Annotated in this window: 76 protein-coding genes, 1 tRNA gene and 1 pseudogene; 28 read left to right on the forward strand and 50 right to left on the reverse strand. The window is 37.1% G+C overall.

The features are described 5' to 3' along the window. Positions 1-131: 131 nt before the first annotated feature. Positions 132-215 (reverse strand) — tRNA-Ser (locus tag G504_RS0117065). Positions 216-490: 275 nt separating this feature from the next. Between G504_RS0117065 and G504_RS0117070 the strand changes: the two genes are divergently transcribed. The 4 genes from G504_RS0117070 (at position 491) to G504_RS0117085 (ending at position 5,692) form a co-directional block, all read left to right on the forward strand. Next, on the forward strand, positions 491-1,222 hold the full coding sequence (locus tag G504_RS0117070) for a carboxylesterase family protein (RefSeq protein ID WP_157473487.1): 732 nt from the start codon (positions 491-493) through the stop codon (positions 1,220-1,222). 90 nt (positions 1,223-1,312) lie between these two features. Further along, positions 1,313-2,407 carry a bile acid:sodium symporter family protein gene (locus G504_RS0117075; protein ID WP_026348659.1) on the forward strand — a complete coding sequence of 365 codons (1,095 nt, stop codon included), beginning with the start codon at positions 1,313-1,315 and terminating at the stop codon, positions 2,405-2,407. A 50-nt stretch (positions 2,408-2,457) separates the two neighbouring features. Continuing rightward, a complete protein-coding gene (locus tag G504_RS0117080) occupies positions 2,458-4,176 on the forward strand; it encodes a glycoside hydrolase family 9 protein (RefSeq protein WP_019671415.1) in 1,719 nt (572 codons plus the stop codon). A gap of 7 nt (positions 4,177-4,183) precedes the next feature. Then, complete coding sequence (locus G504_RS0117085; protein WP_157473490.1) at positions 4,184-5,692, forward strand: sulfatase family protein; 1,509 nt, start codon at positions 4,184-4,186, stop codon at positions 5,690-5,692. On the opposite strand, the gene G504_RS0117090 is transcribed toward G504_RS0117085, so the two are convergent. From G504_RS0117090 to G504_RS0117110, 5 genes are all read right to left on the reverse strand, one after another. After that, on the reverse strand, positions 5,689-9,264 hold the full coding sequence (locus G504_RS0117090; protein WP_040444409.1) for a VCBS repeat-containing protein: 3,576 nt from the start codon (positions 9,262-9,264) through the stop codon (positions 5,689-5,691). The two genes, G504_RS0117085 and G504_RS0117090, sit on opposite strands and share 4 nt — an antisense overlap. 107 nt (positions 9,265-9,371) lie before the next feature. Further along, positions 9,372-11,132 carry a RagB/SusD family nutrient uptake outer membrane protein gene (locus tag G504_RS0117095; protein ID WP_240473061.1) on the reverse strand — a complete coding sequence of 587 codons (1,761 nt, stop codon included), beginning with the start codon at positions 11,130-11,132 and terminating at the stop codon, positions 9,372-9,374. 56 nt (positions 11,133-11,188) lie between these two features. Next, the gene (locus G504_RS0117100; protein ID WP_019671419.1) at positions 11,189-14,524 is read right to left on the reverse strand and encodes a SusC/RagA family TonB-linked outer membrane protein; all 3,336 of its coding nucleotides are present in this window, start codon (positions 14,522-14,524) and stop codon (positions 11,189-11,191) included. Positions 14,525-14,954: 430 nt separating this feature from the next. Continuing rightward, entirely contained in the window at positions 14,955-16,154 is a 1,200-nt protein-coding gene (locus G504_RS0117105) for a glycoside hydrolase family 130 protein (protein ID WP_169336926.1), read from the reverse strand. Positions 16,155-16,158: 4 nt separating this feature from the next. After that, complete coding sequence (locus G504_RS0117110) at positions 16,159-17,982, reverse strand: sodium:solute symporter family protein (protein WP_019671421.1); 1,824 nt, start codon at positions 17,980-17,982, stop codon at positions 16,159-16,161. A gap of 198 nt (positions 17,983-18,180) precedes the next feature. On the opposite strand from G504_RS0117110, the gene G504_RS0117115 reads away from it, so the two are divergent. The 5 genes from G504_RS0117115 to G504_RS0117135 all read left to right on the forward strand — a co-directional run bounded on the left by G504_RS0117115 (position 18,181) and on the right by G504_RS0117135 (position 24,152). Further along, a complete protein-coding gene (locus tag G504_RS0117115) occupies positions 18,181-19,059 on the forward strand; it encodes a helix-turn-helix domain-containing protein (RefSeq protein WP_019671422.1) in 879 nt (292 codons plus the stop codon). Between the two features lie 175 nt (positions 19,060-19,234). Beyond that, a complete protein-coding gene (locus G504_RS0117120) occupies positions 19,235-20,953 on the forward strand; it encodes a GMC oxidoreductase (protein WP_019671423.1) in 1,719 nt (572 codons plus the stop codon). A gap of 2 nt (positions 20,954-20,955) precedes the next feature. Then, on the forward strand, positions 20,956-21,672 hold the full coding sequence (locus G504_RS0117125) for a gluconate 2-dehydrogenase subunit 3 family protein (RefSeq protein ID WP_019671424.1): 717 nt from the start codon (positions 20,956-20,958) through the stop codon (positions 21,670-21,672). A 15-nt stretch (positions 21,673-21,687) separates the two neighbouring features. Beyond that, positions 21,688-22,527 carry a sugar phosphate isomerase/epimerase family protein gene (locus G504_RS0117130; protein WP_019671425.1) on the forward strand — a complete coding sequence of 280 codons (840 nt, stop codon included), beginning with the start codon at positions 21,688-21,690 and terminating at the stop codon, positions 22,525-22,527. An 89-nt stretch (positions 22,528-22,616) separates the two neighbouring features. Continuing rightward, positions 22,617-24,152 carry a sulfatase family protein gene (locus G504_RS0117135; RefSeq protein ID WP_157473493.1) on the forward strand — a complete coding sequence of 512 codons (1,536 nt, stop codon included), beginning with the start codon at positions 22,617-22,619 and terminating at the stop codon, positions 24,150-24,152. A gap of 3 nt (positions 24,153-24,155) precedes the next feature. On the opposite strand, the gene G504_RS0117140 is transcribed toward G504_RS0117135, so the two are convergent. Next, positions 24,156-25,919 carry an arylsulfatase gene (locus G504_RS0117140; protein ID WP_026348664.1) on the reverse strand — a complete coding sequence of 588 codons (1,764 nt, stop codon included), beginning with the start codon at positions 25,917-25,919 and terminating at the stop codon, positions 24,156-24,158. Next, positions 25,920-27,011 (reverse strand): glycoside hydrolase family 130 protein, encoded by a 1,092-nt coding sequence (locus G504_RS0117145; RefSeq protein ID WP_019671428.1) that lies wholly within the window; start codon positions 27,009-27,011, stop codon positions 25,920-25,922. A gap of 341 nt (positions 27,012-27,352) precedes the next feature. Here G504_RS0117145 and G504_RS0117150 point away from each other — a divergent pair, with 341 nt between their 5' ends. Both G504_RS0117150 and G504_RS0117155 read left to right on the forward strand, forming a co-directional pair. Beyond that, the gene (locus G504_RS0117150; RefSeq protein WP_019671429.1) at positions 27,353-28,051 is read left to right on the forward strand and encodes a M15 family metallopeptidase; all 699 of its coding nucleotides are present in this window, start codon (positions 27,353-27,355) and stop codon (positions 28,049-28,051) included. 21 nt (positions 28,052-28,072) lie between these two features. Next, positions 28,073-29,005, forward strand: a complete 933-nt coding sequence (locus tag G504_RS0117155; RefSeq protein WP_240473062.1) for an alpha/beta hydrolase — start codon at positions 28,073-28,075, stop codon at positions 29,003-29,005. Positions 29,006-29,020: 15 nt separating this feature from the next. Here G504_RS0117155 and G504_RS0117160 read toward each other — a convergent pair whose 3' ends face one another. The 7 genes from G504_RS0117160 to tsaD all read right to left on the reverse strand — a co-directional run bounded on the left by G504_RS0117160 (position 29,021) and on the right by tsaD (position 35,656). Beyond that, a complete protein-coding gene (locus tag G504_RS0117160; protein WP_019671431.1) occupies positions 29,021-30,397 on the reverse strand; it encodes a Gfo/Idh/MocA family oxidoreductase in 1,377 nt (458 codons plus the stop codon). A 65-nt stretch (positions 30,398-30,462) separates the two neighbouring features. Continuing rightward, the gene (locus G504_RS0117165) at positions 30,463-31,641 is read right to left on the reverse strand and encodes a class I SAM-dependent methyltransferase (RefSeq protein WP_019671432.1); all 1,179 of its coding nucleotides are present in this window, start codon (positions 31,639-31,641) and stop codon (positions 30,463-30,465) included. Between the two features lie 7 nt (positions 31,642-31,648). After that, positions 31,649-32,737, reverse strand: a complete 1,089-nt coding sequence (locus G504_RS0117170) for an AI-2E family transporter (protein ID WP_026348666.1) — start codon at positions 32,735-32,737, stop codon at positions 31,649-31,651. 3 nt (positions 32,738-32,740) lie between these two features. Then, positions 32,741-33,382, reverse strand: a complete 642-nt coding sequence (locus G504_RS0117175; RefSeq protein ID WP_019671434.1) for a DUF4159 domain-containing protein — start codon at positions 33,380-33,382, stop codon at positions 32,741-32,743. 151 nt (positions 33,383-33,533) lie between these two features. Continuing rightward, a complete protein-coding gene (locus tag G504_RS0117180) occupies positions 33,534-34,244 on the reverse strand; it encodes a 16S rRNA (uracil(1498)-N(3))-methyltransferase (protein WP_019671435.1) in 711 nt (236 codons plus the stop codon). A gap of 21 nt (positions 34,245-34,265) precedes the next feature. Then, entirely contained in the window at positions 34,266-34,613 is a 348-nt protein-coding gene (locus tag G504_RS0117185) for a TfoX/Sxy family protein (protein ID WP_019671436.1), read from the reverse strand. A gap of 17 nt (positions 34,614-34,630) precedes the next feature. Then, positions 34,631-35,656: a tRNA (adenosine(37)-N6)-threonylcarbamoyltransferase complex transferase subunit TsaD gene (gene tsaD, locus G504_RS0117190; RefSeq protein ID WP_019671437.1), complete on the reverse strand. Its 1,026-nt coding sequence runs from the start codon at positions 35,654-35,656 to the stop codon at positions 34,631-34,633. Positions 35,657-35,712: 56 nt separating this feature from the next. Between tsaD and G504_RS0117195 the strand changes: the two genes are divergently transcribed. Beyond that, a complete protein-coding gene (locus G504_RS0117195; protein ID WP_456236221.1) occupies positions 35,713-40,173 on the forward strand; it encodes a translocation/assembly module TamB domain-containing protein in 4,461 nt (1,486 codons plus the stop codon). A 128-nt stretch (positions 40,174-40,301) separates the two neighbouring features. Here the strand turns inward: G504_RS0117195 and G504_RS0117200 are convergent, their stop codons facing one another. Next, positions 40,302-41,354 carry a class I fructose-bisphosphate aldolase gene (locus G504_RS0117200; RefSeq protein ID WP_026348668.1) on the reverse strand — a complete coding sequence of 351 codons (1,053 nt, stop codon included), beginning with the start codon at positions 41,352-41,354 and terminating at the stop codon, positions 40,302-40,304. Between the two features lie 169 nt (positions 41,355-41,523). Here G504_RS0117200 and G504_RS0117205 point away from each other — a divergent pair, with 169 nt between their 5' ends. From G504_RS0117205 to G504_RS0117220, 4 genes are all read left to right on the forward strand, one after another. After that, positions 41,524-42,726 carry a 6-phosphofructokinase gene (locus G504_RS0117205; RefSeq protein ID WP_019671440.1) on the forward strand — a complete coding sequence of 401 codons (1,203 nt, stop codon included), beginning with the start codon at positions 41,524-41,526 and terminating at the stop codon, positions 42,724-42,726. 289 nt (positions 42,727-43,015) lie between these two features. After that, complete coding sequence (gene pfkA / locus G504_RS0117210) at positions 43,016-44,005, forward strand: 6-phosphofructokinase (protein ID WP_019671441.1); 990 nt, start codon at positions 43,016-43,018, stop codon at positions 44,003-44,005. A gap of 22 nt (positions 44,006-44,027) precedes the next feature. After that, a complete protein-coding gene (gene gap / locus G504_RS0117215; RefSeq protein WP_019671442.1) occupies positions 44,028-45,029 on the forward strand; it encodes a type I glyceraldehyde-3-phosphate dehydrogenase in 1,002 nt (333 codons plus the stop codon). A gap of 80 nt (positions 45,030-45,109) precedes the next feature. Further along, the gene (locus G504_RS0117220) at positions 45,110-45,961 is read left to right on the forward strand and encodes an N-acetylglucosamine kinase-like protein (protein WP_019671443.1); all 852 of its coding nucleotides are present in this window, start codon (positions 45,110-45,112) and stop codon (positions 45,959-45,961) included. Here G504_RS0117220 and G504_RS0117225 read toward each other — a convergent pair. Both G504_RS0117225 and G504_RS0117230 read right to left on the reverse strand, forming a co-directional pair. Then, on the reverse strand, positions 45,954-46,334 hold the full coding sequence (locus tag G504_RS0117225; RefSeq protein WP_019671444.1) for a RidA family protein: 381 nt from the start codon (positions 46,332-46,334) through the stop codon (positions 45,954-45,956). The genes G504_RS0117220 and G504_RS0117225 overlap by 8 nt on opposite strands. A 74-nt stretch (positions 46,335-46,408) precedes the next feature. After that, positions 46,409-49,108 (reverse strand): putative LPS assembly protein LptD, encoded by a 2,700-nt coding sequence (locus G504_RS0117230; protein WP_019671445.1) that lies wholly within the window; start codon positions 49,106-49,108, stop codon positions 46,409-46,411. 254 nt (positions 49,109-49,362) lie between these two features. Between G504_RS0117230 and G504_RS20150 the strand changes: the two genes are divergently transcribed. From G504_RS20150 to G504_RS0117295, 11 genes are all read left to right on the forward strand, one after another. After that, positions 49,363-50,790 carry an N-acetylmuramoyl-L-alanine amidase family protein gene (locus G504_RS20150; protein WP_019671446.1) on the forward strand — a complete coding sequence of 476 codons (1,428 nt, stop codon included), beginning with the start codon at positions 49,363-49,365 and terminating at the stop codon, positions 50,788-50,790. A 55-nt stretch (positions 50,791-50,845) separates the two neighbouring features. Beyond that, on the forward strand, positions 50,846-51,814 hold the full coding sequence (locus tag G504_RS0117240) for an MlaD family protein (protein ID WP_019671447.1): 969 nt from the start codon (positions 50,846-50,848) through the stop codon (positions 51,812-51,814). Beyond that, the gene (locus tag G504_RS0117245) at positions 51,815-53,140 is read left to right on the forward strand and encodes a (Fe-S)-binding protein (RefSeq protein ID WP_019671448.1); all 1,326 of its coding nucleotides are present in this window, start codon (positions 51,815-51,817) and stop codon (positions 53,138-53,140) included. Between the two features lie 20 nt (positions 53,141-53,160). Continuing rightward, positions 53,161-53,952: a (Fe-S)-binding protein gene (locus G504_RS0117250; RefSeq protein ID WP_019671449.1), complete on the forward strand. Its 792-nt coding sequence runs from the start codon at positions 53,161-53,163 to the stop codon at positions 53,950-53,952. 55 nt (positions 53,953-54,007) lie between these two features. Next, positions 54,008-54,490: a hypothetical protein gene (locus G504_RS0117255; RefSeq protein WP_019671450.1), complete on the forward strand. Its 483-nt coding sequence runs from the start codon at positions 54,008-54,010 to the stop codon at positions 54,488-54,490. A gap of 108 nt (positions 54,491-54,598) precedes the next feature. Then, a complete protein-coding gene (locus tag G504_RS0117260; RefSeq protein WP_019671451.1) occupies positions 54,599-57,517 on the forward strand; it encodes a glycoside hydrolase family 3 N-terminal domain-containing protein in 2,919 nt (972 codons plus the stop codon). Positions 57,518-57,615: 98 nt separating this feature from the next. Beyond that, the gene (gene bshA / locus G504_RS0117265; protein WP_019671452.1) at positions 57,616-58,758 is read left to right on the forward strand and encodes an N-acetyl-alpha-D-glucosaminyl L-malate synthase BshA; all 1,143 of its coding nucleotides are present in this window, start codon (positions 57,616-57,618) and stop codon (positions 58,756-58,758) included. An 11-nt stretch (positions 58,759-58,769) separates the two neighbouring features. Further along, positions 58,770-59,231, forward strand: coding sequence for a hypothetical protein (locus G504_RS0117270; RefSeq protein WP_157473496.1), 462 nt, complete (start codon positions 58,770-58,772; stop codon positions 59,229-59,231). A gap of 116 nt (positions 59,232-59,347) precedes the next feature. Next, positions 59,348-60,568, forward strand: coding sequence for an OmpA family protein (locus G504_RS0117275; RefSeq protein WP_019671454.1), 1,221 nt, complete (start codon positions 59,348-59,350; stop codon positions 60,566-60,568). Positions 60,569-60,978: 410 nt separating this feature from the next. Next, a complete protein-coding gene (locus tag G504_RS0117290; RefSeq protein WP_019671457.1) occupies positions 60,979-62,427 on the forward strand; it encodes an MBOAT family O-acyltransferase in 1,449 nt (482 codons plus the stop codon). 7 nt (positions 62,428-62,434) lie between these two features. Then, positions 62,435-63,340, forward strand: coding sequence for a hypothetical protein (locus G504_RS0117295; protein WP_019671458.1), 906 nt, complete (start codon positions 62,435-62,437; stop codon positions 63,338-63,340). 680 nt (positions 63,341-64,020) lie between these two features. On the opposite strand, the gene G504_RS0117300 is transcribed toward G504_RS0117295, so the two are convergent. The 26 genes from G504_RS0117300 to G504_RS0117435 form a co-directional block, all read right to left on the reverse strand. After that, on the reverse strand, positions 64,021-64,686 hold the full coding sequence (locus G504_RS0117300; protein WP_019671459.1) for an LbetaH domain-containing protein: 666 nt from the start codon (positions 64,684-64,686) through the stop codon (positions 64,021-64,023). A 45-nt stretch (positions 64,687-64,731) separates the two neighbouring features. Then, positions 64,732-64,947: a hypothetical protein gene (locus G504_RS19920; RefSeq protein WP_019671460.1), complete on the reverse strand. Its 216-nt coding sequence runs from the start codon at positions 64,945-64,947 to the stop codon at positions 64,732-64,734. Positions 64,948-64,950: 3 nt separating this feature from the next. Continuing rightward, the gene (locus G504_RS0117310) at positions 64,951-66,021 is read right to left on the reverse strand and encodes a 3-oxoacyl-ACP synthase III family protein (RefSeq protein ID WP_019671461.1); all 1,071 of its coding nucleotides are present in this window, start codon (positions 66,019-66,021) and stop codon (positions 64,951-64,953) included. Further along, the gene (locus G504_RS0117315) at positions 66,018-66,251 is read right to left on the reverse strand and encodes an acyl carrier protein (protein ID WP_019671462.1); all 234 of its coding nucleotides are present in this window, start codon (positions 66,249-66,251) and stop codon (positions 66,018-66,020) included. Before G504_RS0117315 ends, G504_RS0117310 begins: the two co-directional genes overlap by 4 nt. A gap of 47 nt (positions 66,252-66,298) precedes the next feature. Then, the gene (locus tag G504_RS0117320; protein WP_019671463.1) at positions 66,299-67,819 is read right to left on the reverse strand and encodes an amino acid adenylation domain-containing protein; all 1,521 of its coding nucleotides are present in this window, start codon (positions 67,817-67,819) and stop codon (positions 66,299-66,301) included. A 104-nt stretch (positions 67,820-67,923) separates the two neighbouring features. Then, a complete protein-coding gene (locus tag G504_RS18945) occupies positions 67,924-68,406 on the reverse strand; it encodes a hypothetical protein (protein WP_019671464.1) in 483 nt (160 codons plus the stop codon). Between the two features lie 55 nt (positions 68,407-68,461). Next, complete coding sequence (locus tag G504_RS0117330; RefSeq protein ID WP_019671465.1) at positions 68,462-68,947, reverse strand: hypothetical protein; 486 nt, start codon at positions 68,945-68,947, stop codon at positions 68,462-68,464. Between the two features lie 868 nt (positions 68,948-69,815). Further along, entirely contained in the window at positions 69,816-71,096 is a 1,281-nt protein-coding gene (locus G504_RS0117345) for a nucleotide sugar dehydrogenase (RefSeq protein ID WP_019671468.1), read from the reverse strand. Positions 71,097-71,122: 26 nt separating this feature from the next. Then, the gene (locus tag G504_RS0117350; RefSeq protein ID WP_019671469.1) at positions 71,123-72,457 is read right to left on the reverse strand and encodes a UDP-glucose dehydrogenase family protein; all 1,335 of its coding nucleotides are present in this window, start codon (positions 72,455-72,457) and stop codon (positions 71,123-71,125) included. 7 nt (positions 72,458-72,464) lie between these two features. Then, a complete protein-coding gene (locus G504_RS0117355) occupies positions 72,465-73,463 on the reverse strand; it encodes an SDR family oxidoreductase (protein ID WP_019671470.1) in 999 nt (332 codons plus the stop codon). Between the two features lie 166 nt (positions 73,464-73,629). Continuing rightward, positions 73,630-74,886, reverse strand: a complete 1,257-nt coding sequence (locus G504_RS0117360; protein ID WP_019671471.1) for a sulfate adenylyltransferase subunit 1 — start codon at positions 74,884-74,886, stop codon at positions 73,630-73,632. A 17-nt stretch (positions 74,887-74,903) separates the two neighbouring features. Beyond that, positions 74,904-75,809, reverse strand: coding sequence for a sulfate adenylyltransferase subunit CysD (gene cysD, locus G504_RS0117365; protein WP_019671472.1), 906 nt, complete (start codon positions 75,807-75,809; stop codon positions 74,904-74,906). Continuing rightward, positions 75,802-76,404: an adenylyl-sulfate kinase gene (cysC, locus tag G504_RS0117370; protein WP_019671473.1), complete on the reverse strand. Its 603-nt coding sequence runs from the start codon at positions 76,402-76,404 to the stop codon at positions 75,802-75,804. The genes cysD and cysC overlap by 8 nt, the downstream gene beginning before the upstream one ends. Continuing rightward, positions 76,389-76,817 carry a DUF2061 domain-containing protein gene (locus G504_RS0117375; RefSeq protein WP_019671474.1) on the reverse strand — a complete coding sequence of 143 codons (429 nt, stop codon included), beginning with the start codon at positions 76,815-76,817 and terminating at the stop codon, positions 76,389-76,391. Before G504_RS0117375 ends, cysC begins: the two co-directional genes overlap by 16 nt. Then, on the reverse strand, positions 76,817-77,623 hold the full coding sequence (gene cysQ, locus G504_RS0117380) for a 3'(2'),5'-bisphosphate nucleotidase CysQ (RefSeq protein ID WP_019671475.1): 807 nt from the start codon (positions 77,621-77,623) through the stop codon (positions 76,817-76,819). The genes G504_RS0117375 and cysQ overlap by 1 nt, the downstream gene beginning before the upstream one ends. A gap of 200 nt (positions 77,624-77,823) precedes the next feature. Further along, the gene (locus G504_RS0117385) at positions 77,824-78,411 is read right to left on the reverse strand and encodes a sugar transferase (protein ID WP_019671476.1); all 588 of its coding nucleotides are present in this window, start codon (positions 78,409-78,411) and stop codon (positions 77,824-77,826) included. Further along, positions 78,404-79,621, reverse strand: a complete 1,218-nt coding sequence (locus tag G504_RS0117390) for a DegT/DnrJ/EryC1/StrS family aminotransferase (protein ID WP_019671477.1) — start codon at positions 79,619-79,621, stop codon at positions 78,404-78,406. Before G504_RS0117390 ends, G504_RS0117385 begins: the two co-directional genes overlap by 8 nt. Further along, positions 79,618-80,232, reverse strand: coding sequence for a GNAT family N-acetyltransferase (locus G504_RS0117395; protein ID WP_026348670.1), 615 nt, complete (start codon positions 80,230-80,232; stop codon positions 79,618-79,620). Before G504_RS0117395 ends, G504_RS0117390 begins: the two co-directional genes overlap by 4 nt. Before the next feature lie 10 nt (positions 80,233-80,242). Next, a complete protein-coding gene (locus tag G504_RS0117400) occupies positions 80,243-81,427 on the reverse strand; it encodes a glycosyltransferase family 4 protein (protein WP_019671479.1) in 1,185 nt (394 codons plus the stop codon). 2 nt (positions 81,428-81,429) lie between these two features. Beyond that, entirely contained in the window at positions 81,430-82,566 is a 1,137-nt protein-coding gene (wecB, locus tag G504_RS0117405; protein WP_019671480.1) for a non-hydrolyzing UDP-N-acetylglucosamine 2-epimerase, read from the reverse strand. Between the two features lie 26 nt (positions 82,567-82,592). After that, on the reverse strand, positions 82,593-83,729 hold the full coding sequence (locus G504_RS0117410; protein WP_019671481.1) for a polysaccharide biosynthesis C-terminal domain-containing protein: 1,137 nt from the start codon (positions 83,727-83,729) through the stop codon (positions 82,593-82,595). A 51-nt stretch (positions 83,730-83,780) separates the two neighbouring features. Continuing rightward, complete coding sequence (locus tag G504_RS0117415; RefSeq protein WP_019671482.1) at positions 83,781-84,209, reverse strand: hypothetical protein; 429 nt, start codon at positions 84,207-84,209, stop codon at positions 83,781-83,783. Further along, a complete protein-coding gene (locus G504_RS0117420) occupies positions 84,210-85,217 on the reverse strand; it encodes a polysaccharide biosynthesis protein (RefSeq protein ID WP_026348673.1) in 1,008 nt (335 codons plus the stop codon). It lies immediately after the preceding gene. Between the two features lie 39 nt (positions 85,218-85,256). Continuing rightward, entirely contained in the window at positions 85,257-86,381 is a 1,125-nt protein-coding gene (locus G504_RS0117425) for a glycosyltransferase (protein ID WP_019671484.1), read from the reverse strand. Between the two features lie 726 nt (positions 86,382-87,107). Then, the gene (locus tag G504_RS0117430; protein WP_169336928.1) at positions 87,108-88,130 is read right to left on the reverse strand and encodes a glycosyltransferase; all 1,023 of its coding nucleotides are present in this window, start codon (positions 88,128-88,130) and stop codon (positions 87,108-87,110) included. A 68-nt stretch (positions 88,131-88,198) separates the two neighbouring features. Further along, on the reverse strand, positions 88,199-89,386 hold the full coding sequence (locus G504_RS0117435) for an O-antigen ligase family protein (protein ID WP_157473500.1): 1,188 nt from the start codon (positions 89,384-89,386) through the stop codon (positions 88,199-88,201). A gap of 1,202 nt (positions 89,387-90,588) precedes the next feature. On the opposite strand from G504_RS0117435, the gene asnB reads away from it, so the two are divergent. Beyond that, the gene (gene asnB / locus G504_RS0117440) at positions 90,589-92,427 is read left to right on the forward strand and encodes an asparagine synthase (glutamine-hydrolyzing) (protein WP_019671487.1); all 1,839 of its coding nucleotides are present in this window, start codon (positions 90,589-90,591) and stop codon (positions 92,425-92,427) included. A gap of 568 nt (positions 92,428-92,995) precedes the next feature. Here the strand turns inward: asnB and G504_RS0117445 are convergent. The 6 genes and pseudogenes from G504_RS0117445 to G504_RS0117490 form a co-directional block, all read right to left on the reverse strand. Continuing rightward, positions 92,996-94,963, reverse strand: a complete 1,968-nt coding sequence (locus G504_RS0117445) for an Ig-like domain-containing protein (RefSeq protein WP_019671488.1) — start codon at positions 94,961-94,963, stop codon at positions 92,996-92,998. A 693-nt stretch (positions 94,964-95,656) separates the two neighbouring features. Next, positions 95,657-96,932, reverse strand: a pseudogene (locus G504_RS18950) (nucleotide sugar dehydrogenase). Between the two features lie 104 nt (positions 96,933-97,036). Further along, complete coding sequence (locus G504_RS20035; RefSeq protein ID WP_083930799.1) at positions 97,037-97,303, reverse strand: UDP binding domain-containing protein; 267 nt, start codon at positions 97,301-97,303, stop codon at positions 97,037-97,039. Positions 97,304-97,443: 140 nt separating this feature from the next. Next, entirely contained in the window at positions 97,444-98,460 is a 1,017-nt protein-coding gene (locus G504_RS0117480; protein ID WP_019671493.1) for a hypothetical protein, read from the reverse strand. Positions 98,461-98,463: 3 nt separating this feature from the next. Continuing rightward, positions 98,464-99,912: an MBOAT family O-acyltransferase gene (locus G504_RS0117485; RefSeq protein WP_019671494.1), complete on the reverse strand. Its 1,449-nt coding sequence runs from the start codon at positions 99,910-99,912 to the stop codon at positions 98,464-98,466. A 425-nt stretch (positions 99,913-100,337) separates the two neighbouring features. Further along, the gene (locus G504_RS0117490; RefSeq protein ID WP_019671495.1) at positions 100,338-101,369 is read right to left on the reverse strand and encodes an NAD-dependent epimerase; all 1,032 of its coding nucleotides are present in this window, start codon (positions 101,367-101,369) and stop codon (positions 100,338-100,340) included. Positions 101,370-101,762 lie beyond the last annotated feature (393 nt).

The raw sequence follows: 101,762 nt of genomic DNA on the forward strand, positions 1-101,762 counted from the left end.
CATAATATCTAGAACGTTTTTCACTAAAGAGAATATACAAACATAATTTTCTCTAGTTGTGTATGAACTTGTGCGGACGTGTCCGCTGTAGCCTGCCGGTTCCGCCCCTGGCGGAAATAGGCTGGCGAAAGCGGAGAGACTGGGACTCGAACCCAGGCGACACTTACGCGTCGACAGATTAGCAATCTGCTCCGTTACCACTCCGGCACCTCTCCTGAATTTTTAAATGAACGTGCATTGTAAAATGCGGATGCAAATGTAATTCTTCATATCCTGTAACGCAACTTTTTTGTTGAATATTTAAGGCACAGGATGCACATTTTGATTTTTTTGGGAAAGTATAAATTTTAAAAGATGAACCTTAAATTTTAATTTGCATGAAAACGAAATAATTTAACTAATTTCAGGAGCGCCTATAATTAAAAACATCCTTTTAATCCAATAGTTATTTTACCCAAATGGAAACTTATCCGGGATAACAATGTTAAAAATGCGAAATATCACTTCTATTGTTCTAAAAACTTTACTTGTTTTTTGCCTGCTTTCTTTTCAGGCCTGTTCGTCACAATCGCAATTGATTGCTGATGAAAAAGAAACGATTTCGATTGAAAACCTGCAATATTACCTGTATTATCCAAAGGGATATGAAGAAGGGAAAAACGAAAAATTTCCACTCCTTTTGTTTTTGCACGGGGGAGGAGAATCCGGGGGCACTCTGGAAGATCTTAAGTCAAATGGTCCTCCTAAGCTATTAGCAGAAGGAAAAGATTTTCCTTTTTTAATACTGGCTCCCCAGAACCCTCACAAAAGAAAGTGGTGGAATACCAGGGCGGTAATGCAATTGCTGGATACAATTATCAAAAATAACCGGGTTGATGAAGATAGAGTTTATCTTACGGGTTTAAGCAGGGGTGGAGGCGCAGCATGGGAACTGGCAGTGCAATACCCGGATAAATTTGCTGCCCTGGCAGTAGTATGCGGTATGGCTCCGGTACCCTACGCAGGCTGGATAAATAAAAATATGCCCATTTGGGTATTTCATGGAACCGAAGATAAATCCATACCTGTTTCCGAATCTCAGAATATGGTTAACAGGTTGCAGGAAATGGGCTATGACGTACAATTTACCAAATATGAAGGAGTGGGGCATAACGCATGGGTGCAGGCATACAATACAGAAGAATTATATGTTTGGTTAATGAAACAAAAACGTAGCGAATAATAAATGCTCATATCATTACTTTTTTAATGTAATTCCAAGGAATAAGGCTTAAATAGATAGTATATTTATTGAGGAGAAACCAACCAATTAATGTATAAAAAAATAATATCAGGTATAACCATCAGCTCCGGAATACTTGCGGTCATCTTATTCGTTTTGGATGATATAACTAAGCTTGGTCCTGTATTGATACTATTTTTTATATCGCTTGCCCTGGCTATACGAAATTTTGATTCATTAAAAGGTTTTTCATTTACAATTCTAATATTTGCTGCCGTAACTGCTTCCATGTTCTATCCGGAATTTTTTTCCAAAGCAGGAAACTTCGATCTTAAAAAGCTAATAGTGCCCTTGCTGATGCTAATAATGTTTGGAATGGGCACTGCTATGAGTATTCAGGACTTCAAAGGCGTTGTAAAAATGCCTAAAGGTGTTTTGGTTGGCATTATATGTCAGTTTACTATTATGCCTTTTGTGGGTTATGGCCTGGCAACTGCATTTGGATTTCCTGCTGAAATTGCGGCCGGAATTATTTTGGTTGGCAGCTCTCCAAGCGGACTGGCATCTAATGTAATGGCCTATATTTCCGGAGCAAACCTTGCGCTTTCGCTCACTCTGACAGCGGTGGCTACCTTGCTGGCCCCGCTATTTACGCCTTTGCTTATGAAGGTTTTAGCAAATCAGCTGGTGCCTATAGATTTTTTGGGAATGCTTTGGAGCATTGTAAAAATTGTTATTATACCTATCATTGCCGGTCTGATATTCAACAGATTTGCACATGGAAGATTTAAATGGCTGGATAAAGCAATGCCGGTAGTCTCTATGGCAGGTATAGCAATTATCATAACAATAATAACTGCAGCCGGCAGGGATTCTCTCCTGACACTTGGTTTACTCCTGATAGTCGCTGTAATTTTGCATAATTTAATTGGGTATTTATTTGGCTACTGGGGAAGCAGGGTATTTGGGCTTGACAGGAAGTCTGCGCGTACAGTAGCCTTCGAAGTAGGCATGCAAAATGCCGGACTGGCCTCGGGAATTGCTTTGGAAATGGGCAGGGTTGCCACAATGGGTCTGGCTCCTGCCGTATTTGGGCCTATGATGAATATTACTGGTTCCAGTTTGGCAACCTGGTGGCGGGGAAAACCAGTTGTGGAATTGGAGGAAACAAAAAAAATGTCCTAATATTATTCAGTTAGAAAAAAGATATTCAACAAGTAATTGATTGGTAAACTATGAGCAGGTTAATTGGTGTATATGGCATATTGGTTCTTTTATTTACGTTTGGTTGTAAAGAGGAGGCTCCTCCGAATGATGGAACCTTTAGTAATCAAATTAGGCTAAACCAGATCGGTTACTATCCCGGTGCAACAAAAAAGGCGGTGGTCATTACCGAGTCAGAAATCAGTAATTTCCGGATTATTGAAAGCAATTCTGGTGAGACAGTTTTTTCCGGGGAGATCTCGGGGCCTTTTATCTGGGAATTGGCCGGTGAACAGGTACGCATTGCAGATTTTAGTGAATTAACAAATGAAGGCTCCTATCAATTGTATATTGAAGAGCTTGGATACTCATTTCCTTTTGAAGTAAAGGATCATGTTTTGCTTCCTGTTTTTCATGGTTCAATAAAGGCTTTGTACTATCAGCGAGCCGGCATGGCTCTTAAGGAGAAATACGCATCAAAGTGGAAAAGAGCCCTGGGGCATCCCGATGATTCCGTAATATTTCACACATCCAGCGGCAAAAAAACCGGGTTTTTAAAATCACCCAAAGGGTGGTATGACGCCGGGGACTATAATAAGTATGTAGTAAATGCGTCATTTCCGCTGGGACAATACTTTTTATTGGAGGAGCAATATCCAAAATGCGTAACAGATGGAGACTTAAATATACCGGAAAGCGGAAATGATATAAGTGATTATTTAGATGAACTCAAATACGAGATGGACTGGGTACTCACAATGCAGGACGAAGACGGAGGGTTGTTTCACAAACTTACAACCAAAAATTTTGAAGGGATGGTTATGCCACATGAGGCTATAAACCAAAGATATATTGTTGGCAAAGGAACTGCTGCCAGCCTGGATTTTGCAGGAGCGGCTGCACAAGCTGCCCGGGTTTTCATGCCCTATGATTCCATCTATGCGAAAAGATGCCTTCAGGCTGCGAAAAAGGCCTATTCCTGGTCCGTAGAAAATCCGGAAGTTGAGTTTGTTAATCCGGAGGATATTAGTACAGGGCAATATGGGGATACTGATTTTGATGATGAATTCTTCTGGGCCCGAACACAATTGTATGTCACTACTACTGACAACACTTATCTCGATAAACTAAATAAAGAAGAAATAGATTTCACTTATAGTGCGGGAGACGGCTGGACAAAATTTATGAGGTTTATGGGCATATTTTCGCTTTTGGAAAACAAATCGCTCATTCCGGATGAACTATACAACTCATTACGTGAAGGGCTATTACATACCGCAGATGACCTCGCTGCAAAATCAAAAACAAATGATTATTTTCAGTGTGTGGATGATTTTCAATGGGGATCAAATAGCGATGTTCTTAATACAGCTATGATTATTGCACAGGCGTACAGACTTGAAAAAAAACCGGAATATTTAGATGCAGTAAGGCAAGCTGCAGATTATGTCCTTGGAACCAATGCCGTTGGATATAGCTTTGTAACCGGCTTTGGAGATAACCCACCTATGTTTATTCATCACAGGCAGAGCGCTGCTGACGGAATAGTGGATCCGGTTCCGGGACTACTTTCCGGAGGACCGAACTATGACAGGCAAGATATGTCTGACGGGGTTATTTATCCTGAAAATGTAGCACCAATGAAAAGCTGGACAGATCATGAGGACAGTTACGCAAGCAATGAAATATGTTTAAACTGGAATTCCCCTTTGACTTATATACTGGGCTTCCTGGAACAAGAATCTAAATAACCAAATTATGAGAATACAAAAAACGATACTTGCTTTATTAGGGCTATGGATCCTTAGTGGAAGTACTGAAATGACTTTTGCGAATACAGAAACAGAGAACGATTCGAGTGCTGTTCAAAAGACAAAACCCCGGAATGTAATTTTTATACTTACGGATGACCATAGGTATGACTATATGGGATTCACAGGGAAAGTTCCTTGGTTGCAAACCCCAAATATGGATAAGCTGGCCTCTGAAGGGGCATACCTGCCCAATACGTTTGTAACTACTTCTCTCTGCTCCCCAAGCAGGGCTTCTATCCTAACCGGGCAGTTCTCGCATAGCCACACAATTGTAGATAACCAGGCGCCGGATCCGGGGAATCTGACCTATTTTCCGGAGTATCTTCAAAAAGCGGGGTATCAAACCGGATTTTTTGGAAAATGGCATATGGGCGACCATGGCGATGAACCCCAGCCGGGATTTACACATTGGGAAAGTTTTCCGGGACAAGGGGTATACTATAATCCCACCTTAAACATTAACGGAGAAAGAATAGCATATAAGGATTCTACCTATATCACTGATCTCTTAACGGAACATGCCGTAGATTGGATGGAAAAAAGAGATAAGAGTAAACCATTCTTTCTGTACCTCTCACATAAAGCCGTTCACGCAGGTTTTCAGCCGGCTAAGAGACATAAAGGCATCTACAAGGGCAAAAGGATAAAATTGCCCGTAACCTATGAACAGACTAAAACGGGGAAATACAGGGATTTAAAATGGCCGCAATGGGTGGCTGACCAGCGTATTAGCTGGCATGGGGTAGACTATATGTACCATTCCAACCGGGACCTATATGAAATGGTCGTAGATTACTGCGAAACGCTCCTCGGGGTTGATGAAAGTGTGGGTACCGTTATGGAGTATTTAAAAAAAGAAGGAATTGATGAATCAACCCTGGTAATTTATATGGGGGATAACGGTTTTAGTTGGGGTGAGCACGGGCTGATAGACAAAAGGCATTTTTATGAAGAGTCTGTAAAGGTTCCTCTGCTTGTTCGCTGTCCGGAGTTATTTGAAGGAGGCAAGACTCCTCAGCAAATGGTACAGAATATTGATATTGGACCTACAGTTCTGGCCGAAGCAGGGGTTAAACAGCCTGAAAACATGCCGGGAGTTTCATTTATCCCGATTTTGACCGGTAATTCAGAGGTGGCTTCACGGAAAGAAATATTTTATGAATATTACTGGGAGTATGATTTTCCAATGACCCCAACCGTTTTTGGAATGCGTTCAGATCAATACAAATACATTAAGTATCACGGAATCTGGGATAGAAATGAATTATACGATCTAAAGAACGATCCTGAAGAGATGTACAATTTGATTGCAGACCCTGACAAACAGGAAATTGCTAAATCCATGTCTGCTGCGATATATGATTGGCTGGAAGCAACAAACGGGATGAACATCCCTTTGAAGCGAACAGTTAAATACCGCTTTGGGGATTTTAAACATAAAAACGAGCACTAAAAGCTTAGTGTACGGCTTTTTTTACCCGTGTTATCATAGAACTCTACCCGACTGACATCTGGGTTGACTTCAACATTTCGGCTGGATTGTGATTGAAATGAGGAACCCCAATAGAATTCCTGTGTTTGACTGCTGTTATCTTTAAAATACAAGACACACTTAACTTCATTCGCTTTTAGCGGTATAAGCTGGGGAGCCGGATTTGTAGTGGTTTCATAAACTTTTATGAAGTCATTGTTTTGTGATGCTACCAATACAGACTTTTCATTAGCTATACTTAACCTTACAAGACTTTTTCCATCGCCAGGAACAAAGAAATGACTCTCCTCAAGAGACATAGCTTCAAAGCTTCCTTTTCCATTATTCTTTATCACCATGCCAACAAAAGCATCTGCAGGGCCCTGTTGCACTTCCATACCAAAGTCATTCCCAACCAACGCAATATCCATAAAATTATCATTATTTATATCAGTGATCAGAATACCGTATACCGGTGCAAGTTGCGCGTCAATAGGCAGCGGATGACTTTCAAACCTTCCATCACCAAGATTTTCAATCCATGAAGTCTCCATATAGTTAAATGTAAGTTTCATGGCATCATCCAGTAATCCATCAGGGAAAACTTCGGGTAATGTGGCTTCACCAAATTCTCCAAAAGAGTTGAATCTTTTTCGAATTCCCACATACTGCTTCACAACATCCTGCCAGGAATGATAGAGGTATTCTTTCTTAGTGCCCACGCTATCTCTTAGATAATAGGACATGAGTGGATCTATCATCCCATTATCATCCAAATCCTTCGCATATAAGCGCACAGGGGTCTCTTTATCTGCTTTAAAATAAATATTCTTGCCAAAATTACCAGCTACGTAGTCTGTATCTCCATCGTTATCCAAATCCGCTGCGGCCAGACTGTTCCACCAGCCAGAATTATCCTGAATCCCAGTGGAATTCGTAATTTCCTGCAGTGTTCCATTTTTGTTTTCAAAAAAACGAATTGGCATCCATTCCCCGGCCAAAATTAAGTCGGGCCAGTAATCTCCGTTGAAATCGGTCCATAAGGCGTCACTTATAAGCCCCGGATATTTTAATTCAGGCGATACCTGATCAGTTACATCAATAAAACTGACCTTACCTTCTGTACTTTCATTCCTTAAAATATAGGAACGGTCTGCTTTTGGGTAAGCCATTGGAAGTACGCGGCTTCCAATGAAAAGATCGAGGTCTCCATCCCTGTCGTAATCAGAAGCTCGGACTGTAGATGAATTGCTTCTCATATCCGGGATACCTCCTGCAGATTCGGAAAAATTTCCATTGCCATCATTTAGTAGCAAAATATCTTTATAAAATATATTTCCCTCCGGATACTGAGCACAACCCCGGGCAATATATAGATCCAGGTCCTGATCCCCGTCGGCATCAAAGAGGAGCGTTCCGGCATCTTCTTCTTCCAGTTCAGTACTTTGTTTGTAATTAACTTCCTTTTGAACAAAGGTTCCGTCCTTTTGCTGTATAAACCAGGTTTCGGCAAATTTTCTACTGGCTCCGATAAGCATGTCATCCAGGCCATCATTATTAATGTCGCCAACAGCAAGAGATGGACCATATTGAGAGAATTTATGTGGCAGTGTACGCTGAAAATTAAAATCGATAAAATCGAGATCCCGACTTTCATATACCAAATTATACTTGTTGGCAGCTTCTTTGAACAAAGGGTTTAACGGGGAATCCCATTCTAAATCAGATTCCAGCAATTCCGGATCATAAACTATCTCGAGCACCTTATCAGACTCCTGTCCCGGCAGCTTTTGAACACCACCACCCGGCCAAATAACTGTAATCGAATCTATGGCAGAGTTAGTACCAAGTCCAAAGTGCAACACACTTTCAGGTTTGGAGAGATAACCGCGCCCCGAAATTAATGACTTCTTCTGACGCATACCATCCGAATAAATTTCAACCATACTGCCAAAGGCAGCCGGATTTTTATCAGAGCCTTTTAATTTGACCCTTAAATAATGGCTTTCAGGATTTATCTGGGTAAGCCTGTTTTCCATTAGCAAAACAGGATCATTGATATTATTGATGACCAAATCCAGATCCCCGTCATTATCCAGATCTCCGTATGCAGCGCCATTGGAGTAGGTGCCAAAATTGAGGCCCCAGGCATCCGTTACATCTTCAAAATTGAGGTCTCCTGTATTTCGGAACATAAAATTTGGAATTTTTATCTCTGGAATAGCAGCTATCAGTTTTTCCTTGCTAACCAATCTGCTGGCCGTGATTCGAAAATCCCCAAAATCCCTGTCGGTTACATCTTTTGGAAATCCGTTTGTAATAAACAGGTCCTGCCAGCCGTCATTGTCGTAATCGGCAAAAAGCGGCGCCCAACTCCAGTCTGTTTCCTGAATCCCGGCAAACATACCGGTATCGCCAAATATTGGAAGTCCGGTTTCCGGATTAGCACCATGATTAAGTTGTAACGTATTTCTGGTATACTGGGATTCGTAATTGTATTTTTTGGTAAAAATTTCTTTCTGATAACTACTGGGGCCCTGGAATAATTTCTTTCGTTTGTTGTAATACGGTTGCATCTCGGAAGTGAAAATATCCATTTCACCGTTATTGTTCACATCAGCAATGTCGCTACCCATGGAAGAAAGGCTAAAATGCTTGAAGATATCTCCGGCTCGATTGGTAAAGGTCCCGTCCTGATTATTTATATAAATAAGGTCATTGCTCAGAAAATCATTTGCCACATAAATGTCCATCCAGCCGTCATCGTTAAAATCATGTATGAGCGTGCTATGGCTATAACCGTGAAAGCGGATTCCGGCTTCTTCTGACACATCTTTAAATACAGGGTGGTCCGAATTTTCATCCTGGTTGTTTTGATACAACTTGTCCCGACTGAGGGATGTTCCATCGTCCTCCAGGGGGCTAAACTGGCTTGGATTTATTCCTTCTATCCTGTTTACCCCAATAAAAAGATCCAGGTCGCCATCATTATCATAATCAAAAAATTGTGCATGAGAGGAGTAGGTAGTATCTGCAATACCATAATCTGCGGCCATTTCCCGGAATAGGGGAGTGCCTGCCTGATTATTACCCTGGTTAACATACAGCAGGTTTCTTCTTCTTTCAGGACTCTTATAGAAGGTGTTACATATGTAAACATCTTGTTTCCCATCAAGATTAATATCAAGAATAGATACGCCGGATGACCATAGCAGAGAATCTGGTTTAATTATTCCTGCTGCAACAGATATATCCTTAAATTTTAATGCCCCTTCGTTAAGGAACAATTTGTTATCTACCTGATTACCGATTAAAAAAATATCATCTAGACCATCACCATCCAGGTCTCCCAGTGCCACCCCGGACCCATTGTAGACAAACTCATTATCAAGAATATTAATGGAGTCATTTTCGGTCAACGCATTAGTAAAATACAATCCGGAATTTTGGGGAGTAACGCTTTGGAAAAGAGCTGTATTTTTTTTACCGTTTTCACAGCTCGATGTTAGTATTGATAATAAGCCAATAGTTGCTATAATACTATTTATTCTCATGGAACCTTTTTTTTGAATCAACATACAAAAATGCAAGAACCTTGGCACATGGACAAATAAAAAGGCCGCTTTTCAGCGGCCTTTCATAAAATAAAAATATAAATTTATTAGTACCCGGGATTCTGAGCTAAAACATCAGGGCCCTGAATATCTATTTGTGCTTGTGGAATAGGCATAAGTTCATTTTTACCCGCTGTAAAGCTTGCCCCACCAAATTTGGTAACCAGGTACTGACCCTCGTATGCCAAATATGCATTTAATTCCTCAGCGGCAACGCCCCAACGAACCAGGTCAAAGAAACGGTGCCCTTCACCAGAAAGCTCAAGCTTTCTTTCAAAACGGACTGCAGTCCTTGCAGCGTCTTGTGTAGCAAAGTCAGCGGCAGTATATTCTGAGATGTTATAGTTAGCGGCATCTGTGCCATCTTCATTTTTAACCCAATGTTCAGAAAGAGCAGCTCTCGCACGAACCTGGTTAACATAATCCAATGCTTTGGTAAGTGACCCTGCTTCAACTTCTGCTTCTGCGGCCATAAGAAGTACATCTGCAAAGCGAATAATAGTATAATTCATAAGCGCGTAACCACGAGTCCATGAACTACCATCTGTAAACGAATTCTCCTGTGATTTGTAATAGATATATTTCTTAGGAGAGTAAGGACCCGCATAAGGGAAACTTCTGATCCAGGCTGAACCTGGATGAGGAATCCAATCTAAATAAGGAATGGATTTTCTTCCTATGGAGTGATCTATTCTTGGATCTAACGGACCAGCATCTGGTACAAACGTAGCTTCATCGTTGCCATCAACTACAACATGGAAGAAACTGTTTTGTACTTCATTAGCAGGATCATTATAGGACCCGTCTAGCAATGGTAAACCATTAGCTTGTGTTCTAAAGGAGTTAGCCATTGAAAAACTCGGCTGGAAAAACCCACAGCAGTTACCGGGACCGTCAGGACCAGTATTATACGGATAGTTCAGGTCATCAAAATAATTAGCATTTGCAGTACTTCCCGTATTATTAGCAGATTCAACATCCATAACAGCTTCTGCATGGTTGTCATTTTCCGCATTGTATATTTGCGAATAATCATCCAATAATGCATATTTCAAACCGTTGGAAGTAACACCATTGGCAATAACATCATCAAACCATGTTATTGCTTCAGAAAACTTCCCTTGAAATAATTTAGCTTTGCCCATATAGGCAGCAGCAGCCCATTTATTAACACGTCCTGCATCAGTTACCTCAGGCAAGTTATCATAGGCATATTGGAAATCGGCTTCAATCTGTGCCCAGGCTGTTCCTGTATTAGCAACGAGGATTACTTCCTCTGCCGGTACTGTTTCGTCAAAAACAGGGATACTACCATAATGCTTCTGTAGATCAAAGTAAAAGTGACCACGTAACATTCTTGCCTCTCCAGTAATTCTAGCTGCGTCGGCTGCTGTTAAAGCGTCCGGGTTGGCAGTAACAGTTGCTAGAACCCTATTAGCCCTCGATACGCCTTCGTAACGACCGCGCCACAGGTTATTTAAATCGCCCTGAGTGGGATCTGTTTCATAACGCTGAACAGGGTTAATCGATGAATAATCCCCGGCATCCGTTCCTTTATTGGCCTCACCACCCAAAATAGAACCGGTAATCCAATGGTTGGGTCCTTCGAACCTGTTTCCAAATACGCCATTCAATGCAGAATACGTACCAATAAGAAGTCCTTCAATACCATCTTTTGTTCCCAACTGGGCATCAGCCAAAGAACCGGCAGGTGGTACCTCTAAAAATTCATCGCTACATGAGATACCCAAAACCAGGGCACACATAACGAACACTCCGAAATGTTTAATTTTTCTAATTGTCATCATAACTTTTTTTTTCAAATATAATTAAAAATTTTTCATAATTTTTCATAATCAAGGTCTTAGAGTCCAATATTAACATTTATTAGATAAGATGGTGTAACCGGATAGTTACCAACATCAATACCAAATCTTACGTCGGCATCTCCACCTACTACAGGATCCAATCCGCTATAACCGGTTATGGTCCAGATATTATTGGCAGAAATCCCTACATCAAATTTGCTAAGTACATTTGAATTTTCAACTAGTTGACTAAAAGAGTAGGTAAAGGCAAGTCTCTGAAGCCTTGCATAGCTACCATCTTCTACATACCAGGAATTGGAAGCTCCACTTGTACTAAGGTTAGATGCACTTTCCCAGATAGGAGCAGCTGCGCTGTTTCCTAACTCCGGAGTCCAGGAGTTAAATGCAGCAACGCCTTTTGCGGAACCTTCAAATGTGCCAAAGAAATCTCTAAACCATTTGGATTGGTTAAATACCTCAAGACCGGTAGACCAGTTCCAGAACATCTCCATTCTTAAATCCTTATACTTCAAATCTATAGTTGCACCACCACTGTAATCAGCAATTGGATCACCAAGATAGGTTCTGTCATCTGGCGTTATTGCACCATCTCCGTTAACATCCCTGTACTTAAACCTTCCTACTCCGGCGCCATCTTGTGCAGGAGAATTTGCCACATCTGCAGCACTATCAAAGTATCCTAGTACGTCATAACCAAAAAAGGAAGATAATGGCTTGCCAATCTGATTCCTTGTTGGGGCTATCCCTCTAAAACTATCTCCGTCCAAAAATTCTATTCCTGGCGCAAATTCTACTACTTCGTTTTTAAGGAACGTATTATTAACGGCAAATTCAAATCTAAAATCCTCGGTGAAGTTGCCATTCCAGACTACTCGTAAATCAACTCCACGATTGAACATTTTTCCAACGTTTCTGGATGGTGCACTTGCGAAATTACCTGTAACACCTGCCAATGGTACAACGAAGAGCAGGTCTTCCGTATCTCTTTTCCACCAGTCAAATTCAATATCTACATGGTTGTCCAGAATAGTAGCATCAAAACCAATGTTTGTAGTTGTACTGGTCTCCCACTTGGCATCCGGATTACCTATACGACTTGTGGCAAAACCTTCATCGGCGCCACTGTTCTGGCCACCTATAGGATAAAAGGTATTATCCAATCGAGAAGCTGCTAGAGAAAACTGGTTAGCAGGATCCACATTGTTGGAGTTACCCATTTGCCCCCATCCTGCCCGGACTTTTAAATCCTGGAATAAGTTTTGGTTATCCATAAAAGATTCGCCAATAATCCTCCATGCTGCTGAGAATGCAGGAAATGTACCATATCTGTTGTTAGCTCCGAAAACCGAAGAACCGTCTCGCCTTACAACTGCAGAAAGATAGTATCTTTCGTCATAGTTATACTGAAGCTGACCGAATAAGGAACTGAAATTAGCACCTTTGAAGATAAAACTTTGAACTACCGGGCTCTGCACCGCAGAGAGGGTTACAAAATCTAAATCTGTAGAAAAGGGATTAATACCAGATCCCTGGATCCTTCTTCCTGCCGGCGCTGCCACTGGCGTATTGGTTCCTTCAATTGCTTCCTGTCCGAGTAAAACTTTTATTTTATGTTTGTCAGCAAATAATTTCTCATAGGTAATAGTATTGGTAAACGTCCATGAGAATCCATAATTAGATCCTTCGCTAAACGAAAAACTTGCCTGAGGTTCAGAATCTCCTAAATATCTGTAATTATAGTCTCTATTCGTGAAATTAAAATAATAACCACCTATGCTGCTCCTGAAAGTAAAACCATCGAAAGGTTTGATCAGTGCATAGAAATTACCAAAGACACTTGCAGAAAACGCAACATCATCTCCTCTGTCCTGTTCCAGTCTTCTAACCGGGTTTCGCGGGTTATTAAAACCGGCTGCCCTTGTACTGGCATAGCTGCCAAAGTCATCAAATACCGGGATAATGGTAGGCATACGATAGGCCGAAAGTACTTCAGATTCATCATTGGCAATTCCCTGTCCTCCGTTATCACCGGTCTGTCCTACAACTGAATTGTACGTCATTTGCAGGTTTTCACCAACACTCAACCAGGGAGCCAGATCAAATTCTGAATTAAAACGGGCGGTAAACCTGTCCTGACTGTTGGCCAAAAGGATACCGTCAAGAGACTGCATACTTAAGCCTATATAGAAGCGACCATTCTCGTTACCCCCATCAAAACCAATGTTCGCTCTTAAAGCCGGTGCAATCCTGGTTATTTCTCTGTACCAGTTCGTTCCTGCCAGATTTGGCTGGATTAAGAAGACGTTTTCAGGATCTGCCTCGTAGTTAGCACGGATCTGCGCTAAATTAATATCACTGGCTGAAACACCATTCAGGCCATCTGCATGCAAATAATCCGGAAAGGTTGGTGTTGCATTAGAGCCGTATTGCGGATGCGTGTACTGAGGTGTAGTACCATTGGCCGCAGCATTGTTTCTGTAGCCTATATGCGTGTATTCCGCCATATCCTGTGGATTCAGCATTTTTGGTGAACCAGCTACGTTAGGGTCTGTAACACCACTTTGGATATTAATTGAAATGTTGGTTTTTCGATCACCACGCGCTCCTTGTTTTGTTGTATAAACGATTACACCGTTTGCTGCTCTTGCCCCATAAATAGAAGCTGCGGCAGCATCCTTAAGTACTGTGGTAGTAGCAATATCGTCCGGGCTTAAGAAACCTATATCCTGAATAGGTACCCCATCTACTATATACAGTGGTTGGTTTCCACCAAAACCACCATAACCACGTACCCTGACCTGACTCGCAGTTCCTGGCTGACCATTAGTAATTACAGTTACACCTGCAACCCTACCTGCCAATTGCTGCTCTACGTTACCGGAAGGAATTGCTGCCAACTCCTCAGCACTAACAATAGATACAGCAGCAGTGGTTTCCCTTTTGGATTCAACGGTATACCCTGTTACTACAACTTCGTCCAAGGTAAGCCCTTCTTCAAGGGTTACATTGATAACATTGGACGTTCCTACAGTTATTTCGGTTGAATTATAACCGGTGTAGGAAAACACAAGGACATCTCCCGGACTGGCCTGGATGGTGTAATTTCCATCAAAATCGGCCGCAGCACCAGTTGAGGTTCCTTTAATTACCACATTGGCACCAGGAAGCGGAACTCCGCTTGCATCTGTAATAGTACCGGTGATGGTGGATTGAAATTCTTCAATCGTTGTTACTGTTTCAAGACTTGTTGTTGGTGCTGCGATAGCAAACGAACAAACAAGACCCATAAGTAATGAAAAAATCTTGATACCGGGCTTGCTAATTTTACCTGCACAAGATTTTAACGAGTGATAATCACTTTTTAGAATCATAATCGTTTAATGTTTAGTTAGCTTTAATTAATTGATTTTCATGTTTTTATTACACATTTAACGCGAAATCGTTTTCGGTAAATGTTAAAATAAACCATAAATTTTGGATAATATTAATAAAATTATGTGAATTATATAATAAACATTGACAATATTTTATCAATTATTAGTCAAATAATGAAATATTAAGGATTTGTTATATTTATAAATTTAACATTTTGTTGCTTTTTCAATCCAAATAACAGACTCTTGTTCCCTTTTTTAGTAAAACAACACCTTTTGGCTTTAACCAAAAGGCGTTGCTTACTACGCTACTGATGCTGCCTTTACAAATAAGGACATCTAATCTGCAATTGTTTCCCATTGATTTGCCAGTCAGTTATGGGAAACTACGCGCTAATTCAAAAAATCCAAGCGCAGGGTGGGGAAACTACTTTTGATAATATATTTCATTTATATCTATTAAGTTCAAAATATTTTTAACGGATTTATTGGTTGAAAACTTGTCCGGCGGTGTGTTTTTACAATAGTCAACCAATATATCAATAGATGAAGTCGCTACATGTGTTCTTGTATCCGAAGAGGCATAATATATATATAAGGTACCGTCATTATCTGCTATCCAGCCATTAGAAAAAAGTACATTGCCCACATCTCCGATAAATTCTTTATCCTTCGGGGCCATAAAATATCCCCCCGGTTGATAAACGACTTTGGATATGTCTTTCAGATCTGTCATGAACAGATATAGTACATATCGTAAACCGGCAGCTGTATTGCGGACTCCGTGGGCCAGGTGAAGCCAGCCTTCTTTGGTTTTAATCGGTGATGGCCCCAGGCCGTTTTTTAATTCATATATTGTATGGTAGGCTTTTTGGTTTATGATCGCCTCATTGATTATCTCCGGACGGTTCATGTCTTCTATAAACCCCAGTCCAATGCCCCCTCCGGTACCGGTCTCAATAAAACCGTCCTGGGGTCTGGTGTATATAGCGTATTTTCCCTGTACAAATTCCGGGTGCAGTGTTACGTTTCTTTGCTGCCTGGAGCCCGAGATTAAATCGGGCAGGCGCTCCCATTTTTTTAAATCTTTTGATCTTATGATCCCTGCATTGGCTATTGCTGAAGAGGTGTCCTCCAATGGCGCATCCGGATTTTTTCTTTCTGTACAAAAAATACCGTAAACGAAACCATCTTCATGGGCGGTAAGGCGCATATCGTAGACATTAATATCCGGATCATTTAGTTGTGGCAGCAGTAAAGGCTTTTCCAGGAATTTAAATTTATTTATCCCGTCCGGGCTTTCTGCAAAGGCAAAATAAGACTTCCTGTCGCTGCCTTCAACCCTTACCACAAGCATATACCTGTCGTTCCATTTAATTGCCCCTGCGTTAAATGCAGAATTAACCCCTATTCTTTCCAATCCAAATGGGTTGGACTCAGCATTTAAATCGTACCGCCAGTTAATAGGTACATGCTCAGCTGTTATTACAGGGTGTTCATACCTGGAAAATATCCCGTTACTTTCCGGAATTTCATGATTGGGCTTATTGATGAGTTGATGGTAATGCCTCATAAGCTGCCCGTAATTCCAAATCCGTTTTGTGTTTTTTAGACTTCCTGCTTCCATCCTGTTACATTTGATCATCTAACTTATCCCACCAGAACTTTTTTAGGAGGAATCCACAAACCGCAAAAATCAAAAGTGATATCCATAAGGATGTATATTCTCTAAGGATTAAATATATAGGTATAATTACCAATAGTGTCTGCGCAGTGGTTCCTATAAAAATATTGAACATGTCCATTTTGAACATTTTATTTTTCCTGAAATCCGGATCCTGAGCAAGTACTTTATCTTGTATAGGTTTCCAAAAACCCCATGGTCTTGTTTTTTTATAAAAATCAATAAGCGTGGCTTCTTTAGTAGGCGGCCCCATATAGGTTCCAATTATGCAACCAAGCGTGGTAATTACAAGAAACAGAGGGAACAGATAAAGCTCCAGGGTTTCTTTGAATACTAGTGGGAAAATAATGGCGGGGATCAGGCCTGACAGCATACCCCAAAAATATCCGTAACCGTTAAATCGCCACCAATGCCATTTCAGGGTATTAGAAACTACGTAGCCTCCCCAAAGCGCAGAGACTATCCATTGTAAAACAGAATTTACATCTTCTACATAGAAACCAAGGGCAATACTTATGAGTACAACGAGCAGACCACTCCCGTAATTCATCCATTTTATTTCTTTTGGTTTTGCGTCTTTTTTATATCTTAAATAAACATCATTTACGATATAGGCCTGAGCTGCGTTCAGGGTTCCTGCAAATGTTGACATAAATGCGGCCAGCAGGCCCGCCAATAACAGCCCCATTAAGCCAACAGGCACAAATTTACTTATCGCTGCGGGAAGAATATTTTCAAAATCGATCATTCCTGCACGCTGCAGATCCAGCTGATCATAAAAAAGGATACCCAATATTGCAAAACCACCAATCATCAGATATCTGGTAGGCATAAGTACAATGGAGACAAATCCACTCATTTTAGCCGCTTCTTTCGGCGATTTTGTAGAAAGTATTTTCTGCATATCGTAATTTGGCGCCGGACCTGCAATACTGGCCAGGATACCTTTGAAGACAACAAGCATGAAAAACAATCCAAATAATGTATAGCCGTCGGAGGAAATCTTATCGTTCACCTCAGCAATAAGCCCGGTCCAGTCAATATCCAGTGTCCATCCAAAAAAAGGATCCATCCAGCCCTCAGGAACATTCAGGATATTTGTCCCCATGGCCTGCCAGGCAATAAAAGCTATGGCAAATGAAGAGATGGTCATTATTGAAAACTGCAAAAGATCTGCCCATACAATACCGGACATACCACCAAGAACCGAATAAAATACCGCGAACATGGTAAAAACAGTTCCATAGAAATGCGGGACATATTCTAAGGGCACATCAAAAGGTATATAAGCGCTAACTGCTTCCCATGGGATGAATATTTCGACAAACTTTCCAAGGCCAATAAATCCATAGGCAAGAAACCCCAGGCAGCTTATAATGGCAAAAGCAACGACAACAGTGTGTGATAATCTTCCTCCTTTGCCTTCACCAAACCGGAATAATATCCATTCAGCTCCGGTGGTTACATTAGAGCGGCGCAACCATGCGCTGAGATAAACCATTAGAAATATCTGATTAAAAACCGGCCATAGCCAGGGTATCCAAATGCTTTTTAACCCATACACAAATGTTAGGGTAACCAGCCACATGGTGCCGGAAATATCGAACATCCCCGAGGCATTGGAAAGACCAAGCATATACCAGGGGAGGGATTTACCACCCAGCAAATAATCATCCTTACTCCTTTGCGCCTTTTTACGGAGAATAAGCCCAATGAGCACAGTTGCTAAAAGATATAATAGGATTATTGCAATATCTACTCCCTGAAGCATGTTTTGGTTTTTCTTAAAAAATAAGGGTTAGTCAAACAAACCAGAATTTTTAATAATGTGCGTACTTTTTTGAATATTTATAAAAATAAATAGCCGTCAATTGCCAAATTCTGGGTTAAATCTAAAATATTTGTTAATATTGTTTTGGTATTATTTTATCATATCACTGTATTATAACATCAGATCCGGTAATGAATAATGGAATTATTAAAGAGCATTCATCGTGAGATCACACCTCTTTCCAATGAAGACAGTTTTCTGGTTTTTGACAGGGTAAAAGATTTTTTTGATTATCCGGTGCATTTCCATCCGGAACTGGAATTGAATTTTATATCCAATGGCAAAGGTATTCGCAGGATCGTTGGCGACAGCATTGAAGAAATAGACAATCTAGAACTGGTATTGGTCGGGTCCAATCTTTTTCATGGATGGGAACAGCATCAGTGTATACAGAAAAACATACATGAAATAACAATTCAATTTCACAATGACCTATTTAATTCCGCTTTTCTTGGCCGACGGATTATGAAACCCATAAAGGATTTGTTTGATAAATCTGCCCATGGCATTCTTTTTTCTGAAGAAGTTACCTATGCAATGACTCCCAGATTACTGAAGGTGTCAAAGCTTAGCGGGATTGATTATTTTATGGAACTTTTTTCGATATTATATGATCTGGCAACATCAAGAAATCAGAGGTTGCTATCTACTACTACTATTCATCTTGAAAATTTTGAACATAATAATAAACTTAAGACACTGTATGATTATGTGCAGGAAAATTACCCTTCAAAAATGACCCTCCGGGAGGTTGCGGATATTATGAATATGAGTAGTGTCTCATTTAACAGATTTATTAAGAAACGCACCGGGAAGACATTTGTGGAATATGTTAACGAGGTGCGAATAGGGTATGCTTCCAAGTGGTTAATAGAAAGGGATTTGAGTATATCGGAAATTGCATTTATGTGCGGGTTTAATAGTATTGCTAATTTTAACCGGGTATTCAGAAAAAACAAAGGAAGCACTCCCTCGAAATACCGGCAGGATTTTTCCGGAATTCGAAGAGTATTATAATTTTAATTCTTTTCTTAAAATTGGTATTTTCAAGGGCATAATACTTAAACTAAATTGTCAATTACTTGTACATTTCTACCAAACAGATCTTACTACAAAATAATTGAACTAATTTGATGTAAATTATACTTCAAATAATAATTTAAAGGGGACTAAGAATACAAAAATATACCTTATGCAAATAAAAGAATCACCAACTATGTATGATGCCATTATAGTTGGTTCAGGTGCCGGTGGAGGCATGTCGGCTAAAGTGCTGGCGGATGCCGGTTTGAAAATTGCCGTTGTTGAAGCAGGGCCGTATTTTGATCCCGCTGATCCTGAACAAATGACCCAATTAAAATGGCCGTACGAATCCCCGCGAAGGGGCGCCCGTACCACAAGGGATTTCGGGGAGTTTGACATGGCATACGGGGGCTGGGAAATTGAAGGCGAACCTTACACCCGCGAAGAAGGAACCGAATTTGATTGGTACAGATCGCATATGTTAGGGGGCAGAACCAATCACTGGGGAAGAATTTCACTTCGCTTTGGCCCTAATGATTTCAAACATAAGGATATAGATGGTTTGGGCGAAAACTGGCCCATAGGGTATGAAGACGTAAAACCATATTACGATAAAGTAGATAAGCTCATTGGTGTTTTTGGAACGAATGAAGGACTTCCCAATGATCCTGATGGTTTTTTTCTGCCACCTCCAAAACCGAGACTGCATGAACTTATGTATATTAAAGGTGCAAGGAAATCGAATATTCCGGTTATTCCTTCCAGAATGTCCATGCTTACAAAAAAGATAAACAATGATCGCGGGGTGTGTTTTTATTGTGGCCAATGTTCCCGGTCCTGCCAGGTTTATGCTGATTTTTCCGCTGGTTCATGTTTGATATTTCCGGCACAAAAAAGTGGAGGCCAGGTAGATCTGTATGTTAATTCCGTTGTGCGCGAAGTAACTACCAATGAAGAAGGAAAAGCAACCGGGGTTTCCTATATCAGTAAAGATGATCGCAAAGAGTATCAGCTAAGAGGTAAGGTTGTGGTGTTAGCTGCTTCTGCTTGCAGTTCTGCACGGATACTTCTTAATTCAAAAAGCAAACAGCACCCAAATGGACTTGGAAATAGCAGCAATGTTGTGGGAAAATATCTTCATGACTCTACAGGCAGCAGCCGGGCAGGATTTATCCCCGGCCTCATGAATCGTAAAGTGTACAATGAAGATGGAGTAGGTGGCATGCATGTTTATACACCCTGGTGGCTGGATAATAAGAACCTGGATTTTCCCCGGGGTTACCATATAGAAGTCTGGGGAGGAATGGGCATGCCTAATTATGGATTTGGATTTAATCCGAATGATTTCAATAAATTTTTTGGTTTACCAACCGGAGGATATGGGGATAGTTTGCGCAATGATGTTAAAAAATATTATGGCTCCGTCCTTGGTTTCGGAGGCCGGGGCGAAGCAGTTGCAAGAGAAGACAACTATTGTGAAATAGATCCAACAACGGTGGACCAGTTTGGAATCCCGGTACTCCGGTTCAACTATAAATGGTCAGATTTTGAAAGAAATCAGGCCAGGCATATGCAGTCCACTTTTGAAGAATTGATTCACAATATGGGTGGCGAAGTTCTCGGCGATACGCCTTCAAAGGACGAGGACTACGGACTTCTGGCCCCGGGCAGAATTATACATGAGGTAGGTACTACCAGAATGGGTGATGATCCAAAAAAGTCCGTCGTAAATAAATTTCAACAATTGCACGATGTAAATAATGTTTTTATAACTGATGCCGGCCCTTTTGTCTCGCAGGGAGATAAGAACTGCACCTGGACTATCCTGGCATTGTCATGGCGTGCATCAGACTATATCGTAGAACAATTAAAACAGCAAAATATCTAAAAATGGATAGGAGGAAGAGTATTAAATCAATCTTACTAGGAACCGTAGCCGGCGGTTTGGTTGTTCATGGTTGCAAACCCGAGGCAGCAAGTACTGAAGAATTGGCAGCGGTAAAATCTGATGGCAACCACTTTGGGCGAACACCGGAGGAGAAAGAACTTATAGAGAAGTTAAATTCTGAACAGTTTTTTAATGAACATGAATTAGCTACCATTGCGGTACTTGCTAATCTTATAATGCCGCCTAATGATAAATTTGGCGGTGCTACAGATGCGGGGGTCCCGGAATTTATTGAATTTATGGCTAAAGATGTCCCTGATTTGCAGACAAATTTACGCGGTGGGCTTATGTGGCTCGATCATAAAAGCAATACTGAGTTTGGTACGGAATTTAAATCGGCTGCGGAGGAGCAGCAAAAACAAATACTCGATACAATTGCATTCTATGATCCGGAAATCCCCATGAATGAACATCCTCTGGAGATACAGTTTTTTTCTTTAATGCGCAATCTTACACTTACAGGATACTACACCTCCAAAATTGGAATTGAGGACCTGGGATATAAAGGGAATATGCCAAATGTATGGGATGGCGTACCGGAAGATGTCCTTGAACAACACGGTTTGGCTTATGATGAGGAATGGCTTGCCAAATGTGTAGATCAGAGTAAGCGTGGTATAATCGCAGAGTGGGATGATGAAGGAAATTTATTGACTTAATTAAATTGAAATAAAATGAATACAAAAATTAATTTTAGAATTCTGGGAATACTGGTTTTATGTTGTTTGTTTGGGACCTATCAGGTTGTTTCACAGGAAGTTGGACTGCAATTGTACAGCCTGAGGAATCAGTTTAAGACCGATGTTGAAGGAACCCTTAAACTTGTTAACGACTGGGGAATAACCAAAATAGAAGGTGGAGGCAGTTATGGTCTTCCAATGGACGAATATAAAAAATTACTAAAGGCTAATGATCTCGAAATGGTGAGTGTAGGTGCGGGATATGAAGACTTACAGAATGACATTGAGAAGGTGGTTGAAAACGCCAAAACATTTGGTGCTAAATATGTGATGTGTGCATGGATACCACATGAGGGAAATACCTTCGACATTGCGAAAACTAAGGAGGCCACGGCAATTTTTAATAAGGCAGGGAAACGCCTTAAGGAAGAAGGTATAACCCTGGCCTACCACGCCCATGGATATGAATTCCGGCCTTATGAAAGTGGAACATTGTTCGATTATATGGCTGAAAACGCTACCGATTTTGCTTTTGAAATGGATGTTTATTGGGTGCATCACGGAGGTGCTGATCCTCTTGCGATTATGAACCGCTATCCTGATAAAATTGTCTTGCTCCATCTCAAGGATATGGAACATGGCGTAAAAGGTAACGATACGGGGCATGAAGATGTGGAGACCAATGTGGTCCTGGGAACAGGCCAGGTGGATATAGCCGGAGTGGTTAAACGCGCAAAGCAACTTGGGGTGGTTGAATATATGTTTATTGAAGATGAGTGCTCCAGGGTCGTGGAGCAGGTGCCTCAAAGCCTAAAATTTCTTGAAAGCCTTTGAAGACTTCTATTAGAACCGTCATTTGGTGTTCTTTTTTCTTGGTATTCCTAACAAGCTGTAAGGAAAAAGAAATAAAACACAAGCCCCAAATGAGGCCTAATATTATCTGGTTGGTTGCAGAGGATCAATCGCCAGGTTTTTTTCCAATGTATGGTGATAGCACCATATCACTGCCTAGTATAGAATCAATTTCATTAGATGGGGTTGTTTTTGACAATGCCTTTTCACCCGTACCTGTTTGTGCTCCTGCAAGAAGCGCCATAATTACCGGGATGTATCCAACTACATTGGGCACTCATAATATGCGTACCTATAATGCATATTCCACCGAGAATCAGCCGGAGATAGGAATTCCAAGTTATTCACCTATAGTCCCGGATGGAGTTAAAATGTTTACAGAATACCTTCGTAAAGAGGGGTATTACTGCACCAATAACGCCAAGGAGGATTACAATTTCAAAGCTCCCGAATCTGCCTGGGATGAAAGCAGCAAGGATGCTCATTGGCGTAATCGGCCAAAGGATGCTCCTTTTTTCTCGGTTTTTAACTTCAATGTTTGTCATGAATCAGGTATTTGGAGACAGGGGAAAGAAGAGTTATATGTCTCTCCGGATTCCGTAAAGGTCCCACCTTATTTTCCGGATAACGAAGTCATTCGACATGACCTGGCCGTTAATTATTCGAACCTAAAACGCCTGGATGATCAAATAGGTGAAATCATAGATCAACTAAAAGAAGATGGGCTCTATGAAAACAGTATAATCTTCTTTTACGGAGATCATGGGGGACCTTTCCCGAGGCATAAACGGGCTCTTTATGATACCGGTCTTAAAGTGCCATTGGTCATTAAATTCCAGAACAATTTAAAGAAGGGTACTTACGATGACCGACTTTTTAGCTTCGTCGATTTTGCCCCTACTTTACTTTCGTGGGCAGGTATAGCCCCTCCTAAAGTTATGCAGGGGAAAGCACAATTCGGAATGTACGCAGATAGTGCGAAAAGCAATTATATCTTTGCTTCCTCCGATAGGTTTGATGAAATGTATGATAGATTACGCGCAGTTCGTTCCCGGAGATTTAAGTATATAAGAAATTATAATGTAGAAATCTCAAATGCCCTGGCTGTTAACTACCGGGAGCAAATGCCTATGATGCAAAATATGATGGCATTGGAGGCGTCGGGAAAATTGGATTCGATTCCTTCATTGTGGTTCAGGACTCCAAAGCCCGAAGAGGAATTATATGATTTGCAAAATGACCCTTTTGAATTAGTTAATCTTTCAGGTCAAATAAAATTCAAGGATACCTTAGTTCGCTTAAGAAGGACCTTGGATAGTTGGATGGAGGAAACCAATGATAAAGGTAGGGTTCCGGAAAAAGAGTTAATATCCAATTGGCTTCCCAATGGTAAACCACCGAAGTTAAAACCACTTCAAATGGAAGAGCGCGATAACAGGATTAATCTGATCTCAGGAAGATATGATGCCACCATTATCTGGAAAGAACCCGGAGACAAAACCTGGCATATTTATTCCAAACCTTTGGATAATGAATTATCATTTGCAGCAAAGGCTGTTCGCATTGGTTATGAAGATAGCGATGAATTACTGTACGGTATGGAATAATTTCTAGTTCAGCTTGTTAAACAGCAGCAGTCGAAAATCTATAACTTCTTCTCCTGTTATTTCTGTTGCGCCGAGTTTAAGTTGTCCTTTGCCTTTTTTTAATTTTATGACGCCCATGGAAACAGGTTTAAAATCTTTTATATAGGATTCAATTCTTGGAATTCTGTCATTTTCCATGCCCTGAAGGGGTGGATCATGAAAGGCTGTAATTGTTTTGCTAAGCTTGCCGGTGCCAAACTCAAGAAATAAGGTAGATCCCACGTTTTTTTCTGCACAGCTGTAGTACATAATAACTTCATAATCGCCGTCTGACAAAACTTCTATATCCCAGCTTATGGTGTCTTCAATACTTTTCCAGTTTGTAAAAAAAGAACAGTTTGGATATTTGTTACTGCGCTCAATAGCGCCATGTGCTATTCCATCCCGGGCAGGCAGTTGGGTTGTTTTAAACTCCGGGTGGCCAATTGTAAACGGTCTGCTATCGGTTGAAGGTTCCGGAATATCCTGCAACCAATTCTTCCTGGCGTTTAAGAGCGAAGTATATACTTCAGGATAATTTTTAGCAACATCTTTGGTCTGGCCACGATCTGAGGGGATATGATATAGTCTGTTTTCATGATCCAAACGAAATTCCGCCGATCTGACACTGGTTTTTCCATTCCAGTGGTTGTAAATAAATCGGGATTCCATAGATGGATTATCTTCAAAAATCAGGGACTCTATATTGATCCCATCCAGGGGTTTTTGAGTTTTTACTTCAATATCGGCCAGAGCGGCCAGCGTAGGCAGGATGTCAATTGTACTAACAACCTGACTTATTTTTTTGAATGCGGGGATGGTGTTTTTCCAGCTAATAAACAAGGGGCTGCGAACTCCGCCTTCGTCAGTGGAGCCTTTTCTGCCCCGCATTCCATCATTCCACCGCCATCCGTTGGGGCCATTGTCTGAGAGATATACTACAATGGTATTTTCTTCTAACTCCAATTCCCGGAGCTTTTTTAGAATCCTGCCAACATTATGATCAATATTCTCTACCATGGCAAGTGCGGCCTTTGTAAACGTAATGTCTTCAAGAGTGGTATCCTTATGCTTTTTTGTCAATTCCCTGGCCTCAAATTTGTTCCAATATCTATCCGGAACCTGCATGGGGCTATGGGGCGTATTATAGGGCAGGTAAAGTAAAAATGGCTTGTCCTTATTCCTGGTGATAAAATCCAGGCCCTTAACCGTGAGATCATCTGGTAAAAATCCGTTTCCTCTTACCAGTTTGCCATTATGCTCAATAAGAGGGTCAAAATAATTACCCCAATGCCCCGAAGCAAAACCATAAAAATCATCAAATCCCCTTGAATTTGGATGATAGGGTGGTTGCATACCATTGTGCCATTTTCCATAGGCAGCTGTTTGGTATCCGGCTTTTTTAAATAACTCTGCAAGGGTGGTTTCGTCAAGGTTCAACCTTTCACCACCTGCGGAAGTTGCATAGACTCCCAGCCTTTGGAATTGCCTTCCACAGAGTAACTCGGCCCTGGTAGGAGAACATACAGGCTGAACATAAAAGTTTTCAAAGTAGGCTCCGGTTTTTGCAAGTTGATCCAGATTTGGGGTTTCTAAATTCGAATTCCCATTGAAACTTAGATCTCCCCAACCCTGATCGTCGGTTACTATGAGCACAATATTTGGTCTTTTGGTAGCTTTTGCAGGGTCTTTCTTGTCGACACAGCCAAAGAGCAGCATGGAAAACAGGAATACGGTAAAAAACTTCATTTATTCAGATTTTATAGCCACACCTACCATGGAGTCCGCCGTTCCGTAGTATAATATCCATTTCTTTTTGTAATAAACCAGGCCTTCAATAAACGTAGTTCCCGCTTTGTATTGTCCGGTAGTTTCGTGCGGAAGGTCCGGACAAATAAAGGGTTCCTCAAGCCTTTTGATAAGGCGGGCAGGGTCTTTAAGGTCAAACAAGGCCTGGCCTCCGCAATAAGTGCCTTCAGCCACTTTTTGACTGGCACCTTCACCACTGAGGTTTTTGCCGTTGTAAAGCAGGAGTATTCCATCCGTTGTATACAAGGCGGGAGGTCCCGGTTCTGTTAAATGACTGTCAAATTCTCCAATAGTAGGTTTAAATACATGTAATAATTCACCTTTATGATCTAAATAGGGTTCCCAATCCAGACCGTTATCAGACTGTGCCAAATTCACAAATAACTCTCCCCAATACATTAGATATTTGCCGTTTACTTTTTTAGCGATTAATCTACCATCTTTAAATTCCGTGACCATGGAACCCGATTTACTCCAGGTAGTATTGAATTTTCCTTTTTGAAAACTTTCAAAAACTGGTCCGTGTTTTTTCCAATTTCTCAGATCTTTAGAGGAGGCACTGGAAAGTCTGGCAATATCTTTATTCCAGCTGGTATACAACATAATATAAGTACCATCCGGCATTTCAACTACTCTTGGATCTTCCACACCTCCTGGATAGTCCCATTGCTGAAAACCATCTTCCATTGGATATAAAACGGGCTTTGGATATTTTGTAAAATTCAGGCCATCCGTACTAAAGGCTAGTCCAATTCGTGAAGTTCTTCCGCCCAGGATAGCATCCGGATTATCCTCGGCCCTGAAGAGCATAAAAACGGTATCATTTCTTACAATGGCTCCAGGGTTAAAAACGTCTGCTTTCTGCCAATTTACCATCTTTTTTTCCATCGGACACTTGAACAAATAAGTCGAATCTGCAGTCATTATTGGATTTTGCTCGGGTTTCTCAAAACCTGACAACCATTCAGACTGACCCCAAAGATTCCCCAATGGAATAAATATGAAACACAGGAAAACTATATAATTTTTCATTGCTATAGATTTTGATTACTAAAAGCCCGGAAGGGCGAATGCCTTTCTCAAAAAGCCTGTTGATTTTGATGCCTGCCTTGCTGTTATGGCATGCGTATTTGCAAGGCCCAACTATATTTTCGTTCTCGTAAGTTACACCTTTATTCAATCATAATTCAATTTTATTTTTAAACCCTTTATGCCTGATCTGAACCTGTTTTTTTAGTTTCTGAAAAAGCTATAATAACTACAAAATATAGAAATAGGTTATGAGAGGTGTATGTGTTTTTAATTTTATCTAACTTCGTTGTATAACCATTCAAAATCTACAAACACTATTGAAATACATCATATTTTTTTGTTTGCTAATTATATTATCTGCTTGCAGGGAAAAAGCGGTAAAAGAGAATTCCATAGATGCCGCATTAGATTCGGTAAAGGTTTCGGATTCCCCGGTAAAAACTAAAATTATTCCAAAAGAAGACATGCAAAAGCCCCTTACGGACCTGGCTGATACTACTTTTGTACGATTGGCCGATTACAGCGATGATTTTGAATATGACCTTAGATATGCTACGGAAAATAACTTTTTAAAAGCCAAAGTATACGAATGTGCGGAATGTTATACACGTGTAAAGACAGCTAAAGCCCTGATTAAGGCAAACGATGCATTTAGGTTGAAGGGATTGAAAATAAAGTTTTATGATTGCTACAGGCCTAATTCTGTGCAATACAAGATGTGGAAGATTGTGCCCAACCCGCAGTATGTGGCAAACCCTGTTAAAGGTTCTATTCACAATAAAGGAGGAGCCGTAGACATTACGCTGGTTACAGCCAGCGGGGAAGAACTGGATATGGGAACCGATTTTGACTACTTTGGTAAAAGGGCATATCATGATAATTTGGACTTGCCGGAAGAAATCCTAAACAACAGAAGGATTTTAAAAGAAACTATGGAGAAATACGGCTTTTGGTCTATCAGGACAGAGTGGTGGCATTATAACCTTTCCAGTGCTTCGAATGATCGTATAGCAGATTTTAAATGGGAATGTAAATATTGAATTTAAATAATGATAAATCAAATGAAAAACAAACAAAAGAATTGGTCCATACATGCTTTTTTAATTGCTTTTTTTCTGATGTATTGTGGCTATTCTCAGGACACGATTTTACACCTATGGCCGTCAGACGGAGTTCCTAATCGAATAGAAAGTGCTGAAAGGGAGATACTTGAGCAGGGGGCTATTAAAAGAATCAGTTTTGTTCAATATCCTCAATTAGAGGTGTATTTGCCATCCGAAGCAAATAGTACGGGTAAGGCAATGTTAATTTTTCCCGGAGGCGGGTATCATATTCTGGCATATGATTGGGAAGGCAGTGATATTGCCAAATATTTGAATTCTAAAGGAATAGCCGGGATAGTTGTAAAATATAGGCTGCCTATTTCAAAATCCCTGGAAAACAATCAAATTGTACCATTGCAGGATGCCCAAAGGGCTATGAGGCTTACCCGGTATATGGCAAAAACCTGGAGCATTAGTGCCGAAAAGATAGGTGTTATCGGATTTTCTGCAGGCGGACATCTGGCAGCAACACTTGGGACCCATTTTAACGATGAGGTATATAAATATGTTGATGGGGCTGATTTGTTAAGTGCCAGACCCGATTTTATGGCCCTGGTATACCCGGTTATTTCCTTTTCTGATCCTTCAACGCATAGCGGATCCAAAAAAGCCCTTCTGGGGGATGAACCGGATGCTGCAAGTGTTACCTATTTTTCAAACGAACTCCAGGTTTCAGAAAATACGCCTCCTACAATTCTTTTCCATGCCGCAGACGATAAAGCGGTTCCCCCGCAGAACAGTCTGTTATTTTTTAAGGCTTTAAATCAAAAAGGAGTACCGGCAGAACTCCATATTTATCCTGAAGGCGGGCACGGCTTCTCATTGGCTACAAAGGATCAGAGTCTCAGCAGGTGGACTCAGCATTTGTATGAATGGACGCTCCAGTTTTAGGCCATAAAATTTGTATCACTTAAATTGGTCCGGATGCGGATGCACGTATGGGCTGCGATAAGGTCTTTGCAAAAGTTTAGTCGCTTCTGGATCATTTACCACCACCAATTTTTCAGGATCATAGACCAGGGGTCTTTTTAAATCCATAGACATATTTGCCAGTATACAACTTGCTGTTGAAATGTGGCCATCCAATATATCTGCAACCGGTTTTGTGCCTTTATCTATAGCAGCCAGAAAATCGAGCATATGCAACCTGGTAGCAGGGGCAGCATTAAGTTCTATATTCTTTTCCGTTAAGTCTTCCGGATATTTCTCTTTTTCATATACCACATCCATGTGTATTGGTTTGCCATCTCCGTATGGAACAAAATCGTATTGCATGGTGCTCCCTGAAAGAGTTCCTTTTTCCCCAAATAATTTAAATGACCATGGGTATTCAGGATCACTGGGAGTTCCCCAGCTTCTGTGCTGCCAGATGCAATTTAGTTCTTCATATTCAAAAATTGCAGATTGCGTGTCCGCGATATTGGATTTACCCTCCTTTTGCACATAAATACCCCCGGCAGAAGTTATTCGGTTAGGCCAATCCAGGGCGAGCATCCATCTTACTGTATCTAGCATATGAACGCACATATCGCCCATAATTCCATTCCCGTATTCCATAAAGGTCCGCCACCATCTTTTGTGCGGCAAACCATCATAGGGTCGCAACGGAGCTGGTCCGGTCCACATGTCATAATCCAGAAAATCAGGAACGTCCTGTAGCGGAGGATTGCCGTTTGCCCGCATATGGAAATAGCAGCACATCTCAACATGAGAAATTTTTCCAAGCATTCCCGTGTCTACTATATTTTTTTTGGCATGTATGAGGTGTGGGGTGCTTTTACGCTGCGTTCCCACTTGTACAACTCTGTTATATTTACGCGCAGCGGCTACCATAGCTTCTCCTTCTATTACATCTACGCTAATTGGTTTTTGTACGTAAACATGGGCACCGGCCTTAAGCGCGTCTATACATTGCAGGGCATGCCAGTGATCTGGTGAACCTATCAACACAATTTCGAGACCCTCTTTGTCCAGCATTTCACGGTAATCGGAATATTTTTTTGGTTTTTTACCTGACCTTTGACGCTGGGATACAAGATTAGCGGTATCTTCTACGAAGTTGCGATCAACATCGCATATTGCTATGACTTCTACATTAGCCACCTGTATGAGCTTAAAAAGATCGCTGCTGCCATACCAACCTGCACCAATAAGGCCTACGCGCCATGGTTTGTCTCTGTGCATTAGTTCAAAACCATAAGTCCCAAATGAAGATAGCACCGCAGCTGCTGTAGCGCCTTTAAGAAAATTTCTCCTGTTAATGTTGAATGTTTTAGATTCCATGTAGTTATGTTCAATTAATATCCTGGTTTTTGTAGATCATCTAAATATACCGAAAAATAATTTTGTTACGCTTTAATGCATTTAAGAATCTGCCGCTTATTATTAAGGTCCGTAATAAAAAACAGATATAAATTACCGCCTTCCTTTATCTTATGTTTTTTTCTTATTTCAGCCACTGATACCGGGAAGTTGCGTATTGTAATATTTGCTTTTTCGAACTGCAGTGCCGCTAAGGACTTCTTATTGTATGGATGCGTTGAAAGTATTTTGAATATTCTTCCGGGAAAATTTACCTTTTTATGGGAAGTATACAAATGCGTATGTTCGTGCAACTTTTTTAAATGGAATTGTTTTCCAATGGCTTTAAAAGCCCCGGCCTTTAAAATAGCGGCGTTAGGCTCATACAAGTATTTTAATGGAATGGAAAGTACAGACTGGATTGAATTTTCATCAGATCGCTTAAAAATAAAAACCTCATCACCTGAATCCTTTAAATTGATAGTTTTTATCAAAGGTTCTGCATGATTTGTATTCCTGATAATCCACAAAACTTCTTTAACCTCATTATTAACCGCAACTATATGGATCTCCCCCACACTTTTCAATTCTTTGAGCCCGCTGGCAATATCCAATAGGGGGGAAGTCTTCAGGAGTATGCCCTTTGATTTTTCCTTAAGAAGATCTAAATACTGTGTAACGTCCGGGGTACAATCTGATAATTTAAATACTTTTCCCTTAGATTCATCTCTTCTGGAAGGATCTATATAAATCCAGTCGAAAATCCCATCAAATTTTTTTAAATATTCAATTCCGTCTGTATTTACAACTTCAATAGCTGATGCGCCCAGTATATGTAAATTATGGGTGGTTATTTGAGCTAGTTCCTTATTAATTTCACAAAGTGTAACATTGGCTATGCGCTGACCAAAAAAATAGCTATCAACCCCAAATCCACCGGTTACATCCAGGAGCGATTTTCCGCCTATCAGATTCGCTTTATAGAAGGCAGTTTTTTCCGATGAAGATTGTTCAATATTTACCTTGGGTGGGTAGTATATCTCATTAGTTTTAAACCATGTTGGAAGCTTGACGGCACATCTTTTTTTGCCTTCTATCTGTTGTGCGAGTTCTTTGGAGGAAATTGCATCAAATTTGCTTTTCTTAAGCAATACTGACAGGATGTCAGTATTCAAATTATTATTTATATATTCCTGAACACCAGTTTTTAAGACTTCTTTATTCAAAGTAAAGCTATATATTTTTTGTCAAAGACTTCACTATCTTATTTTCAGCAAAAAACTCTTTTAAAATTACCTTAATAACGGTATATCCGGGAACTGCAATGATCATTCCCGTGACCCCGAATAACAAACCGCCAATGATGATGATGAGGAAAATTTCCAGGGGATGAGATTTAACACTATTGGAAAAAATAAAGGGTTGTGAGAAAAAATTATCAACCAATTGCCCGATTGTAAAACCAATCATTACAAAGACGGTTTTAGGCAAAATTACAGTGCTGAAATCGGCCCCTAAATTACTGGTCATGGTTAACAATACCATTAAAAAAGCACTGATAACCGGTCCCAGATAAGGGATAAGATTTAAAAGGGCGCAAAGAAAAGCTATCACTACGGGATTCTGTATCCCAAAGATTAAAAGCACTGCAGTGTATATGATGAATAAAATTGAAATCTGAAGAACCAATCCTCCAAAATATCTCGATAAAAGCAATTTTATAGTATGCATGGATTTTTTTAACCTGGCTTCCTTGTCATCAGGTATTAAGACCATTAAATTTTCCTGCAGCAGTTTGCTGTCCTTAAGGTAGAAAAAGGCTATGAAAAGAACGGAAAACAGGCCAATACTTAAGCTTCCCAATAAACTCACCACGGAATTTAAAAATTCCGGAATAACACCAAAATTGATCCTGGAAAATATCTTGGATTCACTAAGCTGCCTCCTAATGTCAACACTCGTAATTCCAAAATAGTTAGTTACTTCATGGTAAAGGTTTTCAAGATTTTGTTGTAATGCATCAATATTCAGCAAAGAAAGGTTGTGCCCTTGCTTTATTAACAGGGGTATGAACATGGAAACTACTCCAATTACAATCCCCAAAAAAAGTACCATGGTTACAATTACGGATAGCTTGTTTCTCATCTTCAAGCGCGTTCTGAGGAATACCACCACAGGCCGCCCGATTAATGAAATAATTACCGCTATAGTTATATAGATCAAAAGTGTGCTGATTTTAAAAAAGAAATAACAGACAAGCAGTACCGCGGTAATAACAGCAACTGCTCTCAATATTCCATCAGCAATCATCTTTGAATTCATAGTTTAATTTTTAAATGCATAATCGATTATATTAGCACCCATTTGCAAGGCTTTAAGGCGCACTTCTTCTGAATCATTATGTACTTCAGGATCTTCCCAGCCATCACCTAAATCAGACTCATAGGTAAATAAAAGTAAAAGTCTGTTTTCATGAAAAATCCCCAGAGCCTGCGGCCTTTTACCATCATGTTCATGAATTTTAGGCAAGCCGTTGGGAAATTTGTATCGCGATTTAAAAATTGCATGGTCAGCCCCAATCTCCAGGAGTTCCTTATCTGGAAAAACTTTAAGTAGTTCTTTTTTTAAATAGGGCTCCATTCCGTAATTGTCGTCAATATGCAAAAAACCTCCGGAAAGCAGGTAGGTCCTTAAATTATTTGCTTCATCCTGGTTAAAAAAAACATTTCCATGACCCGTCATATGTAAAAAGGGGTACTGGAATATTTCCGGATTTTCCAACTCTACAGTTAAGGGTCTGGGTTCAATTTCCGTATTAATATTTTCGTTGCAGAAACGGATAAGATTAGGTAGTGCAGTGGGGTTAGCATACCAGTCGCCACCACCCTTATATTTTAAGATTGCAATTTCCTGTGAATTAACGTTTAACATCCACAATACGGCAAATAAAAGGGGAATTAATTTCATACAAGAGTGTCAATTATCACGTTTCTAAAGATACTATATTCACCATAAAAAAGTTCAATTCAAAAAAATTTCCATCACACTACTTAAAATTCAGACCCTAAATTTTAATACTAAGTGGGGCACTATGATTAAGAAAAAGGACGAACACGCTTTAAGATCCGCTATTTATCAATTCTACGGCCGTGGCGGCAACAATAGCAGCAGTTTCCGTTCTAAGGCGGGCTTCTCCAAGTGTGATAGGCAAAAACCCCTTTTCGTATGACTCTTTTATCTCTTTTTTGGTGAAATCACCCTCCGGTCCTATTAAAATAGTGACATCCTTATCTGCAGTGATACAGCGTTTTAAGTTGAATTTCTCCTCATCCTCACAATGGCCGATAAATAACAGTTCTTTATGGTCCTGTACAATAAATTCTGCAAATGAAACAGGCTCATTTAATTTCGGAAGGTAGGTCCTCAATGATTGTTTCATGGCAGACATAATTACTTTTTGCAGCCGCTCCATTTTAAGGGTTTTACGTTCGGACCGATCACATAGGATAGGAGTTATTTCATGCACACCAATTTCAGTGACTTTTTCAAGAAACCATTCAAATCGGTCTGCGCTTTTCGTAGGGGCAACTGCCAGGTGGAGCCTGTACATTTTTGGGTGCCTTTTTTCTGTTGCGATAATTGATGCTTTACACTGCGTACTATTGGCAATTAGTATTTCAGCCGTAAATAAATGGCCCCTCCCGTTAGTGATATGAAGTTTATCTCCTTCTTTTTTGCGCAGGACTTTTACAATGTGTTTGCTCTCTATTTTATCAAATGAGAATAAGTTGTCGCCATCATTCAGCGCTGGGTTGTAGAATAGCTGCATAGTTTTTTCAGGAAAAATATGTTAATAAATATTCAATTTACGCATTGCGTGTTCTAATCCGAGCTCGATCCATTGTTGCAGCTGTTCCTCCGTTTTAAAACCTTCCTCAGAAACATAAATAAACTCCTTTAAAGGCTTTTTGGTGAAATCCATGGGCCGGACATGATTTTTAGAAAGTACGTCATTCATTTTATCAGCAGGGACCCTAACCATCAGATCATTTTTTATAATACCAACCGTCATCTTACCTTTATACAAAAAGGCCAGGCCTCCAAACATTTTCTTTTCCTGGAAATCTTCAAGTGTAGATTTTGGGAATAGTTTCAGTGCAAGTTGAATACGACTCGCCAATTCCTCGTTATAGGCCATTAATAATTCAGTATTGGTTAAATAACATACCTTGCCTTAGCGGCAATGCGTTCATCGCTAAAATCCCCGTCAATATACTTTAAATAGCCCACAATACCAATCATTGCTGCATTATCAGTGCAGTATTCAAATTTTGGAATATAGGTATTCCAGCCGTATTTCGCTTCACTATCTTTTAAAGCCTCTCGTATTCCCGAATTAGCCGAAACACCACCTCCTATAGCTATTTCTTTTATCCCGGTTTGCTCTGAAGCCTTCTTTAGCTTGTCCATCAATATGTTGATAATTGTACTTTGTATGGATGCACAAATATCATTTAAATTCTGTTTTATAAAATTCGGGTTTTTACGTGTTTCCTTTTGGACAAAATACAAGATGCTGGTCTTTAAGCCACTAAAACTAAAATTTAATCCGGAGACTTTGGGTTTTGGAAAGGGAAAGGCAGCCGGATTTCCTTTTGCAGCATACTTATCAACAAAAGGCCCGCCTGGATAGGGCAGCCCCAGAATTTTTGCACTCTTATCGAACGCCTCTCCAACTGCATCATCAAGGGTTTCACCCAGGATCTCCATATCAAAAAAATCATTAACCAAAACTATCTGCGTATGGCCACCACTAATGGTTAAAGCCAAAAATGGGAAGGAGGGTGCTTTTTTGTCATTTTCTTTTATAAAATGCGCTAAAATGTGCGCCTGCATATGATTTACCTCTATTAATGGTATGTTTAGACCTAAAGAAAGTGATTTTGCAAATGAAGTCCCAACAAGTAAAGAACCTAAAAGTCCGGGTCCACGCGTAAATGCTATGGCTGATACTAGTTTTTTGTCGATATTTGCTTTGGCTAACGCTTGGTGTACAACCGGAACAATATTTTGTTGGTGTGCTCTTGATGCAAGTTCCGGAACAACGCCTCCGTATGCCTCGTGAATTTTTTGTGTAGCAACAACGTTACTGAGCATCTTGTCATTATGCATAACAGCCGCCGATGTATCATCACAAGAAGATTCAATAGCCAGAATATAAATATTTTGTTTATCGATCATGTTTTGGAACAAAAATTGGTAGCACAAAGGTAAAACATAATAGCCCTATCAAAAAACTGAGAAAAATAATCGTTAGAACGCTCTTAGTCTTGCTGCTGGCTTGCGTTTTGGGCACTTTAATACTTTCTCTGCCGGCGGTTCAGACCAGGCTTGCGAGGTACGCCACGGAAACACTGAACAAGAAGTTTGGTACCAATATTAATATAGACCGGGTTAGAATATCCCTTATTTCATGGGACACCGCACTTAAAGATGTTTATGTTGAAGATTACAGGCAGGATACGCTAATCTATATTGAGGAATTATCTACTTCCATTTTAAGTGTTCGAAATCTTGTTGATGGGAAATTGCAATTTGGAGATATAGATATAGATGGACTACTTTTTAATCTTAAAACATATGAAGGGGAAAACGACAATAATTTAAGTGTTTTTGTTGACAAGCTGGATGACAAAAAGCCAAGAGACCCCAATACGCCCCCCTTCTTTTTTACTTCATCGGATGTGCAAATAAAAAATAGCACCTTCCGGTTAACAGACATGAATAAGGAAAAAGCGGAGGTTTTAAACTTCAGAGAGCTGAACATAGAAGCTGCTGACTTCATGATCTTAGGACCGGAGGTAACTGCGATCATAGAAGATTTATCATTGAAAAGTTCGTTGGGGATCGATGTGGAAAAGCTGGCTACAAGCTTTAAATACACCAGAGAACAGATGCGATTTGATTCGCTGCAAATCCAAACCCCCAAATCCAATATCGTGGGAAATCTGGTATTTGATTATAATCGGGAAGATCTGGCACAATTTATAGACAAGGTAAATCTAAATGCGGATTTTACAGATTCCTCAGTTGCTTTAGATGAAATAAATATGTTGTGGAACCAATTCGGGTCAGACAAATTGGTGAATTTTTCTGCAAATATGAATGGGGTGTTAAATGACCTGAATGTTGAAAATTTGTTTCTGCAATCAGATAATACCGGGATCAGGGGCGATTTCAATTTTAAAAATTTATTCTCAAAGAATGGCCCTTTTGAGCTCGATGCACAGATAAAGAATATTTCAACCAGTTATTATGAGCTTAGATCCCTGTTGCCTCAAATTTTAGGCAAATCACTTCCTTCTATTTTTCAGAAATTAGGACAGTTTACTGTCAGGGGTGAAACATTCATTACCCAAAAATCTATTGAAACCAGGGCCAATCTTAAAACAGCTATAGGAAGTAGCTATGTAGATCTCACGCTCACGGAAATTAATAACATTGATAACGCCAGTTATAAGGGATTTGTATCCTTAATTGATTTTGATCTGGGGCATTTTATAGATAATGAAAGTTTAGGCAAAACAACTGTCGACGTAAATGTTGAAGGCAAGGGTTTTGTAAGCAAGAATTTGAATACCGAAGTTTTTGGACAGGTATATAGTGTTGTTTTCAATAGATATGATTACAAGGATGTCAGAATATCCGGAATAATAAAGGACCAGCTATTCGATGGGTCATTGATAACCAACGATGAGAACCTGAAGTTTAGTTTTAAGGGACTTGCAGATTTTAGTTCAGATAAGAGAAGTTTTAACTTCAATGCTAGCGTCGATTATGCCGATCTGAAAATATTGAATTTTATAGATGACAGTGTTTCCATTTTTAAGGGAAATGTAAATATGGACATCACAGGTAGTTCCCTGCAAAATGCGGAAGGAGATATAAAGTTTACCAAAACCAATTATCAGAATATTAATAACACCTATTACTTTGAGGATTTCGTAATTGAATCCACATTTTCTGAAGATTCTACCAGGGTAATTGAAATAAATTCGCCAGATATTATCACCGGATATATGAAGGGTAAATTTAAAGTAAGGGAGCTTGGTCGGCTGGTACGGAATTCAATAGGGAGTATTTATACAAATTATAAGCCATTTGAAATTTCTGGAGGTCAGGAAATGAACTTTAATTTTAAGATTTATAATAAAATAGTTGAGGTCTTTTTCCCCGAGGTTGCTTTTGGTCCGAATACGTTTATCAGAGGTAATATCATAGCAGATGAGGGAGATTTTAAACTAAATTTTAAATCGCCTTATATATCGGCTTATGGTAATGAATTAGACAGCATTGATTTTAGGATAGACAATAAAAACCCGCTTTTTAACACCTATCTCGCTGTTAAAGATGTTTCTACCCGGTATTATGATGTTAAAGATTTTAATTTGATTAATACTACTTTAAATGACACACTTTTCTTCAGAACAGAATTTAAGGGAGGCAGTGAGTACGATGACAGCTATAATCTGAATTTTTACCATACGTTTAACCCGGGCAATAAATCTGTAATAGGCTTAAAAAAATCAGATATCAGCTTTAAAGGTAATACCTGGGTTCTGAATCGGGAAAGCAATAGCCAAAACAAAGTAATTGTGAATAGTACCCTGGATAGCATAACTATTGAAGAAATAGTGATGAATAATGATAACAGGGAACAAATAAGGCTAAAGGGTCAGCTTGCAGATTCCACATATAAGGATCTCGAACTCCAATTTAAAATTGTCTCCCTGAATAAAATAACTCCCGCAATTGACAGCCTTAATCTGAAGGGTGAAATTAATGGTACGCTTAACGTACTTCAAAAAGACAATATTTATTTGCCGGTATGTAATTTGGATATTTCTCAGTTTAGTGTAAACGACATTGATCTGGGCAACCTGACCATCGGTATAGTTGGAAACCGGGACCTCTCTGAATTTTCCGTAAATTCTCAGATTAAAGAAAACGGTTTGGAGAAATTCGGTGTTTTTGGCAAGGTAACAAGAGGTGCTGAAATACCTCAGGCAGACCTGGTTGCCACATTCAGCTATTTTAATATGGAACCTTTTAGCCCATTAGGCAAAGATATAATTTCCAATATTCGCGGGGAGCTCAATGGTACGGCCCAAATTAAGGGAGATATAAGAAATCCGATTATTGATGGTCTTTTAACCATGGATAACGCAGGTCTTTCTGTGCCATATCTTAATGTAGATTACGATTTTGGAGCCAATTCTACCGTACGATTATACGATCAGACATTCAACTTTCAAAATATAACGCTTAATGATGTAAGCTTAAATACACAGGCTGTTTTAGATGGAACAATAAAGCATAACTTCTTTAAGAGATGGAATTTTGATTTAGACGTAAATACCTTGAGCGACAGGTTTTTAATCCTCAATACTGAATTTGATGAAGATGAACTCTATTACGGGACCGGTTTTGTCAGAGGTTTAGGACGAATATATGGCCCCTCTACTGCCCTGAATATTGATTTTGAAGGCTCCACAGCCAGGGGAACATCTTTAAAAATACCCATCAGTGACGTAACCTCTGTAGGGGATTATTCTTTTATCACCTTTATCGATAAAAATGAAATTGAAAGTATTGATTTGCAGCGTCAGCTACAGGAATACTATGGATTAGAATTAAAATTCGATTTGGATGTAACCCCGGATGCAGAAGTAGAAATTGTTTTGGATCCAGAGACCGGAAGTTCATTGAAAGGAACCGGTGCAGGTCTGGTTTATATTGAGATTAACACCAATGGTAAGTTTAATATGTTCGGTGATTTTGTGGTGGTTACCGGGGAGTATAATTATAAATTTGGGGGAATTATTGACCGGACTTTTAAGGTGAAACCGGGGGGAAGCATAGTATGGGATGGATCGCCCCTTGAGGCAACTTTAGACATGGAAGCGGTCTATTCCTTAAATGCGAATCCGGCTCCATTGCTTGATAATGCCGGATATAGCAGACGTATCCCCACGGATGTTGTCATTAGGCTTACAGATCAGTTAGAACGACCGACAATAGATTTAGATATTGAATTCCCGGGAACAAGCTCAACAGTGAAGTCTGAATTGGAATACAGGCTCCAGGATCCAACCATAGAAGAAAGAAATGCATTTTTTCTATTGGCTCAGGGTACTTTTGTAAGTGAAGGAACGGGGATAAACCAGCAGGCGGTTACCGGCAACTTAATTCAAACTGCGTCCGGCTTATTAAATCAGGTGCTTGACGATGAAAATGATAAATTTGATTTTGGGGTTACCTATGAGCAGGGGTATCTGGATCCTAATGATATTTCAACCGAAGACAGGATAGGTGTAACAGTATCAACGCAAATAAGTGACAAAGTCTTATTTAATGGGAGGTTCGGAGTGCCGGTAGGCGGAGTAAGTGAAACAGTCGTTGCAGGTGATGTCGAGGTTCAGATATTGTTAAATGAAGAAGGCACACTAAGGGCAAAGATTTTTAATCGTGAAAATGAAATACAACAATTTTTGTCGGAACAGCAAGGCTATACCCAGGGGATTGGAATTTCGTATGAAGTAGATTTCAATAGTTTTAAAGAGCTAATGGCCAAGATATTTAGAAATAAGAAAGTTGAGACTGAGGAACCCCAGGCATCTGTTACTGTTCCAGATGCGGTTATGGGAAACGACAGTTTAGTTAAATTCTATTCAAAGACCAATAAACCTAAACTTTGACCCTTAAATTTTAATAATTAGGTATAAAGCACATTAAAAAAACATCCCGTACTGGCCGGGATGTTTTTTAAAGATTCGAATTTTAATATAAATAAAGATTTAAATAATATTACTTAAAACACTTACTATCAGGCAATTGTAATTTTATCATCTAAATAAACATCCTGAATTGCATTTAAAAGTTCCACTCCTTCAGCCATTGGTTTTTGGAAAGCTTTTCTACCTGATATTAAACCCATACCTCCGGCGCGTTTATTAATTACCGCAGTTTTAACAGCCTGAGCCAAATCATTTTCACCGGAAGATCCGCCTGAATTTATTAAACCTGCTCTGCCCATCAGGCAATTCACTACCTGGTATCGGGTAAGATCAATTGGATGGTCTGAGCTTAATTCTGAATATACTTTCTCATGTGTTTTGGCAAAATTTATGGCTTTAAAACCTCCGTTGTTTTCAGCTTGCTTTTGTTTTACTATATCTGCCTGAATTGTGGATGCCAAATGATTCGCCTGCCCGGTTACATCTGCAGAAACATGATAATCAGTACCGTCTTTTTTAAAGCCGGGATTTCGCAGATAAGCCCATAAGACAGTTACCATTCCAAGTTCATGAGCATATTCAAATGCCTCGGTCACTTCCTGGATTTGTCTTGTGCTTTCTTCAGAGCCATAATAAATTGTTGCTCCAACGGCAACACAGCCCATTTCAAACGCCTGATTTACACTGGCAAACATTATCTGATCAAACTTATTAGGGTAAGTAAGTAGTTCATTATGGTTCAATTTAAGGAGAAATGGAATCTTGTGTGCGTACTTTCGTGAAACAGAACCAAGAACACCAAGGGTTGAGGCAACAGCATTGCAGCCTCCTTCAATAGCAAGCTCAACAATCTTCTCCGGATCAAAATAGATAGGATTTGGTGCAAATGATGCACCTGCAGTATGCTCAATACCCTGATCCACAGGAAGAATGGAGACATAGCCGGTACCACCCATACGTCCGTTGTTAAAGAGAGTTTGCATATTGCGGAGTACGACAGGATTTCTGTCTGATGTGCTCATAACACGATCCACGAAATCAGGACCGGGTAGATGTAGATGTTCTTTTTTTACCGTGTTACACTTGTGATCTAACAAGTAATTGGCTTCTTTCCCTAAAATTTTCTCAATATTAAATGACATAATAGTATTGTTTTCAATCTTCATATAAAGATACGCCGATAAAGGCATTTTTGAAGCCCATTTCAGAGATTTTTTTATATAATCTTAATAAGATTATCGCCATAATTCACTACTTTAACAATCCCAGTTTTTTTGTAGTTTGAATTGAAAAATTAATGTAAAATATATCATGGCAAAAATTAAGAAAAGTAAAGGAACCATCGGTATTTTAACCGGAGGAGGAGATGTCCCGGGTCTTAACCCTGCGATCAGAGCGGTTACCTTCAGAGCAATTCGCGAGGGATATAGGGTAATTGGATTTAGAAGAGGATGGAGGGGGTTAATAGATATTGAAAGAAACAGCAAGCACGACAACAGCAATAATTTCATGGAACTCTCGCAGGTCGTGGTTAACAAAGCCGCAAGAACAGGGGGGACTTTCCTGCATACATCAAGGACAAGGGCAAGTCACGTTTCAAAATTAATGGTTCCGGCCCATTTAAGAGATACCTATGATAAGGAGATAAATGATCTTACGCCTGAGGTAATTAAAAACCTGAATTGGCTTGGGGTAGACTATTTGATTGCTATTGGAGGTGACGATACCCTTAGCTATGCAGTACATTTATTTAAAAAAGGGGTCAAGGTAATGGCCATTCCAAAAACCATGGATAATGATGTCCCCGGTACAGATTATTGTATTGGTTTCAGCACATGTGTTACCAGGACCATCAGCCTTACAAATAGTCTTCGTACGGCAGCAGGATCTCACGAGCGCTTTCTGGTATTGGAAGTATTCGGGCGCTATGCAGGATTTACTGCTATGCTGCCAACTCTTGCGGGTGCAGCCAATAGATGCCTCATCCCGGAAGTGCCATTCGATATAGAACTGCTTGCACAGTTGCTGACGGAGGACAGAAATAAAAATCCCAGCAATTATTCAATTGTGCTTATTTCAGAGGGTGCTACCTTTGAAGGCGGGGAAATGAAATTTGAGGGCATGGAAAAAGATGCCTTTGGCCATGCTAAGCTTGGTGGTATTGGAGATGAGGTATCTCTGGCATTGAAAAAGATATCCCCTAAATATAATAATGGAAACCGTGTTAATGTAATCAATCAGAAACTTGGTTATATGGTGCGCTGTGGTGACCCGGATTTCATTGATTCAGTAGTGCCTACTGCCTATGGTAATCTTGCACTCGATTTAATTCTTAAAGGGATTGATGGCCGGATGGTAGTTTTAAAAAATGGACGCTACGACCATGTGCCTATAGAAGTTGTTACAGAAACAAAAAAATTCGTCAACGTTGATAAATTTTATAACCGTCCGAAACTTCATCCGTATTACAAAAATTTTGAAATGCTACCCTTATTTATCATGACGAATGATTAAAAGCAGCACTTGAATAAATTTGTGAGTTTTGAGTATTAGTATTGGATTGCGCTAAACTTTTTTATGGCGATTTGTTATTTTATTCGTGAATTGTATTTACCCTTATTGAAAAAGCTATCACTCTACCTTTTGCGACCAGCTAAAAACAGCGGTATTTAAAGGTTTTTGCCAGATTCATTAAGGAATTTTACTACTATAACGATAGAGGTGTTGCCAAGTGTTAAAATATGGGTTTTACTAATTCTTTTTCTGCAATAAGTTTAGTAATTTTGCGATTCTAAATTTTTTAATGAATTCACAAATTAAAAAAATTGCGGTCTTTACTTCGGGAGGTGATTCTCCCGGTATGAACGCAGCTATAAGGTCTGTAGTACGTACATGTGCATATTTTAAGAAAGATTGCATCGGAATTTATCGGGGTTATGAAGGCATGATAGAAGGAGACTTTCTTCCAATGAATGCCCGTAGTGTGAATAATATTATTAACAAGGGAGGTACAGTTCTTAAATCGGCCAGGTGCGACGAGTTCAGGACCGTTGAGGGGCGCAAGAAGGCCTACGATCAGTTGGTTTCAAATAATATTGATGCATTTGTGGTTATTGGGGGTGATGGCAGTTTTACAGGTGCCCTGGCTTTTTATGAAGAATACAAAATGCCTTTTATCGGAATCCCCGGAACAATAGACAACGACATTTTTGGAACAACATATACGCTTGGTTTTGACACTGCACTTAATACAGTTGTAGATGCAATTGATAAGATCAGAGATACCGCAAGTTCACACCATCGACTCTTCTTCGTAGAGGTAATGGGACGGGATGTAGGACACATAGCTTTGAATTCGGGAGTAGGAGCAGGCGCAGAAGAGATACTTATACCTGAGGAGAATCTTGGATTAGACAGACTGCTCGATTCTTTAACGCGCAGTAAAGCCAGGGGGAAATCTTCAAGCATTGTAGTGGTGGCTGAAGGTGATAGAACCACGGGAAAAAATGTATATGAGTTAAAGGAATTCGTAGAGACTAATCTTCCGGCATACGATGTCCGTGTTTGTGTTCTAGGCCATATGCAAAGAGGAGGAGCCCCTTCTTGTTTTGACAGGGTACTGGCGAGCAGGATGGGAGTTAAGTCTGTGGAAGCGCTATTGGAGGGAAAAACAAATTTAATGGCAGGAATTGTTGATAACCAAATTACATTTACTCCGGTAAGTGAAGCCATAAAGGGAAAATCAAAAATTGATAAGGAACTCATAAGGGTTTCTGATATAATGACTATATAGTTTTAATCTTAAACAATAAAAAATGTCAACACTAAAAATTGGAATTAACGGATTTGGTCGAATTGGTAGACTGGTTTTCAGAGAATCAGTGAAAAGAGATAATGTGGAGGTGGTAGCAATTAATGATTTATTAGATGTGGAGCACCTTGCATATTTGTTGGAATACGATTCGGTACATGGTCGTTTTGATGGCTCTGTTGCCGTTAAGGATGGCAATTTGGTCGTAAACGGCAAAACCATCAGAATTACTGGTGAAAAGGATCCTAAAATTTTAAAATGGGATGAAGTTGGAGCAGAATATGTTGCGGAATGTACAGGTATTTTTACTACTTTGGAAACTGCACAATACCACATTGATGGCGGAGCTAAAAAAGTAGTGATCTCTGCACCTTCCAAAGATGCCCCGATGTTTGTTATGGGAGTAAACCATAAAGAACTAAAAGCTTCAGACAATATAGTATCCAATGCGTCTTGTACTACGAACTGTTTAGCTCCCCTGGCCAAAGTGCTGAATGATAATTTCGGGATAGAAGAGGCATTAATGACCACCGTGCATGCAACTACTGCAACACAATTTACTGTTGACGGACCCTCGCGTAAGGACTACAGAGGTGGTAGAAGTGCCTTGTTAAATATAATACCTGCTTCAACAGGAGCTGCGAAAGCGGTAACCAAAGTTATTCCATCTTTAGAGGGAAAACTTACAGGGATGGCATTCAGGGTACCAACAGCTGATGTTTCTGTTGTTGACCTAACGGTTCGTCTGGAAAAGGAAACTTCTTATGAGGAGATTAAAAAGACTTTTAAAGCAGCTTCTGAAGGTGAGCTTAAAGGTATTTTAGGATATACCGAAGAGGCCGTAGTCTCTCAGGATTTCATTGGAGATGCCCGCACCAGTATATTTGATGCAGGTGCCGGAATTGAATTGAATTCGAAATTTTTTAAAGTAATTTCCTGGTATGACAACGAAGCGGGCTATTCTAATAAATTGTTAGATCTTGCACAATATATTTCTACATTGTAATTAATTAATTTTATACGTGAGAATCCTCAAAAAAAGCAAAACTTTGCTTACTTTGAGGATTCTTTTTTAATAACGGATTTATGATTTTAATAGTTGATAGCGGGGCCACTAAATCTGATTGGATCGCTTTAGATGAAAAGGGTAAAGAATTATTTATGACCCAGACATTGGGATTAAGCCCTGAAGTTTTGACCCGGGAAGTCATAGAAGACAGGCTGGCCAATAATTTTGAGTTGTCTAAAAACAAAGAGAAAGTTAGCCGGCTTTATTTTTATGGCGCCGGATGCGGTACAGACAGGATGAAAAACTTCTTAAAGAAAATTTTTAAATCCTTTTTTCCAAATGCTAAGGCGGAGGTTAAAGAAGATACTTTTGCCGCTATCTATTCCACAACCAAAATCGGACATCAGGGGATCGTATGTATTTTGGGAACAGGTTCTAATTGCAGCTATTATGACGGTCATCAATTGTTTCAAAAAGTGACTTCACTGGGTTATATTCCTATGGATGACGGAAGTGGTAATTTTTTCGGGAGGAAATTAATTCGCGATTACTATTTTCACAAAATGCCTCAGGACCTTGGAATTAAATTCGATAAAGAGTACGACCTTGATGCCGATGTAATAAAGGAAAACCTTTACAAGCAACCAAATCCGAATACGTATTTGGCTACATTTGCCAGATTCCTGATAGAGAATAAGGATCACCCCTATTGCAAAGGGGTAATAGACAAAGGACTTCAACAGTTTGTAAATAACTACATAATGCAGTTTGAATTGGCAACCAAAGTGCCAATAAATTTTGTTGGCAGCATCGCCTACTTCCTTAAAGATGAATTAGTTGCAGTGCTTGAGAGAAATGATTTGATAGTCGGAGTGATTCGCCAGAGACCGATTGAAGGACTGGTAGAATTTCACAAGGAAACTATCTGACAGCGATCATAGAAATCTCTACATTTACAAATTTCGGGAGATTTGAGACTTCAACGGTCTCTCTGGCAGGTGCTGTTTCAGGATTGAAAAAAGAACCGTATACTTCATTAATGTCCGAAAAGCTGTTCATATCCTTAACAAAGATGGTAGCCTTCACAACATCTTTAAAAGACATATGGGCGGCTTTGAGTATTGCCCTCAGATTTTCCATACATTGAAGTGTTTCCTTCTTTATATCATCTTCAATTAGCTGGCCATTTGAGGGGTCTATTGGAATTTGCCCGGATATATATAATGTATTATTACTTAATACAGCCTGATTATAGGGTCCAATAGGAGCGGGTGCTTTAGGGGTATTAATAATTTTTTTCATGCTTTAGCTTTATTAGGTTAAACAAAGTAAAAAAAATACGAGTACAAAAATAGATGTAATATAGTGTTTAACAACTACCTTGGTGGTGGCTGACTTCTGTTTTCCCATTTCAGATCTTTTAGAATTGAGCTTTTAATTCCTATAAAGAAATACCATCTTTCAAAATCCCCGAATGGTGTCCAGTCAAAATTTAATTTAAAACTTTTTAAGTCACGTCTGAATCTAAGCTGAGTAACAGTAAATCCTTTGTTCGCAAAATCATAACCCGAGGACACCCCAACGTCCCACCCGGGCGATAGCGTAATATTGCCCGAAAACATTAGCGAATTATTGGAAATTTCATTTTGCCTGGCGCTATTACTATAGGTAACGGCATATTGCAGTCTAAGATCCCATTCAATTTTATTTTGATAAATTGGATTCTCAACCTCCTTGTCATCCATCTCGTCAAATCTGCTTTCATCAAAATTATTTGCTTTGCCAAAAAGGTCATCAGTCCTGCCCCCACTAGCCGCGACGTAAGCATCGCCTTCTGTTGGGTATTCTTCCCGGTCTTTGACGGGTTGAAAATCTTTACTGCTTAAGGAATAACTTATGTTAGCCCTCGCAGAGGTGAGCCTGAACAGGCTTCCTCCGTTATTAATGTTAAAAGTATTTATCCTCCTGCCATTATTGTCTATTGCATAGGGATCCAGATTGGCTCCAAAGTTTATGGACATTTTATTATCCAGAATATTTGTGCCTCCGGTCAAGGCAACCGGACTTAAATTAAGGGAATCTGCCTGAAAATTATAACCTGTAGACAGATTAAAACTATTAAGCAGCATTACTTTCTTGGGTTCCAATTTCGTGGAATCTTTATCCCGCACTTTGGCTTCGAGGGTATTTGCAAGGGAGAAGCTCAAAGCACTGGACTTACCGCTTCTGGGAGCACCGTATAAAGTATTTTGAAAACGTGTATACTCAATGGTATCGCCGGTAACCCCATTAATATATTCGTCATAGTATTGATCAAAAGAGGGTGCCCAGCCGTAACTTACAGAGGGTCTCATAATATGACGGATAGCCTGTATTTTTTTATCCTCTCCAAAATTGAATGTGCCATAAACCGTTGTCCCTAAACTACTGCTTAAGCTGTATTGATTAAAGCGGTCAAAACCTTGAATTGTATCTGTAACTACTTCCTGGGTTTCCGCATCATAACGTTGATTATAGGTTTCCAGGGTCCATACATCTTCATAATTGCCACCTAAACTCAGGCTAAAGTATTTGGCAACTTTAAAATTTGTGCTTATCGGGATTCTGTGCCTGGCGCCAACTTTGGCGTCATCGAACATTTTTGATGTTAGAAAATCTTCAGAATTGGTTTTAATGCTGTTTCGGGCATTAAGGTCGTATTGAAAATTAATATTTTGTATAGCGCCTTTTTTTATGCCGTCCTTTTTGGCAAAAGGAAATATCCGCTCCAGACTGCCTTGCAATGTTGGAAGTGTTAAATCTACCGCGTCTGTATTAGTATTTTGATTATGCGTAGCCGTTAAACTGACATTCACCGATGGATAGGCCGGAAATGTTCTGGAATATGAAATAGAGGAAGACAGATTGTTTATTTGGGTGTTGGGTAAATTTTGTTGGAGTAAAGAATTCCTGTAATACTGGCTGCTACCAAGGTTTACAGATGCGGACAACCTGGAATTGGGATTGGCTTTTGAATCCTGAGAATGTGCAATTTGAATATTATAAATAGTCCCGCGGCTGTAATCATCAAATCCCTTTTGACTTGTAACCTGATTTTCATACCTGAAATTAAAATTCCCCCTGTACTTATAACGCTTGGAATATACAGATTGTGCTCTGAAACCCCAACTGCCATTGGTGTACAGGTCCCCTGTAAGGGTTAGGTCAACATAATCATTGATCGGGACATAATAACCCATATTTTGCAGAAAGTAACCTCTGTCCGGGTCGTTTCCAAAAGTAGGCATCATAACACCCGCAGTTCTGCCTGAAGTCAATGGAAAATAAGCAAATGGCATTGCTATAGGGGTGGGTACATCTGCAATATAAATATTACTGAGTCCGGCTATGACTTTTTTCTTTGGGACGAACTTTGCCTTCCTCACCCTGATGTAATAATCCGGGTTAATTGTGTCTTTGGAAGTTGTTAGTTTTCCTTCGCTTAAAAAATAAACCGAATCGTTCTCCTTTTTGGTAATCGAAGCATAGACCTTCATTGCATCAGATCCAAGTTGTCCTAACCCCGCCTGCTGCTCTGTTCTGGAATTCCAAATCAGGGCTTTTTGTGTGTCAAAATTAAATCGGATAGAATCCGGAATTACCACATTTTCACCTTGCTTAAAATACGGGGTTTGTGAATAATTACCCAGTGAATCTCTCATGCGCCCTGCATATACTTCATTTTTGACGTAATCCATAATGATTACACCAGCTTTCAATTCCGTATCCTGATAATAAATTTCAGCTTCATTGTAGAGGTATATTTTCTGATCTTTCTGACTTAATTTAACATAATCCTTGGCCTTGTATTTGATTTTATCTGTTAAAATACCCTCTTTGCCATTAATTGAATCTGTCTGTATAGAATCTGTCTGAACTGTATCTAATTCTGCAGGAACAGGCATAAGTGGTGCATAAATGGTATCTCCCACAGCTTTAATAGGTAAAGGCCTCACCAAATCTTCCTGCGCAGAGAGGGGAATAACGCTAATGACAAGCAGTAATAAGAAAAGTAGAGGATGTTTGTTTGATTGCAAAGCGATAAATCCTATTTTTGTAACGGTAAGGCTTCGTTTTTGGTAGTCAAACTTACATATATTTTTTGGTCTGCTTGTAGCACATTACAATAAATTTAACCATAGTAAATGCTATTAAAATCCTTTTGGCAGGAGAAAAACGTTTATAGTAATTTTGATTTCAAAAAGGGATAAATCCAAAAGTTTTTTAACTTAGAATAAGATATAATGCCATTATTAGTGTTCCATTTTCTCTAAAATACATCTATATAGAAATGAAGTTGAATAAGTTTTTTTTCATTCCCCTGGCAATAGCATGTTTCTTGTTATGCTCCTATTCCTATAATGAAAGTGAAGTATTTCCACAAACTGATCAATTCACGGTTGTATTAGATGCAGGCCATGGTGGTCATGATCCGGGTAACCTGGGCAATGGTTATATGGAAAAAAATATTGCATTAAATATTGTTTTAAATGTTGGAAGGAAATTAGAATCCCACCCGGACATTAAGGTTATCTATACAAGAAAGGATGATTCTTTTGTGGATCTATATGTTAGAGGAGAAATTGCAAACAAGGCAAATGCGGACCTTTTCGTATCTGTGCATTGCGATTCACACACTTCTGATGCTAATGGAGCAGGGACATTTGTGCTGGGGCTGCATGCAAACAAACAGAATTTTGAGATAGCAAAAAAGGAAAACTCTGTGATTTATCTCGAAGATAATTACGAAACGCGCTATGCCGATTATGATATTAACTCACCAGAGTCTGTAATAGGCTTAACTATTATGCAGGAAGAATTTTTGGATCAAAGCATTATGTTGGGAAAGATGATGCAGGATAATTTTTCCAACAACCTTAGTCGTAACGACCGAAAGGTAAAGCAGGCCGGATTTATTGTTCTGCATCAAACATTTATGCCCAGTGTTCTGATAGAAACAGGTTTTCTTACAAACAAGTCGGAGGGAGTATACCTAAATTCCAAAAAAGGTCAGGACGAAATGGGCTCTGCTATTGCGGATGCCATTATTAATTATAAAAATAATACCAGGGTTAATCTGGAAGATGCTGCTTCTTCCAGCCAAATTACTGCAACAAAAAAGGCCGAGGAGCCTGCGGCTCCTGAGACAATTGCAATTGTGAATCCGGAAGAAACACCAGCTGCTGAAGAGCAAAAAGAAGCTGCCAGAAAAGAAATCAAGGAGCCAATAGTTGTATCTTCGGGTGATTTGCCTCCGGCAGAGACTGCTGTAACTGCTCAAAATCAACCAGAGCAAGACCAGGTTCAAGAAGAAGCCAAGCCAATTGCAAAAGAAATAGTTGCTGTGGAAGCGGTAACGGAAAAACCTACACCAATTTCGGAAGAACCTATTATAACACCAAATGTTGACGAAGCTAAAGAAGAGGTAAAAAAAGAAGAAGTTGTTTCAGAATCGGAAGTGGTATTTAAAGTACAATTATTAGCCAGTTCAAAAGTTTTGCCTTTACTTTCAGAAGAGTTTAATGGATTGAGTTCACTCTCCACAGAGCGCTATAATAACCTGGTGAGATATATGTACGGAAAGACCAATTCATATTCCCAGGCAAAACTGTATAAGGCCAATGCCGATGCTAAAGGCTATGCTTCATCCTTTATTGTGGCCTATAAGGATGGAAAAAGAATTCCTGTACCGGAGGCCCTGAAATACGTCTCAGAATAATGGGAGGTCTTCTGAAATTTATTTCTAATTTTGTTTGTAATCTAAATCTAGTCGTTTGAAACTATCCAGAGAAATTAAAACGGGAATAATAGTTATTGGAGGTATTTTGCTGTTTGTCATGGGTTATAGTTTTCTTAAAGCGACTCCCTTATTTAATAATAGCAAAATCTTTTATGCAGTTTACGACCATGTTGGTGGTTTGCAACCGGGCACGCAGGTATCTATAAACGGATTCAATGTGGGAAATGTGAATAATATCACCTTTAAAAACGGGAGTGGCAACCTTCTGGTAACTTTTTCTGTGGACAGTAATTTCGAATTTTCAAAAAACAGTGTTGCCGAGCTCTATGATACCGGAATTATTGGTGGAAAAGGAATTCAAATTAATCCTGTTTTTGATGGTGCTCCGGCCGCAAGATCTGGTGATACCCTTACCTCTAATATTAAACCCGGTTTAACAGATTTATTACAACAAAAATTAGCGCCCTTACAGTCTAAAATTGAAGGGGCAGTGTCCAACGCAGATTCATTGCTAATAAATTTCAATGACGTCCTGGATGAAGAGACAAAGAGGAGTTTGCGCGAAAGTATTCAGGGACTCAACGTTACAGTCCAGAGTTTTCAATCAAGTGCTGCAACTCTAAATACATTATTGGCGGATAATAAACACAAATTAGACAGTTCCATAACAAACATTAATACCATTACCACAAATTTTTCCGCACTCTCAGATTCAATTGCCCAGGTAGGTCTTTCTAATACAATAAGAAGTTTAGAAACCACGATAGGGAATTTGGATAAAATGCTGGCCAAAATTGAAAGTGGTGAAGGTACGCTGGGCAAATTGGTAAATAATGAGGAATTGTACAACAATTTATCTGAAGCTTCCAAAGAATTAGACTTGCTTCTTCAGGATTTTCGCTTAAATCCAAAGCGCTATGTAAATGTCTCTGTTTTTGGTAAAAAACAAAAAGAATATGAGGTTCCGGAAGATGATCCTGCTACAAAAAAACCAGAAGAATAGATGCAGTACCTGCCAAATGTAGTTTTTCTTATTATTCTAATAACCGGTATTGGTTATTTTGCCAGGAATGTTAAAAAGCTTTTGAGAAACATCAATCTTGGAAGAGGCGAAATGCCGGCCGATGACAAACCACAGCGTTTTAGGAATATGGCCCGGATAGCTTTAGGGCAAACTAAAATGGTTGTAAGACCCATAGCCGGTGTCTTGCATGTAATTGTTTATCTCGGGTTTATAATTATTAACATTGAAGTTCTGGAGATAATAATTGACGGTATTTTTGGAACCCACAGGGTTTTTGCGCCACTCGGTAATATTTACAATGTCCTTATCGCTTCCTTCGAAGTACTTGCACTATTGGTAATACTGTCAGTGATTATCTTTTGGTTACGTAGAAATTTTATTCGGTTAAAACGCTTTATTAAACCTGAAATGAAAGGTTGGCCAAAACTGGATGCCAATCTTATCTTGTACATAGAATTGGTTTTAATGTTTTTATTCCTCACAATGAATGCTGCGGATTATCAGCTTCAGCTTCTGGATACACCGCATTATACCAAGGCCGGTCTTTTTCCTGTTAGTCAGTTTATCACTTCTGTTTTTGCTGGTATGTCCGTAGATGGAATAATCCTTGTAGAACGGATTGCATGGTGGATGCATATCGTTGGAATTTTGGCTTTTCTGAATTATTTGTATTATTCAAAACATCTTCACATATTACTTGCCTTCCCCAATACCTATTATGGAAATCTTACGGAGCCGGGAAGGTTCACTAACCTTGAGGCAGTAACCAAAGAAGTGAAATTAATGATGGACCCCAGTGCTGATCCTTTTGCGGCACCGGCAGAAGATGCGCCTCCGCCTGATAAATTTGGGGCTTCGGATGTTATGGACCTTACTAAGGTACAGTTATTAAACGCATATACCTGTACAGAATGCGGACGGTGCACCAGTGAATGTCCTGCAAACCTTACAGGAAAAAAATTATCACCAAGGAAGATAATGATGGATACGCGTGATAGATTAGAGGAGGTAGGTAATATTTTAGATATTAATAAGGGAGAATTTGCTGAAGATGGACGCCAGTTATTGGGAGATTTTATCACACCCGAAGAAATATGGGCATGTACTTCATGCAACGCTTGTGTGGAAGCTTGTCCGGTAAGTATAGATCCATTATCTATTATAATTAGTATGCGACAGTATCTGGTTATGGAACAATCAGCTGCGCCAACCGAACTCAATGTTATGATGAGCAATATTGAAAATAATGGTGCACCCTGGCCCTTTAATCAAATGGACAGGCTTAATTGGACCGATGAATCTTAATAGGCAAAATAAACAAGAAAATGAGTGAGGAGTTGAAAGTACCGACAATGGCTGAGCTTTTTGCTGCAGGTAAGGAGCCGGAAGTATTGTTTTGGGTTGGTTGTGCTGGTAGTTTTGATGACAGGGCCAAAAAAATAACCAGGGCTTTTGTAAAAATACTAAATAATGCCAATGTAAATTTTGCCGTTCTTGGAACGGAAGAAAGTTGTTCAGGGGACCCTGCTAAACGAGCCGGGAATGAGTTTTTATTTCAAATGCAGGCAGTAACCAATATTGAGGTGATGAATGCCTATGGTGTAAAAAGTGTTGTAACCGCTTGCCCGCACTGTTTTAATACCATAAAAAACGAATATCCGGAACTAGGAGGCAATTACCAGGTCATGCATCACACCCAGTTTATCAATAAGTTATTGGAAGAAGGAAGAATTACTTTGGAAGGTGGAAATTTTAAGGGGAAACGCATTACATTTCACGATCCCTGCTATCTGGGAAGGGCAAACAATGTGTATGAGGCACCAAGAAATCTAATTAAGAAACTTGATGCACAACTCGTAGAAATGAAAAACTGTCGCAAAAAAGGCTTATGCTGTGGAGCAGGAGGTGCTCAAATGTTTAAAGAACCCGAGAAAGGCGATAAAGATGTGAATGTTGAACGCACAGAGCAGGCCTTACAGACGCAACCCGATATTATTGCGGCGGCCTGTCCGTTCTGCAATACAATGATGACAGACGGGGTAAAAAGCAAGGAGAAAGAAGATTCATTGAAAGTAATGGATATTGCTGAGTTAATAGCTAATGCCGGAGATTTATAAAGAGTATAGCAGACCTTATAAAAATCACCAATACAATTAAAAGGAGAAAAAAAATATGCTCGTAAATTTTGATTCATTAACAGAAACCGCAAGGGTTTGGATATACCAGGCGAACAGGAGCTTTTCAGAAGAAGAGCTAGTTGAGATATCTACAGCCCTTGACAGATTTGTTTCAGAATGGACCGCCCATGGAAGCGACCTTAAGGCAGGATATGAAATTAAATATAAGCGCTTCATTGTAATTGCTTTGGATCAGGATTATGCATCGGCATCGGGCTGCTCTATTGATGCGTCTGTACATTTCATACAACAGCTTGAAAAGGAATATAATGTGGATTTATTGGACAAAATGAACGTGTCCTATAAACAAGGCACATATATTGCATATAAGACGTTACAGGATTTTAAGAAAATGGCTAAGGACAAGGCTATTTCTAAAAACACAATAGTTTTTAATAATTTGGTTACAAATAAATATGAATATGTAAATCATTGGGAAGTGCCGGCATCTGAGAGCTGGCACAGCCGGTTTATGTAAAATTATATATAGCGTGATTAGATGCTTGGCATTCTAATATCCCGCCGCGGCTATATTTATTTATAGGGTACAATATTTAAGTGCGTTTTAAGTTAGTACCTAAAAAAAATGCTTATGGGGAAAAACCTACTTTCTTTTCTATTATTTGCTTTATTACAGGTAGCCCAGGGTCAATATGCTCCATTGGTTAGCACAGATACTTTGTCCCAGTTAGAATGGGTAAATGACAAGTATAATGCGATGTCAGTGGAAGAAAAGGTTGGCCAATTATTTATGGTAATGGCATCTTCAGGGGAAGACAAAGCTGCCGTTCAAAGAATCAAAGGATTTATTAAGGATCACGATATTGGAGGACTAATTTTTTCTAAAGGCGGCCCCATGCGTCAGGCTAAGCAGACCAATGAATATCAGTCCCTGGCAAAAATACCTCTGCTCATAGGAATGGATGCCGAATGGGGATTGGCAATGAGACTGGATTCTACCTACTCGTTTCCATGGAATATGACCCTGGGTGCAATCGGGGATACTGCAATTGTGGCAAGAGTAGGAAATCAAATAGGCAGGCACGCAAATAGACTTGGGGTACATATCAATTTTGCACCGGATATTGATATAAACATCGATCCTAGAAATCCAATAATTGGAAATCGGTCTTTTGGCGAAGACAGGGAGAATGTCGCATTGAAAGGAATTGCTTTTATGAAGGGCATGGAAAAAGCAGGAGTTCTTTCAAGCGGGAAACACTTTCCGGGTCATGGAGATACCTTTGTAGATTCTCATAAATCGTTACCCACCTTGGATTTTACCAGGCAACGACTTGACAGCATTGAATTATACCCTTATAAGAGGCTAATAAAAGAGGGGCTTAGCAGTGTCATGGTAGCACATTTAAATGTTCCCGAATTGGAGCCTGAAAATAAGCGGCCGTCATCCTTATCCAAAAACATCATTACCAATGTGCTTAAAAATCAGTTGAATTTTGAAGGATTGGTGTTTACGGATGCATTGAATATGAGAGGAGTTTCTGACTTCGCAAACAATGGAATAACCGAGTTAGAAGCATTTTTGGCAGGCAACGATATTTTGCTGATGCCCAAGGATTTTTTAAAAAGCAAGGAAACTTTTATAAAGGCCTATCAGAAAGGGCTTATAACAGAGCAACGACTGGCCTATTCCGTCAAAAAAATATTAATGGCCAAATTCAAGGCTGGCCTAAATGAATACCGGGCTATAGATACGGAGAATCTTATTGAGGATCTGAATGGTCCTGAAAATGAGGTAATCTATGAAGAGGCCATAGAAAGCGCAATTACAGTTATAAGAGACAGGCTCAACCTTGTTGGGATCAAGAAACTTGAGAACAAGAAGATTGCCTATGTGAAATTTGGAGATGGAGTGAATACGCCTTTTTTGGAAGCATTAAATAAATACGCGGAGGTAACACAGGTAAATGGCAGTGATATTGCTACACTTAAAAAGAAGCTTTTTGATTTTAATCTGATTATAATCGGATTTCATAAGAGTAATGAAAGTCCCTGGAAACCTTATAAATTTACTCAAAAAGAACTTTTTTGGCTTCAGGAAATTTCCAGACAAAGGACTTCAAACGTATTACTAAATGTATTTGCCAAACCTTATGCTCTCTCGGATATAACTATGTTTAAGGATATTGACGGGATACTTGTTGCATATCAGAATAGCCCACTTGCACAGCAGAAAGCCGCGGAAGTGCTTTTTGGAGCAATTCCGGCAAAGGGCATATTACCGGTCACGGTAAGTCCGGAGTTTCCTGTGAATACTTCAGTAAAAACAGAATCGCTAATGCGCTTAGGGTACAGCTTGCCTGAGAGGGTTGGCATGAGTTCTTCAAAGCTTGCCGAAGTAGATCAATTGGTTCAAAACGGGTTGGACTCTTTAATGTATCCCGGAGCTCAGGTTTTAATTGCCAGAAAAGGCAAAGTTATTTATAATAAAGCTTTCGGTAAACCCACTTATGAGTCTGAAAATAAATTAACTACCGATAATATATTTGATCTTGCATCACTGACAAAAATTCTCTCAACCCTCCCAGCAGTAATGAAAATGGAAGAGGATGGTAAAATAGCTTTGAATGATACTTTTCAGGATTTAATACCGGAGTATGCAGATACGGAGATTAAGGATGTAACAGTGCTTAAAGCGTTAAGTCACTACGGCAGGTTACCATCCTGGATTGCCTTTTACCTGGAGACTTTAAATGAGAAAAGAAGACCTTCTCCGGAATTCTACAGGAGCAACCCGGCTGATGGTTTTTCTATTAAGGTTACGGACAGGATGTATCTGAAAGACTCGTATAAGGACTCCATTTATAGTCGAATAGGAAGGCAGGGGCTAAAATCAAATAGATACAGGTACAGTGATGTTCCCTATTACGTCTTTAAAAAATACATTGAGGAAACCTATAATTCCGGTTTGGATAATTTAATGGATAATTTCCTTTTCAAGCCTCTGGGAGCAAACCATACTGCGTATAATCCGTTAAAAAAATTCCCTATTAATACCATAGTCCCTTCTGAGGTAGATAACTATTACAGATACCAGCTTGTTCAGGGATATGTGCACGATATGGGAGCGGCAATGCAAGGCGGGGTAGGAGGGCATGCAGGTTTGTTCAGCAATGCAAATGATGTGGCAAAAATTATGCAAATGTATATTCAGGGAGGCTATTACGGTGGGGAAAGATTTTTAAATCCAAGGACCATTGAAAAATTCAATAAGTGCTATTTCTGCGATAAGAAGGTAAGACGGGGCGTAGGTTTCGATAAACCCCAGTTGGAGGATAAGGGACCTACCTGTGGTTGCGTGTCCAGAAAAAGTTTCGGTCACAGTGGTTTTACGGGGACTTTTACCTGGGCAGATCCGGAAGAGGAAATCGTATATGTTTTCCTGTCCAACAGGACTTATCCTTCTGCCACAAACAGGCTTTTGGTGAAATCAGAACTGCGAACAAGGATTCAGAAGGCAATTTATGATTCTCTTATCAATTAGGCTGCAATTTAAATCTTAGATTTGTGTTATAAATAGGTTGTAGTCCTCTGCACGATATTTAAGAGACTAATATACAACGATTTAAATCAGTTGATTAAATGAAAATAGCTATTGTTTGTTACCCGACATTTGGCGGAAGTGGAGTTGTTGCAACCGAATTAGGGATTGCTTTGGCAAATAGGGGGCATGAGATACATTTTATTACGTACAGGCAGCCGGTCCGATTGGAACTATTGAGCAGTAGAATCCATTTTCATGAGGTGCATGTGCCTGAATATCCGCTTTTTCATTACCAACCTTATGAACTGGCGCTTTCGAGCAAACTTGTGGATACTATAAAGCTATACGGAATAGAATTACTGCATGTACATTATGCAATACCGCATGCTTATGCAGGCTATATGGCAAAGAAAATACTGGAAGAAGACGGGATTTATATTCCCATGATCACAACTTTGCACGGCACGGATATTACCTTGGTGGGGAACCATCCTTTTTACAAACCTGCAGTAAACTTCAGCATTAATAAAAGTGATGTAGTTACCTCAGTATCAGAAGATTTAAAACAAAAAACATTAGATTTTTTCGATGTTAAAAAGGAAATTGAGGTAGTCCCCAACTTTATAGATAAAACAAAATACAGTTTAGAATTTACGGATTGTCAGCGAACTCTCATGGCGGATGAAGATGAAAAGATAATTACCCATATAAGTAACTTTCGAAAAGTAAAGCATATTCCGGATGTTATTCATGTTTTCAACGGCATACAAAAGCAATTACCGGCAAAACTGATTATGGTTGGTGAAGGTCCTGAAAAGGAGCATGCTGAATTTTTATGTGAACAATTAGGAATAACGGATAAGGTTGTATTTCTGGGAAACAGTAATGAAATAGACAGAATCCTGTGCTTCTCGGATCTGTTTTTACTGCCATCTAAATCGGAAAGCTTTGGTTTAGCTGCTTTGGAAGCAATGATTAACAGGACTCCGGTAATATCGAGTAATACAGGTGGTATTCCTGAGGTCAATATTGACGGGGTAACAGGTTTTTTGAGTGATGTGAATGACGTGGATGATATGGTTAAAAATGCTTTGAAAATACTCAGTGATGATGCGGTGCTGGCGGAATTCAAGGAAAATGCTTATCAGGTTGCTCTTAATTTTGATATAAAGAACGTATTACCTCTGTATGAGGCAATCTATGAAAAAGCTTATAAGGCACACTATAACAACTCTTATTAACGCAACTTCTAATGAGAACTATTATTTTAGGGCTTTTAATGTTAGTGGGAACTTGTGGCAGTCAAAAGGATAAGACTAGTGATATGAATTATCAGGTTTCTGCAGAAAACCCATTAATGCTGGTAATAAGTGATAATTATGGAGGTACGGAAACAGAAGAGTTGCTTGTCATAAGGGATTATAAGACCTTAAAGAAGTTTTTTGCCAAGATAAACATGACTCGAAAACCGGGACTCCCGGTTCCGGAAATAGATTTTAATAAAGAAATGGTTGTTGTTTATTGCAGCGGAAAAACTACAGATACCGATACTCCGGAATTAAAGAGGATGGAAGATAGGGATGATAAAATGGTCTTTGCCCGGGTTCTTGCTGCTAATCAAAAAAAAGATACTCTTACTGCTGTTTTAATGCCCTTTCATCTATATAAAATGCCACTTACCGAGAAGGAAATTAGCCTAAGCAAAGAAGAATAATTCCCTGTATTAATTTTCTGTTTCATATCGAAGATTTCTGCACTTGAAGGTAATAAGTAGGAATCGTATTTAATGGGTAGTAATTTTGTATTGTAATAGTCCTAAATCATTACATTATGAAATCCTACGTAACAGTAGCCATTGCTATTCTTCTCATTGGTACAACCTCATTTTATGCACAGGAAGAAACTCAATCGATACAACAGGAACAACTTCAGTCAGAAGAACTGGAAGAATTGCAATTAACAGCTAAAGACAGTATGGTGGTCAGCTCATGGATGGTAGGTCTTGGCTGGAATTTTGTGAATGATTCAGGAGACAGATTAAATAATTTCACCAAAATCAAGGATTATTGGAATGGTGTTGCTTTTCCTTCCAGAGTTAATATTGGCCGTTATTTCAGGAGTGGAATTGGCCTGGAGGCAATTGCCTCGTACAACAAGTACAAAGAAGGTAATATCATAGATGGCATTGTAAACCCTGAGGATAAGGATTATTTTGGTTTTGATACCAGGGTTAGCTATGATTTAAACAAACTAGTAGGTCAGACTGGCTTTTTTGATCCTTATGTTGGAGTAGGAGCAGGCTATACATACGCCAATGATCTTGGAAGAGGAACTTATAATGCGGTAATCGGGTTCAGGACCTGGTTTTCAGATAGGTGGGGACTAGACTTTAGTTCTTCAGGGAAGTGGTCCTTTGGAAATGAGGCTTCTAACCACGTACAGCACGCTGTAGGGGCAGTTTATCAATTCAATATAGAAAAGGGTCTGACCAAAAAAGGACTTGAAAAATTGGCCTTAATAGAGGCCATGGAGAAGGAGTTACAGAGAGTCTCAGATTCAATTGACGAGGCACAGGCGGCAGAAGCGGCAGCAGTAGCTCTTGCAGAAAGATTGGCAAGGGAAAAAGAGGAGGCAAGAATTGCAGCCGAAAAAAGGGCCGAACAGGAAGCAGCTGATTTACAGAAGCAGAAAATGGATGAACTGGCCAAACTTAATAAAGTGTATTTTAGGTTTGATTCTTCTCATTTAGTGAGTTCAGACCATGCAAAACTAGATGAACTGGTGGCTTTTATGAATAAATATCCGGATGTCGTCATTGAAGTTAAAGGACATGCCGATGCAAGGGGAGGCACCGATTATAATATGAAGCTATCGCAACGGAGGGCAGATAGTACTGTTAAATATATAATCAGTGCTGGTATAAGCAGTGACCGGATCTATGCCAAGGGGTATGGGGAGACTCAGATTTCAAATGGATGTACAGATGGAGTAAGATGCAACAATGAAGAACATGAACAAAATAGAATAACTGAATATGAAATTGTGAAGTGAGCTAATACCTTCTTAGCATATATAAATAACAGCACATTGAAGTCATAAATAGCGTAGAGCAGTAATTAAATAATTGTTGAGACAATTGGTTATTCCTGTACCAAGAAACTAATTTGGGATACAAATTAATTCTGTACAAGATCAAATTAATAAATTTACCTGATCTAATTAAATATAGATTACCAAGATTTTCATAACAGGAGCCAGTTCACGTCTTAAATGTGAAATTTTAAATTTAATTCGGATTAAAAAGAACATTATTAAATATTTGAATCCAAATTCATAAAATGCTATCATGCCAGCATTTACTGATAATTCTGTAATAATCAATCTCTCAAATTTCCTTAGCGAAAAATGTTATGCATTATTCAAAGAAAACGAATCACGAACTATAGGAAGACAGAAAATAAATGCTTTTTAACTCAATAGATTTTGCGATTTTTTTACCAATTATATTTTTCATATACTGGTTTTTGGTAAATAAAAATCTAAAGCTTCAGAACCTGCTGGTCGTTTTAGGTAGTTATGTATTTTATGGCTGGTGGGATTGGAGGTTCTTATCCTTAATAATCTTCAGTACAATTGTAGACTATACGGTAGGTCAAAAATTAAGATCAGCGGTTAACGAATCGAATAGGAAAATTTTGCTTTGGACAAGCATACTGGTGAATCTTGGATTTTTAGGATTTTTCAAATATTACAATTTCTTCCTTGATAATTTCGTAACTGCATTTTCGTTTTTTGGCTCAGAAATACAAGCAAATTCATTGAACATTATACTACCTGTAGGGATTAGTTTTTATACATTCCAAACTTTGAGTTATACGATCGACGTGTATAAAAGAAAACTTGAACCAACAAGGGACTTTCTGGCATTTTCGGCATTTGTTAGTTTTTTTCCCCAACTAGTTGCAGGACCAATAGAAAGAGCAACCAACCTATTGCCACAGTTCTATAAAAAAAGAACGTTTAATTACAATAAGGCAGTTGATGGATTAAGACAAATTTTATGGGGCTTATTTAAAAAAATTGTTATTGCCGACAATTCTGCACAAATAGCGAACGAAATATTTAATAATTCAGCGGATTATTCTGGGAGTACCTTAGTCCTGGGTGCTATATTTTTTACATTTCAAATTTATGGTGATTTCTCTGGATATTCTGATATAGCTATTGGTACTTCACGACTTTTTGGATTTAACTTAATGCAGAATTTTGCCTTTCCCTATTTTTCAAGGGATATTGCCGAGTTTTGGAGACGCTGGCATATTTCGCTCTCGACTTGGTTCAGAGATTACCTATATATTCCAATAGGTGGCAGTCGGGGAGGTACTTCGATGAAGGTCAGAAATACCTTTATTATTTTCATAATCAGTGGTTTTTGGCACGGTGCTAATTGGACGTTTATATTTTGGGGTGTATTAAATGCTTTGTATTTTTTACCATTACTTTTACTAAACAGGAATAGAACTAATACTGATACCGTTGCACCTGGGAAGTACTTACCATCTTCTAAGGAATTTTATCAGATAGGAATTACGTTTGGTTTAACTGTATTGGCCTGGATATTTTTTAGGGCCGAAAATATTGGCCATGCTTTTAGTTATTTGTCTACGATTTTTTCAAAATCTCTATTTGAAACACCTAAATTCTTTGGGATGCGAACAGCTATATCTACATTGTTCTTAATAATAATATTTATAATAATTGAATGGTTAGGAAGAAATGAACAATATGCAATTGCCAAACTAGGATTTACTTCGAAAAAATCAGTCAGATATGTTATCTATTATTCAATTATATTAGCAATCTTTTTATTTATGGGTCAACAGCAACAGTTTATTTATTTTCAATTTTAAGTTTCATATGAAAGCATTTCTTAAGAAAACAATAATCTTCTTAGTACCATTGGCCATATTTTTTAGTGCAATGGAACCTTTATTAAGAAATATACCTAATGATTACAGTTATAAAAACAATTATTTAATGAATAATTCAAATAAAATCTCCAAACTGTTCTTAGGAAGTTCGCATACCTATTATGGTATAAATCCAGATTTTATTTCGGGAAATTCATTTAACGGTAGTCACATATCACAATCTATTAATCTTGATTATGAAATCCTTAAAAAATATAAAAACAATTGGGAAGCCCTAGAATATTTAATGATACCCATTGATTATTTCACTTTATTTTCAAGAATGAGAAATGGAGTGGAATATTGGAGAGTAAAGAATTATAATTTGTATTATGATATTCAACTGTCGAGTAAATTATCGGAGAATTCGGAACTATTGAGTATTAATTTAAAATCAAACATTAAAAGAGTCGTTTCCTATTATTTATTGAACAAAACACCTATAACCTGTTCAAAATTAGGGTATGGAAATATTTACGTAAAGAGCAAGGACTTGGCTGAAACTGGAAAGACGGCAGCAATCAGACATACAACTAAAGATTTTTCAAAACTAAACGAGACTATTAAAATATTAGAAGAAATAATAGATTGGGCCTCTATAAACAATACTAAAATAATATTTTACACCACTCCTGCTTATACAACATATGTTTCAAACCTTGATGCAGATCAACTTGAATTAACTATAAACACGATAAACAAACTCGTTGAAAAAAATACTAATTGTAGCTATTTTAACTTGCTTGAAGATTCTGATTTTTATGCATCAGATTTTTCAGATGCTGACCATTTAAATCAAGAAGGTGCAAAAAAATTATCTATGAAATTAAATGAATTAATTATTACCCAATAAAAGTTAGAACGAACAATAAAGGCCATTCCTAGAAAGGGATTTAGTGGTAAATAGAATGGAAATGTGAATAATGAAAATGAATTATAAATTGAAATAGTAGTTTTACATACTTTACTCTTATAATTTTCTGTATTTAAGTTTCAATTTCATTTTATTAAATAGGGATTTAAAACCAGGTTTAGCAGTTTTGACATTAATTTAATAATATACCTTTAAGATAATTCAAATTACTGGCATACAGATTCCCACAGATCATCTGACTTTTATTTACGCTGGACTATTTAGACAAGTTGAGAAAAAGTAACATTGAAAGTTTTTCTGGAAATATTCAAATTGATCATGTTGATTGGTTTGATCTACTTGATGAACGTTTTGTGAACTATCGGGGGAATACCTTGTAAAAAATGTTCGTAAATAATTTATATCTGATTATAAAGATATTCAGGGATTAAAAAATTATAGAGATCCAACAAATGGTAACCCTGGATCGGTAGGGCAAACGCCGTATAACGAGACTGAAGTAGTATTTCCTTAGGATGAAAGTAATATCATCTAATTACAATGTTATGTAAATTACAATAAGAAGGTATTTAATTTCAACTGATGAGTAAGGGCTGCGTATAATGATTATTGCTGCTGGAGTATGATGGAAAGAGGTAAAATAAAACTAATTTTAAAGCTTATTTAACTTTAGGAATTGCCATTACTCTTTCTTTGAAACGATAGAATACCGTAGTATTATCTTTTACATTTTTATCTACAGTCATTCCTGCCTGAATAATATTATTATTACCCAGTACGGTATGTGGAGTTATGACCGATCCAATTCCAAAATAATTATTGTTGCCAATTTTTACATGGCCGGCAATCCCTGCTTTTGAAAAGAAATTACCATTACCAACTTCACAATCATGACTAATAAAACTATAAGAAGTTAAAATGTTAAAATCACCAACAATATTATGTGGTTCAATTGCACAATATGGGAAAACAATGTTTCCAACACCCAAATTATGAAATTTTGATATAATAACTGTATGATGAATAAAACTGCCTATTTGGGCTTTCTTTTTCAATAAGATATCGATCATTTTATTTCTAAAACTTACATCTGCAATCCCTATTAAAACTTCTTCATTTTTTTTTGGAACATATGAATCAATATCGCACAATACAGGGGCCTCAAAATTATATCTTTTCCAATACTTTTCTATATTATATTCATAATCAATATATCCTAAAATATTAATTTTTTCATGATCATCAACTTTAGGGTTATTATTCTTAATATAAAATGTTAATTCTGCTGCCAAACCACCTGTTCCTAATATAATTATATTTTTCATAATTTAAAGTAATTAATTATTTTTTTAAATTGAATAAGTGACGTATCACATTTTACTTTCAATGAGTTCTTTCAATCCCAAAACGGTACCCGAGTTATCGATTTCATCTGCTGATAAAGGTACATTATATTCTGAGTCGCAAAACGCGATGATCGACAATACAGTCAATGAGTCCCAGGCCTCAAAAGATTGGAGTTCATCACTGAGCTCAACAGATTCTTCTTCCAGAAGTTCGGCAATTGATGATTTAAAACTTTCCATAACTTAATTGGTATAATCGATTGTTTCACAAAAATCCAGATGCCCCAATTCCATGAGTAATGAGGCCCAACTCAAACCTGCTCCAAACCCGGCTAAGCAAATCAGATATGAATTTGTATTTAGTTTTTCACCTAAATTGTAAGTAATAGTGGTAGGTATTGATACTCCACTAGAGTTTCCAAAATTTTCAACAATGTTGTATGGGATTTTTTCATGGCTAATACCTATTTTATCTGCAAGCTTTTTGAGCATAAATTTGTTGGGCTGATGAAACATAAAATAATCCACATCGTCCTTTTTAACACCCGCCTTATCCAGTAAGTTTTCAATCATGGGAGGAACTTCTTTTTGTACAAAATTAAAAACGTCGTCCCCTTTCATTACCAAATGATCCAAAGATCTGGAATTACCACTTTTGTCGGTTTTTAGTACTGCAGTTTCTGGTGTGGATGGCATCTTAAAACCACCTGCCGGAATTATCAGGGCATCGGCACCTTTACCATCCAGGTTTACGGATCCATAAATAGTATTATCTGATGAATCATTTTCTACAATTGTTATAGCTGCGGCATCTCCTGTCAATGGTCTGCTACCCCTATCTTTTACCGAAACTTTACGGCTCATGATATCGGCGTTTAAGACCACTACTTTATTCACCTCATCCTGCTCCAATAGCATAAATGCCTGGTTTAATCCGATTGGATATCCTGAACAAGCCTGATTGATATCCAGACAGATCATATCCTGTTTCAGATCCAGTTTACCGTGAATTATATGACTAGTGGCAGGCACAAAATGATCGGGAGATTGGGTAACTAATATTATAGCATCAATGTCATCCTTTTTTAGAAGATGGTTATCAAAAAGATAATTCATCCCAAAAATGCACAGATCCGATACCGTTGTCCCTTCCTTGACCACCCTGCGCTTTCCATATCCCATTATCAACTTGAGCTTCATAGATTGACCTCTTGAGAAGTCATAATTATCGATCTCGTCGTCAAAATTGACTTCATTTTCGGGCAACACTGTAAGGATGCCTGTAATTTTTTTATTATGAAATTTTAAGTTCATTCTTTAACGCCATTTTTAATTAGTAATTGGTAAATACTATCGACATTTGAGAAATTTTCCGGTAAAATTTCTGTTCCATCAATTGAAATTCCAAATTCTTCATCCAGTGAAGCAACTAAACTTACAATATCAAACGAGTCCAGCATACCCTCTTCAATAAAATTAGTTGATGCTGCAAAGTCGAACTCCGGTCTGATTTCCGTTAGAAAGTCTAATATTTTTTTCTTCAAAATAAACTAAATATAATCGGTTAATAAAGCTTCCTTTTTTTATAAAATTATGGATTATTTATTCTTTTGTTTAATAAAGCCCGGTCTATTTTTCCGGTTGTTGATTTTGGCAAAACGTCCATTTTAATATACCTGGTTGGAATCATGTGTTTTGACAAAACCTGTGCTAGCTTTAATCTAAAATCCTTAACAGATATTTCATTTTCAGATTCGTATATTAAAACAATTTCACTTTTCGCTCTGTCAAAAAATACACCAGCATTAATATTGTCAAAAACACTTAAAATATAATGTTCTATTTCTCCTAAATCTACTCTATAACCTGATATTTTTATTTGAAAATCTTTCCTGCCTATATAAATATATTCACCTTTTTCATTTAAATATGCAATATCACCGGTTCTATATATTCTTTCTGGCACCGATTTATTCAATGGGTTCTGAACAAAAACAGCATTTGTTTTTTCAAAATTATTCCAATAACCAAGTGCAAGTGAAGATCCTCTAACACATAATTCCCCTTGTTCACCCACCTTACACAGTTCATCCTTTTCATTTAGAACTAATATATCAGTATTTCTGCAAGGTTTGCCAATTGGTAAAGACTTATTTTCATTGAATGTATCATCAATAATATGATAAACACATGTTCCTGTTATCTCAGTAGGACCATACATGTTTCCATAAACCACATTTTTATCTAAATTTTTAATCCAGTAACTTAAGTGCTTGGGCGGCATAACTTCACCACCAAATAACACCTTTTTTACAGTTGGGATTTTAATTGAACTAAAAAGTTCAAGATTGGCAATGTTGACATAAACCGAAGGCACCCAGAAAACAAAGTTTATTTTATTTTCATTTATATAATCCAATAAAGTAGCCGGAAACATAAACTTCTGTTCAGGAATTATAAAGAGTGTTGCACCTTTAAAGATCATTAGATAGATATCTAATGTAGACATATCAAAAATAAATGGTGTTTGATTACCAATTTTTTCTTTTTCAGTTATGTCAAAAGTATCAACTACCCAATTTATATAATCGATTATGGACAAATGTGAAATAACAACCCCTTTTGGTACACCGGTAGAGCCCGAGGTATGCAATATATATGCAGGATCAGTATCTATACATTTCTGATAATTAAAACTTTCGTCAATATTGTTCTTTTGGTCTAATTCGTCAAGGTTGATTACCTTAATATCTAAATTGCATTTTTCTATGTTCGATAGAAACCTGTCATTTGTTATGATGCATGATGGATTTAATGCTTTTAAGATGGCTTCAATTCTTGGAACAGGATTTTTCGTATCTAATGGAGTATAGCAATTGCCACTGTATAATGTGCCTAAAAATGAAGCTATTGCATCATTAGTTTTGGGTAAATATATTGCTACCGGATTATTAATGTAACTATTGTTATTTGATATTTGAGTTGCTATAAGTTTTGCTTTTTGCCTTAACTCATTAAAAGTTAATTTAGAGGTACTATCCACAAGTGCTAATTTATCAGGAAATAAATCAACAGTGTTTTCGAAATATTCAATTAAATTAATTTTTAACATATCAGAGTATTAAATTTTAATGAACTATGTTTTTTTACCCCTCGTATACCTTGGATACAAAATTGATTCTGTTTGAATATTTTTTATTTAATCTAGATTAGAAATTAATATCCCAAATACTTTTCTGGCATAGGAAATTCATCTGTTTCCCGTTGCCAAAACAAATTAAGAATCCACCATCTATCATGGTGATATAGTAATTGAAAACTATTAATTCCTCTTGTATAAGGTTTATTATTTTCCATCTCATCTTTAGTATGAAAAGATTGGTACGTACTAAATACTTGTGCGATATTTCCAAAAACATCAACTTCTTTATGAGCTTCATTTTCATAAAAACCTGTTTGCCTTTTAGTTTCTATCCACTTTCCAATACCATTTACATAGTCATCAGGAGATAAAAACTGAGGTCTTAAAATTCCATCGGTAAAATCTTTTTCAAAACGAATTAATTTTCCTTCAGGATGAAATAAAAATTTATAAAGCTCCCAATTCCTTGGCTCTCCTGGCTCTCCGCACAAACATTCATAGTTGGCATTTATTATGGCATCAATGGATTTTACTTTTTCAATATATTCTTCTTTCATAAAAAAATTATTTTAAATTTTATAATAATAAATTAACCGTTAACACTAATAGCCGTTATTTAATTCCTAAAAATTCTTTAGGTATTGGGAATTCATCAGTTTCTTTATACCAGTACAAATTAATAATCCACCATCTTTCCTGATAATATGCCAACTGAAAACTATGTACATTCCTAACATAGGGATTATTGTTATCCATATCTTTTTTACTAGTAAAAGATTCACAAGTACTCCAAACATGAGCTATATGCCCATATACTTCAGTGATTTTATGGATTTCTCGTTCATAAAAACCTGTTTTTTTTACCTTCTCCATATATTTTCCAATTGAAGCTGTGAAATCATAAGGAGACATGTATTGAGGCCTTATTTCTCCGTCCACAAAATCGTTTTCAAAACGTATCATCTGACTATTTGGATGATATAAAAAACGATATAACTCCCAGTTACGTTCATCTCCTTGTTCACCCGCCAAACAATCATAGGCAGTCTGTATTGTACTTTCAATTGTTTGTACTTTCTTTAAATATTCTTTTTTCATGGCTTTTTAAATTTGATAGCTGTATTTTTTTCTATTGGTGTTCCTAGTACTTCAAGAGTATCAGTTATAAATTCATTGACCTTTTCTTTCGCCCTCATTTCCAAAAATTAATAAATTAATTGATTTTGAATATTAAAGTTATTGACTCTTATTTAAATGAAAAATCTGTTTTTTATTATACAAAAGAAGACTATTTGATTTTCTTAGGAATTATTATTGGGTTAAAAATCCTTAAACCTTCGATAATCGGTGTATTTTTAAAATCAAATATTCCCATTTGCGTCCAGGTTAGAAGTAAATTATTTGTTTTTCTCTAAAATGTTTTGATAAGATCATTTTATTTGGCTCGAACAACCTCTTTTTTTTGCAGACTCTTTTCTAGACATAAAATCTTTTTCTTTTATTGCAAACTTTGTCATTAACACTTTAAGAATTATTTACTATTGTATTCTCCTTGATCTCGAAATTAATATTTGTAGCATCCACTGCGATATAAACTATTTTTAATTCAACTTATTGTATTCATTTTCCATGACCCATTTAGTCTATTTTTTAATCACTCTATATTGTTATTTTTCTTTTGAGAAAACAAAATGACAAAAATTTTAAAATTTAATAAGATGATTTGTTTGATGTCTTTATTTAGAAGACGTATTTTGAGAAAATTTATTTTTTATAACAAGTACCCAAAGTTAAATCTAGAAAAATTAATCCTAAAAATTTCCATTGCAATGGTCGAGATTAAATACCATTAATGTGCACTATCGATCATCATAAGAATTTGGTAATAACTTTAAAGCTTATTATTTATTCATCTGCCATTTTAGTCTTTCAAAGAATTATCCGTATTTAAATTCAAGAAATATATCTAAAGTCTGCCATCAACCCTCTCATTTAAAAATCCTTTAACGTCATATAAAACCCCATTTGATTTAAGCATTTCCCTAAGATTCATTTGAAGAAACTCCTTATGGGCCACCGAAAGTACAATTGCATCATATTTACCAGGAGGTATTATCTTGGTAGTATCCATATTATATTCATGTTTTACTTCTATAGGTGAGGCCCAAGGATCATGTACGGTTACATCGGCACCATAACTACTAAGGTTGGTTATAACATCAACCGCTTTGGTATTACGTACATCCGGACAGTTTTCTTTGAAGGTAATTCCTAAAACTAATATTTTTGATCCTTTAACCTTCATGTCATTTTGTACCATGAGTTTTATGACTTCTGAGGACACATATTTGCCCATTCCGTCATTCATGCGGCGTCCGGTTAAGATAATTTCCGGGTGATAGCCAAATTCCTGTGCTTTCTGGGCTAAATAATATGGATCCACGCCAATACAATGCCCCCCAACCAATCCGGGTTTAAAGGGAAGGAAATTCCATTTGGTTCCTGCCGCCTCCAAAACCGCATGTGTGTCAATGTCCATTAAGTTGAATATTTTTGCCAACTCGTTCACAAAAGCAATGTTGATATCCCGTTGGGAATTTTCAATAACCTTTGCTGCCTCGGCGACTTTAATGGAAGGAGCTAGATGGGTTCCGGCAGTGATTACTGAGGCATATAATTCATCAACCTTTTTTCCTGTTTCCGGGGTAGAACCAGAAGTTATTTTAAGTATTTTTTCTACGGTATGTTCTTTATCGCCTGGGTTGATCCGTTCCGGAGAATAACCTACAAAAAAATCAGAATTAAATTTAAGACCACTGAAATTTTCAAGCACAGGCACACATTCCTCTTCTGTAACCCCCGGATATACAGTAGATTCATAAACTACTATATCCCCTTTTGTTAAAACTTTACCTACCGTCTCACTCGATTTATACAAAGGGGTTAGGATAGGCCTTTTAGTTTTATCCACAGGGGTAGGGACTGTAACAATATAATAATTACAGTCTTTTATGGCCTCTAGTTTATCACTGCAGAATAAACCTTTTTCCATAATAGAAGTTTGCTGCAAAACTTCTTGCAGGATAACGTCTTCCACTTCAAGTGTGCTATCTTTCCCGGATTGAAGTTCTGCTATCCTGTCTTTATTGATGTCAAAACCAATTACCGGATATTTAGTGGCAAATAAGCGGGCCAGTGGAAGACCAACGTACCCTAATCCTATTACTGCTATTTTAATATTACTCATCCTCTCTTTTGGGAATAATTAAAAGATTAAATCTGTTTTTTTCCAATCTGATAGTATTCGAAGCCTTGTTTCTTAAGACTTAAATCGTTGTATTGGTTACGGCCATCAAAGATTACAGGCTCAATTAATTGACTTTTCAATTCCTGAAAGTCCGGAGATCTGAATTCTTTCCATTCTGTTAATAAGATCATGGCATTAGCATCTTTTAGTGTTTCATATTTTGAATGGTGATAACTGATGTTTGGCACATCTTTAAGATAAAAGTGTTGTGCTTCTTCCATTGCTTTTGGATCATAGGCCTGAATCTTAGCACCTCTCTTGGTTAATTCTTTAATGATGTAAATAGCAGGTGCCTCCCGCATATCATCCGTTTGCGGTTTAAAAGCCAATCCCCATACTGCAAACGTTTTTCCCGTTAAATCTACTCCAAAGCGAGAAATGATTTTTTTTGCAATCACCAATTTTTGCCGGTCATTAACGGTTTCTACTGCACTTATCAATTCAGCTTCATAACCGAATTCGGCAGCTGTCCTCTTCAGGGCTTTTACATCTTTAGGAAAACAAGAGCCCCCATATCCACTGCCGGGATAGATAAAGCTATACCCAATTCTACTGTCGGAGCCGATACCGATCCGAACCTTGTTTACATCTGCACCCACCAGTTCACAAATATTGGCAATTTCATTCATAAAAGAAATTTTTGTGGCCAGCATGGCATTCGAAACGTATTTGGTCATTTCAGCAGAACGAACATCCATGGTAATTAAACGATCCATGCTGCTCCTGAAAAAGGGAGCATATAATAAACGCATTTTTTCGGTTGTATCTTCATCATCCGAACCAATTACAACACGGTCCGGCTTCATAAAATCATTTATAGCGTCACCTTCCTTCAGGAATTCAGGATTGGATACTACGTGAAATTCTATTTCCTTATTCCGTTTTTTTAGTTCTCTCTCAATGGTTGCTTTCACTTTATCAGCGGTACCCACTGGGACGGTAGATTTATCCACAATAATAAGTGGATGATTCATATGACTTCCTATCTCTGAAGCCACCTGTAATACATATTGCAAATCTGCAGAACCATCTTCACCCATTGGCGTACCTACGGCAATAAAAGCCATATCACATTTGTCTAAATTTGAATGCAGATCTGTGCTAAAATGGAGGGTATTATTGTCTGCATTTCTTTGTATCATACCCTCTAATCCCGGCTCATAAATAGGTAAGATTCCTTGCTTCAGATCTTCTATTTTACCGGAGTCAATATCAATACAAGTAACATTGTTCCCCATTTCAGCAAAACAAGTACCACTTACTAAGCCAACGTAACCTGCACCGATTACAGTTAAGTTCATCATAGAATTATTTCAAATTTTCCCAATACCAGTTTACAGCTTCTTTTAATCCTATTTTTATATCAAATTGTGGGTCATACCCCAGAAGATTTTTTGCTTTTTCAATTGAGGCAAGTGAATGGGGAACATCTCCCTGCCTCTTTGGACCATAGGTAGCATTCACATTTGCAATTTCAGGATCAAAATTACTTAAATACTCTTTTAAAAGACATATTAATTCGTTTAAATCTGTCCGTTCTCCATAAGCTACATTATAAACGGTATTTATTGCCTCCTTATTATCAGATGCTAAAGCCCTTACATTCATTTCCAGGACGTTATCTATGTAGGTAAAATCCCGTGAATAACTACCATCTCCATTGATGACAGGAGATTCATGGTTCATCAAGTGCATCACAAATTTTGGGATAACAGCAGCATAGGCTCCATTGGGGTCCTGCCTGCGACCAAATACATTAAAGTACCGCAGACCTATTGTTTCCATTCCATAAATTTTGGCGAAAATATCCGCGTACAATTCATTTACGTACTTGGTAATAGCGTACGGAGAGAGAGGCTTTCCAATGATATCTTCCACTTTGGGCATATTTTCAGAGTCCCCATAAGTAGAAGAACTCGCTGCATAGACAAAGCGCTTTACCTTTGCATCCCTGGCAGCAACCAACATATTGAGGAATCCTGATACATTCACCGCATTACTGGTTATAGGATCTTTTATAGAACGAGGGACAGAACCAAGAGCAGCCTGATGTAAAACATAATCCACACCCTCACATGCCTTTATACAATCGCTTAAGTTTCTAATATCCCCTTCTAACAATTCAAAATTTGTGTTTTCCAATTGAGACTCAATATTTTCTCTTTTCCCCGTCGCAAAATTGTCCAGACAACGGACAGTATTTCCATTTTCCAAAAGAGCTGCACATAAATTAGATCCAATAAAACCAGCGCCCCCGGTAACTAAAATATCATACTCGGGATTAAGTTTAAGGGGTTTAATATTCATACTAAGATTTTTGAAATGCAAAGATGCGCATTACCAACCATATAATAAATGTATTTTACACCAACTATCTCTTATAATCGATGTAAGGTTCAGTTAAATTTAAATTTCCGTAGTCTTCAATCTTATTAAAAGTAATTATGGTGAAGACTTATTTCAATCAAATAGTTTATACGATCATGCCAGCTGCAACCGTTTCATTGGTATTTTCATCAACTAAAATAATACTGCCTGTGGATCTGTTTTCCCTGTAAGGATCAATCATCAGGGGTTTCGTAGTTCTTATGCGGACCTTGCAGATGTCGTTCATATTTAATTCCTTATCCTCATTATTACGACCGAGGGTATTTATATCAATTTTATATACGACTTCTTTTATAATGGCTTTTTGTTCATTAGTGGTATGCCTGATGGTATATTTTGCCCTTGGTTTGGCAGAATTATCATGCAACCAGCATAACCATACTTCTATATCTTGCGAGGCTTCAGGGATATTTGTGGATCTAACTATCATATCGCCTCGGCCAACATCAATATCATCTTTTAGCGTAATGGACACAGACATGGGGGCAAAGGCTTCTTCAAGACTCCCGGAAGGCCCTTGTATTGAATCAATAACGGAACTAAACCCAGAAGGCATAACGGTAACTTCATCTCCTTTTCTCAAAACACCACTCGATACTCTTCCTGCATATCCCCTGTAATCCAAAAACCGCTCCCGCTGTGGACGAAGGACGGTTTGAACAGGAAACCGTGCATCTACTTTATTATAATCACTACTTACATGTATAGTTTCTAAGGTATGTAATAACGCTGCTCCTTTATACCATGGCATATTTTCAGATCTATGTACCACGTTGTCTCCCAATAAGGCACTAATAGGAATAAAACGGATATCCATTACTATAAATTTAGAAGAAAAAGCTTCAAATTGTTTAATTATTTCATTGTAAACATCTTCACTGAAATCTGTGAGATCCATTTTGTTTATACATACAATAACATGTGGAATATTTAAGAGTGATGCAATAAAGGCGTGTCTTTTGGTTTGTTCAATCACCCCATGTCTCGCATCTATCAGAATTATTGCGGCGTTTGCCGTTGAAGCCCCGGTTACCATATTTCGGGTATACTGAATATGTCCCGGAGTGTCTGCGATAATAAATTTTCTCTTTGGGGTAGTGAAATAACGATAAGCAACATCTATGGTAATGCCCTGTTCCCGTTCATCTCTGAGCCCGTCGGTAAATAACGCAAGATCTACACCATCATGTCCTCTTTTCCTGCTTGTATTTTCAATGGCCTTTAATTGATCTTCAAAAATAGATTTGGAATCGTATAACAAGCGACCAATTAAAGTGCTTTTTCCATCATCCACGCTTCCCGCTGTTGTAAATCGTAATAACTGATTATTATTTATTTCCATATAAGAATGCAATATTTTTAAAAATATCCTTGTTTTTTTCGGTCCTCCATGGCATTTTCAGATCGTTTGTCATCTGTTCTGTTACCCCTTTCTGTCTGCCTCATAGCTGCTACTTCATTGACTATTTTTTCAAGGGAATCCGCTTCAGATTCCAGGCCTCCTGTAATTGTGATATCACCCAGAGTTCGGAACCTTATTTTCTTAGTCACTATTTTTTCATTTTCATGTAATGTCAGGAATTCTGAATTTGGAATCCAGGAATCATTTCTCCAGACCACTTCTCTTTCATGTGCTATATAAAGAGATGGTATTTCAATCTGTTCTCGCTTAATATAATTCCAGACATCCATTTCAGTCCAGTTACTTATCGGGAAAACTCTAAAGTGTTCTCCTTCAAAATGTTTCCCGTTAAAAATATTCCATAGTTCGGGCCTTTGATTTTTAGGATCCCATTGCCCAAAATCATCACGATGCGAAAAGAAACGTTCTTTTGCCCTGGCTTTCTCTTCATCCCTTCTTCCGCCACCAATGGCACAATCTATTTTATTAACCTCTATCGTATCCAAAAGTGTAGTTATTTGAAGTGCATTTCTTGTGGCATGCTTGCCTTGTTCTTCGGCAACACGACCCTGATTGATCGATTCCTGAACAGAGCCAACAATTAGCCGGACTTCAAGAGAATTTACCAGATCGTCCCGGAACTTAATAGTTTCCGGAAAATTATGCCCGGTATCCACATGCATTAATGCAAATGGTATTTTACTGGGATAAAAAGCTTTTTTTGCAAGATGGGTAACAACAATGGAATCTTTTCCACCTGAAAATAGGATTACCGGATTTTGAAATTGTGCCCAAACCTCCCTAAGCACGTAGATTGCCTCGGACTCTAATTCATCTAAATAGTTTAAAAAATATTTATTCATTGTCTTTTAGGCTTAATTTGTTTTTAATTTTGTCGTATATTATTTGTACTGCTTCCTCTATAGTGTTCTCCTGAGTTACTTCAGCTATAGGGTTTTTAGGAGGCTCGTAAGGAGCAGAAATACCTGTCATATTTTTTATAACCCCATTTCGCGCCTTTTTATACAGTCCTTTAACATCTCGGGCTTCACAGACCTCCAAACTCGTATTCACATATACATCAAAATAATTCTGATCTTCAACAGTTTTTTTTATTTGCAGCCTGTCTTTTTCGTAGGGCGCAACAAATGCAGCCAATATAACTATTCCTGCATCTATAAACAACTTTGAAATTTCTCCGATTCTTCGGATATTTTCTGATCTGTCTTCCGGGCTAAAACTCAAGCCTCTGTTTATTCCGCGTCGCACATTATCCCCGTCCAGAACGTAAGTTTTTATTCCTTCAGCAAATAGTTTTTCCTCCAGGGCATTTGCAATAGTTGACTTCCCTGATCCTGATAGTCCTGTAAAAAATATTAAGAAAGAGTTGTGACCGTAAGTTTTTCTCCGGGCTTCCCTGTCAACTCCATAGTTGTGCGGTACTATATTTTTTTCCATTTTTCTGTATCTCTTCTTTTAGGAAGGCCAAAGTTGATCCTGTACCATGCCCGTTCATGAAAATAGTATAAGGCCATTTTGGTAAGAACCTCTGCCATACCAATTTTTAAACCAGTAATTGGATTTCCGGAGATTAACCAAGATAGGAAAATAGTATCTAATGTTCCTACAATTCTCCATGTAATAGTCTTTATAATATGTCTTTTACGGCTGTCAGGCATACCGATATTAAACCATATTCTTTCATGCACGTAATAAAGAATCATTTTTGTTATTACTTCAGCAAGACCAATTTTGAGGCCGGTAAGTGGATTTCCTGAAATAAACCATGACAATAAAATGGTGTCAATAGTGCCTACCACTCGCCAGGTAAGAGTTTTGGCAAGATGTCGTTTATGAGCCAGATTACGCATTAACTGCTAACCATGAAATGAGGATTTAATAAATTTTCCTTATTGTATGCCAGTTCTTTATTCGTTTCTCTCGAGATTACTTTAAGTCCGGCCGCGGAACATATAGCTTGTCCTGCTGCCGTATCCCATTCCATGGTTGGTGCAAATCTCGGATAGACATCGGCCTTACCTTCTGCAACCAGACAAAATTTTAAGGAACTACCTTTCGAAACTATTTCCACATCGGGATATTTCTGCCTCTCAGACTCTATAAAATCCAGTGTATCCTGGTTCATATGGGATCTGCTCCCTACAACGCGCAAATTATTTGATGCGGATTCTGATGGAAATATTCTATTGGATTCCTCAAATAGATTCTGCGGCAACAGATGGTACTCCGTTAAAACTGCCTTGTAAGCTTTGTTAGCTGCTGCATCAGCATAATATAACTCTCTTAAAACGGGAACATATATAACTCCTAAAACAGGAACACCGTCTTTACATAAAGCGATGTTAACGGTAAACTCACCATTTCTTTTGATAAATTCTTTGGTTCCGTCCAGTGGGTCAACAATCCAGCAGGTATCCCAATGCATTCTTTCTGAGTAGGGTTTATTTTTTATTTCTTCACTGATAATGGGATAGGGCGTATCTTTTAAACAGTCATTAATAATGGCACTTGAGGCCAGATCAGCTTCGGTTAATGGGGATTTATCACCCTTTAACTCAATAGAGAATTCTGGATCATCATAAACTTCCAATATTGCTTTGCCCGCCTGTATTGATGCCTTTATAGTGAGTTCCAGTAATTCCAGAGTTTTGGCCATTTTTTGTTAGGTTTGGTGATGTATATTTTGGAAAATTTAATATACTAATTAATTGCTTAAAAATATCAAAGTCAGTAGAATAAAAATTTTTGTGATTTAAAAGTCCATCCAATGGAGATATTCTAAAATTATAATTACGCGATGGAACTTTGTATTTTATTAATTAAAAAACCAAATCATGTAACTTAAAGCGCTACTTTTTAAAATATTTTCATAAAAGTTTTAAATATAGTTTTTATATCTGAAAATAGATTTTGACTCTCAAGATAGGCCAAATTGAGTTTCAGCTTATCCTGCATAATCTCCTCGATATAAAATTTCTCGGGATTTTCTTTACCTTCGAGAATTTCATTTTCATTACTATATTTTATTGAAGCTACATCTGTAATACCGGGTCGATAGTCCAAAACTTTCATTTGCTCTTCAGTGTAAAATTTTACATACTTTCTCACTTCGGGTCTGGGTCCGACTAAGCTCATGTCGCCAAATAAAACATTAATTAGTTGGGGGAATTCATCTATTTTATATTTTCTTAAATAATATCCAATTTTAGTAACTCTAGGGTCTCTTGAACTTGTAGTCAATAATCCTGATTTATCAGATTCCACTTTCATTGTACGAAATTTGATCAATTTGAAATCCTTGTTGTATCGACCAACCCTTGTTTGCCTATAAAAAATACCACCTTTAGAACCCAGAGGTATTAATATAGCAGGAATTATTAAAAAGGGGAATAGCAATATTATTCCAAATAATGATAAGATAAAATCAAAAAATCTTTTAGCCATTATTTTTTATGATTTGGTTGTATGAAGCTATTACGGCTTTTGATACAATATCAACCTCGTCATCCGTTAATTGTGGATATATTGGCAGACTTATTTCATGAATGAAATTTTGATAGGCAACAGGGTATTCATCAATTTCATGACCAAGTCCTTTGAAGTAGCTTAGCAGGGGCAAAGGAATGAAATGAACATTCACTGCGACTCCCTTTTCGGTAATCAACTCAATCATTTTATCTCGCTTATCTTCCCCGAAGTCCTTTATTCTAATCGGGAATATATGATAAGAAGATTCCTTGTTATTATTACGGTGAGGGGGAATAATAGCCCAAGATAATTTTGAAAAGTTGTTTACATAACGATTAAAAATTGCTTTCCTACGGTCGAGAAGTCCCTCATAAAGTCGAATTTGGCCCAATCCAATAGCAGCGTTTACATCGGCCATGTTTATTTTCATTCCCAACCCGACAATATCATAGCGCCATCCACCTGCTTTTGATTTACTGAAAGCATCTTTTGTTTGACAGTTTAGGGACATCATTCTCAAATCCTTATACAATTCTAAATTATCGAAAGGTTGTGGAAGGTTTATGGCTATTGCCCCACCTTCTGCCGTAGTAATATTCTTAACAGCATGAAATGAAAAAATAGTGATGTCGGCTTGAGGGCCAACACTATTACCCTTATAAAGCGCTCCCAATGAATGCGCCGCATCCGATAGTATTAATATTCTTCCTAATTTTTTTTGGTTTTCTGATGTAGGATTAAACTTGCTTTTTACATCCGCACTTTCGACAATAGCTTTCAATTCATCATAATCACAAGGATATCCAGCAAAATCAACAGGCATTATGGCCTTGGTTTTAGCGGTAATGGTTTTTTTAATTTTCTGAATATCAATATTAAAGTCTTCCCCCACATCAACTAAAATTGGTGTGCCTCCGGCGTGAATTACCGCAAGGGCGGTTGCACTATAGGTATAAGCCGGGATTATAACTTCATCCCCTTTCTCTAATCCCAACCACCTTAAAATCATTATTGCCCCAGAAGTCCATGAATTGATGCACAGAACATTCGGTATGTCGACATAACGTGAAACTTCTTCCTCTAAGCGTTTTACTTTTGGGCCCGTAGTAATCCAACCTGATTTTAAGGAATCAACGACCTCATTGATAATGGAATCATCTATATATGGTGGTGAAAATGGGATCATATTGTTTTTATTAATTTATACATTTTTCTGGTAGGGTATGTGATGAAATCGTAGTATATAGAATAACCACTTTTTTCATAAAATCGTATAACATCTATATTATTGTGATAATCAGTAGTCAATGCCAGTTTATCATATCCTTCGGACTTCAATTGTTTTTCAGTTTCAATGAGTAATTTTTTGCCAATTCCAAGCCCTTGCTTGTTTGGATGTGTTGCTATTGATAACAATTCGCTATAATTTCCTTTATCATCTTTGATATCAGGCGACTTTTTTTCCAGATTTATAAAAAGACGGTAAATAGCTTTTGGTTTCAATATCAATAGTTTGAAGGCAATTCCTAAAAAACCAAGAAAATTCTGTTTGATTATGGACTTATTGAAACCCTTTGAATTTTTTGCGGTAATTGCAAATCCCAGCAATTTTGAGTTTTCATCAAAAACTCCAAGATTTAATGCTTTCTCGCTCTGAATTACCGATTTGTAATACTGATTAAGGAATGAAGTGCCAAGTTCTGTTAAGAAAAAGCCCTTAAAGGCTAATTCATGTAGTTCTACCACTTTGCTTATTTGGTTTATATTTAATTGACATGTTCTCATTTTTAATGCCACTTATGTTAAATCAGTTATTTAGGATTAATTCAGTAATTTTTTTGAGATTTTCTTTTTTTGATAGATTATTTAGAGCATATAGATAGCCTTTCTGACCCATTTTATCCAGTTTTTCAAGATTTATCCTAGAAACTTCGTCCATAGTGTTGGACAAATCTGTTATATCCTCGGGAAGACATACGTAACCACAACCAGATTCCTCTATGCTTTTTGCTGTATCCGATTCCAAATCCAGACTAGCGATTACCGCCTTTTTGGAAAAAAGATAAGCTGTAAATTTTGAAGGGCTGGCGGTTAATCCAACCCCTTTTTTTAAGCTAAGAAGTAATACATCGGCTTTGGATTGTATTTCTGCAATCTCATGATAAGGAGCATCCCAAAATTCTATTAACGCACTATTTGAGGCGAGCTTCTTGCATTTTTCTTTGTCGGAGCCTGAACCAGCAATTATAAGCCTTACGTTGTCTTTATTATCAATGGCTTTGAAAGCTTTAATAATATGGTCAACACCTGCACTAGCACTTATACTCCCTACGTACATAAAAGTAAATGGATTGTTTTCTTTCCTTATCTTGGGCTTAAAGCCTATAAATTTTTCGTCATTTTGCCAATTTCGAACTACATCTATCTTTTGAGAAGCAATTTTTCTTTTAGTTTCTAAGAATTTTTTCATGTTATCTGATATTGCAATGATTTTAGTTGCGTTTTTTAAATTGAATTTATCAAAACGAACGAAACTTAGTTGAACAATTTGGGCTAGGATAGAAGGAAGTTTTTTGGTCAAGGACTCGGGATATATGTCTTGAATATGCAGAACAATGGGAATTGAATACTTTTTTGCAGTTTTTACTGCATAATATTGGGCAAATAAGGGCCAAGTATTGATGTACACAACTTCTATTTCTTCGTAATGTTGCGATATGAATTTCTTGGAATACCGACCAAAGCTATAGCTTTCAATAAAACGCCCAAATAATTTTGATTTTGGACTGATATAAGAGTCTAATTTAATATGGTTGAACTTAACTGCTGTATTTATTTCGTTTATAAAAACATGACCATAAGGCCTACTAGGTTTTGGGGAAATTACCGTTACTTCATTACCCTTATTGGATAATTCCGTTGCTAGATCATACGATAAATTAGCGGAAACAATGGGTTCTGGTGGGAAGACAGCTGAAATTACTAGTATCATATTCAATATTTAGACCAGACCACTCTATTGACATAGTCAACGTATGAAATAATAATCCTTACAACTTTCCCACTAACGTTTGGCATTGAATAATCTGCAACTTCTCTAAAGTTCCGCCTAGGATTTCTATCCTGGGTTTCCAGGGTGGTCAAAGCCTGTAAAATCCGTTCCGGATTCATACCTGTCATCATTACAGAGGCCTCCTCCATTGCTTCTGGCCTTTCATGTGCTTCACGTATGTTCAGCGCCCTAAAATTTAATATCGACGATTCTTCTGATATTGTACCACTATCTGAAAGTACGGCAAAAGAATGATATTGTAGCGCATTATAATCAGAAAATCCCAAGGGCTTCAAGAATCTTATGTTTTCATGTGTTTTCAATTTTTTGGCGTCAAGCATATTTCGCGTTCGAGGATGTGTGGATACGATTACTGGAAAGTCGTATTTTTCGGCAATTAAGTTTAAAGAAGTAATCAATCCTTCAAAATTCCTGGGATTGTTTATGTTTTCTTCCCTGTGTGCGGAGACTACAAAAAATTTATGTTTTTCCAGTTTAAGTTTCTCCAGAACATTTGAATTCTTGATTTTATCCTTGAACGTACCCAAAACTTCAAACATTGGGCTTCCTGTTTTAATTACCCGATCAGCAGGTAGGCCTTCTCTTAGTAGATATTCCCTGGCAATATCGCTATAGGTCAAATTTATATCGGACACATGATCAACGATTTTTCTATTGGTCTCTTCAGGAACCCTTTGATCAAAACACCTGTTACCGGCCTCCATATGAAAAATGGGAATTTTTCGCTTTTTCGCGGGAATGGCACAAAGACAACTATTGGTATCTCCCAGAACTAAAAAAGCGTCCGGTTTGATTTCTTCTAAAAGCGGGTCAACCTTAATAAGAATATTGCCCACTGTTTCTGTAGCATTTTTACCGGCGGCATTCAAGAAATAATCCGGTTTACGAATACCCAGGTCATCGAAAAATATTTCGTTCAACTCATAGTCATAATTTTGACCCGTATGTACTAGGGTATGATCAATTGCCTCATTGGCATCCAATGCATTCAGGACACAGGCAAGGCGAATTATTTCTGGTCGGGTACCTACAACGGTTAAGACTTTTAGTTTTTTCAACGTATTAATTTTATGATTGTTTAAATTTAAACATCTTCAAAATAAGTATCTGCATCTTCGGGGTCATAAGGTTCGTTGATCCAAAATAAGGTAATCAACTCCTCATCCCCGATATTTTTTATATTGTGTGTATGCCAAATAGGCATATCTACATAAGCCGGTTCTTTACCATCCAAATAATAGTCAATGACTTTCCCAGTTCCAATTTTTCGAAGTTGGATTAGCGCTTTTCCACTGATCACCGCAAAGCGTTCTGCCTTTCGGGTGTGAAAGTGGTTACCACGCGTAATTCCGGGCACTGTAGTTGAATAAGAAAACTGACCGCTGGTCTGTGTTCTTGCTATCTCCACAAAGCTACCTCTATTATCGGTATGCTTAGTGTATTTAACCGGATAATGACTTTTGGGTATGTAACATCGGAATGTATTGAACAGGGCCTTTTCGAAGGCATCTTCCAGGTTGGGGAAAACCCCATTTTCCATATAGCGGTTTTTGTATCCCAACAAAAGGTTCAATATTTCCGAGACTTTCTTTTTGCTAGAAGGAAGAATATTTACTTCATAGCTATTTTTACCAATTTGGATCGTATCAGCTTTATGATTTATCGCATCAATAAAAACTTGGACCAATTCATTGATATAGATAAGGCCAACCTCGCTGTCATTTATAATTGTTGGTTCTTCGTTGTGGGCCACTTTATGACAAAATGTGGCAACTACCGAATTGTAGTTGGGCTTACCAAAAGGGCCAAACACATTGGGAATGGTTAAAGACGTGAATTCACCCCCATTTTTGGAAGCCCATTCCATAAACTTTTCCTTGCCTTCTTTTTTGGATTTCCCATAAAGATTATCACGCTCTTCCTGGGACGAAGAGGAAAAAATGATGTGAGGCTTTACTTTTTGATCATTGCAGGCTACTATTAATTTAGAGACCAACTCCAGGTTGGTATTATATATTACCTGTGCATCCTTATGCCTGTTCATTGCGGCCAGATGAACAATTACATCACATTGTACAACAAAATTTTTGAGGAGTGCACTATTGTCGAAGAAAATTCTTTCAAAGGGTATCAGGGTTACTGTATCACTTAATGAAAGGGTGGTGTAGAGGTGGTTGCCTACAAATCCTGCCTGACCGGTTATACCAATTCTTTTCTTCATCAAGGGTAGCATTAATCGATTTGGAACAAAGAACAGCAATTTTATTGGTAATTACCATTTGGCATCCCATTTTTCGATAGGGTAACGAAAATCATCGTTTTTTGATTCTTCTAAGCTGAAATTTGAAAACACTTGTAAGGTGGAATTTTCATATATGGCCTTTAATCCCGTAGCATAACCTCCGGATAATTCTAAAATCATGGGATTTTTAGCCTCTAATATAATTCTTTTTGGTTTTAGCAAGCCAGTAGGATTCTCAAAATCATCGACAACCACAAGATACAACAGGAATGCCCCTGTGTGGCAATAGAACCATTTCATTTCTTCCTTATGGGCTTGCCATGCTCTGATAATATCTGTATTGTCTGGTTTTATTTCATAGAATCTAACAACCGATTCCAAATTAAAAGCGTTAAAAAAATTGAGCTGGCCTCGATCATCTGTATATTTTGACCCTTGAATTAGGTTATGGTAAGCCATTTAAAGATTCTCTTTGATATAATCAAGATTTAGCAAAACCTGTTTTAACTCATCATTCGTAAGTTGGGTAGTATTGTGGGAATGGTAATCGGAAATGGCACTTATATCTGTTACACCTTCAGAAAAGTATCGGCTGTAATTTAAATCACGATTATCGGCAGGTATACGATAAAATTCACCCATATCCTCGGCTTTCTGCATTTCTTCCCTTGTACATAGGGTCTCGTATAATTTTTCACCGTGTCGTGTCCCAATCACCTTTATGTCATTGTCTGCTTTAAAAATATCCTTTATAACCTGGGCAAGATCTCCAATGCTACTGGCAGGAGCCTTATTTACAAAAAGATCGCCCTGGTTCCCATTTTCAAAGGCGAACAGAACTAAATCTACAGCGTCCTCCAAAGACATTAAAAAACGGGTCATATTAGGATCGGTTACGGTAAGGGGAGTTTTCTCTTCAATCTGTTTAACAAACAACGGAATCACCGATCCCCTGGAAGCCATTACGTTGCCATAGCGCGTTAAGCAGACAATGGTACTATCTTCATGAATGTTTCTTGATGCTGCTACGGCCACTTTTTCCATCAAGGCCTTACTAATACCCATGGCATTTATGGGGTAAGCGGCCTTATCGGTACTCAAGCAGATAATACGTTTTACATTATTCGCTACCGCTGCATCTATGGTATTTTGAGTACCGAATACATTGGTTTTAGCGGCCTCAATAGGGAAAAATTCACAGGAAGGAACCTGTTTTAAGGCAGCTGCATGGAAAACGAAATCAACGCCTCGCATGGCCTTTGCAATGCTATTATAATCCCTCACATCCCCTATGTAGAACTTTACCTTCTTGTTTTTGAGTCGATTACGCATGTCATCCTGTTTTTTTTCATCACGACTAAAAATGCGTATTTCCTTTATATCGGTTTCTAAAAAACGGTTTAGGACAGCATTTCCAAAGGAACCTGTACCGCCCGTTATGAGTAGTGTTTTATTCTTGAACATCATTAAACTATAAGTTAATCACTTTAAAATTCTACTAATCGGTCAATCAAAAATCTTATCAATAACGCTTTTTTGATAATATGGATTGTAGAATTTATCTATAATTTTATAACAATTTTCCCTTATTGATTCGATAGATGTAATCATTTGCCTCTTTCTAATTTTAATGATATTTTCTTTAAGGTCTTCAATATTATTCATCTCAAATAATTCACCATTTACATTTGGAATTATTGCTTCATATTCGGGTCCCTGATTGTTTCCATTATTATGTGAAATAACAGGCACACCAAACATCAACGAGTGCATTGCTGTTAAACCGATTTCGCCTGGTGCAATACAGCAATCGCTCGAAGCTATTAGTTCGTAATTGACCTTTTCATCATACGAAGCGCCATAAAAACAAACATTCTTTTCAAGTCCCTTGGATATTACTTGTTTTTGTAGACTCTCCTTATCTATACCATCACCTACTAAAAGTAGATTTATCGCAATACCATCATTTTTAAGCGAATCGATTACTTCTATAACCTGAGATAGTTTTTTGGGGGGGGTTAGCCTTCCTATAAATATGAGCTGATAATTTTGTGGGTCTGCAAAAAGCTTTTTTCTAATAGCAACTCTCATTTCTTCAGAGAGAACTCCTCTTAATTTTAGTTGCTTTTTATAGTCTAAAGAGTTGTAAATCAATTTAATCCGTTCATCGCTATATCCAAAATTAAGAAGATTCCTTCTAGCATTATTGCTATATAGCAATAGCCCATCAAAGAAAAATTTATAAAAATAATAATAAGTCTTATTTTTTAGATTTTTTTTATCCCTTAAAATGCCATGAGTCCAATTGAATACTTGGACACCTCTAAATCTCAACAATAATGTTGCCAATATTATTGATAAACAATAAGGCGTGGCATGAACAATCGCTCCATCGAATTTATTTCTAATGATAAATTTCAATAAGCCTCTGTTGAATTGAAATCGACCTAACTTGAAATAATTGAAGTTTCTAAATATTTCTGAATCTTTAAAAATGTATGGTTTTACATTATTGTAGCCCTTTCTATCTCCAGCAAAAATGAATTTATATTTTTTGGAATTAATTAATTCCTCAATGATTCCACTTCTATAATGTGGGAATCCTGGATAAATCACAACAATTTTTTTCATTTATAATTTATAATAAAGATTTTAGAGATATTTTATACTGCTTGAAAGCAAGAAAGTCTTCAAAACTAGTGATAAAATAATATGATGCATAAAAATTCGGAGTAAAATAATAGTATTTACGATTAAGAGAGTTAAAAGACGCCATTGCTCGAAGAGAATTCAGATTCTGTTCTTGCATAATGCTATAGAAAATTGGTCATCTAGAATTTTGTTTTTGTATAGTTTTGATATAAATATCTTGGTTTTTATAGAGTCTTTTTTTTAATTTAAGATGGCTTTGTTTCTAATTATTTCTGGTTTAGTAGAGAATTGACTTATAATACATTGGTTTCAACTATTTGGAATTCAATTTATAATGGAATAAATATGTTTTTCAACAGGCATTTCATTATCCTTAATGCTGATAATATAATATGCTTTTAATTATAATCAGTCATACGAAGGTAGAAAATGTATAATTTTAATATAAGAGATAGCATTCAACACGAATGGTATTTTTTATAAATGATTTTTCTATTTGATTTAATCTGAAATACAACAAATAAAAAATCTATATTAGTATAATTGATCAGCCAGACAAATTTATTAATAAGGAATACTTTCATTATGAGGCGTTAGTTTTGAATTTGGTTATTATCCTTGTAGACTTATAGTGCTCTTAAAGGAACGAGGTTAAAGGTGATTTGGTTAATTATAATTATGATTAAATGCAGGATAAGTATTGAATCATGATGTAATTTTTGCAATTAACGACTCCCACTTGACTATTGTATCCTCAACTTTGAAATTGTTTAATATTGATAGGTTTTTTTTAGAGAAACTCAATCGTAATTCGGTACTTTGGATTAGTTCGTTAATCCTATCAGCCATTTTATTGCAATCAAAAGGCGGAATCAAAAATCCATTTATTCCATCTTGAATAATTTCGTTTGGACCTGTGGGGACGTTAAAACTTACTAAAGGAAGAGACATTGCCATCCCTTCCATCAATGACATGGGAAAACCTTCATAAGAAGAGGTCATTACCATTATTGAATGTTTTGAATATTGCTGATAAAGATTATTTACATTTCCTTCTAGTATGACTTTGCCATTTAAACCAAACTTAGCTATATTTTTCCTTATGCTATCTTCCAAGTGTCCTTTACCATAAATGTGCCAGGTATAATCAGGGTTTTGTTTTAGCACTAAACTTGCAACTTCTAATAAATGAGTATCAAAGTTTTTAGGATCTGCCAGTCTGCCTACGCTTATTATTTTTTTGGTTTCCGGATTATAAGCTTTTTCAATGGAGAATAGCTCTTGGTCTAATGGGTTATAGATTTGTACTACTTTAGTTGCAAAAGTTTTTCTTTTATAATTTAGGACATCCGCTTTAGTAAGTGTGACGACAGTATAAGAAAGAATACCACCAAGTATTTCACTCATTCTTTTAAATGGACTTGGCTCGCCATGAAAACTTGAATGAGACCAATAGATCATTTTAGTATCGATTCCTAAACAGGCCATGCCAGCTAATGGAGCGTGCAAATGACCGCATGCTATCAAAATATCAACATGTTCTTCATTAAGATATTTACGGAGCCTAGGAATGGCCTTAAAAAATCCAGTCTTCATTGATTCAGGCTTATCCAATAAGTCATAAAGGCCTACATTTTTGTTCCAATTAAAACCATTATCCTCGGTTTTGGGATGAAAACCGATTACGGAAACTTTTGCCAGATTTTTTCCAATGAACTGATCTGCCAAAATTGAAGTAGCTCGTTCTATTCCCCCATGCATAGAGGTGTTCCCTACTAAAAATGCAATGTTGATCATTATTTGTATTTTTTTGTTTCAACTCTCTTGTAATAAATACCTAACCACAGGAAGAAGTACATCATAGCGTAACTAGCCTTATAAAAAACATAAATATTATTATGGAGAAAAAACACCAAAAAGAACAACAAGTATAATTTGTATTCGGGATTAGATCTATGACGTGAAAATAATTTGTAGGACTTAAAAATGGGTAAAACAAAAACAATAATCATCAAGGAACCTATAAAAAAGCCATGCTCGGCTAGTGCTTCTACATAGGTGTTGTGAGTGATTGCCCTTGTACTGTTATAATTGGCGAAGTTACCAACACCAACCCCTAGAAAAGGGTGATTCAAAAAAACCTCAAGACCTTTTTCTGCTAGATGGCCTCTTTCGTCTTCACTTATTGTGGTGGACATGCGATTCTTTATCTTTGAATTGTCATAAAAACTGTAAAATTGATATAAAAAGGACATCGTAAAGATAAACAATAGGACTCTTCGAATAATTGAATGAAAGGGAATTCTGATTTTAGGTTTATTCACCCAAAACCAAAACAAGGCGTTAATAAGTAGAATGAATGTTAAACCTGACCTTGATTGGGTGGTAAAAGAAATTGCCAGCCCTAAGCAAGGTATTAGGATCAATCCTATGGTCGTCCAAATATTTTTATACTTGAGGTATAATCTAAAAATGGAGAAATTTGCAAAAAGGCTCATATATGAATAATAGTTGGCATTGTAGCCAAAATCACCCCTTGAAGCGGTTGGTGCATAGAAAGTAATGGGATCAAAGTTACCGAAACTATACTCAAAGTATATTATTATTATTAATGAGCAAATAAAGGCTATGTGAAAGTAATCTTCTAAATTTAAATTATTATAAAGCCCAATACCAATATAGGCACCCATAAAAGCAGCAAGAATTTTATAGATGAATATATCAAATAGATGCATGTCAATATTGGTATAAAATACGGAAGTAAAGCCAAGTATTAAAAACAGGAAAAACAGAATAGTTTCTTTATACATATATATTGATGCACCTTTGTCGAATACAAATGTTAAGACAAATAGTATAGGGAACAAAATATTAAAACCTACATCCTGAAGGCCCAAATCTAATCCGGCATAATAAAAGATAATAGTCGCCATCAGTAAAATTCCGATAAATGGACCAAATATTTTATGAAGTTGACGATTCAATTTAATATATTTTAGAAATTAATTCTGAATTTCGCTAATTTTTGAGCTATTCTTTCTGATATAAACTTAGGTGTAAAAATAATGGAATAGCGGACATTATTTAGATTAAATTGAGAACAATTATATTTATAAATATTATTAGGTGTATTTTCCAAAAAATTTGTTTTAACTTTATTCTTATAGGCTTATTTTTATCTAAATATATTTTTAGATGTGGAATAGGATGATAAAATAACCATTACTTAAACCATGTTTTTATAAAATTGCACATGTTCCTAATAGTAGTGAGATACATCATATTATACTTTCAAAATTACTTTTATGTTATAAACTTATTTTGGCTGTAAACGATTTTCTTTTAACTGTAGTTAATCTTATAAGATATATAGGACTTTTTTACGAACCCTATTAATCTTATGCCAATACATGTTTTGTCCATATAATTCATATTTCCTTCTATCAGCGAAACAATCAAATTTATTTCAGTATCTAGTTACGTTTTGACCAGTTGATTATTTGAATCTAGGCCCTAATTGTTATAATCCCAGAAAAGAAATATTCTCAAAATTTTATTTAGTACCATTTTCCACTCCGGCTTTTATCATTTAGTTTTTTGCAAAAAAAGTTAATTAGAATATAAATTCATAAAATATAGGTTAAAGAGAAGAGGATATCGATAAGAGGTTTTAACTTATCCAAAAAGAATGGATGAACGCATGCGTAGATTTAAATAGATAATTGCAAATTGAAATTGTATTAAGTTTACGTCGGAAATTTCACGTTTATCTCTTAGAAGAGGTTTAGGAAATAGTCTAATCGCTATTAATTACTAGAGTGCCATTTACCTAAGTAGATTTATCTGGAAAATTTCATCTTCCTTATTTTAAAGGATCATTAACCGAAAAATCAGAGTAAAGCTTGAAGTTATTAATAAATTAATATTTATAAACAGGGAAGAATAATTTTTCTATATTATTTAAGTATCCTTTTATCATTGTCAAAAGCAATTAGAAGGATTAATTGGTTGTTTAACGAAACTTTTGATCACCTTGGAAAAGATTTTATTCCTTTCCAATAAAAATCGTATTATTGAACGATTAAAATAGCGGTTAAAAATTCCATGTGCTTATGTTTATGGAAAATTATAATCAGTCAATGTATATTGATCAAGGAACATAGTTCTAGAATTAAACAAAAAATTAATGTGCGGCATTTTTGGTGTTATCAACTTAAGAAAAGAAAATAAAGTCTGTGAGGATAAATTACAAAATTCTATTGAAAAGGTAAATCATAGAGGGCCAAATGTTCGTTTGTCTGAGCTTTTATCACCCTATGTAGGATTAGCTCATGCAAGGTTATCCATATTGGATCTGTCCGATTCTGCAAATCAACCTTTCCATTACCTTTCTTTTGCCGTAGTTTTTAATGGTGAAATATTTAATTATATAGAACTAAAAGAAGAACTTCAAATTGCAGGGTATAAATTTACCACTGAGTCTGATACAGAAGTAATTACGGCTTCCTATGATTTATGGGGTGAAGAGTGCGTTAGGAAATTCAATGGAATGTGGGCCTTAGCAATTTATGATAAAGAAAAAGACACACTATTCTGTTCAAGGGATCGATTCGGAATCAAACCATTTTACTATACCTTATTTAAAGGTAATTTTGTATTTGCTTCAGAAATAAAATCTATTTTAGAATATTTTCCAGAATTAAAAAAACCTAATTATAATGCTATTTCTGCTTTTTGTAGAGAGTCAGTTGGAGCACAAAATATTGAATCCTGGTTTGAAGGTATATATAAATTACCATCTGCCCATAACTTAATAATAAAACAAGGCAAATATAGTATTTATGAATATTGGGATTACCCAAATAAAGTTGATAAAAATACAAATTGGCCTGAAGTACTAGAAGCATATAAGCACTTATTTAATGATGCGGTCAAAATAAGACTTCGTAGCGATGTACCCCTGGGTTCTACATTATCAGGAGGTTTGGACTCTGCATCAATAGTGTGCACAATAGATAAAATCTATAATCAGGAAATAAACACATATACAGCTAGTTTTCCTGACGAAAAATATGATGAATATAGGACTGTTGATTCTTTGAGAAAGGATTATAATTTTCTATCAAATAGAGTGGTTGTTCAATATGATGATTTTTTAAAGAGGCTGAATCAAATTATTTATCACCTAGAAGCTGGGCATGCATCACCTGCAATCTTTCCTCTTAGTAAAATTAACCAAGAGGCTAAAAAAAAGCTTACTGTTATACTTGAAGGACAAGGAGCAGATGAACTTTTAGGAGGATATTTAGACTCTATTTTTATTGACTATTTTATTGATCTAATAAGTTCAATGAAATTCAAAAAAGCGATATATGAGTTAAACGAATTTAAAAAATCATGGTCAATTAAAACAGCAATATTACTTTTTGGAAGATACTATTTACCTGGTTGGGCTAAATCATTTTACAGGAAATTAGATGGAACTGAATATGTTTATTCCGACTATCTTAAACCATATAAAAAGACTACTTCTAGAGTACCAAAAATAAAATTTAATAGAAAAGAAACCCGGCTAAACAAATTGTTGAAAGCGCAACATAGAAATGGCCTTGTAGATTTGTTACAGTACGGAGATGCAATATCAATGATGTATTCTTTGGAAAGTAGATTGCCTTTTATGGATTATAGATTAGTAGAATTCGTTTTTAAACTTCCGGCACAGTATAAAATTCAACAAGGATTGGGTAAGTATATCCATAGAAAAGCCATGGAAGATTTGCTTCCTGATAATATTATTTATAATAGAAGTAAAATCGGTTTTAAAACACCTATTGAAAAAATATTTGCTGATAGTAAAAAGGTTCAAGATATATTATTGAGTGATAGTTTGAATAATCGACGACTATTTAATAAAAGTGTCCTAGAAAAATTACTAAAATTAACTATATCAAAAAAGAAGGACCATTCAAGACTATTATTCAGAATATTGGAAGTGGAGATATGGTTTCGAACTTTTATAGACTGAATAAATTGAATTAACGGTATTTTATATTTAAATGATTAATTATTCTTCTGTCTATCAAGAGAATACCAATGTTGAAAATACTGGTCAAATACCCATTAAAGTGAAACTGAGCTCGGATAAATTAATCTAACTCAATTATTTATTACGAGCTTAAATGAAATTAATACAAGATTATTGAAGAATTTTTCCATCAGATTTTTGTAAGTAATTTTTGTTGAATGTTTTTAATTCCTCATAACTCTTTATTTCCTCTGACCTTTATATAAATAAAATAATATCTAAGAGTAAAATAAAAACTTATAATTAATATTATGCATCCATCTGAAAAATGGACATGAACTTCGTTAAAACATCTTAGAATATTTCAATAAGATCAAAAAAAACTAGTTGCAACAGGATTAATTCCTTCTCCAATCAACAATATAATAAAACAATTATGGAAATAATTGAATCTATTAATATTAGAAACAAAATTCTAAAAAATACACTAGATAAAATAAATTAACCCCAGAAAAAAAATAAGAATTCACCAGAATAGTACGCAGGATTTATTCTATTATTTATTTTCCTAATTATTGGGAGGTGTGAAATTTACATTTTCCCATGTGCAGTTTGTGAATGTAACATCTAAAGGAATTGCAGCGTTTGTCGAATATTTGCTGCTTCTCAGACCTTTTGAGATGTTAACAAATGAACAATCTATAAATTTCGTCCCAGAATTTACCCTGTCAACCATGAATACATAATTCGACCCATCAAAGGTGCAATTATAAAATTCATTATGGTCGACTGTAGATGTTATTTTATTTTGTAAAATCCAATGAAATGCAATGGGAGCTTGATTATCGTAAGACGAATTGCGCACCACAATATTTGTAAAAGTATTGTAATCACCTGTATCATTAATGATAGTCCCCACACCTTCGGGTTCCGATGCATCCCAAAATCTTATACCTTCGGTACCTATTAAACTTCCATTCTGAAACACGTTATGATTGGAGCCACTTGATAATATTATACCACCTCTTTTCCCACCATCAGAACCACCTGTTATAGTGAAGTTTTGAAATGAGTTATTAGTACAAGAGATATTCAGTTCCAAATCACAATTGTATATTTCAAGATTATTATAACTGTTATAATTGGAATTGTTCTTTAAGGATATTCCATGCCCTTGATGTGTTAGATTTCCAAGTCGTTTTACTGTCAAATTAGTAAAAATACTGTTTTGCACATCATAGGCCATTATATAGTAATCAGTTGGATTAACGTTTTGATCAGAATAAGCAGCAACATTATCCACAGTATAAAAATCACTAAACTGTAAAGAGAATCCCCTTGCGCCACCATTTATGCAAATACTATTAGTAATTGTCACATAATCTGCGTGACTAGAAAGAGCTTGTCCTCTTAAATTAACAAAAGATGTAGATGTTCCCCCAGCAGGTAGCGGAGGGGTATAATTGGCATTAGCTGCCGGAGCTGTTGGATTCCAACTATTTGCGGGATTAAAATCACCCATCCAAGCCCCTATCAAATTATCAATAGTTGTATATTTCCCACCCGCATTTATCAAAATACCATAATCAAAATACATAAAACCAAAGTTCTGAATCGTCCAATTAGCATGATTAATTGTTATTCCCGCAGATTGAAATGCAGCTGCATTATTTGTCCTTGTTCCTACTAAAAGAGGGTATTCAGTAGAATCAAGAAGATTACCATTTGCTTGATAATCAGCATAAGTGAATGTTGTTCCATTATTTGCTACAATATCACCAGGAATGTCTTTGTATCCTATAATTGATATAGGTGAACCCGATGTACCAGCTGCGACTGTGTTTAAATTTATATTTCCATAATTTCCAGCTTTTACATAAACAAAATCACCTGCTTTAGCTGTTTTAAAAGCATGTTGAATATCCCATGCGCCAGCTTCTGAAGAACCATCATTGCCACTACTTCCATTAACAGTAACATAAAAAATATTTGGTCCGGAAAGTTTTAATGAAGAAGTGGGATTAATATTAATAGTGACAGTAGCGGTTTCTGAGCCAACGGTCCCGTCCGCATTAACAAATTCAACAGTATATGTAAAGGTGTTTACACTCGTTTCAATTGAAGATGGCGTGTATGTTAACGTATTGTCTGAATTAATTAATACCTCTCCATTGTCAGGTTGGGATGTATCTATTATAGAAACATTTTCCAGATCTATAAAAGTGTCATTAGCTAAAACATCAAGAACAATACTGGCACTCGAAGATACTTGATAGTCGTCATTAACGGTTGTGCCTGCGCTTCCACTATTCTCCGAACTAACATCATTTACAGTGATTTCAAATCCATCCTCCTCCGAATTACTAACAATGGATATTTGATAAACATCACTCCTTACATACTTACCAATTAGCACTTCCGGGTCTAATGACACGTAATCAGCCATCAGATCAGAGTCTTTGCTGCAAGAGAAGAGGGTAATAATGCTAAAAAAAAGGCATAACATGCTTGGGGGAATTGGGGTATTTAATTTCATGTGTAAGTTAAATTAAGTATTATGATAATCAAATTTGGGTTTGATAAATCTAAATAAAATTTCAATATCATCGGTAAAAACCCTTTTATTTTCGATGAACTACATTTTCAAGATCAAAGTCAGTTACGGGCATAAAGATGAGAATAGATGTCTAATATTCTCCTATTCGACGAACTGCACTATTTTTTAACAAATCATTTAAATTTTTAAGAAGAATTAACTAAATAGTTTAAATAAGTTAAGCCTCACCAAATACAGTTGGGATGTAGTTTTGCATTTGAGAAGTTCACTATCTTAAATCATGGTAATACTGGAAATTGCTCTAGGAAATATATTTAAGTCAATTTGATATTTGAGACAAAAATTTTTTTGTGACAAAAAGTGATATTTAAAGTCCATTGACTAATATAAGCTTGTATTTTAAACTAATGCAAAAAATTACTGGTGAATAGGCCAATTGTTGCGAATTGAATCTTTCAGCAGAAGAATTGGATAAATTTTATTTAGTTAATGAACTTGCCAATAGTTTGAGTATAGAGGAATATTTAAGCGGCTTTGTGCTTCCAAGAATATTAAATAAAGAGCCCTTGGTTTAAAGAAAACAATATTGGCTGAGAATACTAGGAATATAACAGGAATTGATGTTTAGTTTAAAATACTAGTCATCTTTTTTGTCATGAATAATTATTTATATTATAAACAGGCATCGGCTTTGTCCTTGAGAATACCTTTTACATCGTAAATCACACCCTTATCTGTTAGCATTTTTCTTAAAGGCAAATCCAGGAATTCTTTATGAGCTACCGCCAAAACTATTGCATCAAATTTATCCTGATTTAATTCGCGACTGGTAGTTAAATCATATTCATGTAGTACCTCGGCAGGTGAGGCCCAGAAATCAAAAATTGACAGTTCTGTACCATAACTCTTTAGGCTATTCATTACATCAACGGCTTTAGTGTTTCTAACATCGGGGCAATTTTATTTAAAGGTTATTCCTAAAAAAGAATTTTAGCCCCCTTTACTTTAATGGCTTTTTGCACCATTAATTTTACCACTTCGGAAGTCATATATTTACCCATGCCATTGTTCATATGCCTGCCTGTAAGGATAATTTCAGGATGATAGTCGTATTCCTGTGCCTTTTGCGCCAAATAGTAAGGGTCTACACCAATATAATGACCTCCGACAAGGCCTGACTTAAAGGGTAGGAAATTCCATTTGGTGCCTGCTGCTTCTAATACAGCATGCGTGTCAAGATCCATTAAATTAAAGATTTTGGCCAGTTCATTGACAAAAGCAATATTGATATCACGTTGTCAATTTTCAATAACCTTCGCAGCTTCTGCTACTCTAATTGAGGGGACAAGGTGAGTACCTGCGGTGATTACTGAAGCATATAATTGATCCACTTTTTTCCAATTTCGGGAGTTGAGCCCGAGGTGACTTTTAAAATCTTTTCTACAGTATGTTCCTTATCACCAGGATTAATTCGCTCAGGGGAATACCCAACGAAAAAATCCTTGTTAAAAGTTGTACCACTTATTTTTTCTAGAATTGGGACACATTCTTTTTCGGTTACGCCAGGATATACGGTGGATTCATAAATTACAATATCCCCTTTTTTCAAGACTTTCCCCACCGCTTCACTGGATTTGTATAGGGGTGTCAAAATAGGTCAATTGGTACTGTCAACAGGAGTTGGAACAGTTACAACAAAGTAATTGCAATCTTTTAGATCTTGGTCATTTGTACAGAACAACCCTGTTTCAATATTCGGCATATCTTTCAAAACCGATTGAAGAACGTCATCCTCCAGTTCAAGCGTGCTATCCGTTCCAGATTTTAGTTCCGCTATACGTCCTGTATTGATATCGAAGCCAGTGACCCTATATTTTGTTGAGAACAGGCGAGCTAGGGGAAGCCCAACATATCCCAATCCAATGACCACTATTTTTATCTTACTCATCTTTACTTTTTAGGTAATAATTAAAATTTTATGCCTATTTTTTTCCAATTTGATAGTATTCAAAGCCCCATTTTGTCAGGTTTGAATCATTGTATTGATTACAGCTAAAAAATCACAAGCTCTTTTAATTGACTTTTTAATTGTTCGAAATCGCGAGATCTGAATTCTTTCCATTCCGTCAATAGAGTTATACGATCTACATCTTTTAATGTTTCATATTTGGAATGGTCATAGCTTATGTTTGGCACATCTTTTAGATAAATATGCTGTGCTTCTTTCATGGCTTTTGGGTCATAGGCCTGAATGGTAGTTCCCCTTTTTGTACGTTCCCTAATTGCATAAAAGGCTGGGAATAAACCAGTACAACCCAGTTCGTGAAGACCAAAATTTTATTCGGCGTAATAAAAGATAATTATCGCCATCAGTAAAATTCCAATAAATGGTCCGAAAAAGCTATTAAGTTGACGAGTCATTTTATTTGATTTATGGATTTAATTTTCAAAATGAGCTACTATCTGTTTGAAATCGTTTTACTATCATATATTAATGCCATTATTTCATTGGCTACGTGTGGTCTATAGTGTGAGGTTTCATAGAAATTAGAAATGGGTTCTGTAAATTCATTATTTCCAGAATAATTATAAATATTCTCTTTTCCAAAGACTAGTTCTAATAATTTCAATTGTTCCTCCTCCAAAGGCACCTGATCGTATGTTGGACCAATTACGATTTTATAATTTGTATTGTGCTTATTAAATATAGCTTCAATGGTATTTAGTTGATCTATTTCCTCTTGGGTGACTTTGCATTTAGTAAATTCTGGGAGGGGTCTATCATAAAAGACACCTTTAGCAAGCTGTTTGTTATAATAACCCAAGGAGTCATTTTCAATTTCTTTGTTGACACCATACCAAATATCACAATTCTTATTATTCACGATGTGGTCATATTCGTTATGGTTGATCAAATGCCCCATATAATCCCTGTATGTTTTAAATATAGAATAATCTAAATATGCGAATAAGAATTTAGGATTTAAAGAAGCCTTCAAAAAAGCAGAATAATAATCAAATTTAGAAGATTTTGAAACATTGGGCATAGAAATGAACAAGTGGCCTTCTCGAACGTATGTTACCTTTAATACATCCCTATCAATTACCACCAAAGCATTTTTTATTATATCCCCAAGTTCATCTATATATTCTACTTTTTTTGAAATCCCCCATATACCCTCACCCGAGGCGTCAAAATGAAACGGATTTGCGTTATCTTGTAAATAAGACTTCCAATTTTTGCATTTGAATGCTTGCGACCTGGAACTGCCAAAAATAAAGGAATCAAAGTTTTCTTTTCCCCTATAATGATTAAAGGTTTTGGTCGTAATCATCTCACGATTCAACCCGATTGTTTGCGTCGCATAATAATCTTGAAATCCAAATATTTTAAAAAAGTCCATCCAGATAACAAATAAGACTAAAATGATTACAGGTATCGTTAAAACAATTATTTTGAATAAAAACTTTTTCATACTTTAAAATTGGAAATAAATGAACTGTTGTTCTTTTCCGCCAAACCAAACGATTACTATAATTATTGCGTAATACATACCATATCTAATCGGTCTTTTCCATTTTAGTCCAATTTTTTCAATGGCATACTGTCCTTCACGTCCAAACCATTCTACCAATATGAAGAGGCAAACAAGACACAGTGTTATTAAAGCGTCAATCCTATCGGTGAATCTAGGAACCTCAAAAAAAGACGTGGATAGAATCTCTGAAATGTAACTGAAAGCATGTCCAATATTTTGTGCCCTGAAAAATATCCATGCAAAAACGGTCAAAACAAAAGTCAGCAACATAAATGAAAGTTCCTTTATACTTGGAATATATTTTCCTTTAGCTATAACATCCAAATTGCTACGATTCTTTTTTGTAAGCAAGAGAGGAAGAAAATAAATTGCATTCAAAGCTCCCCAAATAATAAATGTCCAATTCGCTCCGTGCCAAAAACCACTAACTATGAAGATAACAAAGGTATTTCTGACCTTCATCCAAGTACCACCACGACTTCCACCTAAAGGAATATAAAGATAATCCCTAAACCACGTAGAAAGGGAAATATGCCAGCGTCTCCAAAATTCGGCAATATCCCTCGAAAAGTATGGAAAGTTAAAATTTTGCATAAGGTCAAATCCAAAAAGCCGGGAAGTACCTATTGCTATATCTGAATAACCTGAGAAATCCCCATAGATTTGGAAAGTGAAAAATAAAGCACCTAAAGCCAAGGTGCTCCCATTCATTTCCGCTGAATTATTGAATATTTGATTGGCAAATTCGGCACAGTTATCTGCTATTACGATTTTTTTGAACAAGCCCCACAGAATTTGACGCATACCGTCAACGGCTCTGGAATAATCAAATGTCCTTTTTTGATAAAACTGAGGAAGCAATTGTGTAGCCCTTTCAATAGGGCCTGCCACTAATTGGGGAAAGAAACTTACAAAGGCCGAAAAAGCAATAAAATCTTTGGTCGGTTCCATCTTGCGCTTATAGACATCGATAGTATAGCTCAATGTTTGAAAGGTGTAAAAACTGATTCCTACCGGAAGGATAATATTCAATGAGTTTGCCTTTATATCAGTTCCAAAGAATGAAAAGGCGGAAATAAAATTATCAAGAAAGAAATTATAGTATTTGAAAAATCCCAAAAATCCAAGGTTTACCAGAATACTTGTCCAAAGTAAGATTTTTCTTTTGGTTTGATTTTCTTCCTTTCTGAGGTTTCGACCAACCGTGTAATCAATAATAGTACTAAATAGTATTAACGATAAAAATCTCCAGTCCCACCAGCCATAGAAAAGATAGCTCGAAGCCACAATGAGAAGATTCTGAAGTTTTAGACTCTTGTTAGCTACGAACCAATATAATATAAAGACTATTGGTAAGAAAATTGCAAAGTCAATGGAGTTAAAAAGCATCTATTAATCTAATTCTAGTTTGAATTTATAGCAATGTCTTTTCTTACGATTTAACGCCTAACAGACATGTAAATTTTGTGCTGATTAATTTTGAAAGGGGTTGATTTATACTCTTGGCCATCTTTGAAAGATTAAATATTTGTTTGTAAAATTAGGTTAATTTATATATAAACTTGAAATATATGCGTTAAAACGAAGAGTATATCGATGAGCGGATTCTACTCCAATTTAATGTCGTCCCGCTGTGCCTATTTTAAAATGAAGAAAATTCCATTTGGCACCTAAGGCCGCCTAATCCGCGTGGTTATCAATATCTATTAAATGGATTATTTCGATCAGCTGATTTACAAAATAAATAGTAGATATCCCTCTGTGATTTTTCAATGGTCTTAGTCGCTTGGTTTACCCTGTTTATTGGGACTATATTACTTAAATTTATAATACTTTTTATACCAGTCGATAAAAGAATCCACTCCTTTTTTTATTGGAGTACCAGGGCTGTATTTATAATCTTTAATCAACTCATCCACATTTGCCCAGGTTTTCACTACATCCCCGGATTGCATGGGTTGCATTTCTTTTTTGGCTTTAATGCCCAAGCTCTTTTCTATAGCTTTAATAAAGTCCATGAGCTTTACCGATTTGTTATTTCCAATATTATAAATTTTATAGGTATCTTTTTTTATAGAACGTATTTTTAAAGGAGTTTCTATCACCTTTACAACTCCTTCTACAATATCATCAATATAGGTAAAATCCCGCTCCATATTGCCGTTGTTGAATACCATAATGGGATTTCCTTTTATGATGGCTTCAGTAAAAAGGAACATCGCCATATCCGGTCTACCCCAAGGGCCATAAACTGTAAAAAAACGCAGGCCTGTGGTTGAAAATCCATATAAATGGCTGTAGGTATGAGCCATTAACTCATTACTTTTTTTGGTAGCGGCATATAAACTGATTGGTTGATCCACATTGTCAGAGACTTCAAAGGGTATTTTTTTATTCAATCCATATACACTTGAGCTACTGGCATATACTAAATGTTTAATCTTATTGTGTCTACAACATTCTAAAATATTTAAAAAGCCCACAATGTTGCTATCTACATAGGCCTCTGGATTTTCCAAACTATAACGTACTCCGGCTTGGGCAGCCAAATGACAGACCACGTCAAATTTTTCATTAATGAAAAGATCCTTTAAGGCATTGCTATGTAAAAGATCCATCCGAATGAATTTGAAAGGATTGGGAAATATTTTGCTCACCGTAATGAAGTTGAATTTTTTCGCTTGCTTTCTCTCAATACCCAGGTCATTGAGTCTTCCATATTTTAGGTTTATATCATAATAATCATTGATATTGTCCAATCCAACAACTTCATGGCCATTTTGAATTAATTTTTTCGAAGTATGATACCCAATAAAGCCAGCTGCTCCGGTAACTAGTATTTTCATTTCCTCCCTTTTAGCGTTTGGATCACATTTTGTAAATTTAATATTTAAAGATTTCCCAGAACAACAAAAAAATAACTAACATTCGATTGGAAATAGTCTTAAACCGATTTTATCAATACCTTTAGCGAAATATTGTATTAAATTTTCCTAATCTCAAAGAATACGAATAACTTTATATCAAAATTAGCAGTAAAAACGCTTTTTAATTTGACATGGATGAAGGATATATGTAGAATTAGGAAGTTCATTTATAAAAGCATATTTAAAAAGAATTTTTGACCTAATCCTTAAAATGGAGGAATGATAAAAAATTACCTAATAAATAATGCTCATAGATATGCCTCTAGATGGCTTGTTCTAGGAGTTGATATACTATTAATATGCATTTCATTT

Origin of the sequence: Eudoraea adriatica DSM 19308, assembly GCF_000382125.1 — a bacterium.
Lineage (GTDB): Bacteria > Bacteroidota > Bacteroidia > Flavobacteriales > Flavobacteriaceae > Eudoraea > Eudoraea adriatica.

What these genes read in the sequence shown, in the direction of transcription:
- G504_RS0117200 (WP_026348668.1), bottom strand. Translation starts at nt 41,354, where the DNA reads ATGTCATTTAATATTGAGAAAATTTTAGGGAAAGAAGCCAATTACTTG.
- cysC (WP_019671473.1), bottom strand. Translation starts at nt 76,404, where the DNA reads ATGGAAAAAAATATAGTACCGCACAACTATGGAGTTGACAGGGAAGCC.
- cysD (WP_019671472.1), bottom strand. Translation starts at nt 75,809, where the DNA reads ATGAATAAATATTTTTTAAACTATTTAGATGAATTAGAGTCCGAGGCA.
- G504_RS0117490 (WP_019671495.1), bottom strand. Translation starts at nt 101,369, where the DNA reads ATGAAAATACTAGTTACCGGAGCAGCTGGCTTTATTGGGTATCATACT.
- G504_RS0117145 (WP_019671428.1), bottom strand. Translation starts at nt 27,011, where the DNA reads ATGAAAAATTATATAGTTTTCCTGTGTTTCATATTTATTCCATTGGGG.
- asnB (WP_019671487.1), top strand. Translation starts at nt 90,589, where the DNA reads ATGTGCGGCATTTTTGGTGTTATCAACTTAAGAAAAGAAAATAAAGTC.
- G504_RS0117115 (WP_019671422.1), top strand. Translation starts at nt 18,181, where the DNA reads ATGGAATTATTAAAGAGCATTCATCGTGAGATCACACCTCTTTCCAAT.
- G504_RS0117120 (WP_019671423.1), top strand. Translation starts at nt 19,235, where the DNA reads ATGCAAATAAAAGAATCACCAACTATGTATGATGCCATTATAGTTGGT.
- G504_RS0117205 (WP_019671440.1), top strand. Translation starts at nt 41,524, where the DNA reads ATGGCAAAAATTAAGAAAAGTAAAGGAACCATCGGTATTTTAACCGGA.
- G504_RS0117125 (WP_019671424.1), top strand. Translation starts at nt 20,956, where the DNA reads ATGGATAGGAGGAAGAGTATTAAATCAATCTTACTAGGAACCGTAGCC.
- G504_RS0117355 (WP_019671470.1), bottom strand. Translation starts at nt 73,463, where the DNA reads ATGAATATTAAACCCCTTAAACTTAATCCCGAGTATGATATTTTAGTT.
- pfkA (WP_019671441.1), top strand. Translation starts at nt 43,016, where the DNA reads ATGAATTCACAAATTAAAAAAATTGCGGTCTTTACTTCGGGAGGTGAT.
- G504_RS0117100 (WP_019671419.1), bottom strand. Translation starts at nt 14,524, where the DNA reads ATGATTCTAAAAAGTGATTATCACTCGTTAAAATCTTGTGCAGGTAAA.
- G504_RS0117170 (WP_026348666.1), bottom strand. Translation starts at nt 32,737, where the DNA reads ATGAATTCAAAGATGATTGCTGATGGAATATTGAGAGCAGTTGCTGTT.
- G504_RS0117085 (WP_157473490.1), top strand. Translation starts at nt 4,184, where the DNA reads ATGAGAATACAAAAAACGATACTTGCTTTATTAGGGCTATGGATCCTT.
- tsaD (WP_019671437.1), bottom strand. Translation starts at nt 35,656, where the DNA reads ATGATCGATAAACAAAATATTTATATTCTGGCTATTGAATCTTCTTGT.
- G504_RS0117345 (WP_019671468.1), bottom strand. Translation starts at nt 71,096, where the DNA reads ATGAGTAATATTAAAATAGCAGTAATAGGATTAGGGTACGTTGGTCTT.
- G504_RS18945 (WP_019671464.1), bottom strand. Translation starts at nt 68,406, where the DNA reads ATGAAAGAAGAATATATTGAAAAAGTAAAATCCATTGATGCCATAATA.
- G504_RS0117385 (WP_019671476.1), bottom strand. Translation starts at nt 78,411, where the DNA reads ATGGCTAAAAGATTTTTTGATTTTATCTTATCATTATTTGGAATAATA.
- G504_RS0117260 (WP_019671451.1), top strand. Translation starts at nt 54,599, where the DNA reads ATGCTTATGGGGAAAAACCTACTTTCTTTTCTATTATTTGCTTTATTA.
- G504_RS0117420 (WP_026348673.1), bottom strand. Translation starts at nt 85,217, where the DNA reads ATGATGTTCAAGAATAAAACACTACTCATAACGGGCGGTACAGGTTCC.
- G504_RS0117225 (WP_019671444.1), bottom strand. Translation starts at nt 46,334, where the DNA reads ATGAAAAAAATTATTAATACCCCTAAAGCACCCGCTCCTATTGGACCC.
- G504_RS0117080 (WP_019671415.1), top strand. Translation starts at nt 2,458, where the DNA reads ATGAGCAGGTTAATTGGTGTATATGGCATATTGGTTCTTTTATTTACG.
- G504_RS0117070 (WP_157473487.1), top strand. Translation starts at nt 491, where the DNA reads ATGCGAAATATCACTTCTATTGTTCTAAAAACTTTACTTGTTTTTTGC.
- G504_RS0117110 (WP_019671421.1), bottom strand. Translation starts at nt 17,982, where the DNA reads ATGCTTCAGGGAGTAGATATTGCAATAATCCTATTATATCTTTTAGCA.
- G504_RS0117095 (WP_240473061.1), bottom strand. Translation starts at nt 11,132, where the DNA reads ATGATGACAATTAGAAAAATTAAACATTTCGGAGTGTTCGTTATGTGT.
- G504_RS0117415 (WP_019671482.1), bottom strand. Translation starts at nt 84,209, where the DNA reads ATGGCTTACCATAACCTAATTCAAGGGTCAAAATATACAGATGATCGA.
- G504_RS0117130 (WP_019671425.1), top strand. Translation starts at nt 21,688, where the DNA reads ATGAATACAAAAATTAATTTTAGAATTCTGGGAATACTGGTTTTATGT.
- G504_RS0117180 (WP_019671435.1), bottom strand. Translation starts at nt 34,244, where the DNA reads ATGCAGCTATTCTACAACCCAGCGCTGAATGATGGCGACAACTTATTC.
- G504_RS0117075 (WP_026348659.1), top strand. Translation starts at nt 1,313, where the DNA reads ATGTATAAAAAAATAATATCAGGTATAACCATCAGCTCCGGAATACTT.
- gap (WP_019671442.1), top strand. Translation starts at nt 44,028, where the DNA reads ATGTCAACACTAAAAATTGGAATTAACGGATTTGGTCGAATTGGTAGA.
- bshA (WP_019671452.1), top strand. Translation starts at nt 57,616, where the DNA reads ATGAAAATAGCTATTGTTTGTTACCCGACATTTGGCGGAAGTGGAGTT.
- G504_RS0117250 (WP_019671449.1), top strand. Translation starts at nt 53,161, where the DNA reads ATGAGTGAGGAGTTGAAAGTACCGACAATGGCTGAGCTTTTTGCTGCA.
- G504_RS0117185 (WP_019671436.1), bottom strand. Translation starts at nt 34,613, where the DNA reads ATGGCCTATAACGAGGAATTGGCGAGTCGTATTCAACTTGCACTGAAA.
- G504_RS0117300 (WP_019671459.1), bottom strand. Translation starts at nt 64,686, where the DNA reads ATGAAAAATATAATTATATTAGGAACAGGTGGTTTGGCAGCAGAATTA.
- G504_RS0117350 (WP_019671469.1), bottom strand. Translation starts at nt 72,457, where the DNA reads ATGAACTTAACTGTAATCGGTGCAGGTTACGTTGGCTTAGTAAGTGGT.
- G504_RS0117295 (WP_019671458.1), top strand. Translation starts at nt 62,435, where the DNA reads ATGAAAGCATTTCTTAAGAAAACAATAATCTTCTTAGTACCATTGGCC.
- cysQ (WP_019671475.1), bottom strand. Translation starts at nt 77,623, where the DNA reads ATGGCCAAAACTCTGGAATTACTGGAACTCACTATAAAGGCATCAATA.
- G504_RS0117140 (WP_026348664.1), bottom strand. Translation starts at nt 25,919, where the DNA reads ATGAAGTTTTTTACCGTATTCCTGTTTTCCATGCTGCTCTTTGGCTGT.
- G504_RS0117320 (WP_019671463.1), bottom strand. Translation starts at nt 67,819, where the DNA reads ATGTTAAAAATTAATTTAATTGAATATTTCGAAAACACTGTTGATTTA.
- G504_RS0117480 (WP_019671493.1), bottom strand. Translation starts at nt 98,460, where the DNA reads ATGAAAAAGTTTTTATTCAAAATAATTGTTTTAACGATACCTGTAATC.
- G504_RS0117275 (WP_019671454.1), top strand. Translation starts at nt 59,348, where the DNA reads ATGAAATCCTACGTAACAGTAGCCATTGCTATTCTTCTCATTGGTACA.
- G504_RS0117410 (WP_019671481.1), bottom strand. Translation starts at nt 83,729, where the DNA reads ATGAAGAAAAGAATTGGTATAACCGGTCAGGCAGGATTTGTAGGCAAC.
- G504_RS0117310 (WP_019671461.1), bottom strand. Translation starts at nt 66,021, where the DNA reads ATGAACTTAAAATTTCATAATAAAAAAATTACAGGCATCCTTACAGTG.
- G504_RS0117245 (WP_019671448.1), top strand. Translation starts at nt 51,815, where the DNA reads ATGCAGTACCTGCCAAATGTAGTTTTTCTTATTATTCTAATAACCGGT.
- G504_RS0117445 (WP_019671488.1), bottom strand. Translation starts at nt 94,963, where the DNA reads ATGAAATTAAATACCCCAATTCCCCCAAGCATGTTATGCCTTTTTTTT.
- G504_RS0117155 (WP_240473062.1), top strand. Translation starts at nt 28,073, where the DNA reads ATGAAAAACAAACAAAAGAATTGGTCCATACATGCTTTTTTAATTGCT.
- G504_RS0117360 (WP_019671471.1), bottom strand. Translation starts at nt 74,886, where the DNA reads ATGGAAATAAATAATAATCAGTTATTACGATTTACAACAGCGGGAAGC.
- G504_RS0117270 (WP_157473496.1), top strand. Translation starts at nt 58,770, where the DNA reads ATGAGAACTATTATTTTAGGGCTTTTAATGTTAGTGGGAACTTGTGGC.
- G504_RS0117255 (WP_019671450.1), top strand. Translation starts at nt 54,008, where the DNA reads ATGCTCGTAAATTTTGATTCATTAACAGAAACCGCAAGGGTTTGGATA.
- G504_RS0117220 (WP_019671443.1), top strand. Translation starts at nt 45,110, where the DNA reads ATGATTTTAATAGTTGATAGCGGGGCCACTAAATCTGATTGGATCGCT.
- G504_RS0117135 (WP_157473493.1), top strand. Translation starts at nt 22,617, where the DNA reads ATGAGGCCTAATATTATCTGGTTGGTTGCAGAGGATCAATCGCCAGGT.
- G504_RS0117330 (WP_019671465.1), bottom strand. Translation starts at nt 68,947, where the DNA reads ATGAAAAAAGAATATTTAAAGAAAGTACAAACAATTGAAAGTACAATA.
- G504_RS0117375 (WP_019671474.1), bottom strand. Translation starts at nt 76,817, where the DNA reads ATGCGTAATCTGGCTCATAAACGACATCTTGCCAAAACTCTTACCTGG.
- G504_RS0117425 (WP_019671484.1), bottom strand. Translation starts at nt 86,381, where the DNA reads ATGAAAAAAATTGTTGTGATTTATCCAGGATTCCCACATTATAGAAGT.
- G504_RS19920 (WP_019671460.1), bottom strand. Translation starts at nt 64,947, where the DNA reads ATGGAAAGTTTTAAATCATCAATTGCCGAACTTCTGGAAGAAGAATCT.
- G504_RS0117390 (WP_019671477.1), bottom strand. Translation starts at nt 79,621, where the DNA reads ATGATCCCATTTTCACCACCATATATAGATGATTCCATTATCAATGAG.
- G504_RS0117485 (WP_019671494.1), bottom strand. Translation starts at nt 99,912, where the DNA reads ATGCTTTTTAACTCCATTGACTTTGCAATTTTCTTACCAATAGTCTTT.
- G504_RS0117400 (WP_019671479.1), bottom strand. Translation starts at nt 81,427, where the DNA reads ATGATACTAGTAATTTCAGCTGTCTTCCCACCAGAACCCATTGTTTCC.
- G504_RS0117160 (WP_019671431.1), bottom strand. Translation starts at nt 30,397, where the DNA reads ATGGAATCTAAAACATTCAACATTAACAGGAGAAATTTTCTTAAAGGC.
- G504_RS20150 (WP_019671446.1), top strand. Translation starts at nt 49,363, where the DNA reads ATGAAGTTGAATAAGTTTTTTTTCATTCCCCTGGCAATAGCATGTTTC.
- G504_RS0117290 (WP_019671457.1), top strand. Translation starts at nt 60,979, where the DNA reads ATGCTTTTTAACTCAATAGATTTTGCGATTTTTTTACCAATTATATTT.
- G504_RS0117090 (WP_040444409.1), bottom strand. Translation starts at nt 9,264, where the DNA reads ATGAGAATAAATAGTATTATAGCAACTATTGGCTTATTATCAATACTA.
- G504_RS0117105 (WP_169336926.1), bottom strand. Translation starts at nt 16,154, where the DNA reads ATGGAAGCAGGAAGTCTAAAAAACACAAAACGGATTTGGAATTACGGG.
- G504_RS0117175 (WP_019671434.1), bottom strand. Translation starts at nt 33,382, where the DNA reads ATGAAATTAATTCCCCTTTTATTTGCCGTATTGTGGATGTTAAACGTT.